At 65.6% G+C, this 114,307-nt stretch carries 104 protein-coding genes, 1 pseudogene and 1 riboswitch; of the genes and pseudogenes, 60 read left to right on the forward strand and 45 right to left on the reverse strand.

All coding sequences use genetic code 11. The features are described from left to right. Nucleotides 1-139: 139 nt before the first annotated feature. The 5 genes from ribH to E3O32_RS13440 form a co-directional block, all read right to left on the reverse strand. A complete protein-coding gene (gene ribH, locus E3O32_RS13420) occupies nucleotides 140-622 on the reverse strand; it encodes a 6,7-dimethyl-8-ribityllumazine synthase (protein WP_134510328.1) in 483 nt (160 codons plus the stop codon). Beyond that, nucleotides 619-1,881, reverse strand: coding sequence for a GTP cyclohydrolase II (gene ribA / locus E3O32_RS13425; RefSeq protein ID WP_134510329.1), 1,263 nt, complete (start codon nucleotides 1,879-1,881; stop codon nucleotides 619-621). The genes ribH and ribA overlap by 4 nt, the downstream gene beginning before the upstream one ends. Next, the gene (locus tag E3O32_RS13430; RefSeq protein ID WP_134510330.1) at nucleotides 1,878-2,510 is read right to left on the reverse strand and encodes a riboflavin synthase; all 633 of its coding nucleotides are present in this window, start codon (nucleotides 2,508-2,510) and stop codon (nucleotides 1,878-1,880) included. Before E3O32_RS13430 ends, ribA begins: the two co-directional genes overlap by 4 nt. A gap of 7 nt (nucleotides 2,511-2,517) precedes the next feature. Continuing rightward, on the reverse strand, nucleotides 2,518-3,534 hold the full coding sequence (ribD, locus tag E3O32_RS13435) for a bifunctional diaminohydroxyphosphoribosylaminopyrimidine deaminase/5-amino-6-(5-phosphoribosylamino)uracil reductase RibD (protein WP_241974951.1): 1,017 nt from the start codon (nucleotides 3,532-3,534) through the stop codon (nucleotides 2,518-2,520). Nucleotides 3,535-3,644: 110 nt separating this feature from the next. Next, nucleotides 3,645-3,775: riboswitch (FMN riboswitch) on the reverse strand. Nucleotides 3,776-3,866: 91 nt separating this feature from the next. Next, nucleotides 3,867-4,640 (reverse strand): IclR family transcriptional regulator, encoded by a 774-nt coding sequence (locus E3O32_RS13440; protein ID WP_134510331.1) that lies wholly within the window; start codon nucleotides 4,638-4,640, stop codon nucleotides 3,867-3,869. Nucleotides 4,641-4,855: 215 nt separating this feature from the next. Between E3O32_RS13440 and dhaK the strand changes: the two genes are divergently transcribed. The 4 genes from dhaK (at nucleotide 4,856) to E3O32_RS13460 (ending at nucleotide 10,550) form a co-directional block, all read left to right on the forward strand. Then, on the forward strand, nucleotides 4,856-5,854 hold the full coding sequence (gene dhaK / locus E3O32_RS13445; RefSeq protein WP_134510445.1) for a dihydroxyacetone kinase subunit DhaK: 999 nt from the start codon (nucleotides 4,856-4,858) through the stop codon (nucleotides 5,852-5,854). Between the two features lie 4 nt (nucleotides 5,855-5,858). Further along, on the forward strand, nucleotides 5,859-6,503 hold the full coding sequence (dhaL, locus tag E3O32_RS13450) for a dihydroxyacetone kinase subunit DhaL (RefSeq protein WP_134510332.1): 645 nt from the start codon (nucleotides 5,859-5,861) through the stop codon (nucleotides 6,501-6,503). Between the two features lie 3 nt (nucleotides 6,504-6,506). Then, on the forward strand, nucleotides 6,507-8,948 hold the full coding sequence (ptsP, locus tag E3O32_RS13455) for a phosphoenolpyruvate--protein phosphotransferase (protein WP_134510333.1): 2,442 nt from the start codon (nucleotides 6,507-6,509) through the stop codon (nucleotides 8,946-8,948). 456 nt (nucleotides 8,949-9,404) lie between these two features. Continuing rightward, complete coding sequence (locus tag E3O32_RS13460; protein ID WP_241974952.1) at nucleotides 9,405-10,550, forward strand: glycerol dehydrogenase; 1,146 nt, start codon at nucleotides 9,405-9,407, stop codon at nucleotides 10,548-10,550. A 150-nt stretch (nucleotides 10,551-10,700) separates the two neighbouring features. Here E3O32_RS13460 and E3O32_RS13465 read toward each other — a convergent pair whose 3' ends face one another. Beyond that, entirely contained in the window at nucleotides 10,701-11,672 is a 972-nt protein-coding gene (locus E3O32_RS13465; protein ID WP_134510335.1) for a sugar-binding transcriptional regulator, read from the reverse strand. 153 nt (nucleotides 11,673-11,825) lie between these two features. On the opposite strand from E3O32_RS13465, the gene E3O32_RS13470 reads away from it, so the two are divergent. The 4 genes from E3O32_RS13470 (at nucleotide 11,826) to E3O32_RS13485 (ending at nucleotide 17,412) form a co-directional block, all read left to right on the forward strand. Next, the gene (locus tag E3O32_RS13470; RefSeq protein WP_134510336.1) at nucleotides 11,826-13,547 is read left to right on the forward strand and encodes a glycerol-3-phosphate dehydrogenase/oxidase; all 1,722 of its coding nucleotides are present in this window, start codon (nucleotides 11,826-11,828) and stop codon (nucleotides 13,545-13,547) included. Between the two features lie 258 nt (nucleotides 13,548-13,805). Beyond that, nucleotides 13,806-14,570, forward strand: coding sequence for an MIP/aquaporin family protein (locus E3O32_RS13475; RefSeq protein WP_134510337.1), 765 nt, complete (start codon nucleotides 13,806-13,808; stop codon nucleotides 14,568-14,570). 100 nt (nucleotides 14,571-14,670) lie between these two features. Then, complete coding sequence (glpK, locus tag E3O32_RS13480) at nucleotides 14,671-16,185, forward strand: glycerol kinase GlpK (protein ID WP_134510338.1); 1,515 nt, start codon at nucleotides 14,671-14,673, stop codon at nucleotides 16,183-16,185. Between the two features lie 336 nt (nucleotides 16,186-16,521). Beyond that, nucleotides 16,522-17,412, forward strand: coding sequence for an endonuclease domain-containing protein (locus E3O32_RS13485; protein ID WP_134510339.1), 891 nt, complete (start codon nucleotides 16,522-16,524; stop codon nucleotides 17,410-17,412). Nucleotides 17,413-17,667: 255 nt separating this feature from the next. Here E3O32_RS13485 and E3O32_RS13490 read toward each other — a convergent pair whose 3' ends face one another. The 10 genes from E3O32_RS13490 to E3O32_RS13535 all read right to left on the reverse strand — a co-directional run bounded on the left by E3O32_RS13490 (nucleotide 17,668) and on the right by E3O32_RS13535 (nucleotide 27,071). Further along, nucleotides 17,668-18,417 carry an HAD family hydrolase gene (locus E3O32_RS13490; RefSeq protein WP_134510340.1) on the reverse strand — a complete coding sequence of 250 codons (750 nt, stop codon included), beginning with the start codon at nucleotides 18,415-18,417 and terminating at the stop codon, nucleotides 17,668-17,670. 3 nt (nucleotides 18,418-18,420) lie between these two features. Next, a complete protein-coding gene (locus tag E3O32_RS13495; RefSeq protein WP_134510341.1) occupies nucleotides 18,421-18,999 on the reverse strand; it encodes a GNAT family N-acetyltransferase in 579 nt (192 codons plus the stop codon). 2 nt (nucleotides 19,000-19,001) lie between these two features. Next, entirely contained in the window at nucleotides 19,002-20,006 is a 1,005-nt protein-coding gene (trpS, locus tag E3O32_RS13500) for a tryptophan--tRNA ligase (RefSeq protein WP_134510342.1), read from the reverse strand. Nucleotides 20,007-20,059: 53 nt separating this feature from the next. Then, on the reverse strand, nucleotides 20,060-20,920 hold the full coding sequence (locus tag E3O32_RS13505) for an exodeoxyribonuclease III (RefSeq protein ID WP_134510343.1): 861 nt from the start codon (nucleotides 20,918-20,920) through the stop codon (nucleotides 20,060-20,062). 9 nt (nucleotides 20,921-20,929) lie between these two features. Then, a complete protein-coding gene (locus tag E3O32_RS13510; protein ID WP_134510344.1) occupies nucleotides 20,930-22,039 on the reverse strand; it encodes a YihY/virulence factor BrkB family protein in 1,110 nt (369 codons plus the stop codon). 291 nt (nucleotides 22,040-22,330) lie between these two features. Further along, nucleotides 22,331-23,089, reverse strand: coding sequence for a succinate dehydrogenase iron-sulfur subunit (locus tag E3O32_RS13515; protein ID WP_134510345.1), 759 nt, complete (start codon nucleotides 23,087-23,089; stop codon nucleotides 22,331-22,333). Continuing rightward, nucleotides 23,090-24,904 (reverse strand): succinate dehydrogenase flavoprotein subunit, encoded by a 1,815-nt coding sequence (gene sdhA, locus E3O32_RS13520; protein WP_134510346.1) that lies wholly within the window; start codon nucleotides 24,902-24,904, stop codon nucleotides 23,090-23,092. A gap of 18 nt (nucleotides 24,905-24,922) precedes the next feature. Then, nucleotides 24,923-25,375 carry a succinate dehydrogenase hydrophobic membrane anchor subunit gene (locus E3O32_RS13525; RefSeq protein ID WP_134510347.1) on the reverse strand — a complete coding sequence of 151 codons (453 nt, stop codon included), beginning with the start codon at nucleotides 25,373-25,375 and terminating at the stop codon, nucleotides 24,923-24,925. A gap of 11 nt (nucleotides 25,376-25,386) precedes the next feature. Further along, nucleotides 25,387-25,803, reverse strand: coding sequence for a succinate dehydrogenase, cytochrome b556 subunit (gene sdhC, locus E3O32_RS13530; RefSeq protein ID WP_134510348.1), 417 nt, complete (start codon nucleotides 25,801-25,803; stop codon nucleotides 25,387-25,389). 113 nt (nucleotides 25,804-25,916) lie between these two features. Further along, the gene (locus E3O32_RS13535; protein WP_134510349.1) at nucleotides 25,917-27,071 is read right to left on the reverse strand and encodes a glycosyltransferase family 4 protein; all 1,155 of its coding nucleotides are present in this window, start codon (nucleotides 27,069-27,071) and stop codon (nucleotides 25,917-25,919) included. A gap of 78 nt (nucleotides 27,072-27,149) precedes the next feature. Between E3O32_RS13535 and E3O32_RS13540 the strand changes: the two genes are divergently transcribed. The 10 genes from E3O32_RS13540 (at nucleotide 27,150) to E3O32_RS13585 (ending at nucleotide 37,727) form a co-directional block, all read left to right on the forward strand. Next, the gene (locus E3O32_RS13540; RefSeq protein ID WP_134510350.1) at nucleotides 27,150-28,271 is read left to right on the forward strand and encodes a mannose-1-phosphate guanylyltransferase; all 1,122 of its coding nucleotides are present in this window, start codon (nucleotides 27,150-27,152) and stop codon (nucleotides 28,269-28,271) included. Between the two features lie 222 nt (nucleotides 28,272-28,493). Continuing rightward, nucleotides 28,494-29,597 carry a BMP family lipoprotein gene (locus E3O32_RS13545; protein ID WP_134510351.1) on the forward strand — a complete coding sequence of 368 codons (1,104 nt, stop codon included), beginning with the start codon at nucleotides 28,494-28,496 and terminating at the stop codon, nucleotides 29,595-29,597. A gap of 192 nt (nucleotides 29,598-29,789) precedes the next feature. Continuing rightward, a complete protein-coding gene (locus tag E3O32_RS13550) occupies nucleotides 29,790-31,310 on the forward strand; it encodes an ABC transporter ATP-binding protein (protein ID WP_134510352.1) in 1,521 nt (506 codons plus the stop codon). Continuing rightward, nucleotides 31,307-32,572, forward strand: a complete 1,266-nt coding sequence (locus E3O32_RS13555) for an ABC transporter permease (protein WP_370250315.1) — start codon at nucleotides 31,307-31,309, stop codon at nucleotides 32,570-32,572. The genes E3O32_RS13550 and E3O32_RS13555 overlap by 4 nt, the downstream gene beginning before the upstream one ends. Beyond that, a complete protein-coding gene (locus E3O32_RS13560; RefSeq protein ID WP_134510353.1) occupies nucleotides 32,569-33,864 on the forward strand; it encodes an ABC transporter permease in 1,296 nt (431 codons plus the stop codon). The genes E3O32_RS13555 and E3O32_RS13560 overlap by 4 nt, the downstream gene beginning before the upstream one ends. After that, nucleotides 33,861-34,298 carry a cytidine deaminase gene (locus E3O32_RS13565; RefSeq protein ID WP_255455525.1) on the forward strand — a complete coding sequence of 146 codons (438 nt, stop codon included), beginning with the start codon at nucleotides 33,861-33,863 and terminating at the stop codon, nucleotides 34,296-34,298. Before E3O32_RS13560 ends, E3O32_RS13565 begins: the two co-directional genes overlap by 4 nt. A 2-nt stretch (nucleotides 34,299-34,300) precedes the next feature. Continuing rightward, the gene (locus E3O32_RS13570) at nucleotides 34,301-35,614 is read left to right on the forward strand and encodes a thymidine phosphorylase (RefSeq protein WP_134510354.1); all 1,314 of its coding nucleotides are present in this window, start codon (nucleotides 34,301-34,303) and stop codon (nucleotides 35,612-35,614) included. A 218-nt stretch (nucleotides 35,615-35,832) separates the two neighbouring features. After that, entirely contained in the window at nucleotides 35,833-36,954 is a 1,122-nt protein-coding gene (locus E3O32_RS13575; RefSeq protein ID WP_134510355.1) for an adenosine deaminase, read from the forward strand. Between the two features lie 39 nt (nucleotides 36,955-36,993). Continuing rightward, nucleotides 36,994-37,455: a PTS sugar transporter subunit IIA gene (locus E3O32_RS13580; RefSeq protein ID WP_134510356.1), complete on the forward strand. Its 462-nt coding sequence runs from the start codon at nucleotides 36,994-36,996 to the stop codon at nucleotides 37,453-37,455. Continuing rightward, entirely contained in the window at nucleotides 37,455-37,727 is a 273-nt protein-coding gene (locus tag E3O32_RS13585; protein WP_134510357.1) for a PTS sugar transporter subunit IIB, read from the forward strand. The genes E3O32_RS13580 and E3O32_RS13585 overlap by 1 nt, the downstream gene beginning before the upstream one ends. 31 nt (nucleotides 37,728-37,758) lie before the next feature. Here E3O32_RS13585 and E3O32_RS13590 read toward each other — a convergent pair whose 3' ends face one another. Together E3O32_RS13590 and E3O32_RS13595 are read right to left on the reverse strand one after the other, a co-directional pair. Next, nucleotides 37,759-39,489: a phospho-sugar mutase gene (locus E3O32_RS13590; RefSeq protein WP_134510448.1), complete on the reverse strand. Its 1,731-nt coding sequence runs from the start codon at nucleotides 39,487-39,489 to the stop codon at nucleotides 37,759-37,761. 83 nt (nucleotides 39,490-39,572) lie between these two features. After that, on the reverse strand, nucleotides 39,573-40,406 hold the full coding sequence (locus E3O32_RS13595) for a purine-nucleoside phosphorylase (RefSeq protein WP_134510358.1): 834 nt from the start codon (nucleotides 40,404-40,406) through the stop codon (nucleotides 39,573-39,575). A 295-nt stretch (nucleotides 40,407-40,701) separates the two neighbouring features. Here E3O32_RS13595 and E3O32_RS13600 point away from each other — a divergent pair, with 295 nt between their 5' ends. Beyond that, nucleotides 40,702-42,138, forward strand: a complete 1,437-nt coding sequence (locus E3O32_RS13600; RefSeq protein WP_134510359.1) for an NAD(P)H-quinone dehydrogenase — start codon at nucleotides 40,702-40,704, stop codon at nucleotides 42,136-42,138. A 96-nt stretch (nucleotides 42,139-42,234) separates the two neighbouring features. Here the strand turns inward: E3O32_RS13600 and E3O32_RS13605 are convergent, their stop codons facing one another. Both E3O32_RS13605 and E3O32_RS13610 read right to left on the reverse strand, forming a co-directional pair. Continuing rightward, complete coding sequence (locus E3O32_RS13605) at nucleotides 42,235-44,007, reverse strand: acetyl/propionyl/methylcrotonyl-CoA carboxylase subunit alpha (RefSeq protein ID WP_134510360.1); 1,773 nt, start codon at nucleotides 44,005-44,007, stop codon at nucleotides 42,235-42,237. Nucleotides 44,008-44,117: 110 nt separating this feature from the next. Next, complete coding sequence (locus tag E3O32_RS13610; RefSeq protein WP_134510361.1) at nucleotides 44,118-44,774, reverse strand: Maf family protein; 657 nt, start codon at nucleotides 44,772-44,774, stop codon at nucleotides 44,118-44,120. A gap of 44 nt (nucleotides 44,775-44,818) precedes the next feature. Between E3O32_RS13610 and E3O32_RS13615 the strand changes: the two genes are divergently transcribed. The 4 genes from E3O32_RS13615 (at nucleotide 44,819) to E3O32_RS13630 (ending at nucleotide 49,269) form a co-directional block, all read left to right on the forward strand. Continuing rightward, nucleotides 44,819-46,132: a class I SAM-dependent RNA methyltransferase gene (locus tag E3O32_RS13615; protein ID WP_134510362.1), complete on the forward strand. Its 1,314-nt coding sequence runs from the start codon at nucleotides 44,819-44,821 to the stop codon at nucleotides 46,130-46,132. A 116-nt stretch (nucleotides 46,133-46,248) separates the two neighbouring features. Continuing rightward, nucleotides 46,249-46,905: a response regulator transcription factor gene (locus E3O32_RS13620; protein ID WP_370250355.1), complete on the forward strand. Its 657-nt coding sequence runs from the start codon at nucleotides 46,249-46,251 to the stop codon at nucleotides 46,903-46,905. Continuing rightward, on the forward strand, nucleotides 46,892-48,229 hold the full coding sequence (locus tag E3O32_RS13625) for a sensor histidine kinase (protein ID WP_134510363.1): 1,338 nt from the start codon (nucleotides 46,892-46,894) through the stop codon (nucleotides 48,227-48,229). The genes E3O32_RS13620 and E3O32_RS13625 overlap by 14 nt, the downstream gene beginning before the upstream one ends. Continuing rightward, a complete protein-coding gene (locus E3O32_RS13630; protein ID WP_134510364.1) occupies nucleotides 48,226-49,269 on the forward strand; it encodes a hypothetical protein in 1,044 nt (347 codons plus the stop codon). The genes E3O32_RS13625 and E3O32_RS13630 overlap by 4 nt, the downstream gene beginning before the upstream one ends. A 292-nt stretch (nucleotides 49,270-49,561) precedes the next feature. Here E3O32_RS13630 and E3O32_RS13635 read toward each other — a convergent pair whose 3' ends face one another. After that, complete coding sequence (locus tag E3O32_RS13635) at nucleotides 49,562-49,801, reverse strand: hypothetical protein (RefSeq protein ID WP_134510365.1); 240 nt, start codon at nucleotides 49,799-49,801, stop codon at nucleotides 49,562-49,564. Nucleotides 49,802-49,810: 9 nt separating this feature from the next. After that, the gene (locus E3O32_RS13640) at nucleotides 49,811-51,415 is read right to left on the reverse strand and encodes an acyl-CoA carboxylase subunit beta (RefSeq protein ID WP_134510366.1); all 1,605 of its coding nucleotides are present in this window, start codon (nucleotides 51,413-51,415) and stop codon (nucleotides 49,811-49,813) included. A 189-nt stretch (nucleotides 51,416-51,604) separates the two neighbouring features. Between E3O32_RS13640 and E3O32_RS13645 the strand changes: the two genes are divergently transcribed. Together E3O32_RS13645 and E3O32_RS13650 are read left to right on the forward strand one after the other, a co-directional pair. After that, nucleotides 51,605-52,447, forward strand: coding sequence for a biotin--[acetyl-CoA-carboxylase] ligase (locus E3O32_RS13645; protein ID WP_134510367.1), 843 nt, complete (start codon nucleotides 51,605-51,607; stop codon nucleotides 52,445-52,447). Nucleotides 52,448-52,454: 7 nt separating this feature from the next. Beyond that, nucleotides 52,455-53,030, forward strand: a complete 576-nt coding sequence (locus tag E3O32_RS13650; protein ID WP_134510368.1) for a PH domain-containing protein — start codon at nucleotides 52,455-52,457, stop codon at nucleotides 53,028-53,030. Here the strand turns inward: E3O32_RS13650 and E3O32_RS13655 are convergent. Then, the gene (locus tag E3O32_RS13655) at nucleotides 52,989-53,483 is read right to left on the reverse strand and encodes a GtrA family protein (protein ID WP_241974954.1); all 495 of its coding nucleotides are present in this window, start codon (nucleotides 53,481-53,483) and stop codon (nucleotides 52,989-52,991) included. The two genes, E3O32_RS13650 and E3O32_RS13655, sit on opposite strands and share 42 nt — an antisense overlap. 126 nt (nucleotides 53,484-53,609) lie before the next feature. On the opposite strand from E3O32_RS13655, the gene E3O32_RS13660 reads away from it, so the two are divergent. The 7 genes from E3O32_RS13660 (at nucleotide 53,610) to E3O32_RS13690 (ending at nucleotide 60,981) form a co-directional block, all read left to right on the forward strand. After that, complete coding sequence (locus E3O32_RS13660) at nucleotides 53,610-54,776, forward strand: 5-(carboxyamino)imidazole ribonucleotide synthase (protein ID WP_338145203.1); 1,167 nt, start codon at nucleotides 53,610-53,612, stop codon at nucleotides 54,774-54,776. 86 nt (nucleotides 54,777-54,862) lie between these two features. Then, on the forward strand, nucleotides 54,863-55,330 hold the full coding sequence (gene purE, locus E3O32_RS13665) for a 5-(carboxyamino)imidazole ribonucleotide mutase (RefSeq protein WP_134510450.1): 468 nt from the start codon (nucleotides 54,863-54,865) through the stop codon (nucleotides 55,328-55,330). 50 nt (nucleotides 55,331-55,380) lie between these two features. Beyond that, on the forward strand, nucleotides 55,381-56,688 hold the full coding sequence (locus E3O32_RS13670) for an LCP family glycopolymer transferase (protein ID WP_241974956.1): 1,308 nt from the start codon (nucleotides 55,381-55,383) through the stop codon (nucleotides 56,686-56,688). Nucleotides 56,689-56,925: 237 nt separating this feature from the next. Then, on the forward strand, nucleotides 56,926-57,201 hold the full coding sequence (locus E3O32_RS13675; protein WP_241974958.1) for a GIY-YIG nuclease family protein: 276 nt from the start codon (nucleotides 56,926-56,928) through the stop codon (nucleotides 57,199-57,201). A 241-nt stretch (nucleotides 57,202-57,442) separates the two neighbouring features. Continuing rightward, entirely contained in the window at nucleotides 57,443-58,639 is a 1,197-nt protein-coding gene (rffA, locus tag E3O32_RS13680; protein ID WP_206750997.1) for a dTDP-4-amino-4,6-dideoxygalactose transaminase, read from the forward strand. Continuing rightward, entirely contained in the window at nucleotides 58,605-59,936 is a 1,332-nt protein-coding gene (locus tag E3O32_RS13685; RefSeq protein WP_134510373.1) for a rhamnosyltransferase WsaF family glycosyltransferase, read from the forward strand. The genes rffA and E3O32_RS13685 overlap by 35 nt, the downstream gene beginning before the upstream one ends. Then, entirely contained in the window at nucleotides 59,926-60,981 is a 1,056-nt protein-coding gene (locus tag E3O32_RS13690) for a glycosyltransferase family 2 protein (RefSeq protein ID WP_166790856.1), read from the forward strand. Before E3O32_RS13685 ends, E3O32_RS13690 begins: the two co-directional genes overlap by 11 nt. On the opposite strand, the gene E3O32_RS13695 is transcribed toward E3O32_RS13690, so the two are convergent. Further along, nucleotides 60,917-61,858, reverse strand: a complete 942-nt coding sequence (locus E3O32_RS13695) for a glycosyltransferase family 2 protein (protein WP_166790857.1) — start codon at nucleotides 61,856-61,858, stop codon at nucleotides 60,917-60,919. The genes E3O32_RS13690 and E3O32_RS13695 overlap by 65 nt on opposite strands. 159 nt (nucleotides 61,859-62,017) lie before the next feature. On the opposite strand from E3O32_RS13695, the gene E3O32_RS13700 reads away from it, so the two are divergent. Both E3O32_RS13700 and E3O32_RS13705 read left to right on the forward strand, forming a co-directional pair. Continuing rightward, nucleotides 62,018-62,305, forward strand: a complete 288-nt coding sequence (locus E3O32_RS13700) for a hypothetical protein (protein ID WP_134510375.1) — start codon at nucleotides 62,018-62,020, stop codon at nucleotides 62,303-62,305. Nucleotides 62,306-62,358: 53 nt separating this feature from the next. Then, the gene (locus tag E3O32_RS13705) at nucleotides 62,359-63,861 is read left to right on the forward strand and encodes a glycosyltransferase family 2 protein (RefSeq protein WP_134510376.1); all 1,503 of its coding nucleotides are present in this window, start codon (nucleotides 62,359-62,361) and stop codon (nucleotides 63,859-63,861) included. Between the two features lie 6 nt (nucleotides 63,862-63,867). On the opposite strand, the gene E3O32_RS13710 is transcribed toward E3O32_RS13705, so the two are convergent. From E3O32_RS13710 to rfbB, 5 genes are read right to left on the reverse strand one after another with little or no spacing between them, the layout of a single operon-like run. Beyond that, nucleotides 63,868-65,013: a glycosyltransferase family 4 protein gene (locus E3O32_RS13710; protein WP_134510377.1), complete on the reverse strand. Its 1,146-nt coding sequence runs from the start codon at nucleotides 65,011-65,013 to the stop codon at nucleotides 63,868-63,870. Beyond that, entirely contained in the window at nucleotides 65,010-65,861 is an 852-nt protein-coding gene (gene rfbD, locus E3O32_RS13715) for a dTDP-4-dehydrorhamnose reductase (RefSeq protein WP_134510378.1), read from the reverse strand. Before rfbD ends, E3O32_RS13710 begins: the two co-directional genes overlap by 4 nt. 22 nt (nucleotides 65,862-65,883) lie before the next feature. Next, on the reverse strand, nucleotides 65,884-66,285 hold the full coding sequence (locus E3O32_RS13720) for a type II toxin-antitoxin system VapC family toxin (RefSeq protein WP_134510379.1): 402 nt from the start codon (nucleotides 66,283-66,285) through the stop codon (nucleotides 65,884-65,886). Beyond that, nucleotides 66,282-66,533: a type II toxin-antitoxin system Phd/YefM family antitoxin gene (locus tag E3O32_RS13725; RefSeq protein ID WP_134510380.1), complete on the reverse strand. Its 252-nt coding sequence runs from the start codon at nucleotides 66,531-66,533 to the stop codon at nucleotides 66,282-66,284. The genes E3O32_RS13720 and E3O32_RS13725 overlap by 4 nt, the downstream gene beginning before the upstream one ends. Nucleotides 66,534-66,576: 43 nt before the next feature. Further along, nucleotides 66,577-67,563: a dTDP-glucose 4,6-dehydratase gene (rfbB, locus tag E3O32_RS13730; RefSeq protein WP_134510381.1), complete on the reverse strand. Its 987-nt coding sequence runs from the start codon at nucleotides 67,561-67,563 to the stop codon at nucleotides 66,577-66,579. A gap of 183 nt (nucleotides 67,564-67,746) precedes the next feature. On the opposite strand from rfbB, the gene E3O32_RS13735 reads away from it, so the two are divergent. The 3 genes from E3O32_RS13735 to E3O32_RS13745 all read left to right on the forward strand — a co-directional run bounded on the left by E3O32_RS13735 (nucleotide 67,747) and on the right by E3O32_RS13745 (nucleotide 71,144). Further along, nucleotides 67,747-68,727, forward strand: coding sequence for a class I SAM-dependent methyltransferase (locus E3O32_RS13735; protein ID WP_166790858.1), 981 nt, complete (start codon nucleotides 67,747-67,749; stop codon nucleotides 68,725-68,727). A gap of 313 nt (nucleotides 68,728-69,040) precedes the next feature. Beyond that, on the forward strand, nucleotides 69,041-70,135 hold the full coding sequence (locus E3O32_RS13740; RefSeq protein ID WP_174776520.1) for a glycosyltransferase: 1,095 nt from the start codon (nucleotides 69,041-69,043) through the stop codon (nucleotides 70,133-70,135). Nucleotides 70,136-70,187: 52 nt separating this feature from the next. Then, entirely contained in the window at nucleotides 70,188-71,144 is a 957-nt protein-coding gene (locus E3O32_RS13745) for an NAD-dependent epimerase/dehydratase family protein (protein WP_134510383.1), read from the forward strand. Nucleotides 71,145-71,172: 28 nt separating this feature from the next. Here the strand turns inward: E3O32_RS13745 and E3O32_RS13750 are convergent, their stop codons facing one another. Further along, a complete protein-coding gene (locus E3O32_RS13750; protein WP_134510384.1) occupies nucleotides 71,173-71,610 on the reverse strand; it encodes a GtrA family protein in 438 nt (145 codons plus the stop codon). A 350-nt stretch (nucleotides 71,611-71,960) separates the two neighbouring features. Between E3O32_RS13750 and E3O32_RS13755 the strand changes: the two genes are divergently transcribed. The 3 genes from E3O32_RS13755 to rfbA all read left to right on the forward strand — a co-directional run bounded on the left by E3O32_RS13755 (nucleotide 71,961) and on the right by rfbA (nucleotide 74,689). Beyond that, nucleotides 71,961-73,073 (forward strand): hypothetical protein, encoded by a 1,113-nt coding sequence (locus E3O32_RS13755; RefSeq protein WP_134510385.1) that lies wholly within the window; start codon nucleotides 71,961-71,963, stop codon nucleotides 73,071-73,073. Between the two features lie 144 nt (nucleotides 73,074-73,217). After that, complete coding sequence (locus tag E3O32_RS13760; RefSeq protein ID WP_134510386.1) at nucleotides 73,218-73,826, forward strand: dTDP-4-dehydrorhamnose 3,5-epimerase family protein; 609 nt, start codon at nucleotides 73,218-73,220, stop codon at nucleotides 73,824-73,826. Nucleotides 73,827-73,831: 5 nt separating this feature from the next. Beyond that, nucleotides 73,832-74,689 (forward strand): glucose-1-phosphate thymidylyltransferase RfbA, encoded by an 858-nt coding sequence (gene rfbA / locus E3O32_RS13765; protein WP_134510387.1) that lies wholly within the window; start codon nucleotides 73,832-73,834, stop codon nucleotides 74,687-74,689. 219 nt (nucleotides 74,690-74,908) lie between these two features. Here the strand turns inward: rfbA and E3O32_RS13770 are convergent, their stop codons facing one another. From E3O32_RS13770 to E3O32_RS13790, 5 genes are all read right to left on the reverse strand, one after another. Beyond that, nucleotides 74,909-76,456, reverse strand: a complete 1,548-nt coding sequence (locus tag E3O32_RS13770) for a hypothetical protein (RefSeq protein WP_134510388.1) — start codon at nucleotides 76,454-76,456, stop codon at nucleotides 74,909-74,911. Between the two features lie 93 nt (nucleotides 76,457-76,549). Then, nucleotides 76,550-78,481 (reverse strand): glycosyltransferase family 61 protein, encoded by a 1,932-nt coding sequence (locus E3O32_RS13775; protein ID WP_134510389.1) that lies wholly within the window; start codon nucleotides 78,479-78,481, stop codon nucleotides 76,550-76,552. After that, the gene (locus E3O32_RS13780; RefSeq protein ID WP_134510390.1) at nucleotides 78,478-79,074 is read right to left on the reverse strand and encodes an N-acetyltransferase; all 597 of its coding nucleotides are present in this window, start codon (nucleotides 79,072-79,074) and stop codon (nucleotides 78,478-78,480) included. Before E3O32_RS13780 ends, E3O32_RS13775 begins: the two co-directional genes overlap by 4 nt. Before the next feature lie 19 nt (nucleotides 79,075-79,093). Continuing rightward, nucleotides 79,094-80,125: a glycosyltransferase gene (locus E3O32_RS13785; RefSeq protein ID WP_166790859.1), complete on the reverse strand. Its 1,032-nt coding sequence runs from the start codon at nucleotides 80,123-80,125 to the stop codon at nucleotides 79,094-79,096. A gap of 5 nt (nucleotides 80,126-80,130) precedes the next feature. Next, nucleotides 80,131-81,570, reverse strand: a complete 1,440-nt coding sequence (locus E3O32_RS13790) for a hypothetical protein (protein WP_134510392.1) — start codon at nucleotides 81,568-81,570, stop codon at nucleotides 80,131-80,133. Nucleotides 81,571-81,677: 107 nt separating this feature from the next. On the opposite strand from E3O32_RS13790, the gene E3O32_RS13795 reads away from it, so the two are divergent. The 4 genes from E3O32_RS13795 to E3O32_RS13810 all read left to right on the forward strand — a co-directional run bounded on the left by E3O32_RS13795 (nucleotide 81,678) and on the right by E3O32_RS13810 (nucleotide 84,849). Next, nucleotides 81,678-82,127: a sugar 3,4-ketoisomerase gene (locus E3O32_RS13795; protein ID WP_134510393.1), complete on the forward strand. Its 450-nt coding sequence runs from the start codon at nucleotides 81,678-81,680 to the stop codon at nucleotides 82,125-82,127. Then, nucleotides 82,124-83,254: a DegT/DnrJ/EryC1/StrS family aminotransferase gene (locus E3O32_RS13800; RefSeq protein WP_134510394.1), complete on the forward strand. Its 1,131-nt coding sequence runs from the start codon at nucleotides 82,124-82,126 to the stop codon at nucleotides 83,252-83,254. Before E3O32_RS13795 ends, E3O32_RS13800 begins: the two co-directional genes overlap by 4 nt. 96 nt (nucleotides 83,255-83,350) lie before the next feature. After that, nucleotides 83,351-84,523, forward strand: a complete 1,173-nt coding sequence (locus E3O32_RS13805) for a polysaccharide pyruvyl transferase family protein (protein WP_166790860.1) — start codon at nucleotides 83,351-83,353, stop codon at nucleotides 84,521-84,523. Further along, a complete protein-coding gene (locus tag E3O32_RS13810) occupies nucleotides 84,520-84,849 on the forward strand; it encodes a hypothetical protein (RefSeq protein WP_134510396.1) in 330 nt (109 codons plus the stop codon). Before E3O32_RS13805 ends, E3O32_RS13810 begins: the two co-directional genes overlap by 4 nt. Here E3O32_RS13810 and E3O32_RS13815 read toward each other — a convergent pair. Beyond that, on the reverse strand, nucleotides 84,846-85,748 hold the full coding sequence (locus E3O32_RS13815; protein WP_134510397.1) for a glycosyltransferase: 903 nt from the start codon (nucleotides 85,746-85,748) through the stop codon (nucleotides 84,846-84,848). The genes E3O32_RS13810 and E3O32_RS13815 overlap by 4 nt on opposite strands. 54 nt (nucleotides 85,749-85,802) lie before the next feature. On the opposite strand from E3O32_RS13815, the gene E3O32_RS13820 reads away from it, so the two are divergent. From E3O32_RS13820 to E3O32_RS13850, 8 genes and pseudogenes are all read left to right on the forward strand, one after another. Beyond that, on the forward strand, nucleotides 85,803-86,639 hold the full coding sequence (locus E3O32_RS13820; RefSeq protein ID WP_134510398.1) for an ABC transporter permease: 837 nt from the start codon (nucleotides 85,803-85,805) through the stop codon (nucleotides 86,637-86,639). Next, nucleotides 86,636-87,382 carry an ABC transporter ATP-binding protein gene (locus E3O32_RS13825; protein WP_134510399.1) on the forward strand — a complete coding sequence of 249 codons (747 nt, stop codon included), beginning with the start codon at nucleotides 86,636-86,638 and terminating at the stop codon, nucleotides 87,380-87,382. The genes E3O32_RS13820 and E3O32_RS13825 overlap by 4 nt, the downstream gene beginning before the upstream one ends. A gap of 69 nt (nucleotides 87,383-87,451) precedes the next feature. After that, a complete protein-coding gene (locus tag E3O32_RS13830; protein ID WP_134510400.1) occupies nucleotides 87,452-89,962 on the forward strand; it encodes a glycosyltransferase in 2,511 nt (836 codons plus the stop codon). 136 nt (nucleotides 89,963-90,098) lie between these two features. Then, nucleotides 90,099-92,192 carry a hypothetical protein gene (locus E3O32_RS13835; protein ID WP_134510401.1) on the forward strand — a complete coding sequence of 698 codons (2,094 nt, stop codon included), beginning with the start codon at nucleotides 90,099-90,101 and terminating at the stop codon, nucleotides 92,190-92,192. Between the two features lie 133 nt (nucleotides 92,193-92,325). Next, the gene (locus tag E3O32_RS13840) at nucleotides 92,326-93,852 is read left to right on the forward strand and encodes a DUF2142 domain-containing protein (protein ID WP_166790861.1); all 1,527 of its coding nucleotides are present in this window, start codon (nucleotides 92,326-92,328) and stop codon (nucleotides 93,850-93,852) included. Between the two features lie 160 nt (nucleotides 93,853-94,012). Next, nucleotides 94,013-94,300 (forward strand): annotated as a pseudogene (locus E3O32_RS17910) (putative Ig domain-containing protein); the annotation flags it as partial. Nucleotides 94,301-94,477: 177 nt separating this feature from the next. Beyond that, nucleotides 94,478-95,152, forward strand: a complete 675-nt coding sequence (locus E3O32_RS17320; protein WP_166790863.1) for an FG-GAP repeat domain-containing protein — start codon at nucleotides 94,478-94,480, stop codon at nucleotides 95,150-95,152. Nucleotides 95,153-95,457: 305 nt separating this feature from the next. After that, a complete protein-coding gene (locus tag E3O32_RS13850) occupies nucleotides 95,458-96,609 on the forward strand; it encodes a hypothetical protein (RefSeq protein ID WP_134510404.1) in 1,152 nt (383 codons plus the stop codon). Between the two features lie 36 nt (nucleotides 96,610-96,645). Here the strand turns inward: E3O32_RS13850 and E3O32_RS13855 are convergent, their stop codons facing one another. From E3O32_RS13855 to E3O32_RS13870, 4 genes are read right to left on the reverse strand one after another with little or no spacing between them, the layout of a single operon-like run. Next, nucleotides 96,646-97,605, reverse strand: a complete 960-nt coding sequence (locus E3O32_RS13855) for a glycosyltransferase family 2 protein (RefSeq protein ID WP_166790864.1) — start codon at nucleotides 97,603-97,605, stop codon at nucleotides 96,646-96,648. A 2-nt stretch (nucleotides 97,606-97,607) separates the two neighbouring features. Beyond that, on the reverse strand, nucleotides 97,608-98,039 hold the full coding sequence (locus E3O32_RS13860) for a GtrA family protein (RefSeq protein WP_166790865.1): 432 nt from the start codon (nucleotides 98,037-98,039) through the stop codon (nucleotides 97,608-97,610). A 22-nt stretch (nucleotides 98,040-98,061) separates the two neighbouring features. Next, nucleotides 98,062-99,024, reverse strand: a complete 963-nt coding sequence (locus E3O32_RS13865; RefSeq protein ID WP_134510407.1) for a Gfo/Idh/MocA family protein — start codon at nucleotides 99,022-99,024, stop codon at nucleotides 98,062-98,064. 3 nt (nucleotides 99,025-99,027) lie between these two features. After that, a complete protein-coding gene (locus E3O32_RS13870; protein ID WP_134510408.1) occupies nucleotides 99,028-100,128 on the reverse strand; it encodes a DegT/DnrJ/EryC1/StrS family aminotransferase in 1,101 nt (366 codons plus the stop codon). A gap of 112 nt (nucleotides 100,129-100,240) precedes the next feature. On the opposite strand from E3O32_RS13870, the gene E3O32_RS13875 reads away from it, so the two are divergent. The 3 genes from E3O32_RS13875 (at nucleotide 100,241) to E3O32_RS13885 (ending at nucleotide 103,809) form a co-directional block, all read left to right on the forward strand. Continuing rightward, complete coding sequence (locus tag E3O32_RS13875; protein ID WP_134510409.1) at nucleotides 100,241-100,945, forward strand: LbetaH domain-containing protein; 705 nt, start codon at nucleotides 100,241-100,243, stop codon at nucleotides 100,943-100,945. A gap of 160 nt (nucleotides 100,946-101,105) precedes the next feature. Then, nucleotides 101,106-102,638, forward strand: a complete 1,533-nt coding sequence (locus tag E3O32_RS13880) for a DUF2142 domain-containing protein (RefSeq protein ID WP_166790866.1) — start codon at nucleotides 101,106-101,108, stop codon at nucleotides 102,636-102,638. Beyond that, nucleotides 102,631-103,809, forward strand: a complete 1,179-nt coding sequence (locus E3O32_RS13885) for a glycosyltransferase family 4 protein (protein WP_134510411.1) — start codon at nucleotides 102,631-102,633, stop codon at nucleotides 103,807-103,809. Before E3O32_RS13880 ends, E3O32_RS13885 begins: the two co-directional genes overlap by 8 nt. Here the strand turns inward: E3O32_RS13885 and E3O32_RS13890 are convergent. The 3 genes from E3O32_RS13890 to E3O32_RS13900 are packed head-to-tail and all read right to left on the reverse strand — an operon-like array spanning nucleotide 103,785 to nucleotide 106,926. After that, a complete protein-coding gene (locus tag E3O32_RS13890; protein ID WP_134510412.1) occupies nucleotides 103,785-104,900 on the reverse strand; it encodes a glycosyltransferase family 4 protein in 1,116 nt (371 codons plus the stop codon). The genes E3O32_RS13885 and E3O32_RS13890 overlap by 25 nt on opposite strands. After that, nucleotides 104,897-106,054: a hypothetical protein gene (locus E3O32_RS13895; RefSeq protein WP_134510413.1), complete on the reverse strand. Its 1,158-nt coding sequence runs from the start codon at nucleotides 106,052-106,054 to the stop codon at nucleotides 104,897-104,899. The genes E3O32_RS13890 and E3O32_RS13895 overlap by 4 nt, the downstream gene beginning before the upstream one ends. Then, on the reverse strand, nucleotides 106,051-106,926 hold the full coding sequence (locus E3O32_RS13900; protein ID WP_134510414.1) for a glycosyltransferase family 2 protein: 876 nt from the start codon (nucleotides 106,924-106,926) through the stop codon (nucleotides 106,051-106,053). The genes E3O32_RS13895 and E3O32_RS13900 overlap by 4 nt, the downstream gene beginning before the upstream one ends. 58 nt (nucleotides 106,927-106,984) lie before the next feature. On the opposite strand from E3O32_RS13900, the gene E3O32_RS13905 reads away from it, so the two are divergent. Both E3O32_RS13905 and E3O32_RS13910 read left to right on the forward strand, forming a co-directional pair. Beyond that, the gene (locus E3O32_RS13905; protein WP_241974964.1) at nucleotides 106,985-108,154 is read left to right on the forward strand and encodes a glycosyltransferase family 2 protein; all 1,170 of its coding nucleotides are present in this window, start codon (nucleotides 106,985-106,987) and stop codon (nucleotides 108,152-108,154) included. Nucleotides 108,155-108,156: 2 nt separating this feature from the next. Continuing rightward, nucleotides 108,157-109,149, forward strand: a complete 993-nt coding sequence (locus E3O32_RS13910) for a glycosyltransferase family 2 protein (protein ID WP_134510416.1) — start codon at nucleotides 108,157-108,159, stop codon at nucleotides 109,147-109,149. 15 nt (nucleotides 109,150-109,164) lie between these two features. Here the strand turns inward: E3O32_RS13910 and E3O32_RS13915 are convergent, their stop codons facing one another. Together E3O32_RS13915 and E3O32_RS13920 are read right to left on the reverse strand one after the other, a co-directional pair. After that, the gene (locus E3O32_RS13915; protein ID WP_134510417.1) at nucleotides 109,165-110,466 is read right to left on the reverse strand and encodes an O-antigen ligase family protein; all 1,302 of its coding nucleotides are present in this window, start codon (nucleotides 110,464-110,466) and stop codon (nucleotides 109,165-109,167) included. A 19-nt stretch (nucleotides 110,467-110,485) separates the two neighbouring features. After that, nucleotides 110,486-111,790, reverse strand: coding sequence for an O-antigen ligase family protein (locus E3O32_RS13920; RefSeq protein ID WP_134510418.1), 1,305 nt, complete (start codon nucleotides 111,788-111,790; stop codon nucleotides 110,486-110,488). Between the two features lie 256 nt (nucleotides 111,791-112,046). On the opposite strand from E3O32_RS13920, the gene E3O32_RS13925 reads away from it, so the two are divergent. From E3O32_RS13925 to E3O32_RS13935, 3 genes are read left to right on the forward strand one after another with little or no spacing between them, the layout of a single operon-like run. Then, complete coding sequence (locus E3O32_RS13925; protein ID WP_134510419.1) at nucleotides 112,047-113,717, forward strand: FAD-dependent oxidoreductase; 1,671 nt, start codon at nucleotides 112,047-112,049, stop codon at nucleotides 113,715-113,717. Continuing rightward, complete coding sequence (locus E3O32_RS13930) at nucleotides 113,714-114,016, forward strand: rhodanese-like domain-containing protein (RefSeq protein ID WP_134510420.1); 303 nt, start codon at nucleotides 113,714-113,716, stop codon at nucleotides 114,014-114,016. The genes E3O32_RS13925 and E3O32_RS13930 overlap by 4 nt, the downstream gene beginning before the upstream one ends. Nucleotides 114,017-114,018: 2 nt before the next feature. Further along, nucleotides 114,019-114,285 carry a metal-sensitive transcriptional regulator gene (locus E3O32_RS13935; RefSeq protein WP_134510421.1) on the forward strand — a complete coding sequence of 89 codons (267 nt, stop codon included), beginning with the start codon at nucleotides 114,019-114,021 and terminating at the stop codon, nucleotides 114,283-114,285. Nucleotides 114,286-114,307: the final 22 nt, after the last annotated feature.

A 114,307-nucleotide genomic window follows, 5' to 3' on the forward strand; every position in this document is an offset into this window, starting at 1 on the left:
ACAGCGCCCGATCGCCCGCGCCGACACCAGCCCATCGACATCCGACATGGGACTGAGCGCTGGCCTCGATCGCCAGCCTCCAATAATCAACACGCTCTGCACGGTGCGCCGGACTCCCAAAAGTGTGCCGCGAGGGCTCCTAGCCGGCGGAGCCGGACCGCAGCGCGCGGAGCACCTGCGCGGTCGCGATCGCGGCCGACGCGGCTTCTTCGCCCTTGTCCTCCTTCGACCCGGGCAGGCCGGCCCGGTCGAGGCCCTGCTGCTCGTCGTCGAGGGTGAGCACGCCGAAGCCGACCGGCTTGCCGGCGTCCAAGGCGACCCGGGTGAGGCCGTCCGTGGCCGCCGCCGAGACGTATTCGAAATGGGGCGTGCCGCCACGGATGATGACGCCGAGGGCGACGACGGCATCCGCCCCGTTCTCGAGCGCCACCTTGCAGGCGACGGGCAGTTCGAAGCTGCCGGGCACCCGCACCAGGCTGAAGCTCGCGCCGGAGGCCTCGAGCACGCGCGTGGCACCCGCGATCAGCCCGTCCGTGATCACGTCGTGCCACCGCCCGGCGACGATCACGATTCTCAGCCCGGTGCCGTCGACGGCGATCGAGGGTGATCCTGCTCCGCTCATAGTGCGATTCCCTTCAGGAGGTCGGTGTCTGCGATGTGGTGGCCCATCCGGTCGCGTTTCACGGCCAGGTAGTCCTGGTTGTGGCTGCCGACGCCCACGATCAGGGGCACCCGCTCGGTCACGGTGATGCCGTGCGCCTCGAGCTGGCGCAGCTTCTCGGGGTTGTTGGTCAGCAGCCGCACCGAGGAGATGCCTATCTGGTGCAGGATGGCGGTGGCCGCGCCGTAGTCGCGGGCGTCGGCGGGCAGGCCGAGGGCGAGGTTCGCGTCGAAGGTGTCCAGCCCGTCCTCCTGCAGCTTGTACGCGCGCAGCTTGTTGATCAGGCCGATGCCGCGCCCCTCCTGGCCGCGCAGGTAGACGACGATGCCGCCCTCCTCCTGGATCGTCTCGAGCGCGGCGTCGAGCTGGGGGCCGCACTCGCACTTGAGAGAGCCGAATGCCTCCCCGGTCAGGCATTCGGAGTGCACCCGCACGAGGGTGCCGTCGCCCGGGGTGCCCGAGACGATGGCGACATGGTCGGCGCCGGTCATCCGGTCCCGGTAGGCGCGGATCTGGAACGAACCGTGGCGGGTGGGCACGGTGGTCTCCACCTCGAAGTCGACCCGCGGGGATTCGAGGATCGGGCTGACAGTGGGCAGGTCGGTGTCGCAGTGGAATTCCTGCAGGTAGGCGATCAGGTCCTTGATCGTGATCACGAGCACGCCCTCGCGCTCGCCGAGTTCGAGCAGCCCGGGCAGGCGCATCATCTCGCCGTCCTCGGCGACGATCTCGCTGATCCCGGCGACGGGTACGAGGCCGGCGAGCTTCATCAGGTCCACGGCCGCCTCGGTGTGGCCGTCGCGTTCGCGCACGCCGCCGTCCACCGCGCGCAGCGGCATGATGTGGCCGGGCCGGTGCAGGCTCGCCGGGGTGGACGCCGGGTCGGCGAGCACGCGCAGGGTGTGGGCGCGGTCGGCGGCGCTGATCCCCGTGCTGAGACGGTCGGCCGCGTCGACGGACACGGTGTAGTTCGTGCCGCGCGGGTCCTCGTTGTTCAGCACCATCACCGGCAGGTCGAGCTTGTCGGCGAGGTCGTTGGTCATCGGGGCGCAGATGAACCCGGAGGAGTAGCGCACGGTCCAGGCGAGCCACTCCTGGGTGGCCATCTGGGCGGAGATGATCACGTCGCCCTCGTTCTCCCGGCCCTCGTCGTCGGCGACGATGACCGGTTTGCCCAGTCGCAGGGCGTCCAGGGCGGTGGGAATGTCGGCGAGACTCATGACAGGCTCCTTTTCGATCCTGCGGCCGCCAGGTCGAGCATGCGCTCCACGTGGCGGGCCAGGATATCGGTTTCGATGTTGACGTGATCGCCGACCATGCGCTCTCCGAGCGTCGTGGCGGTGAGGGTTTCGGGGATGAGCGAGACGTCGAACCACTGCTCGGCGGCGTCCGCGGGGCTGATGTCGCTCACGGTCAGCGACACGCCGTCGACGGCGATGGACCCCTTGCTCGTGACGAGCGGGGCGAGTTCGGGGGAGAGACTGAACCGGAGCACCCGCCAGGCGTCGCCGGGGGTGATCGTGAGCAGTTCGCTGGTGCCGTCGATGTGGCCCTGCACGATGTGCCCGCCCAGGCGGCCGCCGACCAGCGCGGCCCGTTCCAGGTTCACGGAGGTGCCGGCGGTGGCGCCGGAGAGGGTCGACATCCTCAGGGTCTGGGCCATCACATCCGCCGTGAAGGTCTCCTCGGTGCGGTCCACGACTGTGAGGCAGACCCCGCTGACCGAGATCGAGTCGCCGTGCCCGGCGTCGGACACGACAAGCGGGCCGCGCACGGTGAGGCGCACGGCATCCGCCGACGGGTCGACCCTCTCGATCCGGCCGAGTTCCTCGATGATTCCGGTGAACATGCTTCCCCTATCTCGGCCGGGCCACGATGAGGAGGTCCTCGCCGAGCCGGTCGCAGTGTTCGATGGTCAGGCGGCATTGTCCGTCGATTCCGGTCACGCCGATGTCGCCGAGGGCCAGCCGCCCGCCGCCGAGCAGCGCGGGCGCCAGGTAGACGAGGTACTCGTCCACGAGCCCGGCCGCGACGAACGCGCTGGCGAGCGTGGGTCCGCCCTCGATGAAGGCGTGACGGATGCCGCGGCCGTGCAGGTCGGCGAGCACGGCCGTGAGGTCGTGGGTGGCGAAGAACAACGGCGCGCGGGGGTGGGAGCGGAGCAGGGCATCCGCCGGGATGCCGCGGCCGCCGATCACGACGGGCAGCGGCTGGCCGGGCAGCAGCGCCCCGGCGGCGTCGCGGGCGGTGAGCGCCGGGTCGTCGGCGAGGGCGGTGCCGGTGCCGACGACGATCGCGTCGGCCGCAGCCCGGCGCCGGTGCACGTCCTGGCGGGCCTCCGGGCCGGTGATCCACCGGCTGGTGCCGTCGTCGGCCGCGGCGCGGCCGTCGAGGCTGGAGGCCCACTTCAGCGTGACGAACGGCCGGCCGAGCCGGGCCGCACGGAGCCAGTCGGCGAGGAAGCCGGAGACCTCGGCCTCGAGGATTCCGCCGAGCACGTCGATCCCGTGCGCGCGCAGCCGGTCGGCGCCGCCGGAGGACTCGTGGCCGGGGTCGGTCACGGCGTAGACCACCCGGGCGATGCCGGCTTCGATCAGGGCGAGCGCGCAGGGCCCGGTGCGGCCGGTGTGGTTGCAGGGTTCGAGGGTGACCACCGCGGTCGCCCCGCGGGCGCCGCCGCGGGGCAGCCGGCTGAGCGCGTCGACCTCGGCATGGGCCGTTCCGGCGCCGCGGTGCCAGCCCTCGGCGAGCACCTCGCCGTCGGCCGCGAGGATGACACAGCCGACGCGGGGATTCGGCCCGGTGGCCGGCCCGTTGGCGGCCAGTTCGAGGGCGCGCCGCATCAAGCGTTCCAGTGCCACGTCCTGGTCCATGCCCGTCCTCGTCCGTTTCTGCAACGAACTCCGGGGGAATGGTGCGCGAACACCGTGTGGGTCGCGCGCAGGGCGAAACCCGCCGATCGATCCCTGGCGGGATTTCTCGACTCGTGCGCCTCTCATCCGGACTTTAACCGTCGGTGCTGGAATTTCACCAGCTCAACCGTTTCGCCCGAGGGCGGAACGGGTCGCGGACTTTCACCGCCGGTTCGGACTTACACCGACCCCGGAGCACGTTTCTTACTACTAGTTATAGCTCAACGCCCCGGCCGCCGGATAATTCCCGCCCGACGCTCCGGCGCCGTGCAGGCGAACGAGTGCGGTGATCGTCAAGCCTCGGCGGTGGGGGCGGGGGCCCGCGGCGGCCAGGTGGCCGCCCCGAGTTCGCGAGAGATGTTGCGAGCGGTTTCTCGTAGCCCGTTGAGAATGCTGGAGTCAGGAGGCCACTCGCTCGAGGGAATAACGACGGCCACCGCCGCAATGACGTTTCCGCGAGAGTCGACGACAGGTGCCGCAACCGAAGATTCGCCCAGTACGGCTTCGTCCTCCTCGGTGGCAATGCCGTAGCTCGCGATCTCCGCGAGTTGGACGGCCAGAACCTCCGGATCGATAACGGTGGACCCGGTCAGGCTTCGAAGCGGTCGCCCCAGCAGTTCGCGCTCGTGTTCGGGGGTGTAGGCGAGGAGCACCTTTCCCATGGCCGAGGCGTGAGCCGGGATGGACAGGCCCGTTTCCGGCATCTGCTGACTGCCGTCCGGGCGCTGGTTGTGGTGGATGATGATGACCTCGTCGAAAAGCGCTACACCCAGGCGCGTGGACAGGCCGGTTCTGCGGGCGAGTTCGAGCGTCCACCGCATTGAACGCGCGCGCACGTCGAGGGTGTCGAGATAGACATTCGAGAGTTTGAGCAGCGCGGGCCCGAGCATGTACCGATTTCCGCCGGGCTCCTTGGCGACGAGACCGTGGCCCTGCAGCGACTTCACAATGCCGTGCACGGTCGAGGCGGGGAGTCCCAAATCGGCGGAAAGCGCCGTGATGCCGAGGTGGCGTGCGCCCTGGAGCGCCGCCAGCACCTTGGCTGCTCGATCGATTGCCTGAATCACGCGTGCACCTCCTCCAAGTGGTTTTCTCCAGTATGCCGCGTAATCGACGCACGTTCGTGCACCGCCTTGACATCGTGCACCCATTCGAGGGATATTCGACATTATCGAATTGCATTCTGTGGATTCACGTGAGTTGCAGGCGAAGACGACCTGCTGAGTACACCTCGAAAGTTCAACGGAGAGCAACCATGAAGGTCAATCAGGAGGTCCCAGACATGAAAAAACTGATCAATTCCCCGGAGACGGTTCTCGCAGATTCCCTCGCCGGTGTGGCGGCGGCACACCCCGGACTTCGGGTCGATCACGCGAATCGGATTATCTACCGGGCCACCCCGAAGGCTGCCGGCAAGGTCGCCCTGCTCTCGGGCGGCGGCACGGGCCATGAGCCCCTGCACGGCGGCTTCGTTGGTGAGGGAATGCTCGATGCCGCCTGCGCCGGGGCGATCTTCACTTCGCCGACCCCCGACCAGATGCTGGAGGCAACGAAGGTCGTTGATCGCGGAGCGGGCGTGCTCCACATTGTCAAGAACTACACGGGCGATGTGATGAACTTCGAGATCGGCGCGGAACTCGCGGCGGCAGAAACCGGAATCACGGTGGCCGTCGTCGTCGTCAACGACGACGTCGCTGTCGAGGACTCGAGTTTCACCGCGGGTCGCCGGGGCGTCGGCACCACGGTGCTGCTCGAAAAGATCGTGGGGGCTGCTGCTGAGGAAGGCCGCGACCTGGAGGCCGTTGCGGCGGTGGCTCGCCAGGTCAATGAGTCGGGCCGCTCCATGGGAGTCGCCCTCACCAGCTGCACCGTGCCTTCGGCCGGAAAACCGACCTTCGAATTACCCGAAGACGAAATGGAAATCGGCGTGGGCATTCACGGCGAGCCCGGCCGCCGTCGCGTGCCGCTGGCCGGCGCCGCCGAGGTGGCCCGTCAGCTCGTCGAGCCGATCCTCGCCGATCTGGACTTCACCGGCGCCCCGACAATTGTGATGTTGAACGGGCTGGGCGGCACCCCGCTGATCGAGCTCTACGTCATGTATGCCGAAGTTGCGAAGCTCCTCGACGCCGCCGGCATTACTGTCGCTCGCTCGCTCGTGGGCAACTACATCACGGCACTGGACATGGCCGGCTGCTCCGTCACCGTCCTGCGCGCCGACGAGGACCTGATCCGGCTGTGGGATGCGCCCGTCAGTACCACCGGAATGCGCTGGGGGATCTAGGGTCATGTCGAATGACACGATCACCGTTGATCAACTCACCGACTGGCTCACCCGGTTTCGCGATCTGGTGACGGAGCAGGTTTCCTATCTCACCGAGCTGGATTCGGCCATCGGCGACGCGGATCACGGCTCCAACATGACCCGCGGCATGGGCGCGGTCGTCGAGAAGATCCACGCCTCACCCGCCGGTACCGTCGACGAACTCTTCAAGGGCGCGGGCATGACCCTGGTGACCTCGGTAGGCGGTGCCAGCGGTCCGCTGTACGGCACCTTCTTCCTACGGATCGGCACCACGGCCGGCCCCCGCACGTCCCTGGACGCGCCGGGCCTGGCGGCAGCGCTCCGAGCCGGGCTGGGTGGAGTCGTCGCCCGCGGCAAGGCCGAGGCAGGGGACAAGACCATGTTCGATGTCCTCTCTCCCGCGCTCGCCGCGTTCGATGCCGCCGTGGATGTCTCCTCCGATCTCTCCACGGCTGCCCACGCCGCCTATTTCGCTGCGCAGACTGGTCGCGACGCGACCCGGGCCCTCCTCGCCCGCAAGGGCAGGGCGAGCTACCTGGGGGAACGCAGCATCGGCCACATCGATCCCGGCGCGGCGTCGACGGCGCTGCTCTTCCAGGCCCTGGTCGAGACTCTCGGCGAGGAGTAGCCCGTGATCGGCATAGCAGTGGTGTCCCACAGTCCGCGGCTCGCGCAGTCGGCCGTGGATCTCGCGCTCGAGATGGTCGGCGCCGAGGGGCCTGCGATCGCGATCGCGGCCGGCGCCGGCGACGGCGTGACGGGAACGGATGCGATCAAGGTCGCCGAGGCCATCACGGAGGTTTCCTCGCCCGACGGCGTGCTCGTGATGATGGATCTGGGCTCGGCCGTGATGAGCGCGGAAATGGCGTTGGAATTCTTGTCGGATGCCGACGGGCCCGTCAAGCTGACGAGCGCTCCGTTCGTGGAGGGCCTGATGGCGGCAGTGGTGCGCGCCGCCGGTGGCGCCAGCCTTGATGATGTGGAGAGGGAGGCGCGGGGTGCCCTCCAGGCGAAGCAGACTCATCTCGGCGACGACGACGACGAGCTGCCCGGCCCGCAGGCCGGCCCGGCGGCGGAGCACTCGATCGAAGTGGCGCTCCGTAACCCGCACGGCCTGCACGCGAGGCCCGTGGCGATGCTGGTCACGGCGGTCAGCGCCTTCGAGGCCACGGTGACGGTCGCTAACGTCCGGTCCGGCGGTCTTCCGGTGCCGGCGAACAGTCCGACCGCGCTACTCGGTGTTGGCGCTCGGCAGGGCGACACGATCTCGGTAGCTGCAGCGGGGAGGCAGGCCCGGGAGGCGCTCGACGCCGTGAACGCACTGGTGCAGCGGGGATTCGGGGAGTTGGAGACACCAGGGGCTGTGGCGGTACCCGAGGATTGCGCAGCGCGCCCGGACCGCGAGCGGTCGAGCGAGGCGTCGTCCGGCGGTCCGATCGGGGTCAGCCCCGGCCTGGCGGTCGGTCCGATCGTCCGGATGCCGGAACCCCTGGCCGAGCCGGCACCGGCACCCGAGCTGACCCTGAACGAGCGGGCCGAAGCTGTGGACCGGATCGAGGCGGCCGCGGCATCCGTTGCCCGGGCGCTGATTGACAAGGCGAATCGCGTCTCGGGAGCGGCGCGGGAGATCCTGGAAGTGACGTCGATGATGGCGACCGATCCGGGGTTGATCGGCGACGCCAGGGCGCGGGTGACCGACGACGGCCACACTCCGGAACGGGCCGTGTGGGCGGCGGTCAGCGACATCACGTCGATCTTCAGGGAGCAGGGAGGGCTCCTGGCGGAGCGCATCCCCGACCTGCACGATGTGCGCAACCGCATAGTGGCCGAGCTGCTCGGTCGCCCGGCGCCCGGCCTGCCCGACCGGGCGGAGCCATACGTGCTCGTGGCCCGCGACCTGGCACCCGCCGACACCGCGCTGATCGACCCCGCGCTGTGCCGGGCCATCGTGACCGTTGAGGGTGGCCCGACCTCCCACACGGCCATCCTGGCGCGTGCCCTCGGGGTGCCGGCCGTGGTGGCCGCACGCCACGCGCTGGAGATCCGCGAGGGCAGCGTAGTGATCGTTGACGGCACGACGGGGATGATCGTCGTCGACCCCACCGATGAACAAGTCGCTACCGCCGAGCAGGAGAGCGGCCGCGTGGTCGCCTTCGACGGCACAGGACGAACGCTGGACGGACACCGGGTGCAACTCCTCGCGAACGTCGCATCGCCCGACAGTGTGGCCGCGGCACTCGAGGCGAACGCCGAGGGAGTCGGACTCTTTCGCACCGAGTTCTGCTTCCTCGACCATGAGGAGGCCCCCGATGTCGAGGAGCAGGTGGCGGCGTATCGCCGGGTGTTTGCCGCCTTTCCGGGTCAGAAGGTCATCATTCGCACCCTGGACGCCGGGGCAGACAAGCCCCTGGCCTTCGTGACGGCGGAAGACGAAGCGAACCCTGCCCTCGGCATCCGGGGCTACCGCACCGCGTGGCGGAGTCCGAAGCTGCTTGACAGCCAACTGCAGGCCATCGCGATCGCTGCGGCGGCCGAGGCCGCAGACGTCGGCGTCATGGCACCGATGATCGCGACCGTCGACGAATCGATCGAGTTCGCCTCCCGGTGCGCCGACCACGGCCTGCGCACGGTTGGGGTGATGATCGAGACTCCGGCCGCGGCCATCACCGCGCTGGACATTCTCCAGGTTGTGGACTTTGCGAGTCTCGGGACGAACGACCTGGCCCAGTACACGATGGCGGCCGATCGACTGGCGGGAGAACTCGCGCTACTCAACGACCCGTGGCAGCCTGCCGTGCTCCGGATGATCCGGGAGGCGTGTCGGGCAGGGGTCGCGACGGGCAAACCGGTCGGAGTCTGTGGTGAGGCCGCGGCTGATCCCCTTCTCGCCGCGATTCTGGTCGGACTCGGGGTGACCAGTCTGTCGATGTCGCCGCGTGCCCTGGGCGGCGTGGCGGAGCTGCTGAGGAGCGTCACCGTCGAGCAGTGTCGGGATGCCGCGGCCACGGTGGTTGCCGCTTCGAGTGCGACCATGGCTCGGACCACCGCTGCCGCACTCCTCGTCCGGGCGTAGCTCCCCGCGAGAGCCCCCGGTGGCTGTACCGCAATGCCCGCCGAATCGCCGGACGGACGCTCGACAGGAGCGTCCTCCGGGCGGATCGGCGGGCATTTCCCTGTCCCGCGGCACGCCACGGGCCGCAATGTGCACAAACGTGCATCGGTCCCTTGCGGACTGGTTTCGGACCGCCTTCGATTCCTGAATGCCATTCATAAAAAATGTCCACTGCCGCGGGACTACGCCGTGAACGAGGCGGAGAGCGTCTGGCCCCCGTAGTGGGCATACGTGCCGGACCGGGACCGGGACCTCCCGCCCGCTGCCCTTCCGACCGGGCCCCCGGAATTCCGCCGCGACGGCGGGCATAGTGTGAAATCTGTGAGCCAGGCAGGTTCGCCGTTACCGTCCCACGAAGATGTAGACGCAGTTCGACTAGGAAGAAGGTCTACGATGACCACTCCAATCCGCACAGTAATGAGTCCCGGACGTTACGTCCAAGGCAAGGGAGCGATTGAGCGCCTCGGCGAGTTCGTTGCCCAGATCGGCACCTCGCCCCTGATCGTCGCTGACGACGTCGTCTGGGGTTTCGCAGGCGCACAGGTGGCCGCGAGTTTCGCTGCCGCCGATCTCCGCGTAGAGCGGGCCGCATTCGGCAAGTTCGCCACGGCGGCCGTTGTCGATGCGCTGGTCGAGAAGATCCGTGAAACCAACGCCGATGTGATTGTCGGCGTCGGTGGCGGAAGCACCGTCGACGCGGCCAAGGCCGCCGGGTACCTCGCCGGCATCCGTTGGGCCAGCGTGCCCACGGTGGCGTCGACCGATGCGCCCACCTCCGCTCTCGCGGTGATCTACAACGACGAGGGTGAGTTCGTCGAATACCGGTTCTTCCCCCGCAACCCCGACCTCGTGCTCATCGACACCCAGATCGTCGCCAATGCACCGGTCGAATTCCTGATCGCGGGAGTCGGCGACGCCCTCGCAACGTGGCTTGAGGCGCGAGCCACGGCGACGGCCAACGCGACCACAATGGCCGGCGGCCTGCCGACTCAGACGGGCACGGCACTCGCCAAGCTCTCGTGGGATGTCATCTGGGAGAACGCGCTGCCGGCTCTCGACGCCGTTCGGGACAACCTGGTCACCCCGGCGCTTGAGAAGCTGGTCGAAGCGAACACGCTCTTGTCAGGGCTCGGCTTCGAATCGGGCGGTCTTGCGGCGGCTCACGCCATTCACAACGGGCTGACCGCCGCCCCGCAGACCCACGGTCTCACCCACGGCCAGAAGGTGAACATCGGTTCGATGGCTCAGCTTGTGCTCGAGGGTGCGCCCCGGGCCGAGGTGGAGGACTTCATCGAGTTCACCACGCTGGTCGGCTTGCCGACGACGCTCACGGAGATCGGCCTCTCGATCGACGACGAGAAGGAGTTGCAGGCCATCGGCAAGGCTGCCACTCTGCCCGGTGAGACGATCCACAACATGCCGTTCGTGGTCACCGCCAACGACGTCGTGGACGCTCTCAAGTCGATCGAGCGGCTCTCCCGGTCCGTTCGCAAGGCGCGCGGTTTGCCGGCCCCCGTGAAGTACGTGCAGAAGCACGCACCAGACCTGGTCGGAGCGCACTGACACTCGCTCCCGCCGCCGAGTCCGTGGCGGCCGGTGGGAGACGGTGGTGAGGTCACGTTGAGTGGCTGATAGAGGCGGCGCCAGGATGGTGAATTCCGGGCGCCGCTTCACCCTGTCAGCGCTCGCGGGCAGCCGCCCCGACCGACTCGCTCAGGAATCGGCCAGGGCCCGCGCCGTTCCCTCGTCGATGTACAGGTCGGTGATCACCCGGGCGGCCAGGGCCCCGCGCAGACTGGCCAGCTTCGAGCTGCCGGACACGACGCAGATTCGGCGCGGCGTGCGGCGCAGCACGGCGAAGTCGGGGCCGGTGCTGCGCTGGTTCAGCGGGATGCCGTCGGTGGAGCCGTCGGCGCGGAAGAAGATCGTCGCCACGTCGCCCACGACACCGCTCTGGCCGAGAGCGTCAAAGTCTGCGTCTTCGAGGTAACCGCCGGCGTAGACGTGGCTGGGGACATCCGAGAACGGGGAGCCCAGACCGAAGAGGGCCACGTCCATCCGACCCTGGAGCTCGAGGAGCCGAATGACGCCGCGTTCCCGCCAGAGCGCCTGCCGGGTTGCGGGGTCGTCGAAGAAGGTGGGCACCGGGAACTGCTCGACGTGGGCGCCGAACGCGTCGCCGAACCGGCGCAGGATCTCACTGGCGTAGTCGAGGCCGGTCGTGCGCATGTTGCCGGCGCCGTTGAGCTGCACGATTTGAGAGTTGTGGGTGCGTTTCGGGGTCACGTGGCGGCTGATCGCGTTCATGGTCGAACCCCAGGCGATGCCCATGGTCATGTTCGAATCGAAGAACTGACCGAGAATCCGTGCAACCGAGAGGGCCACCCGTTCCAGCCGGTCGACGTCGCTGGCGTGATCGGGAACGGGGACGACGTGCGCGGCGACATGGTATCGGTCGAGGATGACCTTCTCCAGGCTGCTCGTCGCGTCGAGGGGGGAGCGGATCTGAATGTCGACGAGACCGCTGGCCCTGGCCTGGCTGAGCAGGCGGGAAATCGAGGATCGCGAGGTGTGGAGCTCATGGGCGATGGCATCCATCGTCAGGTCCTGCATGTAATAGAGGTGCGCTGCGGTCAGCGCGTCGCTGGTCCGGTTCGAAAGCGTCAGTTCGTTCGGCAGAGTCATTCCCGCTCCTTGCACATATGTTCAGTCAGCTTGACCGTTTGTGTGGACGTAGTCAAGCTGTATTGACCCACGAGGTTTGCCCGGAGTGCAAATCGACGTTGAGCCGGCTGTGAGTGCTTCACGGCTGCGAACCCACACAGAAGTGAGCGAACAGTGCAGAATACAGCGATCCAGGCCCAGGCGGCCGTCCAGGCCGATCCCCGCGCGCAGGTCCTCATCATCGGGGCCGGCATCAACGGCATCGCCACCTTCCGCGACCTGGCCCTGCAGGGCGTCGACGTGGTCATCATCGACAAGGGCGACTACGTCTCCGGGGCGTCGGCCGCCTCCTCGCACATGATCCACGGCGGGGTGCGCTACCTCGAGAACGGGGAGTTCCGCCTGGTCAAGGAATCGGTCGAGGAGCGCAACGCGCTGCTGAAGACGGCCCCGCACTACGTGAAGCCGCTGAAGACCACCGTGCCGATCTTCTCCACCTTTTCCGGGGTGCTGAGCGCGCCGCTGCGTTTCCTTACCCATCGGCAGGGAGCGGCGCAGGAGCGCGGCGCGCTGCTGATCAAGGTCGGGCTCACCCTGTACGACTCGTTCTCGCGTGACGGCGGCAGCGTGCCCCGGCACGAGTTCCGCGGGGCGAAGGAGTCGCTGCGCCAGCTTCCCCGGCTGAACCCGTCGCTCAAGTACACGGCGACCTACTACGACGCCTCGATGCACGACCCGGAGCGGCTCGCCCTCGACGTGCTCGGTGACGGCCTCGCGGCCGGCCCGCACGCCCGCAGCGCCAACTACCTCGAGGCGGTGGCGATGGATGCCGACGGCGTGCTCCTGCGCAACACGGTCACCGGGGAGGAGTTCAGCTTCCAGGCCGACGTCGTCGTGAACACCTCCGGACCGTGGACGGACCTCACCAACGTGGCGCTCGGCCAGGCCAGCGCCTACATGGGCGGCACCAAGGGCTCGCACATCGTGCTCGACAACCCCGAACTGCTGGCGGCGACCGGCGGGCGTGAGATCTTCTTCGAGCACAAGGACGGCCGGATCGTGCTGATCTACCCGCTCGCCGGCCGGGTGCTGGTCGGCACGACCGACCTCGAGCACGACATGACCCAGCCGGCCCGCTGCACCGAAGACGAGGTCGACTACTTCTTCGAGCTGGTCACGCACGTATTCCCAGATGTCGCCGTCGACCGTTCGCAGATCGTCTTCCGGTTCGCCGGGGTGCGCCCGCTGCCCCGGCACGACGACGAACAGCCCGGCTTCGTCTCCCGCGATTACCGGATCGAATCCCGGCCGCTCGGCGCCCGCCCCGGCACGCTGCTCAGTCTGGTCGGCGGCAAATGGACCACGTTCCGTGCCCTCGCCGAGCACCTCAGCGGCGACATCCTCGCCCTGCTCGGCCTGCCCCGGGTGGTGTCGACGGCCGGGCTCTGTATTGGTGGCGGGCGCGACTTCCCGGTGACGGATGCCGCGCACCAGGTCTGGGTCGCGGCGCACGGCGACGAGGTGGGCGCCTCGCGCGCCGCGGCCCTGCTCACCCGGTACGGCACCCGCGCCGCCGACGTGATCGACTGGCTCACCGAGGAAGCGGACGCCCCGCTGGACAACCATGCCGGTTACACCCGGCGGGAGATCGAGTACCTGGCCGCCACGGAATCCGTCATGCACCTGCTCGACCTGGTACTGCGCCGCACCAGCCTGGCCTTCCGCGGCGAACTCAGCCTGCCGCTGCTCGACGAGTTGGCGGGCGTGGTCGCACCGGTGCTCGGCTGGGATGCCGCGACCCGCGAGAACGAGGTGGCGCTCGCCGTGGACATGCTCCGCGAGACGCACGGGGTGCGGCTGGCGGCCGCGCCGGAGCCGGCCGGCCAGGTCGCCTGAGCCGCCCGGCCCGGCGCGCACCGCTGATCGGCCTGCGCACCGCTGGTCGGCGTGCGCACCGCCGCCCGGCGTGCGCACCGCTGATCGGCCTGCGCACGGCCGCCCGGCGTGCCTGCGCCCGGCAGCCGGCGCCTGCTGCGCGCCGGGATCTGCACGGACGTGCAGCCGAAGGCGCACCTTCGGCCGGGCCGACTCGATAGGTTTTGCAGGATCCGTTTTCTTCCGGATCCTCCAGTTCCATCTAACAAGGGTGTCAATGTGGACAATCTCGGTATCGTTTTTCTTTCGGAACTGGTGGGCACAGCCCTGCTCGTTCTCCTCGGCTGCGGAGTGGTCGCCAACGTGGCCCTCGCCAAGAACAAGGGTGTCGGTGGCGGATTCCTGATGGTCACCATCGGTTGGGGCCTCGCGGTCTTCTCCGGCGTCATCGTCGCCTACAACTCCGGCGCCCACCTCAACCCCGCCGTCACGCTCGGCCTGGTGGCCTCCGGGGCGACCGAGTTCGGCTCGGGTGTCCCGGTGAACGCCGTCTCGGTCCTGGCCTACATCGGGGCGCAAATGCTCGGCGCCCTGCTCGGGGCCGTGTTCGTCTGGCTGGCCTACAAGCAGCACTTCGACCAGGAGCCGAACGCGGCGAACAAGCTGGGCGTGTTCTCGACCGGCCCGGCCATCCGTTCCTACGGCTGGAACCTCGTCACCGAGATCATCGGCACCTTCGTGCTGGTGTTCGTGGTGATCGCGTTCGGCGGCGGACGCCAGGGTGAGAGCGGCGGCCTCGCCGCTCTCGGCGCCCTGCCGGTGGCGCTGCTGGTCATCGTCATCGGCACCTCGCTCGGTGGTCCGACGGGGTACGCGATCAACCCGGCCCGTGACCTCGGCCCGCGGATCGCGCATTTTCTGCTGCCGATCAAGGGCAAGGGCTCGTCCGACTGGGCCTACTCCTGGGTGCCCGTCGCGGGCCCGATCATCGGCGGCCTGCTCGCCGGTTGGGCCTCCGCGGTCCTCCTGCCGATCCTGACGTAGCCGGGACCGGCACCGCGGCATCCGTCGACGGATGCCGCGCACACTCGACACTCATCTCGCACGCCTAACCTGAACCGCACGATCAACAAAGGAGTTATCAATGGCCCAGTACATCATTGCCATCGACCAGGGAACGACGAGTTCCCGCGCGATCATCTTCGACAAGGCGGGGTCGATCGTCTCGACCGGCCAGCTCGAGCACGCCCAGATCTTCCCGCGCGCCGGCTGGGTCGAGCACGACCCGATGGAGATCTGGAACAACACCCGTGAGGTCATCGGCCAGGCCCTGTCCAAGGCCAACCTGACCCGCCACGACATCGACGCCGTCGGCATCACCAACCAGCGCGAGACCGCCGTTGTCTGGGACCGCACCACCGGCCTGCCCGTCTACAACGCCATCGTCTGGCAGGACACCCGCACCCAGCCCATCGTCGACCGGCTCGCCGCCGACGGCGGCGTCGAACGGTTCAAGCAGAAGGTGGGCCTGCCGCTGGCGACCTACTTCTCCGGCACCAAGATCGTCTGGATCCTCGAGAACGTCGAGGGTGCCCGGGCCAAGGCCGACGCCGGCCAGCTGATGTTCGGAACGACCGACTCGTGGGTGCTCTGGAACCTGACCGGCGGGCTCGAGGGCGGCGTGCACGCCACCGACGTCACCAACGCCAGCCGCACCATGTTCATGGACCTGGAGACCCTGCAGTGGGACGACGACATCCTCGCCGCGTTCGACGTGCCCAAGTCGATGCTGCCCGAGATCCGCTCCTCCAGCGAGGTCTACGGCATCGCCAGCGGCCACAGCCTGCTCCGCGAGACGCCGATCGCGGGCATCCTCGGCGACCAGCAGGCCGCGACCTTCGGCCAGGCCGCGTTCGACCAGGGCGAGGCGAAGAACACCTACGGCACCGGTAACTTCCTCATCTTCAACACCGGCACCGAGATCGTCCACTCCAAGAACGGGCTGCTCACCACGGTCGGCTACAAGCTCGGCGACGCGGAAACCCACTATGCGCTCGAAGGATCGATCGCGGTCACCGGGGCGCTCGTGCAGTGGCTGCGCGACAACCTCGGCATCGTCGGCTCGGCCGCCGAGGTCGAGGCTCTCGCCCTCTCGGTCGAGGACAACGGCGGCGCCTACTTCGTGCCGGCGTTCTCCGGCCTGTTCGCCCCGTACTGGCGCTCGGATGCCCGCGGGGCCCTGGTCGGCCTGACCCGGTTCGTGAACAAGGGCCACATCGCCCGTGCCGCGCTCGAGGCGATCGCCTACCAGTCCCGCGAGGTGCTGGACGCGGTCAACGCGGACTCCGGAGTGCCGCTGACCGAGCTCAAGGTCGACGGCGGTGCCTCGGCCAACGATCTGCTGATGCAGTTCCAGGCCGACATCCTCGGCGTCTCCGTCGTTCGCCCGGTCGTCGCGGAGACCACCGCGCTCGGCGCCGCCTACGCGGCCGGCCTCGCGGTCGGCTTCTGGGGCAGCCTCGACGAACTCCGCGCGAACTGGCAGGAAGATGCCCGCTGGGAGCCGCAGATGGACGTCGCCGAGCGCGACCGCCTGCTGCGCAACTGGAAGAAGGCCGTCACAAAGTCCCTCGACTGGGTAGACGAGGACGTCGTCTAGCCTCACCCGCCTCACCCGCCTCACCCGGCTCACCCGTTCCCCGGAAACCCGGCGTCCACCCCAGGCCGCCGGGTTTCCGTCGTCTCACCCCCGCCGTCCCCACCTCCCCGCCGCATGACAGGCGGCATCTCGGTGGCTAACTCAGGAGATTCCCGCAGGCCAGACAGAAGGGCCTCGGAACAGTCCGGCAGAGTCGGGCGGGCACAGAGAATCTCCTGAGTTAGCCACGACGAGGGCTGGCCGGTCGGAGTCCTCCACATCCCGCGCGTATTTGATCTGTCCTCAGATCGGTTCAAGGCGGGCTTGTGGGAAGCCAGGATCACGACACTTCCATCCATGACCTGGACTGACTACTTCCACGAGAATGATGTGCGCATTGCCGAGACCAGTGCACTGGTGGCAGCCGGGGCAAGTTGGCGTTCGCTGCGTGCGGCTACGGAGAGCGGATCGCTGATTCGCGCGAGGCGCGGTCAGTATGCTTTGCCCGGCATTGACCCGCACGTCCTCGCTGCCGTTAGGCTCGGCGGAAGGCTCGCGTGTATCTCCGCGGCGGCGCACGCCGGCGTCTTCGTGCTCGATTCTACGTTCACCCACATCGACTTGGCACCGAATGCGTCGAGGCTGCGGGCGCCGCACAACCGGTTTCAGTCGCTCGCCCCCGCGAACCGTGATGGGGTGGAGCTGCATTGGGGGCGGTTGATCGATCCGAGTGCCTGCACGGAGTACAGCGTCGGTCTGGTTGATGCGCTGGTGCAGATTGTGCGGTGTCAGGAACCGCGATTCGCACTTGCCTCCCTGGACAACGCCCTGCACCAGCGGCTGATTCGGCCGAAGGCCATTGCAGGGATCTTCGCGGTGCTGCCCGGCGATATCCAGTACCTTTGTCCGCTCATCGACTCGCGCAGTGAGTCAGGACAGGAATCCGTGCTCCGGTTCGTCGTGCAGCAGGCAGGATTCGAGTTCGCGATCCAGGTAGCGATTGACGGTGTCGGCCGCGTCGACATGGTCGTCGAGGGATGCATCGTCGTTGAGGCGGACAGCCGGAGATTCCACGAGGGCTGGGAGGCGCAAGCCCGCGACCGCACACGAGACTGCGAGCTGGCCATGCTGGGCTACTTCAGCCTGCGCGTGCTGTACCGCGACATCATGTACCACCCGGAACGAGTCGTGGCAGCCATCAAGGGTTTGCTCGCCGCCAGCCGCCGGTACCGCACGGTAATCCTCTGATCGTTCGTACTCAGCGCGGGCGACATCGAGGCTGGAAGAGGCGAAGGCCGCATCCGGTTGGGGGCTAACTCAGGAGATCCAGACCCAGGCCTGCTTCGGCGTCTGGCGTTTCCGGGTTTCTTGGCGCCTCGTCGGCCCGGATCTCCTGAGTTAGCCACCTCGGCGATGGGCGGGAAGGGACAGCGCCGAGACCGGCCGAGACGTGCCGAGACCGGCCGAGACTGGACGGGACCGGCCGAGGCCGGCCGGGGGCGGTCAGGGGGCGGTCAGGAGGGCCGGGAGTTCGGCCAGGCCGGTGATTCGGAGCACCCCGAGACGGGCGGCGTCGGCGGCGTCCGCGGGGTCCACCGCGGCTTCGCGCCGGTCGAGCCAAACCGCGGTGAGGCCGGCGGCCGCCGCCCCGATGGCGTCGGTGCGGATGCGGTCGCCCACGTACACCGCGTCGGCCGCGGCGACCCCGAACACGGCGCAGGCGTGCTCGAAGATGCGCCGGTCGGGTTTGGCGACGCCGAACGCGGCCGAGGTGATCACCCGTTCGACCCGGTCGCCCAGGCCCGTGCGGTCCAGCTTCGGCTGCTGGTGCGACCGCTCCCCGTTGGTGATCAGTCCGAAGCGGATGCCCGGAAACTCACCCTCGAGGGCCGCCAGGCAGGGCAGCGCGTCGTCGTGCAACCGCCAACTCGCCCGGTAGTGCTCGAAGTAGGCGCCGAACCAGTCGGCCGCTTCCTGGTCCGTCAGGGGGACCCCGTGCGCGGCGGCGAAGTCACGGGCGCGCTCCCGCCGCTGGCCGGGGAAGTCCAGCCGCCCGGCAAGGTAGGAGTGGTAGTGCCGCTCTTCCAGCTCCTGCCAGAGCGCGACCGCCCCGCCCAGGTCGACGCCGTCGAACGGGCCGCCCAGGGCGGCGAGATACCGCAGGATGCCGTCGGCGACAGCGCCGCGATGGGCGAACAGCGTGTCGTCCAGGTCGAAGAGCACGACCGACGGGATGCGGGCGGGTGCGGCCATGGCTCAGCCGGCCACCACGCCGGCGACCACGGCGGGCCAGCCGGCCTTCGGCCGGCGGTCGTCGCCGGCACGGAGCCGCCCGGTCCAGGCCAGCGGGAAGGACCCGTCGCGGTGCGGGTGGTCCGCGGGCGACTCGCCGAGGAAGCTGAAGCCCGTCTTCCGGGCGGTGCGCGCCGACGCGATATTCCCCGGCAGGCATTGCCAGTTGATGGCGTCGACGATCCCGGCGGAGAACGCCCAGTCGGCGACGAGCCGCTGGGCCTCCGGGATGTAGCCGTGGCCGCGGTGCGGCGCCCCGAGCCAGTAGCCGATCGAAGCCGTGGGAACGCGCAGCCCGATCACGCCGACCAGGGCGGGGGAGCCCGGTGCGCGAACCGCCCAGGTGTATTCCTGATCAGATGCCCATGCCGCCGGCACATACTCCGAAATGAATGAGTCCGCATCGGAGCGACGATACGGCCACGGCACGGTGAGGTACCTCTCGAACAGAGGGTCCTGGCAGTACTCGAACACCGCGACGGCATCGTCGGCGGCGGGCTGGTCCAACCGCACCAGCGGCGACGACAATTCGACGGGCTTCATGGTCAGGCGCGGGGGAGGAGTCCGACACGCTCGAACGCGCGCGCCAGGGTGGCGTCGGCGACGCCCGCCGCGCGGTCGGCGTTGTGGGCGAGCAGGCGGTCGAGTTCGGCCGGGTCGCCGAGCAGCTCGAGCACGCGCGCGCGGATCGGGCCGAAGGTGCCGGTGACGACCTCGGCGAGTCCCTTCTTGAGATCCCCGTAGCCGCGGCCGGCATACTCGTCCTCGAGGGACTGGATCGAGCGCTCGGCCATGGTGGAGTAGATCGTGAGCAGGTTGGCCACCCCCGGCTTGTTCTCCCGGTCGAAGACGACTCCGCCATCGGCATCCGTCACCGCGCGCATGATCTTCTTCGCGGTGACCGACGGCTCGTCGAGCAACCAGATCACCCCGGCGTGCGATTCGGCCGACTTCGACATCTTCGAGGTGGGGTTCTGCAGGTCGAAGATCTTCGCGGTGTCCTTCACGATGTCCGCCTCCGGAATCACGAAGGTGTCCCCGAACCGCGAGTTGAACCGCGCCGCGATGTCGCGGGTCAGCTCGACGTGCTGGCGCTGGTCTTCGCCGACCGGCACGACGACGGTGTCGTAGAGCAGGATGTCCGCGGCCATCAGGATCGGGTAGGCGAACAGCCCGACCGTGGTGCCGTCTGAACCCTGCTTGGCCGACTTGTCCTTGAACTGGGTCATCCGGCTGGCCTCGCCGAACCCGGTGATGGTGTTGAGCACCCAGGCCAGCTGGGCGTGGGCGGCGACGTGCGACTGCACGTAGAGCGTCGACGCCGACGGGTCGATCCCGCTCGCGATGTACTGAGCCGCGGTGCGCCGGGTGTTCTCGCGCAGCTTCACCGGGTCCTGCGCCACGGTGAGCGCGTGCAGGTCGACGATCGAGAAGAATGCGTCGTGGGTCTGCTGCAGCGCCTTCCAGTTCAGCAGGGCGCCGATGTAGTTGCCGATCTGCAGGGAATCCGCGGAGGGCTGCATGCCGGAGTAGAGACGGGGCTTGGTCATGGGGTCTTTCGTGTCGTGGAGCCGCCGCAGGCGGAACCGGGGAAAACGGTGGGTTAGACGAGGTAGTCGACGACGACGGGTGTGTGGTCCGACCAGCGCTGGTCATAGGCGGCGGCCCGGTCGACCGCGTAGTTGGTGACGGATGCCGCCAGCGCCGGCGTCGCCAGCTGGTAGTCGATTCGCCAGCCGGTGTCGTTGTCGAAGGCCTGCCCGCGCCAGGACCACCAGGTGAACGGCCCGTCGACCTCTCCGGCCCACTTGCGACCCACGTCGACCCAGCCGAGGCCGGCCCCGGCGTTGTACCCGGGCTCGTCTTCCGCGCCGAGGATCCGGTCGAAATAGGCGCGCTCGTCGGGGAGGAACCCGGCCCGCTTCACGTTGCCGCGCCAGTTCTTGATGTCGAGCTTGCGGTGGCCCACATTCAGGTCGCCGAGCACGACGGCCCGCTCGCTGTGGGCGGCCAGCTCGGGCAACCGGGCGAGCATCGCGTCGAGGAAACGGTACTTCTCGACCTGCTTGGGGGTGTCCGCCTCGCCGGAGTGCACGTAGGTGCTCACGACCGTGACGATCTTGCCGTTGACCTCGTAGTCGGCTTCCAGCCAGCGGCCGGCGCTGTCGAAATCGGTCGCGCCGAGCTCGACCCGGTGGATCGACGCCGAGGACCGGCTGGCCAGCGCGACGCCGGCCCGGCCCTTCGCCGTTGCGGGGTCATGCAGGATGCTCCACTCCGGGCCGAGCAGGTTCTCGAGGTCCTCGGTCGACGCGCGCACCTCCTGGATGGCCAGGATGTCGACGTCCCGGCCGGCGAGCCACTCGCCCATTCCCTTGCGGTAGGCGGCGCGCACCCCGTTCGTGTTGATGCTGGCGATCCGGAGCGGCTGGGCAGGCGAGGGGGACTCAGGCGTGGACGGCATGGTCCAAGTCTAGGTTGGGCGAGCGACTTCTCCCGCTGGCACGGTGGTTTCGTACCCTGACGCCGCCCGCTCCGCGGCGCGCAGCCGGCGGGCGGTCGCCCACCGCTGCCGCCAGCCGGCGTGGGCGTGGGCGTTCCGGGCGTCCCGCAGTTCGGCCAGGGCGGCAATCCGGCGGGCCTCGTTCTCCCGCTCGGCCTGTTCGATCGCCGCGCGTTTCGCGTCGACCGGTACGGGCGCGATGCCGGCGTCCTCCATCCCGACCGAGATCCAGGAGGCGGTGAGCAGGATCACGGTGTTCATCAGGTTGAACCAGATCAGGAGCCCGATGATCACGGCGAAGGTGGCCAGCAGGGGGTTGGATCCCGTGCGCCCGAGCAGCGTTCCGCCGAGCACCTTGAGGGCGCCCAGGGCGACCCCGCCGAGGGCGGACCCGAGGATCAGCTGCCGGTGCGGGATGTACACCCGCGAGAGCACCCGGAACAGGGTCGCGAGGGTGGCCGTGTCGATCATCAGCACGACGAGCAGCCCGATCGTGCGCGCCCCGGCGTTGAACCAGAAGGAATCCCGGGCGATGCCCAGCAGACCCAGGATGGCGCCGAGCGCCTCCGTGCTGGCCAGGGAGATCAGCGCCGACACGATCAGGGCGACGCCGAAGAGGATGCCGAGACCGAGTTCCCGCAGCTTCACCAGCACGAAGAGGGTGCCGTCCCTGGGCATCCGGAAGATGGTGCGCACGGCCTGGGTGGTGGTTGACAGCCAGCCGAGGGTGGTCCAGAGCAAGCCGACCAGGGCCACGGCGCCGGTCCAGGTCAGTACCCCGGCGTTGGCGAGCTGTTTCGGGTCGATCACGCCCTGCCTGCCGATCAGACCGGGGATGGACTGGTTGATGAGAGCGATCAGTGCGCTCATCAGCCGCTCGTTCGAGCCCAGCACGAGCCCGGCGATCGAGAACCCCACCCAGATCGCCGCGAAGATCGCGAAGACCGCCTGGTAGGTCATCCCGCCGGCGAGGATGGCGCCGCCGGTCTGGGCGAAGTGGGTGAGGGCGCGCACCGGCCGCCAGGCCATGGTGCGCCTGTACAGGAGGGTGGCCCGTTTCACGGGGGCGGGGCTCGTCACGGCTCCAGCCTAGCCAGCGGTCGGAGGCCGCCTGCGCACCCCCAGTTCGGGGTTCAAATACAAGCTGAGGGTGTCTCACCTCTTGCGGTGTGACGGGCAGGTCTGCCACTATCCCAGTGCTGACCCAACCGAGTCGGCCATCCACCACCCGAGGCTGGATGGCGGGCTGCCCGGCCACGAGCATGTGGGCTGCCGGGCAACCGGTCGGGCGGCGTGCGACGGTCGGGCCGTTCCTCGACCAGCCGGTGGCGGCGAAACCCGAGTCGACGCCACCGGCTACCTCGTTGCGTGCTACTTCAGGCCGCGCACCATGGCTTGTTTGACCTCGGAGATGGCCTGGGTGACCTGGATTCCACGCGGGCAGGCCTCGGTGCAGTTGAAGGTGGTGCGGCAGCGCCACACCCCCTCCTTGTCGTTGAGGATGTCGAGGCGGACCGCCGCGTTGTCGTCGCGCGAGTCAAAGATGAAACGGTGCGCGTTGACGATCGCGGCCGGCCCGAAGTACTGCCCGTCGGTCCAGAAGACGGGGCAGCTCGACGTGCACGCGGCGCAGAGGATGCACTTGGTGGTGTCGTCGAAGCGTTCACGCTGCGCGACGGTCTGGATGCGCTCCTTGCCGTCCTTCGGTGCCTGCTGGGAGACCAGGAACGGCTGCACGGCCTTGAAGGACTCGAAGAACGGCTCCATGTCGACGATCAGGTCCTTCTCGAGCGGCAGACCCTTGATCGCCTCCACGTAGACCGGCTTGGTGATGTCGAGGTCCTTGATCAGGGTCTTGCAGGCGAGGCGGTTGCGGCCGTTGATGCGCATGGCATCCGAGCCGCAGATGCCGTGCGCGCAGGAGCGGCGGAAGCTCAGGCTGCCGTCCTGCTCCCACTTGATCTTGTGCAGCGCGTCGAGCACCCGGTCGGTCGGGTACATCTGCACGTCGAAGTCTTCCCAGTGCGGCTCAGCGTCGACCTCCGGGTTGAACCGGCGGATGATCAGCGTGACGGTGAAGGACTGGATTTCTTCGGGCACAGCGGGAGGGGTTGCCGTTGCGGTACTCACTCAGTACTTCCTTTCCATCGGCTGGTAGCGCGTGATGGTGACGGGCTTCCAGTCGAGCGCGATGTGGTCGGCCGCGTCGGCCGACAGAGGGTCACCGGTCAGATACGCCATGGTGTGCACGAGGTAGTTCTCGTCGTCGCGCAGCGGGAAGTCGTCGCGCATGTGGCCGCCGCGGCTCTCCTTGCGGTTGCGGGCCGAGTACACGACCACCTCGGCCAGGTCGAGCAGGAAGCCGAGTTCGACGGCCTCGAGCAGGTCGGTGTTGAACCGGCGGCCCTTGTCCTGCACGCCGATGTTCTTGTACCGCTCGCGCAGGCCGTGGATGACGTTGGTGACGTCGGAGAGCGACTCGTCGGTGCGGAAGACCTGCGCCTTCGCGTCCATGGTCTCCTGCAGTTCCTTGCGGAGCACCGCGATGCGTTCGGTTCCGGTCGACGAACGGATGCCCTCGAGCAGTCCGCGCACGGCCTTCGCCGGGTCGGCGGGCAGCGGCACGAACTCGGCCGTCTTGACGTACTCGACGGCGTTGTTCCCGGCGCGTTTTCCGAACACGTTGATGTCCAGCAGCGAGTTGGTGCCGAGCCGGTTCGAGCCGTGCACCGACACGCAGGCGCATTCGCCGGCCGCGTAGAGGCCGGGCACGACGGTGGTGTTGTTCCGCAGCACCTCGGCGTTGACGTTGGTCGGGATGCCGCCCATCGCGTAGTGCGCGGTCGGCATCACCGGAACCGGCTCGGTGACCGGGTCGACGCCGAGGTAGGTGCGGGCGAACTCGGTGATGTCGGGCAGCTTGGTCTCCAGCACCTCGGCGCCCAGGTGGGTGCAGTCCAGGTACAGGTAGTCCTTGTTCGGTCCGGCGCCGCGGCCCTCCGCGACCTCCTTGACCATGCAGCGGGCGATGATGTCGCGCGGGGCGAGGTCCTTGATCGTGGGGGCGTAGCGTTCCATGAACCGTTCGCCGGCGGCGTTGCGGAGGATGGCTCCCTCGCCGCGGGCGCCCTCGGTCAGCAGGATGCCGAGCCCGGCGAGGCCGGTCGGGTGGAACTGGAAGAACTCCATGTCCTCGAGCGGCAGGCCCTTGCGCCAGATGATGCCGACGCCGTCGCCGGTGAGGGTGTGCGCGTTCGAGGTGGTCTTGTAGATCTTGCCGAACCCGCCGGTGGCGAAGATGAACGCCTTGCCCTGGAAGACGTGCAGTTCACCGGTCGACAGGTCGAGGGCGACGACGGCGGACGGCTGGTCGACGCCGTCGACCGGTGTCATGACCAGGTCGAGCACGTAGTACTCGTTGAAGAAGTTGATGCCCCGCTTGACGCAGTTCTGGTACAGGGTCTGCAGGATCATGTGGCCGGTGCGGTCGGCGGCGTAGCAGGCCCGGCGAACGGGCGCCTTGCCGTGGTCGCTGGTGTGGCCGCCGAACCGGCGCTGGTCGATCTTTCCCTCCGGCGTGCGGTTGAACGGCAGGCCCATGTTCTCGAGGTCGATGACCGCGTCGATGGCCTCCTTGGCGAGGATCTCGGCCGCGTCCTGGTCGACGAGGTAGTCGCCGCCCTTGACGGTGTCGAAGGTGTGCCATTCCCAGTTGTCTTCTTCGACGTTGGCGAGGGCCGCGGCCATCCCGCCCTGCGCCGCGCCCGTGTGCGAGCGGGTCGGGTAGAGCTTGGAGATCACGGCGGTGCTGGCGCCGGGGCCGGCCTCGATGGCGGCACGCATGCCGGCCCCACCTGCCCCCACGATCACGATGTCGAACTGGTGGTAGTGAACGCCATCGACGATGGTGGACTCCGTGGGTGCTGTTGTGGGTGCATCCGTCATGGTGTGTGTGTGCAGCTCCTAGTTGGCCGAGCAGAACGAGGGAAGAAGGTCGGCAGGGGATCCGGCCGGGCAGGCGTCGAAGGTGTAGATGACGAGCGTGCCGAGCACGATCAGGATGACGACGGCGGCGAGGATCGACGACTTGAGGATGCCGCGGGTCAGGCGCGTCGTCGCATAGTCGTTGACCAGGGTGCGCATGCCGTTGCCGCCGTGGATCAGGGCGAGCCAGAGCATCAGCACGTCCCAGGTCTGCCAGAACGGATTGGTGAGCTTGCCGGCGACGAAGGCGAAGTTGAGGGCGCTGACGCCCTCGCCGATCATCAGGTTGACGAAGAGGTGGCCGAAGATGAGCACGACCAGCACGACGCCGGAGGCGCGCATGTAGATCCAGCCCCACTTCTCCCAGTTGATGCCGCGTTTCTTCGGCGAACGGGAGTAGGGGCTGCGGGGAGCTTCGAGTGTGGTTGACATGTCTGCGCCTCCTAGTCGCTGAAGACGTTCATCAGGTGGCGAGGAACGAAGGCCAGCATCGTGACGACCCAGAGGCCGATCACGACGTAGAACATGACCTTCTGGTACTTCGCGTTCCAGAAGTCGATCAGGATGATCCGCAGCCCGTTGAACGCGTGGAACACGATCGCCGCGACGAGCGCGGTCTCACCGAGTCCCATGATCGGCGTCTGGTAGCTGGAGATGACCCCGTTGTACGCCTCCGGGCTGACGCGCACGAGCGCGGTGTCCAGAATGTGGACCAGCAGAAAGAAGAAGATCGCCACACCGGTGATGCGGTGCAGGACCCATGACCACATGCCCTCGCGGCCCCGGTACAGGGTGCCGGCGGGGCGACGTGATGTCGTCTTCTGCTGGGATGCAAGTGTCTCTGCCGATTGCTGTGGCATGACCAACCCTCCCTGGCTGATAACGGCCCCGACGATGTCAGGACGACGGTGCGCAGAACGCACGTAAGACCATCCTAAGTGTCTCTGCGCCGAGATATTATCCCCGGGCCCGGCTAGCGCTGCATTGACAGCGGAACCGACACCGTGGCCCGCACGGCGGCGCGTTCGTCGACGACCTGTTCGTAGTAGCCGAGCAGGGTGCCGCACACGTTTTCCCAGGACCGGCCGAGCACGCCGCGGCGTCCGGCCTCGCCCATCCGGTGCCGGAGCGGGGCGTCTGCGGCCAGCAGGGAGACGCACCGGCGCAGGTCCCGCTCGTCGTCGGGGGTGAACAGGAGGCCGTTCTCGCCGTGAGCCACCAGGTCGATCGGGCCGCCGGCGTGCGGGGCCACCACGGGCAGGCCGGCGGCGTGCGCCTCCTGGATGGTCTGGCCGAAGGTCTCCTCGGTGCCGGCGTGCAGGAAGATGTCGAAACTCGCATACGCCGCGGCCAGCTCCGGCCCGGAAAGGCGGCCCAGCCAGGTCACCGGCATCCCGGTGAGCTCCCGTCGGATCTGCGGCACGGACGGCCCGTCGCCGACGAGGGCGAGACGGATGCCGGGCACGCCGCGCAGCGCCCGGAACCGCTCGACCTGCTTCTCCGGCGCCATCCGGCCGACGTAGCCCACGACCACCTCGCCGTTCGGGGCCAGCCGGCGGCGCAGGGCGGCCACCGCGGGGTCGCCGCGGTGGTTCGGGTGGTAGCCGACGAGGTCGACCCCGCGGGTCCAGCGGGCCAGCCGTCGCACCCCGACCCGGCGGAGGTCCAGCATCGACGCCGTCGACGGCACCAGGGTCAGGTCGGCGCCCTCATGAACCCACTTCACGAAGCGCCAGGCCGCGTTGGCGGCCTGGCCGAGCTTGTTCCGGCGGGCGTAGCCGGCCACATCCGTCTGGAACACGGCGACACTGGGGATGCCCTGCCGGTTCGCCGCGGCGATCCCCTGGGCGCCGAGCAGGAACGGTGAGGCCGCGTGCAGAACGTCAGGGCCGAAGTCCGCGAGAAGCCGGTGCACCTGCGGACTGGGCATCCCCACCGGGAACTGGCGGTAGGACAGCGCCGGCACGCTGTGCACGGGAAAACCCGCGTACTCGGCCGGAGCGCCGGACGGGGCGATCAGCATGGCCTCGTGGCCGGTACGCGCCAGATGCTCGAGCACCTTGCAGACGCTGGTGGTGACGCCGCTGACGGTGGGCAGGAAACTTTCGGTGATGAGCGCAACCCTCATGCTGCGAGGCTAGGCAGCCGCCGCGTCCGGCCGGTGAATGCACGGTGAACGGCTGCGTTCGAGCGGTAGTCTGGCCGGGTGCCAGCTACCTCAGACGCCCTCGCTCGGTTCTACAGCGTGATCCCGGCGGGTGGGATCGGCTCACGCTTGTGGCCGCTCTCGCGCGCCGACGCTCCCAAGTTCCTGCACGACCTGACCGGGTCAGGGCAGACCCTGCTGCGCGACACCTGGGACCGGCTCGCGCCGCTCTCCGGCGACCAGCGGATCATGGTCGTGACCGGCCGCGCGCACCGCGCGGCCGTCGAGGCCCAGCTCCCCGAACTGGCCGACCACAACGTCGTGCTGGAAAGCGAGCCGCGGGAGTCCACCGCGGCGATCGGCCTGGCCGCTGCGATCCTCGAGAAGCGCGAGCCCGGCGTGATCATCGGCTCCTTCGCCGCCGACCACGTGATCAAGGGACCGATCCTGTTCCGCCAGGCAGTGGCCGAGGCCGTCGCCGCCGCCGATGCCGGCTACATCGTCACCATCGGCATCCGCCCCACCGAACCGGCCATCGGCTTCGGGTACATCAAGACCTCCGGTGCGCTCGACATCATCGGCGCCGACAGCGCCCTCTCGGTCGACTCCTTCGTGGAGAAGCCCGACCTGGCCACTGCCCGCGGATACCTGAAGAACGGCCACTACCTGTGGAACGCCGGAATGTTCATCGCGCGGGCCGATCGCCTGCTCGAGGAGATCGGCGCCGCCGAGCCCGAGCTGCTAGCCGGCCTGCTCGAACTCGCCGAGGTCTGGGACACCCCGCGCCGCGGCGCGGTCGTCGACCGGGTCTGGCCGCGGCTGAAGAAGATCGCGATCGACTACTCGGTCGCCGAGCCCGTCGCGGCCAAAGGCAAACTCGCCGTGATCCCCGGCCAGTTCGACTGGGACGACGTGGGTGACTTCGCCTCGATCGCGAAGATCCACGCGAACGGCCGCAAGCGGGACCTGGCCATCCTCGGCGAGGGAGCCCGGGTGCTCGCCGATTCGTCCAGCGGAATCGTGGTCAGCCACACCGGGCGCATGATCGCCCTGATCGGCGTCGAGGACATCGTCGTGGTCGACACGCCGGACGCGCTGCTCGTCACCACCAGCGCGAACGCGCAGAAAGTCAAGGCCGTCGTCGACGCGTTGAAGCTCTCCGGAAGCACCGACGTCCTCTGACCCGTCCGGCCGGTGAGGCCGGTGCCGCCGGCCGGCCAGCGGACGCCGGACAATTCTCCCGATGCGAGACGCATTCGCGCCGCCGCGGCGGCGCCTATGTCGCGGCTTGGTAACCATTCGGTTGCAGCCCGAGTTTGCTCATCTGAGCAGTGAAACATTCGGTAACGTGTAGTCCAACACAGCCCCCGCGGACCCACGCCGGGCGACCATAGGAGGTCAATCTTGACAATCACGAAACGCAAGGCCGTTTTCAGCGGTCTTGCCACGCTCGGCGTTGTGGCCCTGCTCGCCGCTTGCGCGCCGGCACCGACCGACGGCGGATCCTCGGGAGACGCCGCGGCATCCGACTACCTGCCCTGCATCGTCTCCGACTTCGGCGGCTTCGACGACAAGTCGTTCAACCAGTCCAGCTTCGACGGCATCACCCAGGCCGCCGATGAGCTCGGCATCGAGTTCAAGCAGGCCGAGTCCAAGTCGGAAGACCAGTACGCCAGCAACACCAGCAGCATGGTCGACCAGGGCTGCAACTTCGTGCTGACCGTCGGCTTCGCCCTCGCTAACGCCACCCGCGACGCGGCCAAGGCAAGCCCCGACACGCACTTCGCCCTGATCGACTCCGCCATCTCCAACGACGACTTCAGCCCGCTGACGCTCGACAACGTCAAGCCGGTGCTCTACGACACCGCGCAGGCCGCGTTCCTCGCCGGCTACCTCGCCGCCGGAACCAGCAAGACCGGAGTCGTCGGCACCTACGGCGGACTGCAGTTCCCGTCCGTCACCATCTTCATGGACGGTTTCGCCGACGGAGTGAAGTACTTCAACGACCAGAAGGGCAAGGACGTCAAGGTCCTCGGCTGGGACAAGGCCGCGCAGACCGGCCTGTTCGCCGGCAGCTTCGACGACATTAACCAGGGCAAGGCGCTCAGCACCGGTCTGATCGACCAGGGCGCCGACATCATCCTCCCGGTCGCCGGACCGCTCTTCCAGGGCACCGCGCAGGCCATCCAGGACTCCGGCAAGGACGTCGCCATCATCGGCGTGGACAGCGACCTGTTCGAGACCACGCCCGAGTTCAAAGCCCTGTACCTCACGTCGGTGCTCAAGCAGATGGCCGCGGCCACCAAGCAGATCATCGTCGATGACTCGAAGGGTGACTTCACCTCCGACCCGTACGTGGGCACGCTCGAGAACAAGGGCGTCGACATCGCCCCGCTGCACGAGTGGGAGTCCAAGGTCGACCCCGCGCTCGTGAAGGAGGTCGACGCCATCAAGGCCGACATCATCAGCGGCAAGCTCAAGGTCGAGTCTCCCTCCACCCCGAAGTAACGAACCACCTGCACCACCAGCAGCACAATGCGGGGAGGCCAGCGACACGCTGGCCTCCCCGCATCGGTTAACAGCGCCGATCAGTCACTCAGAAGAGCAGATCGGACCAACATATGAGCAAATCGGTTTGCACACGCCATCATTCGCGCAGGTAGCACCTCATCTGTTCGCCCACTCAATAGAATCGGGACTATGAAGCTCGAACTTCGCGGCATTACGAAGAAATTCGGTGCCCTGGTCGCGAACGACCACATCAACCTCACCGTCGAGGCTGGCGAAATCCATGCGCTGTTGGGCGAGAACGGCGCTGGAAAGTCAACCCTCATGAACGTGCTCTACGGCCTGTACCGGGCCGAAGAGGGCGAGATCCTGCTTGACGACGTCGTTCAGCACTTTGCTGGGCCAGGCGACGCGATGGCCGCGGGGATCGGCATGGTGCACCAGCACTTCATGCTCATCCCGGTCTTCACGGTCGCCGAGAACGTCATGCTCGGTCACGAAGACACCAAGACCGGCGGTCGCCTCGACCTGGCGGCGGCCCGCAAGCACGTGCGGGAGATTTCCGACCGGTTCGGCTTCGACGTCGACCCCGACGCCCTCGTCGAAGACCTCCCCGTCGGGGTGCAACAGCGGGTGGAGATCATCAAGGCCGTCTCCCGCGACGCGAAGGTGCTGGTCTTCGACGAGCCGACCGCGGTGCTCACCCCGCAGGAGACCGACGAGCTCATGGTCATCATGCGCCAGCTCAAGGAGGCCGGCACCTCCATCGTCTTCATCACCCACAAACTGCGGGAGGTGCGGGCCGTCGCCGACCGGATCACCGTCATCCGTCTCGGCGCCGTCGTCGGCGAAGCCTCCCCGACCGCGACGAACGTGGAACTGGCCACCATGATGGTGGGCCGGGCGGTCGACCTCACGGTGGACAAGGCGCCCGCCGTTCCCGGGGACGCCGCCCTCGTCGTCAAGAACCTCAGCGTGCTCGACCCGCACGGCCAGGTCCTGGTCAACAACGTCAGCTTCGAGGTGCACAAGGGCGAGATCCTCGCAATAGCGGGGGTGCAGGGCAACGGCCAGACCGAACTCACCGAAGCCCTGATGGGCCTGCAGCCGCGCGTCTCCGGCGAGATCACCCTCGACGGCAAGTCCCTGCGCGGACACTCCGTGCGCCAGGTGCTCGAGGCCGGAGTCGGCTTCGTGCCGGAGGACCGCACCGAAGACGGGCTGGTCGGGGAGTTCACCATCGCCGAGAACCTCATGCTCGACCGCTCCAACGACGAACCGTTCGTGAAACGGTGGAACGTGCAGCGGGCGCTCCTGGCGAAGTTCGCGGGGGAGAAGGTCAAGGAATTCGACGTGCGCTCCCAGGGGATCGACACCCCGGTCGGGCGCCTCTCCGGAGGCAACCAGCAGAAGGTCGTCCTGGCCCGTGAGCTCAGCCGCGACCTGCGCCTCTTCGTTGCGGCGCAACCCACCCGCGGCCTCGACGTCGGCTCGATCGAGTTCGTGCACGAACGCATCGTGGCCACCCGGGACGCCGGCACCCCGGTGGTCGTGATCTCGACCGAACTCGACGAGGTCGCGGCCCTGGCCGACCGGATCATGGTCATGTACCGCGGGCGCATCGTCGGCATCGTGCCGGGCGACACCCCCCGCGCAGTCCTCGGATTGATGATGGCGGGCGAAGCCCCCGCCGGAGAAGGAGCCGCAGCGTGAGCACCACACAGGGTCCGGGGACCGTGACCGGACCGGCAACCTCGCCGACCGGAGCGCCCTCCCGCTGGGACCGGATGTTCCGGGAGATCACCACCGGCAGCGCCATCATCTCCGTGCTGGCCGTCGTGCTCGCGCTCGTCGTCGGCGCCGTCATGATCGCGTTCACCAACAAGGAGGTCCAGGCCAGCGCCGGTTACTTCTTCTCAAGGCCCGGCGACCTGCTCGCCGCCATCTGGAACGCGGTGTCCGGGGCATACTCGGCTCTCTTCCAGGGCTCGATCTACAACTTCCGCCGGCCGAGCTTCGCGGCGGGGATCAAGCCCCTCACCGAGACCCTCACCTTCGCGACCCCGCTGATCATGGCCGGCCTCGGAGTGGCGCTCGGTTTCCGGGTGGGCATGTTCAACATCGGCGGGCGCGGGCAGATGCTCATCGCGGCCGCCCTCGGCGGCTGGGTCGGCTTCGCGGTCGACCTGCCCTACGGGCTGCACATGATCGTCGCGCTCGTGGTCGGCATCCTCGGCGGCGCCCTCTGGGGCGGTATCGTCGGTCTGCTCAAAGCCCGAACGGGAGCCCACGAGGTGATCACCACGATCATGCTCAACTACGTGGCGTTCTACCTCGTCAGCTACCTGCTCCGCGAAGGCTTCCTGAAGACGCCCGGGTCGAACAACCCGAAGAGCCCCGCCACCAAGGTCACGGCGGTCTTCCCCGACCTGCTCGGCCCGAACTACATCCTGCACTTCGGCTTCATCCTGGCCATCCTCGCCACGATCTTCACCTGGTGGCTGCTCTCGCGCTCGAACCTCGGCTTCCAGTTCCGGGCCGTCGGGCTCAACCCGCATGCGGCCAAGGTCGCCGGCATCAGCGTCAAGCGCATGTACGTCTACGCGATGATGCTCTCGGGCGGGCTGGTCGGCCTCGCCGGCATCAACCAGGTGCTGGGCACGACCACCAGCGGCTTCGGCGCCGGACTCGACTCCGGCATCGGCTTCGACGCCATCACCGTGGCGCTGCTCGGCCGGTCGAAGCCTTGGGGGGTCTTCTGGGCCGGCATCCTGTTCGGCGCCTTCAAGGCCGGCGGGTTCTCGATGCAGGCCGCCGAGGGCGTGCCGATCGACATCGTGCTCGTCGTGCAGTCGCTCATCGTGCTCTTCATTGCCGCCCCGCCTCTCGTCCGGGCCATCTTCCGCCTGCCTGTGCCGGGAGCCATCCGTCGCAAGACCCAGGTCAACGTTTCCCAGGAGGTGGCAGCGAAATGAGCACCGTCGCTCCGGTCGTCCAGCCCGCACAGCCCACCACGCCGGAAGGCCCCGATTTCGAGTTCGTGAAGAGCTGGAAGGTGACGATCGCCCTGTCGATCTTCACCGTCCTCAGCTTCCTGCTCCTGGTGGTCTTCGGCCGGGACGGCACCAGCACCATGCGCCTCTCCACGTCCAGTGACCTGATCCAGCTGCCCGACGTGGAACTGCCGACCCGGGTCACCGGCATCGTGATCACCGTCCTGCTCCTCCTGATCACCGGCGTGAGCGTCTGGCTGGTGCGCGCCAAGGCCAAGGCCCCGATCTGGTTGATCGCCGTCTACGCCGTGCTCGTCCTGATCGGCTTCCTGGCCTGGGCCGCCGCCGACAAGTCCATCCCGGTTCCCGGCCTGCTGTTCGGGTCGCTCAGCCTGGCCGTGCCGCTCATCTTCGGTGCCCTCGGCGGCGTCATCTCCGAGCGGGTCGGCGTCGTCAACATCGCCATCGAGGGCCAGCTGCTCGCCGGCGCGTTCACCTCAGCGATGGTCGCATCGCTCACCCGCCAGCCGCTCCTCGGCCTCCTGGCCGCGATGCTGGCCGGGGTGCTCGTCTCGATGGTGCTGGCCGCCTTCGCGATCAAGTACTTCGTCGACCAGGTCATCGTCGGCGTCGTGCTCAACGTGCTCGTGATCGGCCTGACCGGCTTCCTCTACTCGCAGGTGATGGCACCGAACGCCGCGCTCCTGAACCAGCCGCCCCGGTTCGAACGGATCAACATCCCGCTGCTCAGCGAGATCCCGATCATCGGGCCGGTCTTCTTCCGGCAGACGCTGATCGTCTACATCATGTACGTCGCCGTCGCCGTGGTCTTCTACGGGATCTTCCACACGAAGTGGGGACTGCGCCTCCGCAGCGTGGGCGAGCATCCGCAGGCCGCCGACACGGTCGGCATCAACGTCGCGTCGACGAGGTTCTGGAACGTGTCCATCGCCGGCGCGATCGTCGGCCTCGGCGGAGCCTACTTCACCCTCGGCTCGGTCGGCGCGTTCGGCAAGGAGATGACCGCCGGGGCCGGGTTCATCGCGCTGGCCGCCGTGATCTTCGGCCGGTGGGACCCGATCCGGGCCACCCTCGCCGCGCTGCTGTTCGGTTTTGCCAGCAACCTGCAGAACGTTCTCAGCATCATCGGGTCCCCGGTGCCGAGCGAGTTCATGCTCATGCTGCCCTACCTCGTCACGATCTTCGCCGTCGCCGGCCTGGTCGGCCAGTCCAGGGGACCTGCCGCCAGCGGCAAGCCCTACATCAAATCGTGACCGGGTCTCCCCGGCCAGACGCTCCCTTCTCGGGCGACGTCGATTGGGGTGTCCTCCGCGAGGCAGCCGTGCAGGCGATGGGCAGCGCCTACGCGCCGTACTCGCACTTCCCGGTCGGCGCCGCGGCGCTCGTCAGCGACGGGCGGGTGATCACCGGCTGCAACGTCGAGAACGCGTCCTACGGCCTCACCCTCTGCGCGGAGTGCGCCCTCGTCTCCATGCTGCACCTCACCGGCGGCGGGCAGCTCGTGGCCTTCACCTGCGTCGACGGTGCCGGTGGCACCCTGATGCCCTGCGGACGCTGCCGCCAGCTTTTGTACGAACACTCGGCCCCCGGCATGCTGCTGGACACGGTGTCGGGTGTGCGAACCATTGATGAAATCCTGCCCGACGCCTTCGGGCCCAGGCAGCTCGCCGACTACCGGGAAGAGTGACCGTGAGCAACATCCAGACCAGCATCGAGGCCTTCGACGCTGTTGACCTGATCCACACCAAGCGTGACCTGGGCGAGCTCAGCACCGCCCAGATCGACTGGCTGGTCGACGCGTACACCCGCGGCTACGTCGGCGACGAGCAGATGGCCGCGATGACCATGGCGATCTTCCTCAACGGGATGAACCGCCGGGAGATCAAGGACCTCACCATGGCCATGATCAACAGCGGGGAGCGGATGAGCTTCACCGGCCTCGGCAAACCGACCACCGACAAGCACTCCACCGGCGGTGTCGGCGACAAGATCACCCTGCCGCTGATGCCGCTCGTCGCCGTCTTCGGCGCGGCCGTTCCCCAGCTCTCCGGCCGCGGTCTCGGCCACACCGGCGGCACCCTGGACAAGCTCGAGTCGATCCCGGGCTGGCGGGCCAGCCTCACCAACGAGGAGATGTTCGCGCAGCTGCGCGACCACGGCGGCGTCATCTGCGCCGCCGGACGAGGCCTGGCCCCGGCCGACGGCAAGCTCTACGCGCTGCGCGACATCACCGGCACGGTGGAGGCGATTCCCTTGATCGCATCCTCGATCATGTCGAAGAAGATCGCCGAGGGCACGAGTGCGCTGGTCCTCGACGTGAAGTTCGGCTCCGGCGCCTTCCTCAAGGACATCGACCGGTCCCGCGAACTCGCCCGCACCATGGTCGCGCTCGGGGAGGACGCCGGCGTGGCGATGTCCGCGCTGCTCACCAACATGAACGTGCCTCTCGGCCACGCGATCGGCAACGCCAACGAGGTCCGCGAATCGGTCGAGGTGCTCGCCGGCGGCGGGCCGGCGGATGTCGTCGAACTCACCGTCGCCCTCGCCACGGAGATGCTCGACCTGGTCGGCATCACCGGCGTCGACGTCGCCGTCGCGCTGAAGGACGGCCGCGCGATGGACAAGTGGCGTGAGGTCATCCGTGCCCAGGGCGGCGACCCGGATGCGGCCCTGCCGGTCGCGAAGGAAACCCACGTCGTCACCGCCCTGCGCGACGGGGTGCTCGTGGAGCAGCAGGCCCTTCCGTTCGGAATCGGCGCCTGGCGTCTCGGCGCCGGCCGCGCCCGAAAGCAGGACCCGGTGCAGCACGCCGCCGGGATCGACCTGCACGCCAAGCCGGGGGACACCGTGCGGGCCGGGCAGCCCCTGTTCACACTCAGCGCCGACGAGCCTGAGCGTTTCGCCCGCGCGCTCGAGGCCGTGGAAGGCGCCTACCGGATCGGCGACCCCGGCGAGCCCATCCAGGACGGCGGACCCCTGATCGCCGAGCGAATCGGCCGCTGACCCGCCCCCGACCCCGCCCCCGCCCCCGCCCGCCCCGAGCCCCGTCCACCCATACCGGGCAGGCTGGGGGCTAACTCAGGAGATTCCGGACGAGTCAGGTCGGCGGGTGCGGAATTCCAGGCCGCACCGGAACCGATGCCGGGAATCTCCTGAGTCAGCCACAGTCCGGGTTCAGCAAACAGGGAGACTCCCAGCGTCATGGCCGGTAGATTGGGAACGTGAACACGAGCCCAGAGGAATACCTGCTGCCCGGCGGCATCAGCATCAACGCGCTGCCGAAGATCTCCCTGCACGACCACCTCGACGGCGGGCTGCGTCCCGGCACCGTCATCGAGCTGGCCGCGAGTATCGGATTCGCCCTGCCGACAACGGATGAGTCCGACCTCGGCGCCTGGTTCGCCGACCAGGCCAACTCCGGCTCGCTGGTCGAATACCTCAAGACCTTCGACATCACCTGTGCCGTCATGCAGACCGAGGAGGGCCTGACCAGGGTCGCCCGGGAATTCGTCGAGGACCTCGTCGCCGACGGCGTCATCTACGGCGAGGTGCGCTGGGCCCCCGAGCAGCACCTCACCCGGGGCCTCACCCTCGACCAGACGGTGGAGGCCGTGCAGGCCGGCATCGAGGCCGGCATCGCCGCCGCCGCCGAGGCCGGCCACAGCATCAAGATCGGCCAGCTGATCACCGCCATGCGGCACGCCGACCGCAGCCTCGAAATCGCCGAACTGGCCGTGCGCCACCGCACCGCGGGCGTCGTCGGGTTCGACATCGCCGGCGCCGAACTCGGTTTCCCGGCCCACAACCACCGTGACGCGTTCGACTTCCTGGCCAAGGCATTCCTCCCGGTCACCGTGCACGCCGGCGAGGCCGACGGCCTGGAGAGCATCCGCGGGGCTCTGTTCGACGGTCGTGCGCTGCGGCTCGGCCATGGCGTGCGCATCGCCGAAGACATCGTCGTCGGCCGCCAGGACGCCGACGACAACACCTACGTGACCCTCGGCCCGGTGGCGCAGTGGGTGCGCGACCGCGAGATCGCCCTCGAGCTCAGCCCGTCGTCGAACCTGCAGACCGGGGCGATCGCGGCCTGGGGCGACGACCTGCTCGACCACCCCTTCGACCTGCTGTACCAGCTGGGCTTCCGGGTCACCGTCAACACCGACAACCGCCTGATGAGCGACACCAGCCTGAGCAAGGAGCTGGCCCTGCTCAGCGACGCGTTCGGCTACGACATCGACGACCTCGAGGTCTTCCAGCTCAACGCCGCGCAGGCCACGTTCCTCCCGCTCGAGGAGCGCGAGGAGCTGGCCGATGCCATCGTCGCCGGCTTCGAAGGCGCCTGAAGAACCAATGCCCGTCCGATCGACACCGTGAAAGCCCCCATGCCACTGCCGCCCCTCCCCACTGCCGCAATCACGATCGGCGTCCACGTCGAGGACTGGCGTGGTGCGGTGGCCGCTGCCGGTGACGCCCTCGAACGGTCAGGGTCGACCTCGCCCGAGTACACGAAGCGCATGATCGGCGTGATCGACGAGTTCGGCGCCTACGTCGTGATCGCGCCGGGCCTCGCGCTGGCGCACGCCCGGCCCGGACCCGACGTTCACACCGAGGGCCTGAGCGTTGTCACCCTCGCCGAGCCGGTCGCGTTCGGCCACCCGCACAACGACCCGGTCAGCGTCGTGCTGGGCCTGGCCGTCACCAGCGGTGACGAGCACGTGCTCCTCGTGGCCGAACTGGCCAATGTGTTCAACGACCCGCACGTCATTCCGGCGCTGGCGGCCGCGACGGATGTCGACAGCATCCGTTCGCTGCTCGGCGTCACCGCACCACCCGAGGAGCAGTAATGAAGATCGTCGCCCTGTGCGGAGTCGGAATCGGCACCTCCGCGATTCTCAAGGTCAACGCCGAGCGGGCCCTGGCCCGGCTGGACATCGAGGCGGAGGTCACCGCGACGGACGTCGCCGGAGTTGCGAGCATGGGCTTCGACGCCCAGGTGATCCTCACCTCGTCGGAGCTGGTCGACGCCATCGGCAAGACCAACGCCGACATCGTCGTGATCGACAACTACTTCGACGTGGACGAACTCACCGCGAAGCTGGAGACCGCGCTGGGCTGACCGCGCTGGGCTGAGTGCCGGCCCGACCGCGCTACTTGATCAGTTCGCGCATGCCCCGGTCGAGTTCGGCCAGGGTCGCCTCGGCGGCGGCCTTCCGCTCGGCGACCATGCCGGCGGTGCTGCTCGTGTCCAGGTACACCTTGAGCTTGGGTTCTGTGCCGCTCGGGCGCACCATGACGCGTGAACCGTCGACGAGCCTGATCCGCAGCACATCGCTCGGCGGCAGTCCGTTGAAGCCGGCCGACAGGTCGTCCACCTGGTCGACCCGGATGCTGCCCACCATCGACGGCGGACTCTGGCGCAGTCGGGCCATCACCCGGTCGATCTCGCTGAGGTCGGTCACCCGCACCGAGATCTGGCCGGACGCGAAGTGGCCGAACCGGGCGCTGAACCGGTCGAGGTGGTCGGCGAGGGTGAGCCCGTCGGCCTTGAGGTCGCTGACCAGGGAGAGAATGGCCACGGCGGCGGAGATGCCGTCCTTGTCGCGCACGGTGCCGGGGTTGACGAGGTAGCCGAGGGCCTCCTCGTAGCCGAAGATCAGGTCTGGCGCGCGGGACACCCACTTGAAGCCGGTGAGGGTGTCCGCGAACCGCATGCCGTAGGCCGCGGCGACCGCCTGCAGGGCCGGCGACGACACGATCGAGCAGGCGAGCGTGCCGTCGGCCGCGCCATCGCCTGCCGCGGTCGCGGCGAGCTCGGCGGCCCGCCAGCCGAGGACGGCCCCGACCTCGTTGCCGCTGAGCCGGCGGTAGCCGGTGCCGGACGACGGGTCGGGGATCGCGATCGCGAGCCGGTCCGCGTCGGGGTCGTTCGCGATGATCAGCTCGGCGCCGGCCTCCCTCGCGGTCTCATAGGACAGGTCGAGGGCGCCCGGCTCCTCCGGGTTGGGGAACGCGACGGTGGGGAAGTGGCCGTCCGGGGCGATCTGGGCGTCGACGAGGGTGGGCAGGTCGAAACCGGCGGCTTCGAGCACGCGCCTGGTCGTGTCCCAGCCGACGCCGTGCAAGGCGGTGTACACGGTGTTCACCTGCGCGCGCGGCGGGTGGGCGAGACCGGCGGTGGCGTCGATGTACGCCTGCACGACGGATTCGGGTGCCGTCTCGTAGGCGGCCCGAGGCAGGTCAGGTACCCGCTGCTCGGTCGCCACCCGGAGGATCTCCGCCGCGATGCGCGCGTCGTCGGGGGAGACGATCTGCGAGCCGTTGTTCGCGCCGCCCAGGTAGACCTTGTAGCCGTTGTCGTTCGGCGGGTTGTGCGACGCGGTGACCATCACGCCGGCACCCACGTCGAGGTGCCGCACCGCGAAGGCGAGCACGGGGGTGGGCAGCAGGCGGGGGAGCAGGATGGCGCGCACCCCGGCACCGGCCATGATCGCAGCCGTGTCGGTGGCGAAGACGTGGGAATTCTTGCGCCCGTCGTAGCCGATGACGACGGACGGGGTTTCGCCCGGAGACGCGGCGCCCCTGAGGTAGGCGGCGAGGCCGGCGGCGGCCTGGGAGACGAGCACGCGGTTCATCCGGTTCGAGCCGGCCGCGATCGCTCCGCGGAGGCCGGCCGTGCCGAAGGCGAGTCTCTCATCGAAGCGGGAGTGCAGCTCCAGTATCGCCGCCGCATCCCCATCGCCGGCGGAGCGCACCAGCAGGCGCAACTCGGCCTGGGTTTCGGGGTCGGGGTCCTGGCTGAGCCAGTCGTTCGCCGTGTTCAGCAGGGCCGTGGCGGCGTCCCCGGCGGGAGCGTCCGTCTCGATGGTGTCGAGCACCATCGTGTCGGGGAGCACCGTCTCCGGGGCGTCTTCCTCGCTGTGCCTGCCGCCGGATTCGGGGGGCACTGCGGTGCCGTCGAGGCTCACAGTGCGGCCACGATCCGGGCGAGCAGCGCGCCGATCACGGGTTCGGCCAGCTTGCCGGCCTCGAGCACCTCTTCGTGGCTGAGCGGCTCTTTCTGGATCCCCGCGGCGAGGTTCGTGATCAGGGACAGGCCGAGGATCTCCATCCCGGCCTCCCGGGCCGCGATCGCCTCGAGCGCGGTGGACATCCCGACGATGTGGCCGCCGATCACCTTCGCCATCTGCACCTCGGCGGGGGTCTCGTAGTGCGGGCCGCGGAACTGGCAGTACACGCCCTCGTCGAGGGTGGGGTCGATGCTGCGGGCCAGGGCGCGCAGCCGGGCGGAGTACAGGTCGGTGAGGTCGACGAAGGTCGCGCCCTCAAGGGGCGAGTCGGCAGTGAGGTTGATGTGATCGCTGATCAGCACGGGGCTGCCCGGCGTCCAGGTCTCGCGGATGCCGCCAGCACCGTTGGTGAGGATCATCGTCGACACGCCGGTAGCGGCCGCGGTGCGCACGCTATGCACGACCCGGCGCACGCCGTGGCCCTCGTAGTAGTGGGTGCGGGCGCCGATGATGAGGGCGCGCTTGCCGCCGGGCAGCAGCACCGAGCGGAGCATGCCGGCGTGGCCGGCCAGGGCGGGGGCGCTGAAGCCAGTGATCTCCTGTGCGGGGATCGTGTGCGTGGTCTCGCCGATCAGGTCGGCGGCCTTGCCCCAGCCGCTGCCCAGGGTCAGTGCGATGTCGTGCCGGGCGACACCGGTGCGGGCGGCGATCTCGCCGGCCGCGATGCGCGCGACCTCGAACGGATCCGTTTCTGGCGCGTCGAGCGGGTTGTTATCCATCTTCAGCATGCCCCCACTCTAATTGCCCGCCCATTTCACCGGCGCTCACCTGCCTGATTCGGCGGAGATTTCGCTCATTCGCGCACGGATGGCCGCAGCATTCGCGTCTCCAGTGACAGCGTCCGTCGAATTCGACCGGAGTGCAGGCCGGAGCCTCGACGGGGCCCCGGGCGGGCATAGTCGGGTTGAGCGCGCCACATGCGCCCGTGCGCGCCTGGCCTGCCTGGCGCGTAGCGGCGCAAGTGGGGCGCTGGGGCGGGGCGCGTGGTTTGGCAGGGGGGCGCTGGGGCGGGAGAATATGACAATGGCCTACGAGTTCGAACGCAAGCAGCGCATCGCTATCCTCGGCGGAGGGCCCGGCGGTTACGAAGCGGCGTTGGCCGGCGCCCAGCAGGGTGCCGAGGTCACCCTCGTCGAGCGGGTCGGGGTCGGCGGTTCCGCCGTGATCACGGATGTCGTCCCCTCCAAGTCGCTCATCGCCACGGCCGAGGCCACCAACTCGATCGGCGAGGCCACCGACCTGGGCGTTCAGCTGTTCGTGCGCGGCGACACGGGCAGGCCCGCCCGGCCCGAGGTCGCCATCAACCTGGCTGCCGTCAACAAGCGGCTCCTCGCCCTCGCCCGGCAGCAGTCCGAGGACATGAAGGCCACCCTGATGCGCGCCGGCGTGCACCTTGTCAGCGGCCACGGCCGCCTCGACGGCACCAGCGGGGTCATCGTCTCCACCGCCGAGGACGGCTCCGGCACCGACTTCGACCGCATCGACGCCGACACGATCGTCGTCTCGGTCGGCGCGACCCCGCGCATCCTGCCCACCGCCGTCCCCGACGGCGAGCGCATCCTCAGCTGGACCGAGCTCTACAACTTGAAAGCCGTCCCTGAGCACCTCATCGTGGTCGGCTCCGGCGTGACCGGTGCCGAGTTCGCCTCCGCCTACCGCGCCCTCGGCGCGAAGGTCACCCTGATCTCCAGCCGCGACCAGGTGCTCCCCGGCGAGGACGCCGACGCGGCGGCCGTGATCGAGAACGTGTTCAAGCGCAACGGAATGGTCGTGCTGAGCAAGTCACGCGCGTCCTCGGTCGTGCGCACCGACACCGGCGTGCTGGCGGCCCTGGCCGACGGCCGCACGGTCGAGGGCAGCCACTGCCTGATCGCGGTCGGCTCGGTGCCGAACACCGCCGGGATCGGCCTCGAGGAGGCCGGCGTGCAGCTCTCCGAATCCGGCCACATCCGGGTGAACCGGGTCGCGCGCACGTCCATCCCGAACATCTACGCGGCCGGCGACTGCACGACCGAGCTGCCGCTGGCATCCGTCGCCTCGATGATGGGCCGCACCGCGGTCTTCCACGCGATGGGCGACGCGGTCAACCCGATCGAAATTCGCAACGTCGCGGCGAACATCTTCACCCAGCCGGAGATCGCCACGGTCGGCTGGACCCAGAAGCAGATCGAGGACGGCCTCACCCGCGGCAGCATCTACAAGCTGCCGCTCTCGTCGAACCCGCGCGCGAAGATGATGGGCATCAAGGACGGTTTCGTCAAGCTGTTCGCGACCACCACCACCGGCACCGTCATCGGCGGAGTGATCGTCGCGCCCAAGGCCAGCGAGCTCATCTTCCCCCTCGCCCTGGCGGTCGAGCACCGGCTCACGGTCGACGAGGTGGCCCGGGCGTTCCCGGTCTACCCGTCGCTGACGGGTTCGATCACGGATGCCGCGCGCGCCATGCACATCGTCCAGTAGCCCGCCTCCGCGACCCCCGAGCCCCCCACCCGCGCTCCCACCGCCGTTCAGCCCTGCCAAGCCAGGGCAGGGCAGGGCAGGACAGGGAAGGCCGGGTCAGGGGTGGTCGGTGACGGCCATCAGCAGGGAGCCGGAGGCGACGGTGGTGCCGACGAGCGCCTCGATGCTGCCGATCACGCCGTCCTTGTGGGCGGTGAGTGGTTGCTCCATCTTCATGGCCTCGAGGACGAGCAGCAGGTCACCCTTGACGACGATGTCGCCCTCGGCGACGGCCAGCTTGACCACGGTTGCCTGCATCGGCGCGTGCACGGCGTCACCGGTCGCGGTGCTGACCGCGTGGCCTCCGCTGCGCCGGCGGGGGGCAGGCCCCGCCGTGCTCTCGGACGCCGACCCGGGGAGCAGTCGCACCGGCAGGCTGACCTCGATCCGGCGGCCCTCGACCTCGACGACGACGTTGTGCCGCTTCGCCGGGCCGGTGGGCTCCTCGAGCGAACCGTTCCACGGGTCGATGTCGTTGTCGAACTCGGTCTCGATCCAGCGGGTGTAGATGGAGAAGGGCTGGCCGTTCGCCGGGGCGAACGCGGGGTCGCGCACGATCCGGCGGTGGAAGGGCAGCACGGTGGGCAGCCCGGCAACCTCGAACTCGTCGAGGGCGCGGCGAGAGCGCTCGAGAGCCTCCTCGCGGGTGGCTCCGGTGACGATGAGCTTGGCGAGCAGGGAGTCGAACGAGCCGGAGATCACGTCGCCGGCCTGCACGCCGCTGTCGACGCGCACACCGGGACCGCCGGCGGGTTTGAACACGTGCACGGGGCCGGGCGCGGGCATGAAGCCGCGGCCGGCATCCTCGCCGTTGATCCGGAATTCGAAGGAGTGGCCGGTGGGAGCAGGGTCGGGGTAGTCCAGCGTGCCTCCCTCGGCGAGGCGGAACTGTTCGCGGACGAGGTCGATCCCGGTCACTTCCTCCGACACGGGGTGTTCGACCTGCAGCCGGGTGTTCACCTCGAGGAAGGAGACGGTGCCGTCCTGGCCGATCAGGAACTCACAGGTACCGGCGCCGACATAGCCGACCTCGGCCAGGATGGCCTTGGACGCGCGGTAAATCTCGGTCTGCTGGGCGTCGGTCAGGAACGGGGCCGGTGCTTCTTCGACGAGTTTCTGGTGCCGGCGCTGGAGCGAGCAGTCGCGGGTGGAGATGACGACGACGGTGCCGTGGGCATCGGCGAGGCACTGGGTTTCCACGTGGCGCGGTTTGTCCAGGTATTTCTCGACGAAGCACTCGCCGCGGCCGAACGCCGCGACGGCCTCGCGGGTGGCCGACTCGAAGAGCTCGGGCACCTCTTCGCGGGTGCGGGCGACCTTGAGGCCGCGCCCGCCGCCGCCGAAGGCGGCCTTGATCGCGACGGGCAGGCCGTGCAGGTCGACGAAGTCGAGCACCTCGGCGGCGTCGACCACCGGGTTGAGGGTGCCGGGCGCCATCGGGGCGTTGACCTTCTCCGCGACGTGCCGGGCGGAGACCTTGTCGCCGAGCTTTTCGATCGCCTCGGGTGACGGGCCGATCCAGATCAGCCCCGCGTCGATCACCGCCCGGGCGAAGTCGGCGTTCTCAGCGAGGAAGCCGTAGCCGGGGTGCACGGCGTCGGCGCCGGACCGCCTGGCCACCGAGAGGATCTTCTCGATCACGAGATACGTGTCGGCGCTGGTGGTTCCGTCGAGACCATAGGCCTCGTCGGCAAGGTGCGCGTGCACCGAATCACGATCCTGATCGGCGTAGACGGCAACCGAGAGAATGCCGCTGTCTTTCGCGGCTCGGATCACCCGGACGGCGATCTCGCCCCGGTTGGCGATGAGGACCTTCGTTATTCGCGACACAGTGCCCTAGCTTATGGTGCCTGAGCCGAGGTCTTTTGGTTCTGTTCCACAAAAAGAACAGCGAGAAAGGTGCGGATGCCTACAATCGGGCCCGGAATAAGGTCGCCGAGTCAGCTCGCCGGGCCACGATTCCACAGGCTCGGCCAGGAATGGCCCAGCCGGGTGACCAGCCGGCGCAGGGTCGGCAGGGAGAGCCCGACCACCGTGGACGGGTCACCGTCGATATGCGTGATGAACGGCGCGCCGAGGCTGTCGATGGTGAACGCACCGGCGACGAGCAGCGGTTCGCCGGTGGCGATGTAGGCGTCGAGCTCGTCGTCGCCGATGTCGTCGGCGAAGGTGACGTCCGCGACGGCGACGGCGCCGACCGCCCGACCGGCCTGCCCGTTCAAGTGCTCGATCAGCCAATGGCCCGAAAAGAGCTGCCCCGTGCGTCCGCGCTGCAACTGCCAGCGCTGCCGGGCCTTCTCCGCGGTGTGCGGCTTGCCGTAGATGACCTCGTCGATCACGAACACCGAATCGCCGCCGAGCACGAGCCCGTCGCCGTGCGTCCCGGTCTCCCGCAGCGCCACCGAGACCGCCTCCGCCTTGGCGCGGGCGAGCAGCTCGACCACCCGGTGCGGGGTGAGCGGCGCGCCGGACTGCCGGGCGGCCTCCGCGGCGACGGCATCCTCGTCCACGTCGGGGGCCATCGTGACCGGTTCGATCCCGGAGGAGCGCAGCAGCGCCAGGCGGGCGGGAGAAGTCGAGGCCAGGTAGAGGCGCATGGTTCCTTCGTGCGACGGTAGAAGCGATGTGGGATGCTCGTTCAATGGGCACCAGCAATGACAATCAGTCGATTCCGGGCGAGCAGTCCGTCGAAGTCGGCAGCGAACTCGAACTCGACGTCACCAACGTAGCCCACGGCGGCATCTTCGTCGCCCGGCACGAGGGCCGCGTGGTCTTCGTCAGCGACACCCTCCCGGGTGAGCGGGTGCGCGCCCGGCTGACCTCTGCCAGCCACAAGAGTTTCTGGCGTGCCGAGACCGTCGAGGTCCTGGACGCCGCCCCGGAGCGCCAGCCGCACATCTGGGCGTCCGCCGCCCTCGAGCGTGACCCCGACGACCGCGCCGGCGGCGCCGAGTTCGGTCACATCGAACTGGGTCACCAGCGCGAGTTGAAGCGCCAGGTCCTCGCCGATGCCCTCAAGCGAATGGCGGGGATCGAGACCGACGTCACGGTCGAGCCGGTCCCGGTCGGCCCCAACGCATCCCCCGGCGACGCCGCCGACGGAACCGGCTGGCGCACCCGGGTGCGGTTGCACGTCGCTGAGGACGGCTCGGTCGGACCATACGCGGCCAGGAGCCACCGCGTGATCCCCGTCGGGGACCTGCCTCTCGCCGACCGGTTGCTGGAGGCGGCGGCGCCGCTCGACCAGCTGTTCCGCGGGGCCGCATCCGTCGACGTGGTCGCGCCGAGCCTCGGCACCGTGCAGGTGCTCGTGGCCGAGCAGGACGCCCAGGGCCGCCGCAAACCCACGCCGCGCAACCTGATCCGTGAGGTCGTCGGCGACCGCGAATTCAGGCTGGATGCCGCCGGCTTCTGGCAGGTGCACGCGCGCGCCGCCGAGACCCTCTATCGCACGGTCCAGGACACCATCGACGCTGCGGCGTTCGACCCGAAGGCCGCGAACCTCGACCTCTACGGCGGCGTGGGACTGCTCGCCGCGGCCGTCGGCGACCGATTCGGCAGCTCGGTCCGGATCTCCTCGGTCGAAAGCGATGCCCAGGCCACCGATTTCGCCGCGGAGAACCTGGCGGACTGGGTCGGCGCGAGCGTGCAAACCGGCAGGGTGGACCGGTTCCTGGCCGGACTCGTGCGGGACTCCAGCGCCGCCGACCGAATGCGGCAGCAGGCGGCCACGGTGGTCCTCGACCCGCCGCGGGCCGGCGCGGGCAAGGAGGTCATCGACCAGCTCGGCGCCCTCGCCCCACGCCAGATCGTCTATGTGGCGTGCGACCCCGTGGCGCTCGCACGGGACATCGCCCTGCTCGCCGGGCACGGCTACGAACTCCGCGGGCTGCGGGCGTTCGACTTGTTCCCGAATACCCACCATGTCGAAGCCGTTGCGCTGCTCACCAAATAGCTATCGTTGACCTGTACGACAAAGTGAGGACGTGGACCCCCGTGACAGATTCGATTGCACCGTTGGAATCACCGGCCGGCCAGGACGCCGGGGGGCGCACGACGCTCGACCACCCGGTGCGGGTCGGCATCGCCGATGACCATGAGTCGGTCAGGCTCGGCATCAAGGCGGCCTGTGAGAACGCGGGCTACGACGTGATCTTCGCGGCGGCCACGGTGCGGGCGCTCGTGGACGGCATCGCCGGCCGCGCCGTCGACGTCATCGTGCTCGACCTGTCGCTCGGCGACGGTTCGCTCGTCACCGACAACGTGCACAACGCCCAGAGCACCGGTGCCTCGGTGCTCGTGCACAGTATCGCCGACCGGGTCGCCCTGGTCAGGGAGGCGCTCGCCGCCGGAGCCGCCGGAGTGATCCCCAAGTCCTCGCCGACGACGACGGTGATGGCGGCCGTCGCATCCGTCGCCCGCGGCGACGTGCTCAACAACCTCGAATGGGCGACCGCGATCGACGCCGACCGCGACTTCGCCAAGGCCCAGTTGGGCCGCCGCGAGCGGGACGTGCTGCACCTCTACGCGTCGGGGCTGCCGCTCAAGATGGTCGCGATGCAGCTCGGCATCGCCCATTCCACCGCGCGGGAGTACCTCGACCGGATCCGGGTGAAGTACGTCGAGGTGGGCCGGCCGGCGCCGACGAAGGTTGACCTGTTGCGTCGTGCGGTCGAAGACGGCATCCTTCCTGGGCTGGACCAGGACGGCGGGGATGGCCGCGGCTGAGTCCTCGGCCGCACTGCCGCTCCGGCTTCCCCGGGCGGAGCGCGGCACCCAGGACAGGAATGCGAGGAGCGCCGGCGACACTGCCACCCTGGGCATGGACTCCGACCTGATCGCCGGGCCCACCCAGCCCCGCAACCCGATCAGTCGCACCCGGATCGAAACGGTCGTTTCCCGTTCCGTCGCCGGGGTCGGCGTGATCTTCTCCCTCCAGGCGCTCCCGATCATGCTCGCGCAGGTTCCCCTGCGGCTGCCGGTCATGGCGGTCGCCATGCCCCTGGCCCTGGCCCTGGGCGTCGGGGCCGTGGTGATCGCCGCCGTCAGCAAGGTGGGCGTGCGGGTGACCACCGGCACGGTGGCCGTGGTCTACCTGGCCGCCCTCCTCGGCTGGCCCTTCCTGATGCTCGACCCCTCGGCCGTGCTCGACGGCAAACCGTGGCTCTGGTACCTGTGCACCGTGGCGACGGCCTGCGCCGCAGTGTCGTTCCCGCTGGTGTGGGCGGCGATCTACACCTTCCTCGCCCCGATCGTCTACGGCATCGTGCGCACCCAGCCGTCGGGCGGAGGCGCCGATGTGCTCCTCGCCTCCCTCGACGCCGCCTACGCCACAATCCTCGGCCAGGTCATCCTGATCATCATCTTCATGCTGCGCCAGACGGCCGCCGCGGTGGATGCCGCCCAGACCAATGCCCTGCACCAGTACGCGACGGCCGTGAGGCAGCACGCGACGGAGGTCGAGCGGGTCCAGGTCGATTCGATCGTGCACGACAGCGTGCTCGCCACCTTCCTCGCGGCTGCGGCTGCGGGCAGTCCCAAGGCGGCGCAGCTGGCCTCGGGAATGGCCTCCGACGCGCTCACCCGGCTGAACGACGCGGCCATGGTGCCGGCCGGGGAGGACAGCCTGGTGCCGTTCAACGCCCTGAGCGTGCGGATCCGCGAGGCCGCCGACAGGCTCGCCGCGCCATTCACCGTCCTCGAGTGTGAGATCGACACGCTCAGCCTCCCGGTGCACGCCAGCGACGCCCTGTTCGCGGCGAGCGTGCAGGCCATGGTCAACAGCGTCCAGCACGCGGGCGACGGCATCGTCGAACCAGGCCGCACCCTCACCATGCGGGCGAACGCCCAGGGCGGCTGCACCATCGAAATCGCCGACACCGGGGTCGGCTTCGACCCGGAGCAGGTGCCGAGCGAACGGCTGGGCCTTCGGCTCTCGATCCAGGAACGAGTCGCCAGCGTCGGCGGTTCGGTGCAGATCCGCTCCGAGATCGGCCGCGGGACCACCATCACCCTCGCCTGGCCAACCGAGGGCGAGGTGGCACCCGCATGATCACCGTGCCCCGCGGCCTTGTGTTGTCTCTGGCAGCATTGTTCTCGACCTACCACGTTGTGCTCGGCATCTACTCGCTCAACCAGCCGCGCACACCCGGCCCGGCCATCCTCGCGATCGCCGCCTACATCCTGGCGACGGCGCTGAGCCTGTGGCCCAGGAGCCCGATGCGGATGCCGCTCTGGCTCGCCTTCTTCAACGTGGCCGTCTGCGTGGCCATGCCCCTGCTCGTCGGCAGCCAGCTCGACGGCGCGGCCGTCAACGGCTACGCCACCTGGTACGTCGCTGCCGTCGGCACCCTGATGACGATCACGGCCACCCGTCGCCGCCCGGCGCTCGCCTGGATCGGCGCCGCGGCACTGATCGTGCACACCATCGTCTGGGCCGGCCCGGCCGCGCTCGCCGACATGGGGGTGATCGGCAGCGCCGTCTGGGTGGCCATCGCGGTCATCCTCGCCCGCGCCCTCGCCAAGGCCGGGCGGGACGCCAGACAGTACGCTCTGGCCGAACGCGAGGCCACGGACTGGCAGGCGGCCCAGGAGGCACACCTGTATGAGCGTCAGGTCCGGCTGGCGCAAACGATCCGCCTGGCGGCGCCGATGCTGCGCCGGATCATCGTCCGGGGCGGTGTGCTGAACGCCCTGGAGCGGCAGGAATGCCGGTACCTCGAGGCCGCAGTCCGGGACGAGATCCGCGGGCGCAAGCTGCTCAACGAGGCGGTCCGTGAGCAGGTCATGGCGGCCAGACGGCGTGGGGCGATCGTGACCCTGCTCGACGAAGGCGGCATCGACGACCTCCGCGGCCCGGAACTGGAAACCGTGCTCAACACGCTCGCGGCCGCGATCGGCGGCACCACCGCTGACTCGATCATCGCGCGGACGGCCGGGGACGGTTCGGCGACGGCGGTGACCGTGGTCGGCCTCAGCAGCGCCGACGCCCGGCTCAGCGCACTCGGCCAGGAATCACCGGAGCCCGAGGTCAACCTGTGGCTCGAGATCCCGCGCAGCCCGGTGCCGGCCGACGCCCCGGCGGCCCGCTGACGGGTTCGCCCCGGTGATTGAGCTTGTCGCGGTGATTGAGCGTGTCGAAATCAGGCCACCCGGACATGCGAAAGGGGACCAACCGTGAGGCTGGTCCCCTTTCGACTTTCGTGCCAGGGCGACAACCCGAATGTCACCCTGACTCGCCGCCAAAATTCGCCTGCTTACCCTAGTCGACGAATTTTGGTGGTGTAACTCTGTGAGCGACACCTAGCAATATCTATACTCATCGACCCGGTTCGATCAGAAAAGTCGGCATTTAGGGGGACCGGCCGTTCGGGGGGAGTGCGGGTCAGGCCGAGAAGCCCCGCCACTGGCCCTGTCCGGCGCGCACGGCCGGCCGGATGGCCCGCTGACTGACCTGCCAGGCGCTCTGGCTGCCCTCGGGATCCCGGCGCAGGTTGTCCGTCTCCTCGCGCAGCAGGCCGCGGAGCACGGCCGACACGGCGGCCGCCTCGGTGGGGGTGACGCCCCGGGTGAGGAACAGGAGTTCCTCGGCCGGGTCTGGGGTGGGTGTCGTGGTCGGGGTCATGGCGCCCGCCTACAGCGGGATGTTCCCGTGCTTCTTGGGCGGCAGGCTGGCGCGCTTGGTGCGCAGCGCGCGCAGGGCCTTCGTGATCGCGACCCGGGTCGCCGCCGGCTCGATGATGCCGTCCAGCTCGCCGCGCTCGGCCGCGAGGAACGGGCTGGCGACGTTGTAGGTGTATTCGTTGGCCAGCCGGGTGCGCACGGCCGCGACATCCTCATCGGCGGCCTCCGCCTTCTTGATCTCGGCCCGGTAGAGGATGTTCACGGCGCCCTGGCCGCCCATCACGGCGATCTCGGCAGTCGGCCAGGCGAGGTTGATGTCCGCGCCGAGCTGCTTGGAGCCCATCACGATGTAGGCGCCGCCGTAGGCCTTGCGCAGGATCACCGTGACCAGCGGGACGGTCGCCTCGGCGTAGGCGTAGAGCAGCTTGGCGCCGCGACGGATGATGCCGGTCCACTCCTGGTCGGTGCCCGGCAGGAAGCCGGGCACGTCGACCAGGGTGAGGATCGGGATCGAGAACGCGTCGCAGAAGCGCACGAAGCGGGCGGCCTTCTCGCCGGCCGGGATGTTGAGCGTGCCGGCCATGGCGCTGGGCTGGTTGGCGACGATGCCGATCGAACGCCCCTCGACCCGGGCGAAACCGACGACGATGTTCGGGGCGAACAGTGGCTGCGTCTCCAGGAAGTCGCCGTGGTCGACGATGTACTCGATCACTGTCTTGACGTCGTAGGGCTGGTTGGGGGAGTCGGGGATGATCGTGTTCAGCTTCATGTCGGCATCCGTCGTCTCCAGCTCGATATCGCTGTCGAAGACGGGCAGTTCGGCCAGGTTGTTGTCCGGCAGGAAGCTGAGCAGGGTGCGGGCGTAGTCGAGCGCGTCGGGTTCGTCGCTGGCCAGGTAGTGCGCCACCCCGGAGACCGTGTTGTGGGTGAGCGCGCCGCCGAGTTCCTCCATGCCGACGTCTTCGCCGGTGACGGTCTTGATCACGTCGGGGCCGGTGACGAACATCTGGCTGGTCTTGTCGACCATGATCACGAAGTCGGTCAGGGCGGGGGAGTAGACGGCGCCGCCGGCCGCCGGGCCGCAGATGATCGAGATCTGGGGGATGACGCCGGACGCGGCCGTGTTGCGGCGGAAGATCTCGCCGTACTTGCCGAGGGCCACGACGCCCTCCTGGATCCGGGCTCCGCCGGAGTCGAGGATGCCGATGATCGGCACGCCGGTCTTCAGGGCGAGGTCCATCACCTTGATGATCTTCTCGCCGGCAACCTCGCCGAGTGAACCGCCGAAGATGGTGAAGTCCTGGGAGTAGACGCAGACCTGGCGCCCGTGGATGGTGCCGGTGCCGGTGACGACGGCGTCGCCGTACGGCCGCTTCTTCTCCATGCCGAAGGCGTGCGTGCGGTGCCGCACGAATTCGTCGAGTTCGACGAACGAACCCTGGTCGAGCAGAAGGTCGATCCGTTCCCGGGCCGTCATCTTGCCCTTGGCGTGCTGTTTCTCGATCGCCGCCTCTCCGCTGGCGGTCACGGCTTCGTGATAGCGCACCTTGAGGTCGGCGAGCTTTCCAGCCGTCGTGTACAGGTCGGGGCCCGCGAGGGGCGAGTTCTCAGTCACCGGTTCACTCTACCGGCCAACGGTTGTCCCCGACCGTTGACGAAACTCTACAAAGATGGGCACGTTCGCTGGTCGGTTCCGCAGTCGTCGGTGGCTAACTCAGGTAATTTTGGAGTTAGAGCGCCGAAATCGGCCGATTCGGCATTGAATCTGGGCAAAGGCCTGAGTTAGCCACGGGAAGAGGTTCGCATGGAGTTTCCGCTCAGCCGGGAGGCCGGGGCACGGTTCGAGTACCTGGCCGAGGCCGGCTCGACCAACGACGTGCTGGTCGCCCACGCGACGGGGGCGGATGCCGCGGCCTGGCCCGACCTGTCGGTGGTCGTCACCGACAACCAGACCAGGGGACGCGGCCGGCTGGGGCGCACCTGGCTGGCCCCCACCGGCAAGTCCCTGGCCATCTCCGTGCTGCTCCGCCCGGTGCACGCCGGGGCGCCGCTCCCGGTCGACCACTTCGGCTGGTTCCCCCTCCTCGCGGGCACCGCGATGACCCGCGCCGTGCGCGAAGTGGTCGACGCGAGCCTGGCGGGCCCCGCCCCAGAGCCCGAGGAGGGGCATCCGGTGCACGAGGTGACCCTGAAGTGGCCGAACGACGTGCTGATCGACGGCTACAAGGTGTCCGGCATCCTCTCCGAACTGCTCCCCGACGCCCGGGGCCTCGTCATCGGCGCGGGCCTGAACGTGTCCCTCGACGAGCACGACCTGCCCACCCTCACCTCCACCTCCCTGATGCTGGTCACCGGGTCGGCTCCCGACCCCGACGCCGTGCTCGCCCGGTACCTGACCGAGCTGCGCGGCCTCACCGGGGCCTTCCTCGCCGCCGGGGGCGACCCGGTGCGGAGCGGGCTGCTCGCGGCCGTGCGGGAGGTCTGCGGCACGCTGGGGGCCCCGGTGCGCGTGCAGCTGCCCGGCGGCGACGACCTGGTCGGCATCGCCATCGACCTCGACCGGGACGGTCGCCTCATCGTCGAGGACCAGGCAAACGGGGAGCTGCAGGCTGTCGCCGCCGGCGATGTCACCCATCTGAGGTATTAATGAGGGTATGACGAACGCAGCGGTGAACAGCCAGGGCGAGGCGCCGACCTCGGTCGAGCGCGTCGTCGCCGGGCTCCGACCGCATGCCCGGGTGCTGTTCTGGCCGACCGTGCTGCTCGTCGCGGTCTTCGGCGCCACCGGCTACTTCTACGGGTCGATGCCGGAGCCGTGGCAGAACACCGCCCTGGCCGCCGGGGCCGTCGCCGTGGTCGTCCTGCTCTGGCTGTTGCCGCTGGCAACCTGGTTGAACCGGCGCTACACGATCACCACCCGGCGGATCATCTTCCGCCGGGGCTTCTTCGTGCGCACCCGCCAGGAACTGCTGCACAGCCGCGGCTACGACGTCACCGTGCGCAAGACCTGGTTGCAGTCGCTCTGCAGGTCAGGCGACGTGCTCATCAACGGGGGCGAGGAGCATCCGCTCCTGCTCAAGGACGTGCCGAACGCCGACCTGGTGCAGCAGGTGCTGCACGACCTGATGGAGCGGTCTCAGACCCTGATCGGGTCGAGGAGGGTCGGGGCAGGCTCGACCACCGCGACGTCAGCGCTCGCTGACCAGCCGCCCGTGTGGCACCGTCGCTAGGCTGCCGGTGACCGGCGCGGGCGCCGGGGTGCGGCGGTTCGGGGCGAAGACCCAGTACCGGTAGAGCACGAACCGGAAGATCGCGCCGAGCAGCAGGCCGATCACGTTCGAGGAGATGTTGTCGGCGACGACACTCGTGTGGCCGAGGACATAGTGGCTCAGCCACAGGCAGGCCAGGCCGATGCCCATGCCGACGAAGCTGACGGCGAAGAATTCGATTCCCTCGCGCAGGGTCTGCTCCTGCCGGTTCTTGCCGAAGGTCCAGTACCGGTTGCCGACCCAGTTGGCGAAGATCGCCAGGATGGTCGAGAAGACCTTGGCGTAGATCGGTCCGGCGTGCACCAGGTGCGGGTCGAACACGGTCGTGCGGAGCAGATTGAACACGGTCACGTCCACGGCGAAGCCGACGAGTCCGACCGCGCCGAACTTGCCGACCTGGACCAGGAAGGTCATCAGTCGTGCTGGATTCGTCGTTTTTGTCGGCATGCGTCCGTCCGCTCGATGGGTGAAGATAGGAGGGCAGGATTCGAAGTCTACGGCGCAGCCTCGCCTCCAGCCTGAGAGAAGCCGCACCGAAGAATGAACGCTCGCACAGGAATTGGTGAACAGATGAATACGACTGTCGGCGTTATCGGCGGCGGCCAGCTGGCCAGGATGATGATCCCGGCAGCGGTCAATCTCGGCATCGACATCCGGGTGCTGGCCGAGAACGAGGGGATGTCGGCCGCGCTGGCCGCGTTCGCCGTCGGCGACTACCGCGACCGGGAGGTCGTGCTCGCCTTCGCCGAGACCGTCGACGTGGTCACCTTCGACCACGAGCACGTTCCGCAGGAGATCCTCCGCTTACTCGTCGCGCGGGGCGTGGCGGTGCACCCAGGGCCCGACGCGTTGCTCTATGCCCAGGACAAGCTGCTGATGCGCGAACGCCTGACCGAGCTGGGACTGCCGGTGCCGGACTGGGCACGGGTGGAGAACTCCGCCGAACTGGGCGTCTTCCTTGCCGGGCACGGTGGCCGCGCGGTCGTCAAGACCGCCCGCGGCGGCTACGACGGCAAGGGCGTGCGGCTCGTCTCGCACGAGCACGACGCCGACGACTGGTTCACCGCCCTCGCCGAAGACGGCAATGACGGCGCGTTGCTGGTGGAGGAACTCGTCGAGTTCCGGCGCGAGCTGGCCCAGCAGGTGGCGAGGCGACCCTCCGGCGAGGTCGCGGTCTGGCCCGTCGTCGAGACCGTGCAGAAAGACGGGGTGTGCGCGGAGGTGATCGCGCCCGCGCCACTGTCCGAGGGCCGGCTCGCCGAGCTCGCCGCCGAGATCGCGGTCAGGGTCGCCGACGGCATCGGCGTGACCGGGATGCTCGCCGTCGAGCTGTTCGAGACGACGGACGGGCGCCTCCTGATCAACGAGCTGGCGATGCGCCCGCACAACAGCGGCCACTGGTCGATCGAAGGGTCGACGACGAGCCAGTTCGAGCAGCACCTCCGTGCGGTGCTCGACCTGCCGCTCGGCGCGACCACGAACCGGGACCCGTGGTCGGTGATGGTGAACATCATCGGGGGACCGATGGAGGGGAGCCTGGCCGATCGGTACCCCGTGGCCCTGGCGGAGCATCCGTCGGCGAAGGTGCACAACTACGGCAAGGCCCCGCGGCCCGGCCGGAAGGTCGGCCACGTGACCGTCGGAGGGTCCGATCTGGATGAAGTCGTGTACGAGGCGCGAGCCACTGCGGCGGTTTTTCAGGACTGACCCATAAGATCGACTCCGTGCCAGAGAACTCCGTGCCCCAGCCCGCCCAGTCGGAGATCGCCGTGACCCCGCTTGTCGGAGTGGTCATGGGATCGGATTCCGACTGGCCGGTGATGAGTGACGCCGCGCAGTTGCTGCGCGACTTCGGGGTGCCCTGCGAGGTGCAGGTGGTCTCCGCTCACCGCACGCCGGAGAAGATGATCGCCTACGGCAAGAGCGCGCACGAGCGGGGCCTCCGGGTGATCATCGCCGGAGCCGGCGGTGCCGCGCACCTGCCCGGCATGCTCGCCGCCGTGACCACCCTTCCCGTCGTCGGCGTGCCCGTTCCCCTCGGCCGGCTCGACGGACTGGACTCCCTCCTCTCCATCGTGCAGATGCCGGCCGGAGTCCCGGTCGCAACCGTGTCGATCGGCGGCGCGCGCAATGCGGGCCTGATCGCCGTGAAGATCCTGGCGACCGCCGACGACTCCCTGCGGGGGAAGCTCGAGGACTACGCCGAGATGCTCGCCGCGCAGGTCGAGAAGAAGAATTCGGACCTCCAAGCGAAACTATGACGAGTGCAAGCAGCCCGATCCGGCACCCGAATGTCGGCTCAGAACGGGTCATGACCAAGCGAGCCTGGTGGCTCGTCCTGCTCAATTTCCTGCTGCCCGGCTCCGTGCAGGTGCTGGCCGGCAGCCGACGCCTCGGCCGGTTCGGCCTCCGGGCCACGTTCACCCTGCTCTTCCTCGCCGTCGTGGCGGGTGTGGTCTACCTGCTCTGGCCCGAGGTGATCCTCACCGCGCTGACGAACACGATCGGGCTCTGGGTCGCCGCCGCTCTGCTCGTCTTCTACGCCGTGGTCTGGTTGATCCTGACCATGGACACGCTGCGCCTGGTGCGTCTGGTCAAGGCGGGCCCGAAGGCCCGGCCGCTGATCGCCGCGTTCGCGACCGTGCTCATGGTGGGCGTCGTCGGCACCGCCGGCTACGGCGCCTACGTCGCCACCACCGCCAGCGACTTCCTCTCCTCCGTCTTCGTCGCGGGGCCCACCGAGCCCCCGGTCGACGGCCGCTACAACATCATGCTGCTCGGCGGCGACGCCGGCCCCGACCGTGACGGCCTCCGCCCCGACAGCATCTCGGTGGTCAGCATCGACGCCGAGAGCGGCCAGGCCAGCATGATCGGGCTGCCCCGCAACCTCGAGGACGTGCCGTTCTCGCCCGGCCCGCTCGCCGACCTGTACCCGGAGGGGTACGGCGCCATCGACGGGTGCGAGGTCGACGCGTGCATGCTCAACTCGATCTACACCGAGGTCGAACTGAAAAGCCCTGAGATGTACCCGAAGGCGATCGCCGCGGGCAGCGAGCCGGGCATCGAGGGCATGAGGGATGCCGCGCAGGGCGTGACCGGGCTGACCATCCAGTACTACGTGCTCATCGACATGCAGGGCTTCGCCCAGCTGGTGGACGCCCTCGGCGGGGTCGACATCACCGTGGACCACCGGGTGCCCGTGCACACCGACGACACCTTCACCGAGGTGTTGTTCTGGTTCGAGCCCGGCCGGCAGCACATGGACGGCTACCACGCGCTCTGGTACGCCCGCTCCCGCCACGACACCAGCGACTACGACCGGATGGTGCGCCAACGGCAGATGCAGGAGGCCATCCTGGCCCAGGCGAGCCCGGCGAACGTGCTGACCAAGTTCCAGGCCGTGGCGAAGGCCGGGTCCCAGGTGGTCAAGACGGACATCCCCCAGGGCATGCTCGGCTACTTCGTGAACCTCGCCTCGAAGACGAAGACGCTGCCGATCAAGTCGGTCGAGCTGATCCCCGACAACAACGTCGACCCGGAGAACCCCGACTACGGCGTGATTCGCGACCTGATCGCGACCTCCCTGGCCCCGCCGCCCTCCGCGACTCCCGCCCCTTAACCCCCGCGGTGATCGAGCTTGTCGAGATCCCTGTCCCGGTCTCGACAAGCTCGACCACCGGCCCGGTGATCGAGCCCCGGTGATCGAGCCTGTCGAGATCCCGCCCCCGGTGATCGAGCTTGTCGAGATCCCGCCCCCCGGTGATCGAGCTTGTCGAGATCCCGCCGTCCCTCCAAGTCCCTGTGCACAACTCAGGCGCCGAAAACGGCCAGCAGGCAGCACGTCGCCATGCCGTACATGTACATTCTCGAGTGCTCCGACGGATCGTTCTATGTCGGCAGCACCCGGGACCTCGAGCGCCGCCTCACCGAACACGGCGAGGGCGTGGGCGCTGAATACACAAGACGGCGCCGCCCAGTGCGTCTGGTGCACGTCGAGGAGTACTCGAGAATCACGGATGCCTTCGCCCGCGAGAAACAAGTGCAGTGCTGGGGCCGACCGAAGCGGATCGCGCTGATCGAGGGCCGCCTCGGCGACCTCCCGTCGCTGAGCAAGCCCGCGGCAGATCTGTGATCGAGCGTCGACAGATGATCGAGCCCGCCGGTGATCGAGCTTGTCGAGATCCAGCCCCGGTGATCGATCGGGGGTCTCGACAAGCTCGACCACCGGGCAAGCTCGACCACCGGGTGGCTCGACCAGCACGCGGCCAGCGAATCGCCCGGTGAAACACCCTGTTACTCAACCTCGAACCCCTACACTGTGAGCACGCTCTACGACAGAGCTGGATGCTTACCGGGGGGCGAGGCGCATCATTGTGCAGCAGAAATCCGCGCACCTGACGACGGTGCAGCAGCGTCTCGGGCATCAAGCTGAGGTCATCCCCTTTTCGCGGCCGATGAAAACTGCCAGGGAACTGTCTAACCTGGAACGCGTCCTCAACTCGGATCATGCCCACGGCGACGGGGTGTTCACCCGATCGGCCACCCGGCGGCTGCGGTCGCTGACGGGTGTCGGCCATGCCCTCCTGACCACGTCGTGCACTCACGCGTTGGAGATGGCCAGCCAGTTGCTCGGAATCGGGCCGGGCGACGAGGTCATTCTGCCGAGTTTCACCTTTCCGTCTGCCGCCAATGCCATCGCGATGACTGGTGCTCGCATCGTGTTCGTCGACATCGACCCTGAAACCGGCAACGTCGACCCGCAGCAAGTCGCTGAGGCGGTCGGACCGAACACCAAGGCGCTGTCGGTGATGCACTACGGCGGTGTTCCCGTTGACCTCGACGCCATCAGCGCCATCGGCGCGTTTCACGGGATCCCAGTCATCGAAGACAATGCGCACGGACTGGCCGTGCGGGTCGGCGAGCGCATGCTCGGCGGGATCGGCTCGCTGTCCACTCAGAGTTTTCACGACACCAAGAACGTGCACTGTGGTGAGGGTGGCGCGCTGCTGATCAACGATGCGAGTCTGGTCGAGAAAGCCGAAATCATCCGCGAGAAGGGCACGAATCGCTCCCAGTTCCTCCGCGGCGAGGTCGACAAGTACAGCTGGGTGGCGCTGGGCTCGAGCTACCTGATGAGCGAATTCAATGCTGCCGTGCTCGATTCTCAGCTGGACGAGTTCGAGTCGATCCAGGCGCGCCGCCTAGCCGTCTGGACTCGGTACAGCGCAGAACTCCAGGAGTGGGCAGGTGAAAGCGGCGTTCGCGTGATGAACCCGGCCCAGGGCATCCATGCTGCGCACCTCTTTTTCCTGGTGATGCCGGACTGGGAATCGCAGGCTCTGCTGATCGCGCACCTCAGACGATTCGGCGTCATGGCAACATTTCACTACGTGCCCTTGGATTCCAGCCCGGCCGGGCGGCGGTTCGGCCGGGTTCTCAGGCCACTCACACAGAGCGAAGATTTTTCACGACGCCTGGTGCGACTGCCGCTGTGGCCCGGCATGACGGATGATGAGGTGTCACGCGTCATCGCCGGTGTCACGTCGTACGAACGCTCGACAGCGAGCTGAGCATGAACGTGGCTGTGGACAACAGGGGGAAACGATGAGCGGCGCACAACGGGTTCTGGAAGCGATCAAGGCGGAGGGGTTGAAATCGGCTGTCTGGAGGAGCGCCAAGGTGCTGTCCACCCGGTACAACCCGTTTTCGCGCAAACCACTCGCCACCGTGTACCCGGATGAGGTCAGCGCGGTCGACTGGACGACAGCACGCGATTTCAATAGCGGAGCCATCGAGGGTCGCGACAGCGGGTATCGGGTTGCCTGGATCATCACCCCACCCGGTCGCACCAGCGGCGGACACCAGAATGCGTTCCGATTCATGGATTTCCTGGAGAAGGCCGGGCATCAGCTCACTGTCTACCTCTATTCACCGAGCAGGTACCCGGTGGTCAGCATCGAGGCCATTCTGGAAATGATGCGCGAAACCAGCGCGTACCCTGACCTCAAGGCCACGTTCCGGCTCTACGACCCGGAGCGGGGCTTCGATGCGGGGTACGACGCGCTTTTCGCCTCCGATTGGGAGAACGCGTACTCCGTCTACCGATACGAGGGAAACGCCAAGCGGTTCTACTTCGTTCAGGACTTTGAGCCTGCCTTCTTCGCGGCCGGAAGCGACTATGTCGTTGCCGAGAACACCTACCGGCTCGGATTCCACGGTTTTTCCGCCGGTCGTTGGCTGGCCCGGAAACTGCGGAGCGACTATGGAATGTCGTGCGATTACTACGACTATGCGGTCGACACCACCCGCTACCGGCATCTGAATTCCCAGCCACGCAACGAGATCCTGTTCTACGTGAGGCCACCGACACCTCGCCGAGCCACCGAATTTGGACTTCTCGCCCTGCGCGAGTTCCACCTGCTCCGACCGGACGTGACGATCAACCTCGTCGGTTGGGACATGTCGGGATTCGATGTGCCCTTCCCCTACGTGAACCACTCCGCCGTCGACATCTCGGCACTGAACGACATCTACAACCGCTGCGCCGCCGGGCTGGCGCTGTCGCTGACGAACATGTCCCTCGTCCCCATGGAGATCATGTCGAGCGGCGTCGTCCCGGTCGTCAACGATGCGCCGAACACGCACGGCTTCTTCGACAGCCCGCACATCGAGTATGTGCCCATGTCGCCGCGGGCCATTGCCGAACGGATCGTGCAGATTCTTGATCGACCGGATGCGTCCGCACACGCCGCGGTCATCGCACGCTCCGTAGAAGAGACGAAGTGGTCTGACCCCGGTTCGACATTCACCGAGGATTTCGCCACCGTCATGCGCACGTCGACGCACCAGGTCGCTGATGCCTCCTGACGCAACCGGCGACCCGACCGGCGACCCGACCGGCGAACCGACCAGTGTTCCAACCATTGACGCGACGATCGTCATCCCGACCCTGAACGGCGAAACCTACCTCGAAACCATTCTGAACGCCCTCGACAGGCAGGAGTTCGACGGAGAGTTCGAGGTGCTCGTCATCGACTCCGGGTCGAGTGACCGCACTCTCGACATCGTGCGCGCCCACGGCGGTGTTCGCCTGCACGAGATCCCCAACTCAGAATTCGGCCACGGCACCACGCGGAACCTTGGCGCGCGACTCGCGCGCGGTCGCAGCATCGCCTTTCTGACCCAGGATGCCGTTCCGTCGAGCACACACTGGCTCCGGGAGATCACCGCGCCGCTTGACCCTCAGGGACTCGACGCCGTCGCTGTCATGGGCAAGCAGGTTCCCCGGTCACGCTGCTTCCCGCTGCAGAAGTATGAAATTCAGGGCGTCTTCGCCCGGTTCGGTCCAGACTTCGGCACTACCGTCTTCACCCGCGGTGACCGGCAGCGCACCCCGGCAGAGCTGGATGCGTTGTCGTTTTACTCGGACGTGAACTCGGCGACCAGACGGGATTTCCTGCTGAACGTCATCCCCTATCAGGACGTGCCCTATTCGGAGGACATGGCGTTCGGTCGCGATGTCATCGACGCCGGGTACCGAAAGGTCTATGCGCCGCAGGCCTGTGTTGAGCATTCGAATGACCTGAGCCTGCGCGAGTACGGAATGCGGATCTTCGACGAGACGATCGCGCGACGGCGAGTGGGTCAGGTCGTGCCCAGGATCGGCCGGGTGCGGCAAGTGCTCTACACCGGCTACGGCGCCCTGCGGGACTCGGGACGAATCCTCCGTGACGGCGACTACGGGATCGGCCGCAAACTGTACTGGCTGATCGTCAATCCCGCGTTCCACCTGGTCAAATGGCAGAGCTACTACCGATCAATTCGCACGGGTCTCGACGACAGTGCGGCTATTGAGGCGGGCTCGCTGGAGCGGGAGCGGCTGCGCGCGGTTCGGCGCGCCGACGGGGCGTAAGGAAAGCGCGCAGGGTGGGCGACAGCGGTCCGCGCCTCCGGATCAGGCCGTGAGCAACGCCGACGAGTGTTGCCACCAGCTGCCGCACGCCCTGCGGGCCTGACACCATGGTCGTAATCGCGGGCGAGAACTCGCGCTTGATGGCCGAGAGCACCCAGCGGGGCTTGGATTTCGCGAACCTCAGGTAAAGATCGACGTTGTTGCGAGCGATGAAGTATCGGCGAATCGGGCCGTGGTACTCGTAGCTGACAGGCTGCCCGTGGCGTGAGAGGGGAATACCGAACAGTCGAAGCGGCACCCGCTCGCCCAAGGAATGACGGATGTCAGTGCCTGGGCCGACCGCGATGCGGTAGCCGTGCGTGGAGATCCGAAGGCAGAATTCGGTGTCGACGCAGTCAATGAACAGCTCTTCATCGAACAAGCCGCATTCGCGCAGGCACTCGGCGCTGATCAGGAAACCGGACTGGATGGCTTCCCGAACCAGGCCGAGCCCCTCCGCGGTCCAGGCCTCTGGGATCGAGGGAATCCCGTTGATGCGATCGGCGCACACCACTCCCAGACGAGTTTCTGCGGACGCCAGCTCGAAGGCGCCGAGGCAGTCCGCGACGTAGCCATCGGGGAGGGTGGTGTCCTGGTCCAGCGTGAGCACAAACTGCGCCCCGCGGTGCAGGGCGACCTGGATGCCGCTGTTGAGGGCCGCCGCAATGCCGCGATTGGACGGACTGCGGATGACCTCGTACCCGTGGGCCTCGACCTCGTCCAGGATCGCGTTCGAGTCCGTGGGGCTGCCGTCGTCGACGACGATCACGGAACCGACCTGGGCGCTGAGCGAATCCAGCCGCCAGGTCAATGACCGATCGGGGCGGAAGGTGGGCACGACAACGATTGTGCTGCTCATTTCGGCGGATCCACTTTCCCTGTCCTGCGTTCAGCCGCACTGAACGGAAGCCTGGCACGTTCCGTGCGCGTCCCTCGGAGCCCCGGGCGACAGAGCTACAGTAGTGTACGTCCGATATCGAGGGGAAACGATCGCGCCGTGACCGAGCCAAACCAGCAGTCGTGGTCCGCCCCAGAGGCCGAGGTGTCCGGCCAGGAGCGACTCATTTCCCTCGAGCGCCAGCTCGCTTTGATCGATCGCGTCATCGGCCTTGAGGCGCAGGTGGCTGAACTCGCCATCGCGGATTCGCTGACGCCGTCGGCCGAGTTGGCCGCGCAGCGACAGCTGGCCTTGATGCGCCAATCATCGGCCTGGCGGATGGGCCGTCTGGTGACGGCACCCATACGGGTAGCTCAGCGGATCGTGCGGCGCGGGCGCAGCGCGTGAGCCCACCGCGACTGTCCGTCGCACCGGCCGGGTCCGCCGAGGCGACATTCTCGGTGTTCGTGGCCGGGCAGGGGCGCTCGGTCGCCTCGATCACGGAGGCGGTGCGTTCGGTCGCCCGGCAAACGTGTGAAGTCTGGGACATCGTCTGCGTGATCGATGACGACAACGCTGCAGCGGTGCGCGCTGCGGTGATGACCCCGCTGGACACCGCTCAAGTGAAGATTGTGTCGCCGAACGGGGACGAGGCGGCAATCCTGAATCAGGCACTCGCTGAGATTCGCGGTGACTACCTTGTCTGGCTCGACGCGGCCGCCGCACTGAAGTCTGACGCGCTGGGCACGGTTGCCCAGGTGCTGAACCGATTCCCTGGCACGGGTCTCGTCTATGCAGACGACGAGCGCACGGCGGCAGGCCACGGTCGGGTGCGCACATCTCGCCCGGAGTTCTCTCCCGTGCGGTTGCGCTCTCAGGACTACCTCGGTCCGGTGCGTATCTTTAGCGCGTCGACCGTGCGCGCGATTGGCGGCTTCCGCACCGGCGTGAGCGAGGTACGCGGGTGGGACCTTGCGCTCCGCGCGACCGCGCACAAGATCCGCGTCATCCACATCCCTGACGTTCTGTGCGTTGTCGACGGGTCCTTGGCGCACCGCAGCGCGGCGGTGGCCGCGAACAGCGTGCGGGCGGTCGAGGACCACTTGCACTCGATAGGAATCGACGCCGTGGTTTCGGCCCAGCCAAGTGGCGTGCTCAACATCCGCTATCCGCTCCAGACCAAGCCGTTGGTGTCGATCCTCATCCCTACCCGGGGGAGTAGCGGTCGTGCACGGGGCAGGGACCGCACGTTCGTCGTAGAAGCGGTGCGCGGAATCATCGAGCGTTCGAGCTATCCGAACGTCGAATTCGTCGTTGTGGCCGACGATGAGACCCCGCAAAGTGTGATCGACGAGTTGGTTGCGCTTGCCGGTGAACGGCTGCGCCTGGTTCGATGGTCGAAGGCCTTCAACTTTTCCGGGAAAATGAATCGCGGAGCCGTGCACGCCCGGGGCGAGTATCTGCTGCTGCTCAATGACGACATCGACCTGATCACACCCGATTGGATCGAGACCATGCTGGGGCTCGTGCAGCAGCCTGGCATCGGATGTGCGGGCACCCTTCTCTTCTTCGACGACGGCACTATCCAGCATGGTGGACACCTGTACCGCGACGGCCATGCTGGGCACATCGCGCTCGGCTGGTCTCCCGGCGAGGACGACGCCCTAGGATCCCTCGCGGTCGACCGCGAGGTGTCCGGAGTGACCGCAGCGTGTGCGATTGTCTCTGCTGAGCTGTTTTGGAAAGTCGGCGGGTTCTCCACGCTCCTTCCCGGGAACTACAACGACGTCGACTTCGCGATGAAGATTCGCGCTGCCGGCGACTCGATCGTCTGGACGCCGCACGCTCGCCTCTTTCATTTCGAGTCGAAGTCCCGGGTCGCCACGATCGCTCCGTCGGAGCTGCAGGCCTTGCAGAGGCGCTGGGGGAACAGGCTCCAATTCGACCCCTATTGGCCCGAGTAGCGGGGGCTACAGGTCGGCGTGCAACTGCCAGACCCGCTCCGCGGCGTCGCGCCAACTGAAGGCCCGGGCCCGGTCGCTGCCGACGATGCTCAGCCGGCTCGCGAGGGCCTGATCGCCCAGGATTCGGTTCAGTGCGGCGCCGAGGCGTTCAGGATAGCCGCGGGCATCCTCGCGCTCCACAACCAGACCGGCCTCTCCGCCGGCCTCGACCAGCGCGGGGGCGTCGGAGTGGATCACCGGGGTACCCAGGTGGAAGGCCTGGATGATCGGGAGGGCGAAGCCCTCCTCGAGGCTCGGGAAGACGAGCACTGACGCCCGGGCGATGACCACGGCGAGCTGCTCGTCGGTGAGGCCGATCATCGACCGCACCCGGCCGGGCGCGAGGCCGGCCTCGTCGGCGACCGACGACAGGTCCAGCTCGCCCCACGAATCGGGCCCGACGACGATGAGCGGCAGGTCGGGGGCGCCGGGCAGGCCCAGAGCCGTGATCAGGGCGGTGACGCCCTTGCGGGGCTCCAGGGTGCCCACGGTCACGATGTACTCCGACGGCAGCGCCAGCGCGGCGGCCAGCGCCTCGGTGGCGGACGAGTTCGACGGCAGGCGGAAACCGCTGCCGACGCCGCCGCCGATGACCCGGATGCGATCGCCGAGGTCGACGATCTCGCCGAGCTGGGTGGCGACCGCGTGGCTGGGCACCACGACCGCGTCGGCGTGCTTGCGGGCGCGTTTCACCATGGCCTTGGTCCAGGCGACGGTCGTGGGGGTCAGGGCGTCCGGATGCGTCCACGCCAGAACGTCGTGCACGGTCACCGCGATCTGGGTGCCGTCGTTGACAATGCTGTGCTTGCGCAACGGAGCGAGCAGCCCGGGCGCATGGATCATCCCGGTTCCCGATCCACCCGCGAGGCCCAGCTGCCAGGCCGCCGCGAGTTCGCGCCGGGGGAGCGTCGTCTTGTGCAGGCTCGCCAGTCCGGGCAGTGCAGCTTCGAGCTCGGCGTAGTGCTCGGCCGAGCTCGCCGAAACGATGCCCTCAACCTCGCAGTTCGCAGGCGCGGTGGCGATGAGTGCCCGGGTCAGTTCCTCGGTGTAACGCCCGACCCCTCCGGGGACTGGTGCGACCATCTGGTCGACGATTACCCGCAGTGTGGTCATTTCTCCTCGAAGATCCCCTGGGCCGTGGCGTCGGCGAGGGCCTCGCGCCAGTCCCGCATCGGCGCGAGCCCGGCGGCCTGCCAGGCATCGTGCCCGAGCACGGAATACGCCGGGCGCGGTGCCGGACGAACGAACTGCGAGCTGTCGGTGGGCGTGACTCGAGCCGGATCGAGGCCCGCGCCGGCGAATACCGCCTGGGCGAAACCGAACCAACTGGTCACGCCCGAGTTGGTGCCGTGGTAAATACCGGCGGGCGCCTTCGCGTCGAGCAGCGCCACGATCTGCTTGGCCAGGTCGGCGGTCCAGGTGGGCTGGCCCACCTGGTCGTCGACGACGCTGAGCGTGTCCCGCGCCGCGGCGAGCTTCAGCATCGTCTTCGGGAAGTTCGGTCCGTGCTCTCCGTAGAGCCACGCGGTGCGCACGATGTAGCTCCCGGTCGGGTGCGTGGAGAGCACGAACGCCTCCCCGGCCGCCTTGGTGCGACCGTAGGCCGAGATCGGGTCGATCGGGGTGTCCTCGCCATAGGGCGTGGTCGCATTCCCGTCGAACACATAGTCGGTGGAGATCTGCACCAGCCGGGCACCGGTTGCGACGGCAGCCAGCGCCAGGTTGTGCGGGCCGGTCGCGTTGATCGCGTAGGCGGCGTCCTCGTTGGTCTCGGCGTCGTCGACCTTCGTGTACGCGGCCGCGTTGATGATCGCGTCGTAGCCATCGACGGCTTCGAGCACGGCGCTCAGGTCGGTGATGTCCAGATCGGCACGACCGAGCGCGGTCACGTCGCGGCCGGCCAGGGCGACCTGCAGGTCGCGGCCGAGCATCCCGGCGGCGCCGGTGATCAGATACTTCATGTGCTCCCCTAAACGTTAACTGCTAGACGGTGATGATTTCCGGACCGCCCAAGTCTGCCAGAACAGCGAAGTCCGTGTCTTGGGTGACGACGGGCAGCGAGTGAGCGAGAGCAATGGCGGCGATCCAGAGGTCATTGACATTCACCTTGCGCCCGGACTCGCTCACTGCCTGACGCAGGCGGCCCCAGTGGGCAGCAGCGGCGGTGTCGGCGGGTAGTGTCACGAGGCCCGACAGGGACTCGATGGTGGCGAGACGAACGGCACGCGTGTGCAGCGATGTCGCGGCGTGCACGCCGGCATAGAGCTCACCGTGGGTGATCGCGGAGACGAACTGCTGGTCTGGGAGCGCTGAAACATCGAGTTGACGGCCCTGTTCCTGGGCAATGAACACGCTTGTGTCGAGGAGTCCGCGACTGGGGGTCACTGGATGGGGCCGAGATCGTCGGTCGTGTCGTCCCAGAGGTCATGCGGGTGTGCCTCAGTGACCGGTTTTCCGGGTCTCAGCGCCAGGAATTCCTGCTTCGTGAGGAACAGCCGTGTGGGTGGGCGCACCGGAACCAGAGTCGCCGCGGGCACGCCGTTCACCGTGATCGTCACCTCTTCACCGTTTCGGGCGCGTTCAATGATCTCCGCAGTGTGATTGCGAAGATCTCGAACCGGAACAAGACTCATGAAACCAGTGTAGCCGCTTGTAGCACGCCGTAGGCGTTGAGGCCTAGCCGAGCTCCGCACGGGCCTTGAGCGGCTCCCACCAGGCGCGGTTCTCGCGGTACCACTGCACGACATCCGCGAGGCCCTTTTCGAAGGGAACCAGTGGGGCATAGCCGAGTTCGGCCTGAATCTTGGAAATGTCGACCGAGTAGCGCAGGTCGTGGCCGAGCCGGTCGGCGACCCGGTCGACGTAAGACCAATCCTTGCCGGTCGAGTCGAGAAGCAGCTGGGTGAGCTCCTTGTTGGTCAGCTCGGTGCCGCCGCCGATGTTGTAGATCTCGCCGGCGCGGCCGCCGACCAGCACCATGGCGATGGCGCGGGTGTGGTCGTCCACGTGCAGCCAATCACGGATGTTGTTGCCCTCGCCGTAGAGGGGAACGTGCTTGTCGTCGATCAGGTTCGTGACGAACAGAGGGATGACCTTTTCGGGGAAGTGGTAGGGCCCGTAGTTGTTCGAGCAGCGGGTGATCGAGATGTTCAGGCCGTGGGTGCGGTGGTAGCTGCGGGCGAGCAGGTCGCTGCCGGCCTTCGACGCCGAGTAGGGCGAGTTGGGCTCGAGCGCGCGCTCCTCGTTCCAGGAGCCTTCGGCGATGGAACCGTAGACCTCGTCGGTCGAGACGTGCACGAAACGCTGCAGGTCATGGCGAAGGGCCGCGTCGAGCAGCTGCTGCGTGCCGAGCACGTTCGTCTCGACGAAAATCGAGGCGTCGCGCACCGAGCGGTCCACGTGGGACTCGGCGGCGAAGTGCACGACGGCGTCGAGCGACGGGAACAGCGTGTCGAGCAGGGCGGCGTCGCGGATGTCGCCGTGCACGAACGAGTAGCGGGGGCTCTGTGCAATGGGAGCGAGGTTCTCGAGGTTTCCCGAGTAGGTGAGCGCGTCGAGAACGACGACTTCGGCGCCCTCGAGCCCGGGGTAGGCGTCTTCTAGGGTGCGTCGAACGAAGTTCGAGCCGATGAAACCGGCTCCGCCGGTGACGAGGATCTTCATATGGGGGTAACCGTTCCGTTGGTGTGAGGGCCTCCGCGATTCTATCGGAACCCGGTTGGCAGGTGGCAGAACATGCCGGTTCCCTCGGCTCTCTACGTCTTCCCGAGATCAAAGAGGGGTGAAATGGTAGCCTGCCTCAGGGAAGTAGTGGCTTTCCGAGCAGCGGCGCAGGAGGCCTCACACGTGAACGAAGTCCCACCCGGTTCCGATTTCCTGGATGAAGGAACCGTCCGACCGTCGGATTCCTGGATCAGCGACACCTCGTATTGGGTTCCGCGGCACCTGGTTGAGTCAGCGTGGTTGGAGCATGCTCCCTTCGCATTCTGGTTGGTGGACGCGATTCGGCCGGCAGCCATCGCCGAGCTCGGCACGCACAACGGCTTCTCCTATTTTGTCTTCTGCGAAACGATCGTTCGACTCGGCTTGCCGACTCGCACGTTCGCGCTTGACAGCTGGCAGGGTGACGATCAGGCCGGATTCTACGGTGCTGATGTCTATGAGAACGTGAGCACGATCAATAAAACGGACTACTCCGCCTTCTCGACCCTGCTGCGCGGCTATTTCGACGACAGCCTGGACTCGATTCCGGACGGTTCAATTGACCTCCTTCACATCGACGGACGCCATGGCTACGACGACGTGCGCCACGATTTCGAGGCGTGGCGCCCGAAACTCTCTGATCGCGGGGTCGTGATCTTCCACGACATCGCGGAGCACCAGGAGGGTTTCGGGGTGTGGCAATTCTGGGAAGAACTCGCTGTGCAATTCCCGTCGTTCGCTTTCGACCACGGTCACGGTCTCGGTGTGCTGGCAGTCGGCAGCAGAGTTCCTCCGCGCCTGCGTGCATTCTTCGACGCTGGCGTCGAAAACGCCGATCAAATCAAAGAGTTCTATCTGGGTCGCGGCCGCGCTGTCGCCAAGGAGTATCGCGTGAGTGTACAAGCTGCGGAGGTACCCGCATTGCAGGCAGAAGTTTCAGCATTGCGGAGTGAACTGCAGAATGCCGGGCTGCGAGTCGAGGAAAAAGAGCGGGAAATCGCACTTCACGAGAGCGAACGGTTGGGCCTTGTGGACCAGGTCAACAGCCTTCACCACAGCACCAGTTGGAGGCTTACCCGTCCGCTTCGGCTCGCGAGTGATCTAGTTCACCGTCGCCGTGACTGATCAACTCTCGTTTGCGATTCGGCTGGAACCCGGTTGAGAGACTGCATAGTCGAATCTTTCGGAATGGTTGCCCCGGGCGTCGCGGACGCCAATCGGCTGTCAGCGACGAGAACCACCAAAGTCCGTGTAACCCGCCCCAGACGCTCAGTCCGTCGCGTCTAGTCCTGGGCATCCGCGGGAGTTCCATATAATCCGAATCCATCGCATGCGGCGGGGGCATTGATGAGTGTGCGGAGGGACTTCGCATAGGGAGTAGCCTTGGCAAGCCGGGCGCTTTCGAGTCGTTGTGCCCTTTGAGGTTTTTGGGGAGACAATGAATCAGCCAGGCAGCACGCCGATTCCAGCAAAGTTGGAACCCAACTCCGGTGAGTCGGCACCTCCTCTGGCACCTCAGACTATTTCGGTCGTTATACCGGTTTACAAGGGCGAGCATTCACTTCCGGGCCTGATGCAGGAGCTTGAACCTCTGACTAGGGTGACGACATCGGCGGAGGGCGCGACGTTTCAGGTGGTCGAAGCCATCCTGGTCTACGACAATGGTCCTGACGGGTCCGCAGCTGTGATTCGATCTCTCGAAGCTGAGTACCCGTTTGTTCGAGTTATCTGGCTGAGCCGCAATTTCGGCCAACACTCGGCTACTCTCGCCGGGATGGCGTCGAGTCGATCCGATTGGATCGTGACGATGGACGAGGATGGTCAACACAATCCGACCGACATTGAGAAGCTTATTGATACGGCGCTCGATAGGAACTCCCCGCTCGTCTATGGCAAACCCAGCAATCCAGCTCCACATAGTAACTTTCGTAACGCGGCCTCGAAGCTTTCGAAGATACTCGTGTCTCGCCTGTCCTCAAGCAGTTCGATCACTGAGTTTCAGAGTTTTCGCCTGATTCTGGGCGAAATTGGACGTTCCGTCGCCGCGTATGCCGGGGTGGGCGTTTATCTGGACGTTGCGCTCGGCTGGATCGCGTCCTCCGTGGCGGCGGCAGACATTGAGCTTCGTGGTGGGAGCGAGCGGGCTTCGGGCTACACTACTCGATCCCTCTTCAGTCACTTCTGGCGTCTCATCCTCACGAGTGGGACGCGGGTGCTTCGGCTGGTCAGCATGCTGGGTGTCGTCGTTGCATTGGCCGGATTCATCCTGGGCATTTACTTCATCATTGAGGCGTTGATTGGCGGCGACCTTCCGGTCGGATACACCTCGACCATCACCGTCCTACTCTTCTCAACCGGTGCCATCCTCATCGCGCTGGGGGTCGTCGCGGAGTACGTTGGCGTAGCAGTCAACCTCGCGATGGGTAAACCGCTGTACCTGATCGTGAATGACCCTATCGACGGACCACTGGGCCGCTCTACCAACAACCACAAGTCCCTGCCTGTTTCCAGAAATGGCGTCCCTGTTTCGTGACAGGGCTAGACCATCGAAGAGTGGTACCGTTCAGTAGACAAGTTGGGGAGCCATGGCAAAGTGCCTTGTGATCGGCGGAAACGGCTTTCTTGGTTCCCATCTCGTAGATGAACTAGCGAGTCTTGGGCACGAGGTAGTCGCCTTTGATCGGTTCAGCATGGGCGTCACAACCTTCCGGCCGACAAGCGCCACCACTTACAAGGGCGATTTCCTGAACTCGAGAGACCTTGAGGAGTCGCTAGCAGGTCAGGATTTTGTCTTCCACTTTCTTTCAACGACGACTCCGGCGAGCGTGGAGAACGAACCTCGTCTTGATATTCGCACAAACGTCACCCAAACACTTGATCTTCTAGACCTTGCCGTGGCCGCACGCATCAAACGCGTATATTTTGCGTCATCCGGGGGCGCGGTTTACGGAGATCAAGGCAAGGCCGAGTACTCAGAACTTGACGCGACCCTTCCCATCTCGCCGTACGGCATCGGAAAGCTGACAATTGAGAACTACCTGAGGTACTATCGCAGACGGCACGGCCTAGACTCACTTGTTTTGCGCATCTCCAATCCATATGGGATTCGGCAACACGCCAACCGCAGGCAGGGTCTGATTCCGATCGCGCTGTCTCGTATCCTGGCTCGTCAGCCGCTACAACTCTTTGGTGACGGGACGATGGTTCGTGACTACGCCTACGCCCCGGATGTTGTCCGCAAAATCGGTCGACTGGTCGGGACGCGGACAGCGCACGACACCTACAACATCGGGAGCGGATTCGGTCACAGCGTCAACGAAGTGTTCGCGAGCATGCGTAAAGTCACTGGAATTGATTGCGAGATCGAACATCTGAAGGCGCCGGCTACCTTCGTGAAGAGCGTCGTCCTGAACACTGATCGTTACGATGCGGAACACGAGTCTTTCCTCGCGACGTCATTGGAGGAGGGAATCAGGCAAACCTGGGATGCGCTGTCGTTGGGCTGGCGTGTGGATGAGTCCACCCGGGTCCTGCAAGCCTGAGTAGGTTGCTGCTTCGACTCCGCGCGTTTCATACTTCTGTGAGGGTGTCGGGGACGCGACGGCGAAATGAGAAATAGCGATGGCCGAAGTAGCTCACTAGCGTCGTTGCGATCAGGATGATCGCCTGTGCTAGCAGCGGATCCACGTGCAGGATTTCAACCAATCCTGGTAGCGCAAGCGCATTTATCCCGATCGAGACGGCATACACTCCCACGAAACGGACGAAGTCCTTCAGCAGATGGCCCGCGACGGGAAAAACGAACCGTCGGTAAAGAAAGAACGCAAGAACAATAGCTCCCGCGTAGGACATGGCCAAGCTCGCCAAGTAGCCAAATGGAATGTTTGCAAATAGTAGCCCGTAAAGCCCAACGAACAGCAAGTAGCCGACGACGGTGTTTATCGCTCCGACCGCCAAGAACTTGAATCGTTGGTTGTTGAGAACACACGAGAAGATACTCTGATCCATTGACTGGCGCTTTCTGGGGCTGTTTCGACGGGCAATCAATAACTCTATCTGGGCCCATAAGACCTGGCCCAGAGCGGCAATGGGTTTTCACGACAACTCTCGCGGCATCCGCGACCGTCGTGCTCGGTCGGAACCCTGCGTGTGTGTTCGTTGGGCGGGGGTGTGCGGGTCCAGCGTGGAGGAGATCTAAGCTCTACTTATCGCAAACAGCGAAAAAGACGAAAGCCAGATTCTCTTCGGTTTCGCCGCTGACAGTCTCAGACCAAGGCTTTTTCTGACGGAGAATTCGTGTGCTCAATGTCGATTGAGCGCCCGGAGCACTCCGAGGTCCGGATAGAAATGACGTAAACATGAGAATCGACGCACTACTGCGTGGTTCCGGCATCAGAAGAACGAGCATCGTCTTCATCGTCAATGATCTCTATGTCAACAACATCCTGAGTCTCTACGAGGAATTGACGAAAGACTGGAGGTTCACGGTCTCGGTGATTGCGTGTGATCGCATCGGATACGATTTTTCCCCGGCGGTATCCAGCCAGGAGATCTCGACGCTTCTGAGCCGGCACGGAATCCATCACGACGTCGATCTCCACGTCGACCGGATACGAGAGCTGAAGCCTGACTACCTGTTCCTGTCGAACCCATATGACATGTTTATCAAGGAGGAATTTCACTCGGGCGAACTCGCTCGGATCGGCAAAGTTTTGCATATGTCCTATGGCACAGTTCTGATCCGCTGGGAGGGCGACTATCAGTTCCTTGCCGACAATCAGTTCCTGCTCAATGCGTATCGATTCTTCACGGAGTCGGCGTACTTGTTCCCCGATGACCCTAAGTTTCGGACAATTGGGTACCTCAAACTTGACGCGTACCAGTACTATGGGAGACCGCATGGCGCATTCCCGGGATTCTCTATTGCGTGGAAGCCGCGATGGACTGGCTACGCTGATTCCAGCCTCGCTACGTATATCGATTCCTTCGTGCGCATAGCGCAAGACCCGGATGTCACACTTAATTTGGTACTGCACCCTAACGTGATGGTCGCTTTGTCGCGCAATCCGGATGCGGAGCGTATTTCGGCATTGCTCGATGTTCTTTTCTCGATGCCCAACGTCAACGCGGTTTCAGGTCCCGACTTTCTCGACGCCGTTTTGGGATCTGATATCTTCGTCGGCGATGTCTCATCGACCCTCGCCGAGTTCCTATCCACGGAGAAGCCAATCGTTTGGACAAATCTCGCGGGCCTGGCGCTCAATGACCTCGGTCGACGGCTCGCAACTGCCTGCTACGCTGTGGACGGTTCGGATGGTGCCAACAGCCTCGAAACTGTCATCGCCCGAGTGAGGGCAGGAATCGACCCTTTGCAGGCATCCCGCTCCGGCCTATTCGAGAGGCTATTCGAGGGGCATCCGACCCGGTCGGTGGCCCTTCGCCTGAAGTCCCTGCTGCTTCGGGGGGCCTGACGGTCGGACCATAGACTCCTAAGGGACATGCCACCAGACTCCCATAGTCCTCGAAAACCCTGAGTGCGGTCCGCAGCCGTCGAGTGCACCCATCGCGACGCGGTAGGGGACCTAGCCCTCCGCCCCGTTTGGTAGACTCCACTGGTGCAGATCCGCGAGCTTTCTATCCCCGATTCCTACGAGATCACTCCCAAGCAGTTCAGCGACGGCCGCGGGGAGTTTCTCGAGTGGTTTCGTTCTGACCGACTTGAAGAGACGCTCGGGCACCGCCTCGAGATCGCTCAGGCCAATACGAGCGTGTCACGTCGCGGTTCCGTGCGGGGAATCCATTTCGCGGACGTTCCTCCGAGCCAGGCTAAGTACGTCACCGCCGTGCGCGGCGCCGTCCTCGATTACATCATCGATATCCGGGTAGGTTCCCCAACCTTCGGTCTGTGGGACAGCGTGCTCCTTGATGACACCGATCGGCGTGCTGTCTACATTGCCGAGGGCCTCGGCCATTGCTTCGTTGCGCTGACCGATGACGCCACCGTGAGCTACCTCGTAACCGCCCCTTTCAACCCGAGCCGCGAGCACGGCCTAAATCCGTTTGACGCGGATATCGGATTGGTCTTTCCACCCGAAGCCGGTGAACTCCTTCTTTCACCGAAAGATTCCGATGCTCCCAGCCTGGCTGAGGCATCCGCGAGCGGCTTGCTGCCAACGTGGGCTGCTGCCCGCGCTCACTACGCTGAACTCAACGAACGGAAGTAGAACCCATGCGCGGAATCATTCTCGCCGGCGGGTCCGGTACGCGTCTGTGGCCGATCACGAAGGCCATCTCCAAGCAATTGATGCCGATCTATGACAAGCCGATGATTTACTACCCGTTGTCGACACTCATGATGGCCGACATCAAAGAGATTCTGATTATCACGACGCCTGAATACAATGATCAATTCAAGGCGCTGCTGGGCAACGGTTCTGATCTCGGCATTCGCATCGAGTACGCCATTCAGGAGTCCCCGGACGGTCTCGCGCAGGCATTCATAATCGGTGAGGAGTTTATCGGTGACGAATCCGTTGCGCTCGTGCTCGGCGACAATATCTTTCACGGCGCGGGTCTGGGCTCCGCACTCCGTGGAAACGCGAACCTTGAGGGCGCACGAATCTTCGCGTATCACGTGTCGAACCCGCACGCCTACGGGGTCGTGGAGTTCGACGAATCAATGACTGCGCTGTCGATTGAGGAGAAGCCAGCGACTCCCAAGAGCAATTATGCTGTGCCCGGCCTCTATTTCTATGACAACCGCGTTGTTGAAATTGCGAAGACTATCGAGCCCTCCGCGCGCGGAGAGCTCGAAATCTCCACGATCAATGAACGTTATCTGCAACAGGGCGACCTGCATGTGCAGGTCCTCGACCGCGGCACGGCGTGGCTGGACACCGGCACATTCGAATCTATGATGCAGGCGTCAGAGTACGTGCGCGTGATCGAAGATCGCCAGGGCTTCAAGGTCGGCTGCATCGAAGAAATCGCTTGGCGCGCCGGGTGGATTGACGATGCGCAGCTTGCGAAGCTAGCCGCGCCCTTGGTCAAGAGCGGTTACGGCTCCTATCTCGAAACGCTCGTCTGAGAGGGCTAGGACAGGCGGGTTCGAGCCGGAGGATCGCTAATTACCACTGCCCGCGACTTCGGAGCGCGCGCCGGGTTGAAATCTACCGCGCCGGTCGCGGGACTGCTCGCCAGCTCGGATACGCATTCAATGCTCGGTTAGATCCTCTGTGCCCGTTCACCACCGGTGTCAACAGTGTTGGCCCGACGTATTCGACTTGGGGCGGCTGCCGGAGGTCGCTCAGGGGCGCCTGTCGTGATCGAGATTTGGCGACGCTGTCCGAAGGATTGTCAGAGCCCCATCCGAAGTGGACGGTTTCTGATGATTGCCTATCGGTGCGGTTGTTCGACGGCCTCGGAGGATAAGCAACAACATCGGTGCCAGTAGACCAATTAGTTTGATTGGTATGAGATACCGGACTTCAATGTGTGCGATTGCGAATGGTGCAAGCAGCCCTACAGCGAGGACTGGAACAATGAGAAGTGCCCATTGTCCCCTGCGCGCCAAAACGATCGCCACACCTGCAGCAATGCCCAAAAGTATGAGGTAGAAAATACCCTGCGGTGGATTGAGGCCGTCAGATGCGGATTGGCTGACCGTGCCCTTTGAGTAGTCTGTGTCCACGTGGGCGTAGGACGCCATCTCGTCCCCGAACCATTGCTTAGGAAGGAAGTATGCGCGGTTGCCGACATATGAAGCAGGGTAGGTGAGGACCGAAACGACGAGAGCGTTTCGAAGTTCGTCTGCAGACGCCGGGTGGCCTGCGGCCTTGTCATCCCGGAAGCGGGCGCACGTGACGGGGTCGATTGAGCATCCAAGGGCTGATCCACTGCTGAGCAGCCATTCCGGGACGTCCTCAGTGGTCGGATCCTGCCATGCGTATTCGTAGAAGAGCGATTCGGTCGTGACTAACTGTGACCGACCCATCGTTTGCTGAACGAAAGTGAGGTATGGCTGCATGAGCAGGAGCATGCTGAGACTCGCGGCCACCAGCATTGCTGCTTGCGAACTGATATCGCCGCGCTGAGGCTGGTGTCGGCGTCGCGCTACTAGTGCGATGATCACGACAAGTACTGCTGTGGCACTGATCGCCCAAGGCGCCAGCAGATAGGACGAACGGAGAAAGATCGCACCAGCGAATGCGACGCCAGCGAGGATTCCATCTCGGATCCACACGCTCAGTAGTCCACCAACTCGAACCCTGTCTACGATTAACGCCAGGCCGAGGAGGAAGAACCCCGTGGCGAGCCCATCGGCGTACATGAGGCCCTCGTCGAACATCCACGATTGGAATGGAGAAGTACCCAAGATCAGGACTTCAATGGACAGAACAACGGCCAACAACTTCAGTCCTGTGATGAATGGTCGCGTCAGGACGGAGAGAACGGCGCTCCAGATCAGAGCCGTGATAAGCCCGATAGTAACTCCGAAGGAAATCGGCGACAGCCGCAAGACGAGCGCGTCCAGCCAGACCATTCCCGGCGGCCAAAGATTGTAGACCCACTGCCATTCAGGAAGGATCCGGCCGTTGGCTACAAGATTTTGGGCAGCCTGCAGATATGACCCCGCATCCGAGAAGCCGAAGATTTGGGCCATGCGAGCGGGAGCCAGCTGCATGGTGAAGTTGCCGTGAGCAGTGTTAACCCCTTGGAAAAAGCTGATGATCATCAGGAGCGTGAACTGCGCTATCCAGTTGACGACCGCGAGTCGCAGCGGGGTCGGTTGGAGTTGCCTCATCACAAAGCGACGCAAGCCTGTTCCGCCCAGTTCGGGGACAGTCGTGGTCATCGCAGCCATCCTGAAAGGAGGGAAATCGCGATATAGGCCAGCCCTAACAGTAAGAGTGCGGGAGCGAGTGTCTTTGCGGTTTTCACGAGGTGATCACCTGACTGCTTGACGTCTGGTCAAGGACGAGGGCGTAGAAGCCGATACCTCATGGTCTGGGACTTCAAGGAGGGACCGCAGCGTCCTCCGCAATGTTGATTCGAATTCTCCAGGAGAGATACTGAAGTCTGAATGAAGCCAATTGTTGCGATTGTCGCTCTTCGATAGCTTTGTGCTGCCCGGACCTGTCAGATACGTGAAGTCAACTCCCACGATGCTGGCGATCGCTGCCGGAAGCACGAAATCGCCAAGGCCGTCGGAGGTCAGGGCCAGAATGCGACTTCCGGGGGACATGAGTAGGTAGTTGGCCATGACTGCTCCGCTCGCGCCGACAAGCAGGGACGCGGACGAGAAGAGCGCGACCTGCTCCGACCAGGACATTGCGCCGGGATCTAGGACTTCAAGACCGTGTCGGGCGGCGATCTTGGCGAGAACGGCCTCATTCAGAAGGCCGCGATGGCTGGACTGGCGGCGCAGGAATACATGTCGCGAAGGAAGAGCAGCACCCGAGTTGAGCCCGAGTTTGTCGCGAATTGCCAGAAGTGGGGCAGGGTTCATGCAGAGGCCCTCGGACCAAGGGACGCGCGTCGTATCGAGAATCTGAACGGGCGGCGCGACAACGTGCAGGAGTTCAACGGGATAGGCCAGAGACGGATCCAGGACGACTATGGACCGATCCGTCAGGGACCTAAGCGCATCAAGCCCACTCGGTGGTGTTCGCGAACTGACGATGAATGGAACGTCAGGTCCGAGAGTGCCCTCGAGCTGCATCACTCGCGGCAGGTACTCGATCAGCCAGTGATACCAGTTTGAGTCGTTGCGTCCTGAAAGGAGAATCCCCTCCGGAACGAATTCGTCTGCCAGGGGCCGCCTGCGCAAGAGGGCGACGTCGGGGTGAGTCCGGCTGCCGAAGACCGTCTCCCATTGACCAGCGACGAAATCGAGACTCGGGTCCGCAGAGGTCTCGAAATTGATAAGGGAGTCGCCCACAGTGACCGTTCCCCCATCCTGGACCAGGGCGTCCTTGAGATGCAGCCAGTCTTCGCTTGGAGACGCCATAGTTCGAGCGCCGGGGACCGAGTGAAGGGTTTTGCTGCGACGCACGAACTCGGGCACGCGCGTTCCGGTTCCCGCGCTGGGTGCCGCCGTGCGATTTGGCCGCTCAACGGTGACCGGCACCAGGTCCGAGACGAATTCCCCTTGCCCTCCAAGCGCGACCAAGTTGAACCTATCCGCCCAAGACGCGTCTGATGGGTAGATCGACAGCACCTTGAGCGCGTCAGCCGCCAGGAATTGACCGTAGTCGGAATCAACCAACTCGAGCATCTCTTTCGGAGCATGATGGACGATGGCTGCCAACCATGTGCTTCTTTCTGAGGTCACTCCCCGCGGGGACTTCATCAGGTAGTCCACGTATCCGAACGGAGGCGTGGCTGTCTCGGTCGCATTGTGGACCGTGACGCGGAGCCCCGGGTAGCCGTTGCTCATCCGTTCCGCTACGTCCACGTTTGATGCCGGTAGCGAGAAGATGCGGGCGTCGGGTGCCACGACTCCCAGAACGAATGGGTTGAGAGCGTCCTCGGAGTGAGCTTCAATTCGGAATCCCAACGGCTGTCCCCCGGCGGAGTCACCAGTGACGACGTCCTTTCTGTCTTCGCGCTTGAGGACGATGTGGTAGCCGGGATTCATTCGCCGGAGCGTCCTAATGCTGAGCTTGTAGCCGGAATGACCGGACAGCCATCCGGCGATTATGACGTCGTGGATTGGCGAGGCCACATGAGTATCAACGCGGTGGTCAAGCGCGCGCAAGAACGAAGCGCTCTCACCGAGTAGCGCGTAGTTGTGGGTGCGCCAAAATTCGTGAATCGGCGCCAGCGCAGCTTTCTCCAGGGAGGTAAACCTACGGATCGCGCGCTTTACGCTCGTCATGATCCGATCAACTCGATGCCGTGGCCGTCTGCCCGCATGCGAAACTCGTCTCGTGTGTCGCGGCAGAGCCACCGTCCGTCGGAGACAAGCTCAAGCTTTTCACCCGTGCGCCCGACCCAGCCGATTTGTCGGGCGGGAACCCCCGCCACGATAGCGAAGGGCAGCACGTCGGCTACGACGACTGCACCCGCGGCCACTGTGGCCCACTCTGCGATCGTAACCGGGGCGACGCACACGGCACCGGCGCCGATGGCGGCCCCATACTCGATGGTCACCCCCACCGGCGTCCAGTCCGCCGCGGTCTTGACCTCTCCATTGGGCCGGATGGCCCGGGGGTGCCTGTCATTCGTCAAAACGACGCGCGGTCCGATGAAGACTCCGTTGCCGACGACTGCAGGCTCATAGATGAGTGCGCCATTCTGAATCTTGCAGTCTTCGCCGATTATGGCGCCCGGTCCGACGTAGACACCTTGACCGAGGCTCGTCCGTGCGCCGATGTGGGCAGAATCTCTGACATGAGTTCCCGCCCACGCCACGACCGACTCGTGGACGGTAGCGCCGGCGTCGATCAAGGCCTCGTGATGGATTGCCATTCTTATCTTTCTCTTGGGTTCACGGTTTTCGTTTGGCTGAAATGCGGTCTGCCGCCCGAAATCCTCCGATGGCGCGGCTGACATCCTCAAGATTGCCGTGGTCCGAAAGGATGGCAAGTCTGGACAGGTCGCTGAGTTCGAGGCCGAGTCGCTCGAAGCGCGCGATTGCGTCCCACTCTCCGGCGGCCTCGAACAGGAACGCCACCCCATGTCGCAATTGAAGTTTGTCGCCGTGTGCAAGCTGGATTATGGCGACCTTCTCCTGATTCGAAAGCGTATCGAATCTAACCAGATCGAGGGCGAGGTGCGCCGCCAGCCTTCGGATTGTTGCCTCATTCGCGTTGTTCAGGAAGCGATTCCGGATGAAGTCCATTTCGGCGGAAACTCTACGTTGCTTGGGCGAATCCAGATCAACATAGTCACGTGAGAGGTTGAAAGCGTGCTTTCTGTATTCCACGACGGGATGATCGATATAAGCGAATCGCCCCTCGGACGCGAGACGGAGCCACAAGTCGTAGTCCTGAAGCAGGTCCAAACCGCCCCTAAATCCGCCCACTCGCACATAGTCAGAGCGGCGCACCGCAACAGCCGGTGCGCAAATATAGTTCGTTACAAAGAACAGAAAATTTAGCGGATCGAAGCCTCCGCTTCCGACCGAGAACTCACTGCCCAGCGACGCCGGTAACCTGGCTCCACGCGCGTCGATCACTCTCGGCAGGCTGTAGGTCAGGGAAACGGAGGGATCTGACAGTGCCTGGACTTGACGGTCTGCGCGGCCCGCCAGGGAGCGGTCATCGCCACCCTGGATGAGAAGGATCTCGGCCGAGGATGCGGCCACGGCCCGGTTGTATGACCTGGAGACACCAAGCTGAACGTCGTTGTAGATCACAATCAAGTTGGGAACAGCGAGGGCAGCAAGAACGTCTTGCGTATTGTCCATTGACGCGTCGTCGACGACGATGACTTCGTCGACCTGTTCGGCCAGACTCAACACGGCCTCTGAAATGTACTTTTCCTGATTGAACGCAGCAATGACGCCAGCGGTAGTCACTCGACTCACCATGGGCCAATGCCCTCTCTGCCGGGTAGAAGCCTCAGCACGCCTGGATCGACAAAGCCCTCCACAAGCTCAACCAGGGTGGGTTCGACGACCACGAGCGTCCGACTCTGAATGACAGGTAACCACGCAGCCAGCCCCTGCGGTCCGAGAATGCACAACGCTGCTCCGGCTTCGAGTGCGCGCCTGAACCTGGCATCGTTCACCTGCCCGTGAGCCTGGGGAATCACGATTGCGACCTGCCACAAATCCGTGTCTGAGGACCAATCCCACTCGGCCACATGAATTTCCGGTCGAGATTCGCCCTCGAACGAGAGCTCCCCGCTGACCACCCGAGTTTGAACGCCGTACTCGAGGACTCTGACATTCGGCAGTTCGCTGACGATCGCTTTCAGCGCGATCGCCTGCTCTGCGCTGTGGGGCGCAAGGACGAGATGACCACAACGATTCATCGCGACCACACGAAGTTCTGCGTTTGACATCGGTCCCGTCAACCAGACCAGCGAGTCAGCGGTCGACCGTGACCCTGCCGCGATGCTGGCGAACTCCGATGGAAGTCGAATCACAGACGAATCGGGACTCATGGTCACAGAGGCCGTGGACCGGATTTCGTGGTCGTGTGCGCCGAGGAAGAAGCCAGGCACAACCGTGTACTCAGTTTGATCGCCGAAAGTTGGATCCTCGGCCTCCTTTGTCTTCCAGTAGCGGATGGAGGAAAGGCGCGAGCGAGGTTCATTCGTAGAAAGGAGAAGAGTACTTGCCAACATTCGCGACCTGGCTTCGGAATCCGAGGAGGCATCCACGATCATAAGCCTGCGGCTTACCCAGCGACTGGTCAGGTGGCTCTGCACGATCTGAAGCAGCGGATTCGACTGGCCGTCCCAATTTCCGTAGAGAACGAACTTCTGACAATCCACGTAGGGGCTTGTATCAAAGACCCAGAGTTTAGGCGACATCAGGTATTCGTCAATAACCTCTCCACGGCTGACTCCAGATATGGACATTGCGAGATAGCTGCTGTCGATCAGTGGGTGAGGCGAACGGCCCTCAGCACGGCCGTGCACATGATAGTGCAGCCACGGGGAAACGCCGGCGGAAGCCACATCCGGGTTGGCGCCGTCATAGTACTGCGAGGAAAAGAGCGGATGCCAATCAACCTGCCGCGCCAAAACCCCATCGGCAGCGTTGGAGAGCAATGATCGTGCACCCAACGGGCTGGTGTCGGCAGCAGGCGCATCGAGGAGAAAGCCCTCAGGGAACTCAGAAAGTCGAGACGCGTTCAGGATCCGGAAGAGAGCATCAACCCTAACCTCGGGATAACTGGTGGTCAGTTCACGGCGAAGACTCCGAAGGCAGTCCATCTCACGATCGTGCGAACGCTGCGCGGAGCGCGCAACCAAGTCGCCGACCAGGCGCACTGCGGCATTGCTGATTCTCACGAATTCCCCACGACAAGCAAAGTTCGGCTCTTGACAGAGTACATCGTTCGTGGAATAAACGAGCGAAGCCCCAATTGAGGCATCGAAGAGACTGTTACAGTTTCAAAATGACTGACTTGGAATCTCCAACGCTTGTTGACGTGACCGCAGCGGATTGGGCCACACCAACGCTCATCGATGTACCTGAGGTGCGCGATGAACTAGGGGCGCTAGGCGTTGTGGAAAAGGACTCTCCATTTCCTTTTCCAGTCAAGCGCGTCTACTTTCTCTACGATGTGCCATCGAACGCGGTTCGCGGATCGCACGCGCACAAGGATCTCTATCAGCTGATAGTGGCCGTGTCCGGGAGCTTCCAGGTGGACCTGGACGACGGATTCACAAAGAGCAGGTTCGTGCTCAACAGCCCCAACAAGGGGCTTACAATCCCTCCGGGATACTGGCGAACTCTGCGGGACTTCTCCGCCGGCTCTGCAGCGTTAGTCTTCGCATCAGAGGAATACAACCCCGGTGACTACATTCGGGACTACGACGAGTTCGTGAAGTGGACCACTGCATGATCAGTGTGCCTTTCTTCGATCTCGGAAAACTCACCCGTTCCCAGACCGTTGACCTTCATGCCTGCCTCGATGAGGTTCTCGACGGTGGGTACTTCGTGGGCGGGCCGCTGACGCAACGATTTGAGGCCGAGTTCGCAAACTTCGTGGGGGCAGAGCATTGTGTTGGCACGGGCAATGGACTCGATTCAATTCGTTTGATTCTAGAGGCGTACGGAGTGGGGCCAGGGGATGAAGTCATCGTTCCCGCGTTTACGTTCTACGCGACATGGCTAGGTGTCACTCAGACGGGTGCCATTCCTGTCCCTGTGGACGTCAGCCCGGCGACCGCAAACCTCGACCCGACTCGCATCGAGCAGGCGATAACCGGCCGGACCAAGGCAATCATTGCCGTTCACCTGTATGGGCAGGCAGCTGACCTCTCGTCGATCATGCGAGTTGCGAAGGAGCACGGCCTCATTGTCGTCGAGGATGCCGCGCAAAGCCACGGCGCAGTTTCCAATGCGGGCGTCACTGGGGCAGTCGGCGATGCCGCGGCATTTTCTTTCTACCCCACGAAGAATTTGGGTGCGCTCGGGGACGCCGGATGCGTGACTACTTCCGATGCCAACGTCGCGGCGCGCATCCGTAGTCGACGGTCGTACGGCCAGGGAATGGCGAAGTACGATCACATCGACACTGGATGGAACTCGAGGCTCGATCCGCTGCAAGCAGCGTTTCTCTCGTACCACCTTCGGAGTCTTGATCTATGGACCCAAACGCGACGAGAAATCGCCGGCGCCTATTACGAGGCCCTCGGAGGACGAACCGGGTCAGTGATTGGCCCGCTCAACCTCCTGGACAGTGTGTGGCATCATTTCGTCGTCAAGGCTAGCAACAGGGCCGCGCTGCAGGACTACCTGGCACTGAACGGTGTCGCGTCGGATGCCCACTATCCTTATGCGGTTCATGAACTTGCGCCGATGAGGGCACTGCTATCTGAGGAAGGCCTTGCCGGCGTCTTCCCGGCCGCCGTCGCGCTTTCTCAGCAGGTGACGAGTCTTCCGATGGGACCTTGGATGTCCTCCGAACAAATTGATCATGTCGCTGCGGTGCTCCGCGAAATTCCGGACCGGCTGCTCACGGTATAAGTGTGTCGCGGGCCTTGATTCGTCACCCACACGACGGTGCGACTATGGTTGAAGCACCATTCGGGGGGTGTGGAACCGGAAGGAACCCCCAGCTACTTGTCCCAATCCACTGCGAAGGCCAGCGTCCTTCTTGTTGGCGCTTATGAGCGCGATAATTTCGGGGACCTGCTGTTTTACCAACTTACGAAGGACTACTTAGAGGGCAGTTACCTAGCTGCCGGTTCCGTCATCGGCGCGGACATGAGACCTCTCCTGGGGACCAGGGTCTACCCTCACAGCGATTTACTGGCCGCTCGGGCGTGGGATCTGGTCTGGGTCGTCGGAGGGGAGATCGGTGGCGTCGACACTGAAGGGGCGCTCGCCATGTCCCTCACGGAAGCCGACGGCTCCATTTTCGATCAGTCTGGGAAACGGGGGAAGGGTGTCATCGCAGAATTCCTCTCTGGTGCTTCGGCTCAATCTCCGGCGTATTTTCCGCCTGTCGCGAATTTTCCTCTGAATACCCACACGCCTGTTGTCATGAATTCGATCGGCTTGAGCAACCTCTTCGAGACCGAACCTGGTTCTGAGCACGGGGATGCCGCACACGCAGCAATCCGTAACGCGGCCGCCGTGGTCGTGCGTGATACGGCGTCCCAGAGATTCGCGGCCAGCATCGGCAAGACAGCGACGCTCTCTCCCGACATGGTCCACGCGATCAGCCTGAGGCATCCGGAGATTGCGCAGAGAAGGCTCAATGCTGAGCCGTACTTCGTCTTCCAGGCCAATGCCCATTTGATCCAACTTCATGGCGCGGAGGCCATTGCACGATCTATTGCGCGCGTGGCCAGAGCGACCAACCTTCGTCCGGCGTTCTTCCTGGCCGGTACGGCGCGCCACCACGACCGGTCCGACCAATACGACGAGGTCAAGTCAGTGTTGGCGGTCATCGCTCCCGAGATCCCGACTGTGGGAATCACCACGCGGGATCCCATGCTTTTGGCCTCCTACATAGCCCGCTCCAGAATGTGGATCGGTTCATCTCTCCACGGGCGCATAATCGCCGGCTCATTCGGGCTACCACGTGTGAGTCTCGAAAACCGCAAGGTGTCGAAGTATGCGGCCACGTGGGACCCGGCGTTCCCCATGGATGTTTCCTTCGACGATTTGCCTGAAGCCGTAGTAGAGGCATTTACGTCCTCCCGACTGCCCCGGAACGCGCAAGACTCACGAGATTGCGCCAACGCCGCGGATCAGCAGACACAAGCGCTGGTAGAGACCTTCCGATGAACGATTTCGACAAGGATGTTGTTCTCTTGCATCAGCTTGATCGACAGCGTGCCTCGATGCTCGAGGCCGTCGAAACCTATGAGGGCCTCCTTGAACGTATGGGCGCTCGGGTACAGGGCCTGGTCGGCCAGGTTGAGGAGGAACGGGAGAACTGTCGCATGCTTGAGGCTGACCGCGATGATGCGTGCGCCCGGCTGGTGCAAGCGAGCACGGAGGTGGAGCGCTTGAAGGCGGTCGTTGCCGAGATGCGAACGAGCCGGTCCTGGCGCATTACAGCTCCGATTCGACGACTATCCGACGTCGCGTGGCGGTCAAAGACGCTCTAGCGAGTGGCCCGGCGTTCGGCGATTCGAGATCGAATCGCCAGGCCGGCGCTGAGCACCACTCGGACAGGCAACAAAAGCGGGCCCGCATACTTACGCGATAGGAACCGACGAGCGCTCACGTGATGTGCCCGCACCATTCGGGCGGAGTCGCCGTCGGTGGAATGGGCGCCAGTGTGCACAACGACGGCGGACGGTTCGTACACGCTCCGGAGGCCAAGTTTGCCGATTCTGTACCCTAGGTCGACGTCCTCGAAGTACATGAAGTACCCCTCGTCGAAACCGGCCAAATCATCAAGAACCCGGCGTCGGACAGCTAAAAAGGCACCGGACAGCCAACCGGCATCACGACGTGAGGTCGGAATATTGCTTTCTCTCCGATAGCGCCGAGACCAGGGATTAGTGGGCCAAACGTCCGCGAAGAGCGCATGGCCGACTCCCGTCGTGAGTGACGGAATTGTGCGCGCCGAGGGATACACCTCGCCATCAGCGGAGAGGATCCGCGGGCCAACGGCAGCAATGGTTTCGTCGTCGCACACGCTGTTCAGGAGCACATCGATTGCGCCGGGGTTGACGGTCACGTCGGGATTGCTGATGACGACCCACTCAATCTCTGCAGGGAGGGCTCTGACAGCTGCGTTGATCGCTCCGCCGTAGCCACGATTCGATGGCAACGCCAAATAAATGGCACCGGCCTTCTTGGCCATCGCGGCGATCACGCTCGATTTGCCGAGTGGTTTGTTATCTGCGACGACGATATGCAGTGGATTCACAGATGCCGTCATCAGGGACGACAGGAAGGGCCCGATCACATCGTCCGAGCCGTAACTCACGGTGACGACTGCCACGTGGGAGGCATCGAGAGCTGGGTTCAAGGGGGTGGCCACACGTTTCGCAAGCATAGTTCTAGGCTAGATTAGTCTGCGGCCATCCAATCGGCCGCTCAGTGAGGTTACATGCGATACCTGAATGAAGTTCTCGCTTCTCGAGAACTTCTGGCAAATCTCACCCTGCGTGAGATCCGAGGCCAGTACAAACGCACTATTTTTGGGCAGCTTTGGTCCTTGGCTAATCCGCTTGCGTCGATGCTGGTTTACACGATTGTGTTCGCGTTCATCCTTCGAGTTAAACCTGAAGCCGGTGACCCGAGCGGACTCGACGTCTTTGCCGTTTGGCTCCTCTGCGGGCTACTACCGTGGTCCTTCTTCTCAAACGTCGTGCAACAAGGCATGGGCTCGATCATCGGGAACGCCGGTCTCGTGCAGAAGGTCTACTTCACCCGGATTGTCCTCCCGCTGTCAAAAGTGGGCTCTGTCGGCTACAACTGGCTGTTCGAGATGGGCGTGCTCGTCGTGGTTCTGGCTCTGAGCGGTTCCTTTATCTGGCCCTGGATTCCGCTCACCCTCGTCATGATGGTGCTGCTGGCAATCTTCGCGGCCGGGCTCTCACTCATGCTCGCCGTGGCGAATGTGCACTTCAGGGACACTCAGTACTTCGTGTCAATTCTCATGCAGATCTGGATGTACCTGACCCCCATCATCTATCCGATCAGTCTCGTAGAAGTGCAATCGAAAGCTCATGGCGGCCTCTTTGGCACTCAAATTACCTTGCTCGACGTCTATCAGATCAACCCTCTTGAACGATTCGTCTCCGTGTTCAGACAGATAATGTACGACAATCGGTTGCCCGACCTGCAAGATGTGCTCCTGGCCGCCATTTGGGCATTTGGGGCATTCGTCGTTGGTGTCTGGGTGTTCCGACGGAGCGAGAAGGGTCTGGCTGAAGCGCTATGAATGAAATCGCAGTCAATGTTGAGCATGTCAGCAAGAAATTTCGGCTTTACCACGAGCGTAACCAGTCGATCAAGTCGGCGATCATGCGTGGCCGCCGTTCCGTGCATGAGGACTTCTGGGCGCTCAAAGATGTGACTTTTGACGTGCCCACAGGGTCCACTTTTGGACTCATCGGCAGCAATGGTTCTGGAAAGTCCACTCTGCTGAAGTGCTTGGCAAAGATCTACTATCCGGAAAAGGGGACGATCGGCTACCGGGGCCGGATTGCCGCACTGCTGGAGGTAGGTTCAGGGTTCCACCCGGAGTTGTCCGGTCGCGAGAATGTGTTCTTGAACGGTTCGATTCTTGGGATGTCAAAGAAGGAAATCACCCGCAAGTTCGACGAGATCGTGGACTTCTCCGGTGTTGAACAGTTCATCGACCAGCCTGTCAAAAACTACTCGTCTGGCATGTACGTGCGCCTTGGCTTCGCGATCGCCATCAATGTCGACCCGGACGTGCTCGTTGTCGACGAAGTGCTTTCCGTCGGTGACGCCGACTTCCAGGACAAGTGTCGTCAGAAATTTGTGGACTTCAAGAACGCTGGCAAGACTGTCGTGCTGGTCAGCCACTCCATGAGCCAGGTGCAGGACATGTGTGACCACGCGGCCTGGTTGCGCCATGGCGAGCTCGTCATGAGGGGCGACGCGAAACCGACGATCCAGGCATATCTGGATTCGCTTCAGAGCGGTGCGCGGGAATAGCGTGTGGCTTCCCTCTCAAACGTCAAGAATTTAGGGTCTGTGATGGGCCGGAAAATGCGAGGTATTTCTATGAAGAAGCGGCGTTCAGGTGTGGTGTCGGTCGTGCTGGTCAATTTCCGGGGAACGGAAGACACACTCGAGTGCATCGAGGGCCTATTCGGTCTCAACTGGTCAAACGATCTCCTCGAGATCGTTGTCGTTGAAAACGGCTCGGGTGACGACAGCCTCGAGAAGCTGCAGACCTTGGCCGACCGAGTGACGATTGTCGAGTCGAAGGAAAACCTTGGTTTCACCGGAGGCTGTAACCTAGGGGTTCAAAAGTCGACAGGCGAATACATCGCCTTCTTGAACAACGATGCCAAGCCGCATCCCGACTGGATCAAGGAGGCGGTTGCGACCTTCGCAACGGGCACTGACATCGGTGCGGTGGCGAGCAAGGTGCTCGACTGGGACGGCGTCAATGTCGATTTCGTCGATGCGTCGGTGACCTGGTACGGCATGGGTTACAAGCCGCACGCCGGTGAGAAGGACCGCGGCGCCTGGGACGAGGAGAAGGACGTTCTCTTCGGAACAGGCGCGGCGATGTTCATCAAGGCCACCGTCTTCGATGAGCTGGGCGGCTTCGACGACAACTTCTTCATGTTTTATGACGATGTCGATCTTGGCTGGCGCCTCAACCTACTCGGCTACCGGTTCCGGTTCCAGCCCAAGTCCCTTGCCTTCCACAAACACCACGCTTCGATGAACAAGTTCGGCAACTTCCGCGAGGAATACCTCCTCGAACGCAACGCGCTGTACTCGCTCTACAAGAATCTGGATGACGAATCCCTCGCCCGCGTATTCCCCGGAGCTCTTCTGCTCGCAACACGGCGTGCCATCGGGCGGGGCAAGCTTGACTCAACGTCGCTCGACCTGCGCGTTCCTGGTGATGACAGCGACCCCACCATGCCGGTGCCCAAATCGACGATGGCGGGCGTCTTCGCCATCGACCAACTCGTAGAACAGCTGCCGCAGATGGCGTCGGCCCGGGCCAAGGTCCAGGCGACCCGAGTGCGGAGCGATCGCGAAATGTCACTCTTGTTCGGCAACATCGATGAACCGGCCTACCCCATCGAGAGCTACCTACGCGGCTACGAGAAGATTGTCGAGAGCCTTGATGTTCTCGCTGCATCCGCTCGCCGGCGCATCCTGGTCATCACTGGTGACTCCGTCGGCAAGAAGATGGCGGGGCCGGCAATTAGGGCGTGGAATATCGCGAAATTGCTCTCTTCCGAGCACGATGTGCGGCTGCTGAGCATGACGCACGCCGAATCGCTGGATGACTCCTTTGAAGTCGGGGTAATCTCGCACCACCGGCCGAGTTCCGCGATCGCCCATGAACGCTGGGCGGACATCATCATCGTGCAGGGTCACGCGCTGGCACTGTTTCCCAGTCTTGAGAACTCGAAGAAAATCATCGTGGTCGACGTGTACGATCCCCTTCACCTTGAGCAGTTGGAACAAGGGCGAGGAAAGATCCTCGAACTCTGGAACAAGCAGGTCAACGACGCAACAGATGCCCTCAATCACCAGCTTCTCCTCGGAGACTTCTTCCTGTGTGCCAGCGAGCGCCAGCGTCACTTCTGGCTGGGCCAACTTGCAGGGTTGGGGCGAATCAACGCCTACACCTATTCCCGGGACAGTGAGCTTGATTCTTTGATCGCGATCGCTCCGTTCGGTATCTCTGGCACCGATCCGGTGAAGAGCCAACCGGCGATTCGCGGAGTGGTCCCAGGCATTGGGGCTGACGACAAGATCATCATCTGGGGCGGTGGCATCTACAACTGGTTCGACCCGGGTGTGCTCATCCGCGCCGTAGCCGAGGTCTCGGTGACACACCCAGACGTTCGTCTTTTCTTCATGGGCGTCAAGCATCCGAATCCTGATGTCCCCGAAATGGAAGTTGTCTCGGAAGCTCGCGTGCTTGCAGAGCAACTCGGAATGACCAACAAGCACGTGTTCTTCAACGAGTCATGGGTTCCCTTCGACGACCGTCAAAACTACCTGCTTGAGGCCGACCTCGGCGTCTCGACTCATTTCCAGCACGTTGAGACGACATTCTCTTTCCGCACGCGCATTCTTGACTACCTCTGGGCAGGTCTGCCGATTGTGACCACGGAGGGTGACTCCTTCGGCGACTTGGTAGAGAAGGAGAACCTCGGGGCGTCGATTCCCGAGCGAGATCAGGGAGCACTCGTTGCCGCGCTGGAGAAACTCCTGTACGACCCGATCGCACGTGATGCCGCTCGCGCGAATGTGCAAAGAGTTCGTGAGGAGTTCCTCTGGGAGCGGGTGCTCGCTCCTCTGGTCGAATTTTGCCGCAAGCCGCTCTTCGCAGCGGATAAGAAATTGGCGCGAGCAGGTGGTCACTCCGGTGTCGTCGGGCGAGGGAAGTCAACCGAAACTGTGCGTCGAAGCTCGCATACCGGCATCCGTCGGGACATGGATCGGGCTGCGTACTACTTTCGACAGGGCGGCGCGGGGGCTGTGGTCGAGCGGTTCCAAGCCCGTCAGGAGCGCAAGCGCGACGCAAAATTGTAAGAACCCGCGTGGGAGTCGGCCTGAGAAGAATCGTTCAGTCCTGAACAACTCGCGGAGCGCGAATGGGCGTACGTAACGTGAAACAGCATAGTCTTCATAGTGTTGCGCCGATCGGGGCAAAAGTGGGGATCACGTAATGCAGAGAAGTGCTGTCCGATTCTGGGCAATTTTGGCTATTGGGACGATGCTGGCAACGGCATCGACCGTGTCGGCGCCGCAGGCGTCCCAGGCGCTGTCCGGGTCCGGGTTCGACCCCGGTTACATCATCTCTGACCAGCGATTCTTCGACAAAGGGTCAATGACGGAGAACCAGATCCAGGACTTCTTGACCAGCAAGGTCACGAACTGTGCCGGCGGGTATACCTGTCTGAAGGACTATCGGGTGTCGACCTACACGCGAGCGGCCGTAGAGCCCGGCCACTGCTCCGAATATACCGGTGGGGCAAATGAGCTGGCGAGCCGAATCCTCTACAAGGCTGCTCAAGCATGTGGGATTAACCCCCAGACCCTGCTGGTGCTGCTGCAAAAGGAAACTGGCCTAATCACGGACACAAGCCCGACCGACGGAACCTACAGGAAAGCGATGGGTTACGGATGCCCAGACACGAGCGACTGCGATTCGGCGTTCTATGGTCTGTACAACCAGATTTATCGGGCAGCATGGCAGTTCCGGCAGTACACCAATCATCCTGCACGGCAATATCGGATCGGCAATGTCGCAGTCGGGTACCATCCGAACGCTGCGTGTGGGGCCACGACTGTCAACATTCAAAATCAAGCAACCGCGAACCTATACAACTACACGCCATACCAGCCAAACGCCGCGGCGCTGGGCAATCTGAACGGCACCGGCGATTCCTGCTCGTCATACGGGAACCGAAACTTTTGGGTCTATTTCACCAATTGGTTCGGTTCGACCACGGGGCCCGTCAATCCGATAGGGAACGTTGAATTCGTTTCGGCTTCTCCCGGGAAGTTCCGCATAACTGGTTGGGCGCTGGATCCAGACTCCTCGGCATCACTCGACGTCCATGTCTATGTGGGCGCGGCAGGACAGGCATTCACCGCGAATCTGGAGCGCAGCGATGTTGGCGCCACCTACCCGGCGCTGGGATCCAAGCACGGCTTTGACGTGACAGTCCCCGCCAACGCCGTTGGCGCCAACAACGTCTGTGTTTACGCTCTGAACAAGGGCCCAGGTGTTAACGTCCTCCTCGGTTGCTACTCAGTCGCATCCATGAGCGGCCCACCAATAGGGGCTCTGGACAACGCGTCAGTCGTGACCGGCGGGATCCGTGTCTCCGGCTGGGCGATTGATCCGGATTCAGCTGATCCGGCAACCGTGCACCTCTACGTCGACAACATCGGTAAGGCGGTCGTCGCAAGTACTGCGCGATCCGATATTGCCGGCGTATTCCCCCAATACGGCGCCGCACACGGTTTCGATGAAACGCTCGCGGCGGCTCCCGGGTCGCACTCAGTGTGCGCATACGGGATTAATGTGGGAATTGGCACGACAACAGTTCTCGGCTGCAAGACCGTCGTTGTGCCGGGAGCTCAACCGGTTATGACGGAGCAGGGCAGGGCGCCAATCGGAAATCTAGAGTCAACTTCGCCCTCTGCGGACGGGATTTCGGTGTCCGGTTGGGCACTTGATCCGGACACAGCATCCTCGACTTCAGTTCACGTCTACGTCGACTCCGTCGGGGTTGCATTTGCCGCGAACAAAGAGAGGGCTGACATTGCTGCGGCATTCCCGGGTTATGGCTCCGCCCACGGATACACAGAAAAAGTGTCCGCCACTCCTGGTTCCCATCGCGTTTGCGTGTACGGAATAAACACGGGCCCAGGTGGACATACCGTGCTGGGCTGCAATGACGTAGTTGTCCCGGGGGGTTCCCCCACTGTGACAGAGCAGGGGCGAGTGCCGATTGGGAACCTGGAGTCAGTTTCTGCCGGGCCTGGCGGAATCGTTGTGTCGGGATGGGCCTTGGATCCCGACACGACGTCTTCGGTCTCAGTTCATGTCTATGTTGACTCTTCAGGTGTCGCACTGAACGCCGATCGCCCTCGGGCCGATGTTGCGGCCGCCTATTCCGCGTACGGTGAGGCCCACGGATTCACATCGCCAATTGCGGCAGCTCCTGGGACCCACCAAGTGTGCGCGTACGGAATCAACACGGGGCCGGGCGGTCCGAGCCTACTCGGGTGTAAGAGTATTACGATCTAGAGCGTCATACATCCCATAGCCAAATCGCGGATACGCAATCGTGCGACCGAATGGTCGACCAATGGTAGTTCGAGAAGAAACGAAACGGGATTCAGTGCATCGAGTTGTCTCTTCCTTGTCATCCGGTAAAGGCTTGACATTGCTCGTCAGCTGGGGTGCGATCTTCCTACTTTCGGCGGCATGGGCGATAACCTCCCCGCTCGGAGCGAGCCCAGACGAGCCGGCACACATAATCAAGGCAGCCGCAGTGGCGCGCGGCCAGCTCATTGGTGAACTGACAGACGCGCCCGCCGTGACCCAGGTCATGATCCCCAAGGGCCTTTCTCAGGCAGGCTCCTGGCCCTGCTATGCGTTCGACAATTCGGTGGAAGCGAATTGCACCCCTGCCATCTCAAATGTTCCTCGTCTCGCGGCGGCCAATACCTCGGCCGGGTTGTATAACCCGACCTATTACGCCCTCGTTGGACTCCCATCCGTGCTGACCAACGACACCTCTCTCGCCGTGATGACCATGCGCTTGACGAGCGCGTTGATTGCCTCGCTGTTCCTCGCAACCTCGTTTTGCGCTCTCTTGCGGCTTGGGAATCCCTTCATCACCGGGCTGGGCTTCCTATCAGCGCTCACTCCCATGGTGTTCTTTCTCAATGGTGCTGTCAATCCAAATTCACTTGAGATCGCAACCGGCGCCGCATTGCTCACCTCCTTGCTCGTGCTTGTTCGAGGCTCGACACAGCATGAGAGGCTCTGGCTCGTGGTGGTGGCAACGAGTGGAATCCTGATGGCGCAAGCCAGGGGTCTCTCTCCGCTATGGATGGCTGTGATCGCTGCTTCTGTTCTGGTTTTCGCCAGCACGGCACGGCTGAAGGCGCTATTAACGCGTTGGGATGTGTGGGTAACTCTCGTACTTCTTGGCGCGGGCGTCGCCGCCGCTGGAGCGTGGATTCTGCGCACGGGCACACTTCAGAGCATGGGTGTGTTTCCCGGCGCGGGAAGCGTTGGGCCGGTCGAAGCCTTTGTCGAGATGCTTGTTGCACGATCGTTCGATCAAGGCACGGTTGGCGTTTTCGGCTGGCTTGATACGCCCGCACCGTCCTTCGCCTTTGCGCTTTGGTCTGCCCTGGGAATTGGTTCCGTTGTGCTGGCGCTGGCAGTGGCTCGCGGGCGCCGATTGGGCAGCATTACGGTAGCTCTGGCCGGGTTCATGCTTATTCCTCCCATCGTCCAGGCAGCCTCTGTCAAAGCATCGGGATACATCTGGCAGGGGCGATACGCCCTTGTCGGCTACGTGGTGTTGGTGCTCATAGCGAGCATCGCCGTTGCATCGGACGGAGAAACGCCTCGGCAACAGGGATTGGCCGTCCGCGGGAGGATTGTAATCATTATCGGGGGATTGGTTTCAATCGGGCAAGTGTTCGCTCTTGCCACAGCGCTCAAGCGATATGGAGTCGGCGCGGACAGCAGCTGGCTCGACGCCCTCCGACAGACACCATTGTGGTCTCCTCCTGGGGGAGGGCTTGTCTGGCTTACCGTATCGTTATGCGCGATGGTGGTCATTGTGGTGCTATGGGGGATTTCGTCCCGTGGGGCGGCTGCGAGCCGACCGCCATCTGCGCCGGTGAGTGTGACAAGTTCGAACCCAAAAAGTGAATCATTGACTTAGCGTTGTTTCACCGGAATTTTTCTGTCCTCCTGATTGATTTGAGGTACTAGTGCGAAACCGCGACTCTTTCGTATTGAAGATTTTCAAGGGACATAGCGGGCCGACACCGCTGACGGAACATTTCATTTCACGTTCCCTGGCTTTCGCCATAGCTGTGTGCATGGGGATCGGCATTTCGGCCGTGGCCGCCCTTGACGATCAGTCTCGGGCCTCAGCGTCAGCCTCAGCTTTAGGCCGGGCAACCGCTATTTCTGAGGCCGCACCCATCATCACTTCGGAGTCACCCCCAGGTGCAACTATCGGTGAGCCGTACTCATTCACAATCACCGCCACCGGGTCTCCAATGCCTTCGTTTGCTCTCAGTGGTTCGAGCTGGCTCAGCATCGATGCCGCAACCGGTGTCGTTTCCGGCACAGCCTCGGACAGAGTAGATAAGTTTGTCTCGTTTACGATAGTGGTGAGCAACGGTGTGGCTCCCGCGTCGAGTATCACGTACTCCATCGTTGTCCTCCCCGCCACACACAACGTATTCGCGAGAGACCTCGACGGAATTCTGTGGTCCTACCCAGCCGATGGTTCCGGTGGCTGGGCGGATTGGAGCCCTGTTGGCAGCGGCTGGAACAGCATGACGGCAGTCCTCAATCCCGGAAATTTCGATGAAGACGGTCACTTCGACGTCGGGCATTCCGATGTGCTGGCCAGAGACGTTACTGGACTCCTTTGGATGTATCCGGGTGATGGGCTGGGTGGCTGGCTACCTCGCATCTCAGTGGGGTCAGGTTGGAACGTGATGACAGAAATCCTGAGCCCGGGTGATTTCGACGGCGACGGGCATTCCGATGTTCTTGCCAGAGATGGGACCGGACTGTTCTGGTTGTATCCCGGGGACGGCTCTGGTGGTTGGCTGGCAACTGAACTGGTAGGTTCCGGCTGGAACTCAATGACCGCGATCCTGAGCCCCGGTGATTTCACTGGAGACGGCCGACCAGACGTTCTTGCGCGGGACGCCATCGGTCTGATGTGGCTATACCCGGGAAGTGGCTTCGGTGGATGGGGAAAGCGAATTGAGGTGGGTTCGGGCTGGAACTCGATGACCGCGATTTTGAGTTCCGGCGACTTCGATGGCGACGGCAATTCAGACGTCTTGGCCCGGGATGGCGAAGGGGCGCTCTGGATGTACTCAGGCTCTCCCAATATCGGCTTCTCCGGCGACCGGGTCGAAGTGGGTTCAGGTTGGAACGGAATGACGGCCATCTTCGCAGATGGTGCCTCTGGGTATCACAATCGCAAGTGGTTCTAAGTAGAGGGAATCCTGATCGGAGTCGTCGAAGGCGGCTGGGTGCTTCGCTATATTCCACTACTGCTGTGTGAGCCCAAGTACTATGATCGTGGCCACCGAGCGCTATGCTCCCCTGCTGCCGAGAGGCCACTGTGATGTTTGCCGTTTCCACTGCCAAGCTGAATATCACACCGTCTGTTGACGGAATTGTCTTGGGTGGGTACTCTACTGCAGCGGCTGGTAGTCCCCGGCGCGGTGCTGCTGTCGAGAGTCATCTGTACATACGGGCTATTGCGATCTGGGATAACGGAACGCCGAAAGTTATCGTGTCCGTCGACACGCTGGCGATCACCCACTACGCGAATCAAGAAGTCCGGCGGAAGTTGGCTTCGACGGTGCTACTGCCTTCCGACCTTATTATTGCCTGCTCCCACACCCACAACGCTCCGGCGTTGGACGACCGACTTGATCCGGTAGTATCTTATTGCGCGTCCCAAGAGGACCTTGAGAGCGTGCGCAGCCAGTCCGCCATTCTGATCGAGAATCTCGTCGCCGTCATCCGTGCGGCATTAGCCGCGCCACAAACGACGTGCACCCTCGACTTCGTCGAGACGGAAGCCCACTTCTCAGCCAACCGCGAAGCACTGCCATATATAGAAACGGTTGTACCCGTGCTCACGGCTCGTGCCGTAGTTGGCTCGACAGTGTTGGCGGTTGTCTTCGGCTACGGGTGCCATCCGGTGGCCAACGGGAGTCTTGCAGCGTTCGACGCCGACTATCCCGGGGTGGCGGCGCTCCAAGTCGAGGCCGCCTATTCTCAGTCGGTAGCGTGTTTCATTCTCGGCACGGCAGGTGACCAAAACCCGATCGGGCCGGCCGGCCCACACCCTGCGACTGAATTCGGGACAGAACTTGCTGATGCCGTCGCAGCCGCGGTCGACGACGGGCCAGGCGATGTCTTGTTGAGCCCAATTGCGACGCGCATCGAACCGAGCGCTAAATTGCCCCTTGAGGTGACTCCGACGCCAGCGAATATCGCCGCCGTTCGTTCCTTGTACATAGAGAGATTGGAATCAATCGACCGTGCCACACGGCTGCATGCGGCGGCGTCCATCCAGCGCTTGGAGGCCAACACCATGCCGTTGTTCGTGTCCTTGCCCGTCCAGAGTTGGATATTCGGGGGAGCGGGCCTGACGCTGATCACCCTTGGTGGTGAGGTTGTTTCCGGTTTCGATTTTCACCTACGAGCCGTGCTTCCTGGCAATGTGTGGGTCGCCGCATATTGCAATGAAGTACCCGCTTACATTCCCTCCGACGAGCTCCTTAGCAGTGCCGGCTACGCGGCTGGATGGGATGCCGATGTGCCGGGAATCGCCGGCGGTTCAATGATCTTTTACGACTGGCCCGCCCACTTCAGACGGGGTGCGGCCGATGGCGTGGAGGCGACAGTCATAGCCACTGTCTTGGGTCTTACGTGAGTGGCGTTTTTTCGCTCTCGGGACCCTGCAATCAGGTCATTCCTTGAATGGGGCAAGCGTGGGCTGAGATGGGCTGGCTTGGATATCGAGTTGCAGGGCACTCACCAGGAGTTGCGTCCCAATCATGAGTGGGAGCGCGGCCAACATGACCGTGGCTGCCGTTGCCACGACGGAGCCCGCGACCTGAAATGCAATCCAGATGGAAACGAGAATTCCAACACCGAACAGAACCATTCCGAGCACCAATAGCAGGGCAATGGGCGAAAAGGACCAGAGCACGTATCGGTACCAGATCCGTCGCCAGAATCCTCGTCCCAAGAGGTTGAGAAGTTCCGGCACGACCTTGCTGAGGCGAATGCTCGAGACCTCATCCGCATAGACCGCGGGGATGGGAACATCGACCGCACCGACCTGGAGAATGTTGAGGTGGATGAGGAGATCGTTCTCGAAGCTGTAACGACGCGAAATCCGCTCGAGGGGGAGTCGTCTCAGCACTTCTGTGCGAATCGCTGTATAGCCGTTCTGCGGGTCAAAGAGGTTCCAGTAGCCAGAGGCGAGTTTCGTCATGAACGAGAGCACGATATTCCCGAAGACTCGGTAATTCGGCATTCCCTCGAATGACTCCGGTGCGAAGAAGCGGTTTGCTTTGGCAAAGCCATAGCCGTCCCGGGTTACCCGGTCGAGAAGAGCCGGGAGGTGATCGGGGCTCATCTGAGCGTCACCCGCCATGATCACGTTCACGTCCGAGCCGAGTTCCATCGCGGCTTTGTGACCGGTGATGATGGCACCGCCGACGCCTTGGTTTATCTCATGGCGGATGAGCGTCACCCGGTCATTGTGCAATCGCTCCACCACACCACTAGTGTCATCGGGGCTGCAATCGTCGACGATCACGATGTGATCAACGAAGTCCGGCATTGTGTCGATGACCAACGCGATCATCTTTTCTTCTTTGTACGCGGGCACTACGGCCGCGATACACGCTCCCTGATACACGTTTAGTCCTTTGTGGTGGAGTGGCTGTCGGCAAACACCCAATAACGATAGGCGAAGTAGTTCCACACGGTTGACATGACGGTGGCAATGACCTTGCCGCCGAGCCATCCGATTGGTGTGGGATTGATCGCCGTGACGATGATTACGACCGCGACGGTGTTGAAGCCTACGAGCACTGCATACCTGAAGAGCGCCCCGCCGTGCGCCGCAGTCGACTCAAAGGAGAAGAGCCGCTGAATCGTGTAGGTGAAGAAGAAGCTGACGACAAAGGCCACACCAGTCGCGAGCCAAAGCGGCCACTCAAGGATATTCCTCAGGAGCGCGAGGATGCCGACATCGACGAGGAATGCCAAACCTCCGGCAAAAAGATAGCGCGATGCAGAGTGGCGGATCAATCGGCCGAAGGGGGATCGCTCCGTCGCGCCATCGTCCAAAGTGTTACCGGAGGCGTGCACGTCAGAGGGAGAGTTTCTTCGAGATGACCTTGTCGATGACCTCGTGCGAGGGAAGGATCGTATCGCGCTCGGCAGCGGCATCCACGGTGCCATCGATGACATCAAGGAAGCGAGTGAACTGGGTCGTGAGTGGTTCCTGGGAGGTAACCAATTCCGGGATTTCGATGACTGTCTGCTGACGGTAACCGCGGCCATCGTCGACGGAGTTCTCGGAGACGTGCCGGTAGATGGTCACGTCGCGGCGGAGGAGATCGATCTCGATAAGCCGGTCGAGCTCGTACACCGACAGGTGTCGGACCTTGCGCTGGCCCACCCGGCTGGCCGAAATGCGGGCGATTGCACCGTTCGGAAATCCCAACACAGTCTCTGCGACGTCCTCAGCGAGGGGTACGGAGTCGGGGTGAAAGAACCCAAGCGTCGCATCGACAGTGGTTGGTACTTTCCCGATCACATTGATGGCCAGGTCGACATCATGCACGAGCAGGTCCCAGGCCACGCCGGTGCGAATTCGTGGCGCATACGGTGAGTGCCGGGTGGCGATGACGTGCAATGGGTTTTCCAGAAGGGACCGCGCCGTTAGGACGGCCGGGTTGTATCGCTCAAGCAGCCCGCACATCAACGGAAGGTCTCGTTCCCCCGCCCTGTCGAGAATCTCCTTGGTTCGCAAAAGGTTGTCGGCTACGGGCTTCTCGATGAGGAGCGGCCGGTCTTGTGACAACACCTGCATCGCAAGATCATAGTGGGCCTCGGTCGCGGCGGCCACGACTACTGCATCCAAATCTGTCAGGGCTGGGAGTTCGGGCACCCACTGTGCGCCGTACCGTTCGGCGACCTTCCGCCCGATGGTCTCCCGAGGGTCGACAAGAATGGCGAGTTCGGCTCGGTCCGACTGCGAGATAACTCGGGCATGGTGGCTGCCCATATTGCCGGCTCCGACGAGAGCGATCCTTTTGCGAGGCACCATGTCCTATGCACCCGCAATGGTGCGAACGGCTGCGATGATCTCGCTGAGGTCTGCATCGCTCAACGTTGTGTTGACAGGCAGCGAGACGACTTCGGTGACGATTTGCTGGGCCACGGGCACGTCTGAAATGACCACACGAGGATGTCTGCGATACGCGTCGTAGTCGAAGACAAGTTTCGGATAGTAGATGCCGCTTCCAATGCCGAGTTCGGCCAGCTTCTCGACGAACACGTCACGACTCACTCGGGCTTCCGGTGTCACCCGGATCGTGAATTGGTGCCAGACATGACCCCGGCCCTCCAGCTGGCGTGGGACAACAACTCCAGGCACGTCGGCAAGGCCTTCGATCAGTCTGTCCGCATTGTGCCGGCGAGCACTGACCGTTTTTTCGTAACGCTCGAGCTGGGGAATCCCTAGTGCGGCCTGAAGATCCGTGAGGCGGTAATTGTGGCCGGCCATTTCGTAGACGTAACGCGACCGCATGCCTTGGTTTCGAAGCACTCGCAGCTTGTCGGCGAGAACATCGTCGTCGGTCGTGATGAGGCCGCCCTCGCCCGTGGTGATGTTCTTGGTCGCGTAGAGGGAGAACGTGCCGAGGCCGTAGCTTCCTGCATGCCGACCTTTATAGCTGGCTCCGTGCGACTGCGCCGCGTCCTCAAGGATGCGCAGTCCACGTGCTTCGGCGAGCTCCTGGATCGGGTCCATGTCGGCCATTTGGCCGTAGAGATGCACGGGGAGGAGCACCTTGGTCCTGTCGGTGATGCGTTCGGCAAGCGACGCCGGGTCAATGTTGAAATCATCAGCTCGAATATCGGCGAAGGTGGCGGTCGCCCCTGCCTCAAGGATTGCGTTAAGGGTAGCGACGAACGTAAAAGGTGTTGTAATGACTTCGTCGCCGGGTTTCAGGTCGAGTACCTGCAAAGCGGCTACCAGGGCAGTGGTGCCATTGTTAACAGCGACGGCGTGAGGAATCCCGAACAGTTTGGCAAACCGGCTCTCGAGTTGCGCAACCTTCGGGCCCTGAGCAACGGCACCGGAGCGCAGAACTTCAAGAACGAGTTGTTCTTCTTCTGGGCCGAACTGGACAGTGGTAATCGGAATCATGATGCCTCGTAAGTTAGATTTTGTGAATCGACCTTGACGTCGCGTTCTTTCCACATTACCGGACCGTCGAACTACGCCTTCGAACCGCACGGTCCGCGAGAAGATTGGCACCATGAATTCAATACATTCAACCGCGCAGTTGATTGGCGAGGTTGCGCTTGGTTCGGGCAACATGATCGGGCCGCTCGTCGTGATTATCGGGCCCGTGACAATTGGTGACGGCAACTGGATCGGAACTGGAGCCGTCATCGGGGCTCCGCCTGAGGTCAGGAGTTGGCAGCATCCGATGGACTCGGCCTCACTGGACACCGGCAAAGGCATAGTGATCGGCGACAGAAACGTCATTCGTGAGTACGTTCAGATTCACCAGGGATGGCATGAAAAGACAAGCCTTGGAAACGACGTCTTTCTGATGAATCAGAGCTATGTCGCCCATGACTGCACGATTGAGGACCGCGCAACGCTGGCATCGAGTGTGCTTCTCGCTGGTCACGTGCGCATCGGCGAAGGCGCGAATCTCGGATTGGGATCGAGTGTTCACCAGCGTTGCTATGTCGCGGACGGGGCGATGATTGGGATGGGCTCTGTCGTGACTCGAAACATTCCACCCTTCGCGAAGGCCTACGGGAATCCGGCCCGCGTAGTCGGGGCGAACACGATTGGCATGCAGCGGGCGCACTTTCCGGAGGAGACGATCGCCGCCACCGCTGCAGAATACGGAAGTGCCTTCGATACGGACTTGAAGACTCTCTCTGGGTTGCCCGGAATCGCCGGAGCGATCGGCTCGTGGCGTAGCCACCACGCAACGACTGAATAACGGTCCGAGAACTGAGGTCCCGGCTGGACCGCTAGTCTGGCGAAGTGAAACCGCAGAAGACGCTGTGAATATCGGGAGTGAGACATACGTGTCGAATTCGAATGGTCTCCACATGGTGGAGGTCGTACGATTTCAAAGGAGGCGTTCCCGAGTAGTCTTCTTGAGCGCTTTCGCGTTGTTGGCAATGCTCTCGACCCTGTGGGCGCTTGCCAGCCCCGTATTCTCCGTCCCGGACGAGAACGCGCATGCCACGAAGGCCATTGCGCAGGTGCGCGGACAAGTCATCGGATACCACGTCCCAGGGGTGAAGCACACGGTTGTGGATCTTCCCGCGGGATACTCCTACAGCCCCCAGGTGCTTTGCTTCGCGTTCCATCCTGATAAGCCCGCCAACTGTGGGGTAGAACTAGGTGACGCAACCGGCACGCCCTGGTTCAACACCTGGGTGGGTGCGTACAACCCGCTCTACTACTACGCGGTTGGCTGGCCCAGCCTGATCTTCGAGGGCTCGGCCGGAATCTACGCGATGCGTATCGTCAGCGGCATCCTATGTTCATGGTTCGTGGCCTGGGCGTTCCAGGCGGCGATGTCGGTGCGTCGCACGCGGTGGCTGCCGCTGGGGTTGGCTTTCGCCGCGGCACCCATGGGGGTCTACCTTTTTGGGGCGGTCAATCCCAACGGCATGGAGATTGCGGCGTCACTCACACTTTGGGTGGCCTTGCTCCGCCTGTTGCAACAGTTTGACGGGCGGGATCCAGGAACGGTGTCCACCCTGCCCCGTCGATATCTCTGGTTCCTCGTGACCGTTTCCGCCATCGCGTTGGCCACGGCCAGGGCTCTGGGGCCTCTGTGGTTGGTCATCGTTGTCGGGATCTGCTTCGTCGCTTGCGGTTGGCTCCCCGTCAAGCGGCTCTTCACGACGGCATCCAGCTATCTCTGGCTCGCCGTGGTCGCGGCCGGATCCCTATTCTCAATTTTCTGGACCTTGGGCGGCGGAAGCCTCTCCAGCCAGGCCGAGAAATCCGATGCACCCCTCGTGGGCGCGTCGTTTTTACAGGGCTTCGCCTACGTGCTTCGAAACACCCCGGATTTCGTTCAGCAGGCCATCGGCTACTTCGGCTGGTTCGACGCGCCGTTACCCGCCTACGTCTACTGGCTCCTCATCGCCGCGATAAGTCTTGTCGTCGTCCTGGCCTTCGCGGTGGCAGGTAAGAGAAACCTGATGACGCTGCTCACAGTCACCTCGGCCGCGATCCTCGTGCCTGCGTTCTTGCAGGGATACAGCGTCGCTCAGACCGGCATTATCTGGCAGGGGCGTTACGGTCTGTTCCTCTACCTCGGCGTGCTCGTGATCGCTGTCATGATTCTCTCCAGCGCTGAAGGCGAACGTCTGTCGTTCATCTCGACCCGGGTGACCTGGATCGCTGCAGGTCTCATAGTGTTGTACGGCATTGCTGCATTCTTTTTGGTCTTGTTGCGCTATGTCGTGGGTACCGATGTGCCCGTGAGTACGATGTGGAAGAATCCGACGTGGGAGCCTCCGCTGGGCTGGATGACCCTCGTCGCGCTCTACGCGCTGACGTCTGTTGCGCTGGCCGTGTGGGTGGGATTGCTCGCCACCCGGGCGGCACGGTCGGAAGACGACGGGGCGGTTGTGGCATCCGCTCCCGCAGTCGTGCGGGAACATGCCTGAACCTCGGGTCGCGATCGCGTACGACTGCCTGTTTCCCCTGAACGCCGGCGGCGGAGAGCGGGTCTACCGCCGCCTCGCGGAGCTCTTCGTGCAGCGGGGCAGCACCGTCGACTATGTGACCCGCCGGCAGTGGGCGACGGATGCCCCTCCCGCGTCGTTCGGGATCGTGCCGGTCTGGCAGGGCGAGATCTACGATGCCGACGGCACCCGCACCCCCCGAAGCGCGGTCGCCTTCGCCTGGGCGCTGTTTCGCCATTTTCTCCGCCGGCGCGGCCGCTACGACCTCGTGGTGGTGAGCACCCTGCCGGTGCTCAACCTGTTCGCGGTGCGGCTCGCCCTGCTCGGCAGCGGTGCCTTCGTGGTGGCCGACTGGCTCGAGGTCTGGCCGTGGCAGAAGTGGCGGGAGTACGCCGGCGCGCTGCCCGGGGCGATCGCGTTTCTGCTGCAGTGGCTGGGCATCCGTCTCGCCCACCTGCACACCGTCAACAGCGACTTCACCGGTGCGCGGCTGCGGCGGTATCGACGGGGCGCGAAACCGGTGACGCTCGGGCTCGTCGATCTCGTCGATCTCGTCGATCTCAGCGGTGACGAACCCGGCGCCGGCACGGACCGCCCGGGCGACCCCTACCTGGTCTTCATCGGCCGTCACATCGCCGACAAGCGACTGATCGACCTGATCCCGGCCCTGGGCGAAGCCCATAAGGCCCTTCCCGACCTGTGCGCCGTCATCGTGGGCGACGGTCCCGAAACCAGCCGGGTGGCCGCGCGGGTGAGCGAACTCGGCCTGGATTCCGCGGTCGAGCTGCGCGGCCGGGTCAGCGACGACGACCTCCGGGGCCTCGTGCAGGGCGCACGGGTGCTGGTCAACCCGTCGGCCCGGGAGGGCTTCGGCCTGGTCGTCGTGGAGGCTGCCGCGTTCGCCACGCCGAGCGTGGTGGTGGCCGGCCCCGACAACGCCGCCGCGGAACTGGTCGTCGACGGCGTCAACGGCTACGTCGCCGCCACGGTCGGGCCCGCCGACCTCGGTGCGGCGATCGTGCGGGCCGTGCAGGCCGGCGAGCCCCTGCGCGCGAGCACGAGGGCGTGGTTCGAGAAGGAGCGGGTCAGCCGCGGGCTCAGCGCCTCGGTCGACCAGATCCTCAAGCGCTACCGCTCGGCCAGGGCCCGCTGAAGCGATGCCACGGTGCCCTGGGCGGTCGTTGCCCAGGAGAACGTGGAGGCCCGGTCGCGGCCCAGGCCCGACCTGCGGGCCAGCTCGGCCGGATCGTCGAGCAGCTCGCTGATCGTTGCAGCCAGGGCTGCGGCGTCGTGCGGCGACACGTAGACGGCCGCGTCCCCGGCGACCTCGTGCAGCACGGGAAGGTCGGCGCAGACGACGGGGCAGCCGCGGGACATCGCCTCCAGCACCGGCAGTCCGAAGCCTTCGAACAGGGTCGGGAACACGATCAGGCTCGATTCGGCGTAGAGCCGGTCGAGCTCGTCGGGGTGCAGCCAGCCGCGCAGGGACACCCACGGTTCCAGGCCGAGCCTGGCCACGACCGGGGTTAGCGGGTCGTCGCCGTGGCTTCCGGTGACGACGAGGTGCGGCCGGGCGCCCTCGGGGATCAGGGAGAGGGCCTCCAGCAGCAGCGGGAAGTTCTTGTGCGGCATCCGGTTGCCCACGGCCAGCAGCTGGCGGGGCAGCCGGGGGAGCTGTGTCGGGTTCGCTTCCTGGTCCTGGCCGGCCAGGGGCACCACGTCGACGCGTGACGCCGGAATGCGCAGGTAACGCACGATGTCGCTCCGCGACGCGGCACTGACGGTGAGGATGCGCCGGGCGCCGCGGGCGGCGAGCCGGATCATCGTGCGCAGCACCCGGGAGTACGCGCCGGGCACATACTCCGGATGCCGGAACGGCAGCAGGTCGTGCACGGTGAGCACGACTGGAACCGGCGACCAGGCCGGACCGAGGTTCGCCGGGCAGTGGACGAGATCGGCGCCCAGCCGGCGGGCGAACCGGGCGACGCCGAACAACTCGCCGCGGGCCCACGCGATGCGGTTCTCCCCGCTGATGCCCGAGTCGACGATTTCGCCGGGGAACCAGCCGGTGTCGCCGGGGGCCAGCTCGGTTGCCAGTTCGGCGGCCAGCTCACGCGACGCGAGGCCGATGAACTCGAGGCCGTCGGCGCCCGGTTCGATCCGGCTGTAGACCTCGCGCACGTAGGACTCCATGCCACCTTTGCGGCCGGTGAAGAACAGCAGGTCGACCAGAACCCGACTCATCGACCGGCCACGGCGAGCTGCTCGGCGGCCCGCACGCGCCGGCGCCGGGCGAGTTCGTAGACCACGGCCGAGGCCAGCTCGGCGAGGAGCAGGCCGAGGAACACGGCCGGCAGGCTGTGCAGCCAGAGGCCGACCGCGGCGAGGGCGAACGCCATCGCCGACACGACCGCGCGCAACCCGGTGAGCAGGCGCACCTCGCCCATCCGGCGCAGCGCGGCGAATGGTATCGTCGTCGGGAGCGACGCGGCCCTCCAGCAGCAGGCGAGCACGAGCGGCAGGATGGCCGCCGAACTCGTCCAGACGCCACCGAAGATGAAGCCGAGCACTCCAGTGCGTTCGAGCACCACGAGCACGACGACGGCGGCGAGCACGGCGCCGGCCGAGACGACGATGTCCAATTGGGAATGCGCCTTCAACAGGCGCAGGCGCATGAAGTTCAGGGGGATCGCGAGCAGCCCGGAGACCGTGGCGATCGCGGTGAACAGCACCGCGTCTCCCGGGCCGAGCAGGGCCAGGATCATGGTGTTCAGGAGCGGGTAGATCACTCCGGTGATCGCGGTGTCGGCGACCACCCAGCCCATCACGGCCGGCTCCGGCCGACTCGCCTTGTGCGCCACCGGCAGGCAGCGGAGGAGCGTCGCCGCGGCGATGCCCGCGACGAGCGGGACGAGCGCCCAGTTCTGGCCGGTGAACGCGGCCACGACGCCGCCGAGCGCGCCGAGACCGACCATGACGGATGCCCAGATCTCCCGAACGTCGAGACGTTCGGCCACCGACACGCCCCGCCCCACCTCGAGGGCGGCGATCAACAGCGGAAGTCCCACGCACAGCACGACGGGGTTGGTCGGGTTGAGGGCGATGACCAGGGCGGCGACGATGGCGAGCCCCGCCAGCCAGAGCGGGAAGACCACCCGGCGTTCCGTGGCGGCCGAACTCAACCGCGACTCGAGCACGACCGCGAAGGTGAGTTGGCCGGCGAAGGTGGCGACCATCACGGCCACGGCGATGACGCCCTGCTCCGGGCGGCTGAACAGCCGGGACGAGATGGCGACCGTGGCCGCGGGGATGACGGCCAGGGAGACCCCGCCGAGCAGGGTGATCAGGCTCAGCGTCGCCCGGCGGAGCCGCAGCGGGGAGGGCAGGTCGGCGGTCACCGGGTCACCGCGGTGAACGACAGCTGGTCGTTCAGGGTGCGCCCGAGCATCCCCTCGAGCCGACCGAGAAAAACCCACCAGCCGTCGGCCAGGGCGTTCGTGCCGCGGTGGCGCAGCCCGAAGAACAGGCCGCCGCCGAGGAACGCGAACCGCCACCAGAGCGGATAGCGCCACCGGGTCACCAGTCGGCCGAGCCCGCGGCCATAACTGCGCAGCTTGCGGCGACGCTCGGCGACGGTGAGGCCGCTCGGATCGGCGATGCCCCACACGAAGACGGACTCCGGCTGCCAGGCGAATGGCGAGTGCGGCTCGGCCCGCAGGAGTTTGAGCAGCAGGTCGGTGGCCTCGCCGGCCTGCCACGGCGTGGGGGCGCCGGTGCCGATCTCCGGGTCGAAGCCGCCGAGCTCGTCGAACAGGCTGCGCCGGATGAGGAGGCCCATTTCGATGACGGTCCACGCGGTGTGCCGGTCCAGGGCGGTGCCGGGCGCGGGCAGCACGAACTTCGGGCCGTTCTCGTCGACGACGGTGAGCGCTCCCGCCCGGAAGCCGTCGGGGAGGCTGCGGAGCCGGTCCAGGGTATGAGGGGGAAACCAGGTCGTGTCGTTCGGGAAATTGAGCAGCAGGTCCGGGCCGACGGGCAGGGCCGCGACGCCGGCGTTGCGGCCGCGGGAGGCCCCGGGCGGGGACGTGACGACCGTGATGGGCAGGCCGGCCGACCGGTGGGAGGCGGCCAGGGCCTCGACCTCGGCAAGGTTTCGCTGGGCGACGATGACGAGGTGATCATCCGCGCTCAGCTGGTCTGAAAGTGACTCGAGGAGACGCCGCAGGCTCTCGACACGGCCGAGAGTTGACACCACGAGTCCAAGGTTCACAAATCACATTCTGTACGATGAGGGGGCCGCACCAACAATGACGGGACTCGCTGCACGCATGTCACTCACCGAAACACTCGAACTTTCGATCCTGATGCCCTGTCTGAACGAGGCCGAAACACTGGCCGTCTGCATCGACAAGGCGCAGGACTACCTGCGGCGAAGCGGCATCGCCGGCGAGGTGCTGATCGCCGACAACGGCAGCACCGACGGGTCGCAGGAGATCGCCGAGGCGCACGGCGCGCGCGTCGTCGCCGTGGCGGAGAAGGGCTACGGCAGCGCGCTGATCGGCGGCATCGAAGCGGCCAAGGGCACCTACGTCATCATGGGCGACGCCGACGACAGCTACGACTTCAGCGCCCTCGACGGATTCGTCGAACGCCTCCGCGCCGGCGACGAACTCGTGATGGGCAACCGGTTCCGCGGCGGCATCGAGCCCGGCGCCATGCCGCCGCTGCACAAATACCTCGGCAACCCCGTGCTGTCCTGGATCGGCCGCACGCTGTTCCGCTCGCCGATCAAGGACTTCCACTGCGGCCTGCGCGGATTCAACCGGCAGTCGATGCTCGCCCTGCACCTGCAGACCACCGGGATGGAGTTCGCCAGCGAGATGGTCGTGAAGTCCACCCTCGGCGGATCCCGGGTCAGCGAAGTGCCGACGACCTTGAAGAAAGACGGCCGCAGCCGACCGCCACACCTCCGCAGCTGGCGTGACGGATGGCGGCACCTCCGTTTTCTGCTCATCTTCAGCCCGCGCTGGCTCTTCCTGATCCCCGGCAGCCTCGCCTTCCTGATCGGCTTCCTCGGCACCGTGCTGCTCGCCTTCGGGCCCGTCGTCGTCGGCGAGGTGGGGTTCACCTACTCCAGCCAGATCTACCTGGCCGCGCTCGCCGTGGTCGGCTACCAGGCCTTCTTGTTCGCGCTGCTCACCAAGATCTACGCCCAGCACGAGGGCTTCCGGATTCCACGCAGCCGCAACTTCGAACGGCTCGAGCGGCGGATCAGCCTCGAGAGCGGGGCCGTCTTCGGCCTGATCCTCTTCCTGGTCGGACTGGGGATCGCGCTTTCCCAGCTGATCGGGTGGGCGGCCGGCGGCTACGGCGCCCTGGAGGCGGGTGCGACCATCCGGGTCGCGATCCCGTCGGCGCTGCTGATGATGCTGGGGTCCCAGACCGTGATGGGCGGGATGTTCCTCGGGGTGCTGTCGGTCGGTCTGAAACGGCGCTAATCATGGGCCCGAGCGTCTCCGTCGCCCTGTGCACCTACAACGGGGCGGCCTTCCTCGAGGAGCAGCTCCGCAGCATCCTCGACCAATCCCTGCCGCCGACCGAGATCGTGGTCTCCGACGACGGCTCGAGCGACGGTTCCGCTGAGCTCGTGCTCAGCGTCTTCGGCGCGTGGCAGGCTCTGCACCCGGGGTTGGTGGTGGCGTTGCGAGTTCTCCGCAACGACGCGCCGCTGGGGGTCACCGCCAACTTCGAGCAGGCGCTGTCGGCGTGCACGGGCGACCTCATCGCGCTCAGCGACCAGGACGACGTCTGGCACCCCGATCGGCTGGGCCGGGTCGTTGCGGCATTCCAGGGCCGGCCGAGCCTGCAACTGCTGCACACGGATGCCCGACTCGTCGACGCCGACGGCCTCCCGCTCGGAGCCACCCTCCTGGACACGCTGGGAGTGTCGGCGGCAGATCGCGATGCGGTGCGCAGCGGCCGGGGGATCGACGCGCTGCTGCGTCGCAACGTCGTCACGGGCGCGACCATGGTCGTGCGCCGCGAGCTCGTCGGGCGAGCCCGCCCGTTCCCGGCATCGTGGGTGCACGACGAATGGCTGGCCATGGTCGCCGCCGCCAGCGGGGAGATGGACCTGCTCGACGAGGCGCTCGTGGATTACCGCCAGCACGCGGGCAACCAGATCGGCGCGTCGAGTCTGGACGCTTCCGGCCGGCTGGGCCGGCTCACGGCATCCCGCCGCGCACGGAATGCGCGGCTGCTCGCGCGGGCCGTTGACCTGCGGGAACGCGCCGGAGGCTTCGTGCCGGCGCCGACGGCGGAGACCCTGCAGAGGATCGACGCCAAGCTGGCCCATGAGCGGATGCGCAGCGGGTTGCCGGCGGCGCGAGCCCGGCGGGTGCGGCCGGTGCTGCGGGCGCTGCGCGCCGGGGACTACACCCGGTTTGGGCTGGGCCTGCAGGACGTGCTCCGGGACCTGGTCCAGCCCGTCTGAGCGTGTCGGCGCCGGTCAACCGATGAGGTTGCGCGGGCTGGGCCGGAGCAGGCTGCGCCAGCTCTTGCCCTGGGCCGCCTTGAGGGCGCAAATCAGCAGCAGCAGCCAGCCGAACTCGATCAGCGCCGTGCTCTCCGCGGCCGACGTGACGATGAGGATCACCAGCACCAGCGGTGACCAGACGTAGACGAGCGTTCGCTTGTTCGACGCGAGCAACCAGGAGCGCCAGAACGCCAGCCCGACCAGGGCCAGGAACGACAGGAAGCCGACCAGGCCGACCTGGAAGTACACGTCGAGGAACGCGTTGAGCCCGGAGGTCTGGTCGCGCCTGGTGACGAAGTCGAGCCAGCCGTAGGGCGTCACGCCGGTCGGCCAGAGTCCGGCCCAGCCCCAGCCCTCGAGCGGGTGCAGGCCGACCAGGCGCCACATCTCGCTCCAGAGCGAGTACCGGACCCCGAACTCGCTGCCGGCGTTGAGCCCGTCGATGAGCCGGGCTCTGGCGACGAACGCGACGATTCCGACAACCGCGGTGGTGCCGAGCAGACCGATCTGCAGCATCCAACGGTTCTCCACCGGCGTGCGGCGCAGCCAATAGAGCGCCAGCGCCGCCAGCCCGACGAAGAGGGCGACGACGAGGATGACGGGGGAGCGGGTGAGCAGCAGGCCGAAGCCGGCGAGCGCGATCGACCCGATCCCGACGCCGCGGCGCACCGACCGGGCGCGCACCTCGACGATGAAGGTGACCCCGGCGATGAGGGAGACCAGGCCGAAGACGTTGCGGGAGCCGAAGACGCCCTGCACCGGCCCGAGCTGGGCGATGTTGCCCTGGATGCCGAGGAACACGATCGGCAGGTCGAGCAGCAGCCCGGACAGCACCTCGAGGGCGAGGGAGAGCCCGAGCAGCACCCGCAGCACGTCGCCCGTCGCCCGCACGATCTGGATCGTGTCGCGGGCCAGGGCCACATAGATGGCCAGGAAGGTGAAGACGAGCTGGTAGAGCACCCCGCGCACGGTGTCGGGCGCATAGCCCGACCAGAGCACCGAGACGGCGCACCAGCCGACGAAGACCATGATCGAGATCGGAAGGAGCCCGTGCCAGTCGGTGCGCTCCCGGCGGGCGACCAGGGACGCCACGGCGAGAGCGACGAGGGTGACCAGCGCTCCGACCAGTCCGGGCCAGCCCATCACGCCCCGGATGAGGTGGGTGGAGAAGGCAACCCCGATGATCAGCAGGGTCAGCGAGGCGGCGAACCGCGGCGCCCCGAGGAAACGCACGAGCCGGGGCGAGACCTGGCGGCCGGGGATGTTCGGGATCATGGGCTTCCCACGCTACCGTCTACGGCATCGGCAGGGCTGAGGCCTGCTGGCGCTTCGTGACGATCGCGAGCACCACCAGGAGCACCCAACCCGACTCGATCAGCATCCGGCTCTCCGCCACGCTCTGGGCGAGGAGGGCGGCCAGCAGCAGCAGCGGCAGCAGGGCGGACGCCGCATACGGTTCGGTGTCGGCGATCCCACGGCGGGGCCGGTCGACCGCGAGGAACCAGGACCGCCACAGCGTCGACAGCACGAGCGCCGCGAACACGACCAGGCCGACGATGCCGAGCTGCAGCCACACGTCGAGCCAGGCGTCGTGCGCCTGCAGATAGACGACGCCCTTGCGCTCGGCCAGGCCCTTGAACGGCTCGGCCCAGGGGGCCCAGTAGCTGACCCAGCCCCAGCCGAAGACGGGGCGTTCGCTTGCGGCCTCGATCACGCCGCGCCAGATGTCGATCCGGCCGGTGACGTCGGGACTCTTGCCGAATACCGCGAGCAGCTGCGGGGTGAAGGCGGCCACGGCAGCGCCGGCGGCGACGACGGATGCCGCAGCCGCCAGATAGACCGGACGACGCCGGTGCGGTCCGCGATGTCTCGTCCACAGCGCGAAGACGAGCACGACCGTGACGGCCCCGGCCGCCAGCGACACGGTCGCCGACCGGGTGAGCGCGAGCATGAGCACGGCGAGGGCCAGCCAGGCAATGCCCCAGCCCCGGCGCACGGTGCCCGCCGCGAGTTGCACGGCGAAGACGATCACGGCGAGCAGGGCGACGAAGCCGAGCAGGTTGCGGTTGGCGAGGATTCCCTCGATCGGGCCGCCGTGCAGGAGCAGGGCGCGGGACCAGTAGAACGCCTGCGGCACCTTCTCGGTGCCGTAGTCGACCCAGAACGGGAGCACCGGGTGCCGGATGAACACGGCGACGACAGCCTCGAAGACGAGGGACAGGGCGAGCACCCAGCGCAGGGCGCCGCCGAGGGCGCGGAGCAGTTCGACCCAGCTCAGGCAGAGCGCGAGGAAGACCGCGGCGACCGTGGTGGCCCACTGCAGGGTCACCCCGATCAGGGAGGCACCCAGGTAATTCGACCAGGCCAGTGACAGGGTCGCCAGCAGGAGGAAGGCTCCGACGGATTTCGGGAACCGGGTCCAGTTCCAGTCGGGCTTCAGGCGCACCAGCCCGACGATGCTGCCGGCGAGCATGACGAGGGCGATCGCGCCGAAGCCCCACCAGCCGAACAGGCTGCGCCAGAACTGCCCGGCGAAGAGCGTGAAGAAGACCAGGGTCGCGAAGGTGCGAACGACGAATCGGCTCTGGACGGCGGGCATGTGTCTAAGGCTAGTGGGGCATCCGTTGAGAACCGCTCAGGGCGGCGCGCTCTCATCCGCGCTGGTGGCCGAGCGGGTCGCCCAGACCGCCATTGCCCGCGGCTTGCTGTCAAATTCGACGGAGATTTTGGCGTTTTGGCGCCTCTCGGGCCGGTTTTGAGCCGATTCGGGCAGAATTACCGTCGAATTCGACCGGCTCGACCGGCGGACGGGAACCGACCACGGATTTTGATACCCCATGGGGTATAGTGAGGCTATGAAAACAGTAATCGTGGGCGGAGTCGCGGGTGGAATGTCGGCGGCGACGCGGTTGCGCCGGCTGGACGAGGCGGCCGAGATCATCGTATTCGAGCGGGGACGCTACGTCTCGTTCGCGAACTGTGGGTTGCCCTATTACGTGGGCGGCGTCATCCGTGACCGGGGCGACCTGCTGCTGCAGACGCCGGAGTCCCTCGCCAGCCGGTTCCGCCTGGACGTGCGGATCGACCACGAGGTGACCCGGATCGATCGCGAGTCGAAGACGGTCTTCGTGCGCGACACGCTCACCGGGGAGGAAGCCTCCGAGAGCTATGACCGGCTGATCCTCGCCGCCGGGGCAACCACGCGCAGCGTGCTGGCCCACTCCGACATTCCCGTGCACACCCTGCGCACGGTCGATGACGTCGACCGGATCACCGCGATCCTCGACGCCGCTGCCAGCCCGGTCTCCGCCGTCGTCATCGGCGCCGGTTTCATCGGCCTCGAGGCCGTCGAGAACCTCGTGCTGCGCGGCGTCGCCGTGACCGCGGTCGAGTTCGGCCCCCAGATCCTCGGCCCGCTCGACGCCGAAATGGCGGCCCCCGTGCTCGACGCGCTGCGGGCGAAGGGCGTGGACGTGCGCCTCGGCACCGCGGTGAAGGGCACCTTCGGCGGCCGGGTGCAGCTCAGCGACGACACCGACGTCGCGGCCGACTTCCTGATCGAGGCCACCGGCGTGCGACCGGACACCTCCCTGGCCGAGCAGGCCGGGCTCCGGATCGGCGAGAGCGGCGGGATCTGGGTGGACGACACCCAGCGGACCAGCGACCCCTCGATCTACGCGGTCGGCGACGGGGTGGAGAAGGTCGACGCGATCAACGCCCAGCCCACCCGGATCGCGATGGCCGGGCTGGCCAACCGCCACGGGCGCGCATCCGCCGACAGCATCGCCGGCACTCCCGCCTCGGCCGCCCCCGCGTTCGGCGCCGCCATCGTCGGCGTGTTCGGCATCACCGTGGCCATGGTCGGCTGGAGCGAGCGGCGCCTCGTCGCCGAGGCGAGACCGCACCGGATCGCGCACACCCACCCGGCCAGCCACGCCACCTATTACCCGGGGGCCGAGACCATGTCGATCAAGCTGCTCATCGACTCCGAGACGGACGCCATCCTCGGCGCCCAGATCGTCGGCGGCAGCGGGGTGGACAAGCGGATCGACATCCTGGCCACCGCGATGGCCGGCGGGATCACGGCATCCGCCCTGACCCGGCTCGAGCTGGCCTACGCGCCGCAGTACGCATCGGCCAAGGACCCGATCAACCAGCTCGGCTACGTCGCCGACAACCTCGCGACCGGCTCGACCCGGAACCTGCAGTGGCACGAACTGGAATCGGCGCTGGAGGACGGTGCCGTGCTGATCGACGTGCGCACCAGCGGCGAATTCGCCGCGGGCAGCATCCCGGGCGCCGTGAACGTGCCGCTGGACGACCTCAGGGAGCGCCTGGCCGAATTGCCGGATGCCCCGCTCGTCGTGCACTGCCAGGTCGGGCAGCGCGGGCACACCGCCGCCCGTATCCTGAGCCAGAACGGTTTCGACGTTCGGAACCTCGACGGCGGCTACCGCACCTGGACCGCCGGCGTCTCCACCCTCACCCCCGCTCCCGCCCCCGTTCCCGAAAGGATCCCGGCATGAACGAGATCACCGTCGCCGACCTGTCCGCGCTTCCCGCTCCCGTCGTGATCGACGTGCGCGAGCCGTTCGAATACGCCGACGGCCACATCGCCGGCGTCACCCACATCCCGCTCGGCGAACTGGTGCAGCGCGTCGACGAGGTTCCCCGCCAGGGGCCGGTCTACCTGGTCTGCGCGGTCGGCGGGCGCAGCGCCCAGGCGACGGCGTTCCTGGCCGACCAGGGCGTCGACGCCGTCAACGTCTCCGGCGGCATGACCTCCTGGCGGCAGGCCGGGCTTCCCATCGAACGAAAGGCGTGACCATGACGACCGACGACACGGCCCAGCAGAAGAAGATCATCAACCGCCTCCGCCGGGCCCAGGGCCAGCTCGCGGCGGTCATCACAGCCGTCGAGGCCGGCGGCAGCTGCAAGGATGTCGTCACCCAGCTCGCCGCGGTGTCGAGCGCCCTCGACCGCGCGGGCTTCGTGATCGTGTCCACGGCCATGCGCGAGTGCCTCGACAACCCGGGCGCGGAGAACACCCTCACCGTGGACGAGCTCGAGAAGCTGTTCCTCACCCTCGCCTGACCGCCCAGCCCGACCACCGGGC

It is taken from the genome of Cryobacterium mannosilyticum (assembly GCF_004402705.1).
In the GTDB taxonomy this organism is placed as follows: domain Bacteria; phylum Actinomycetota; class Actinomycetes; order Actinomycetales; family Microbacteriaceae; genus Cryobacterium; species Cryobacterium mannosilyticum.

Coding starts and splice junctions, on each gene's coding strand:
- ribH (WP_134510328.1), bottom strand. CDS start 622: ATGAGCGGAGCAGGATCACCCTCGATCGCCGTCGACGGCACCGGGCTG.
- ribA (WP_134510329.1), bottom strand. CDS start 1,881: ATGAGTCTCGCCGACATTCCCACCGCCCTGGACGCCCTGCGACTGGGC.
- E3O32_RS13430 (WP_134510330.1), bottom strand. CDS start 2,510: ATGTTCACCGGAATCATCGAGGAACTCGGCCGGATCGAGAGGGTCGAC.
- ribD (WP_241974951.1), bottom strand. CDS start 3,534: ATGGACCAGGACGTGGCACTGGAACGCTTGATGCGGCGCGCCCTCGAA.
- dhaK (WP_134510445.1), top strand. CDS start 4,856: ATGAAAAAACTGATCAATTCCCCGGAGACGGTTCTCGCAGATTCCCTC.
- dhaL (WP_134510332.1), top strand. CDS start 5,859: ATGTCGAATGACACGATCACCGTTGATCAACTCACCGACTGGCTCACC.
- E3O32_RS13460 (WP_241974952.1), top strand. CDS start 9,405: ATGAGTCCCGGACGTTACGTCCAAGGCAAGGGAGCGATTGAGCGCCTC.
- E3O32_RS13465 (WP_134510335.1), bottom strand. CDS start 11,672: ATGACTCTGCCGAACGAACTGACGCTTTCGAACCGGACCAGCGACGCG.
- glpK (WP_134510338.1), top strand. CDS start 14,671: ATGGCCCAGTACATCATTGCCATCGACCAGGGAACGACGAGTTCCCGC.
- E3O32_RS13485 (WP_134510339.1), top strand. CDS start 16,522: ATGACCTGGACTGACTACTTCCACGAGAATGATGTGCGCATTGCCGAG.
- E3O32_RS13490 (WP_134510340.1), bottom strand. CDS start 18,417: ATGGCCGCACCCGCCCGCATCCCGTCGGTCGTGCTCTTCGACCTGGAC.
- E3O32_RS13495 (WP_134510341.1), bottom strand. CDS start 18,999: ATGAAGCCCGTCGAATTGTCGTCGCCGCTGGTGCGGTTGGACCAGCCC.
- trpS (WP_134510342.1), bottom strand. CDS start 20,006: ATGACCAAGCCCCGTCTCTACTCCGGCATGCAGCCCTCCGCGGATTCC.
- E3O32_RS13505 (WP_134510343.1), bottom strand. CDS start 20,920: ATGCCGTCCACGCCTGAGTCCCCCTCGCCTGCCCAGCCGCTCCGGATC.
- sdhA (WP_134510346.1), bottom strand. CDS start 24,904: ATGACGGATGCACCCACAACAGCACCCACGGAGTCCACCATCGTCGAT.
- E3O32_RS13525 (WP_134510347.1), bottom strand. CDS start 25,375: ATGTCAACCACACTCGAAGCTCCCCGCAGCCCCTACTCCCGTTCGCCG.
- sdhC (WP_134510348.1), bottom strand. CDS start 25,803: ATGCCACAGCAATCGGCAGAGACACTTGCATCCCAGCAGAAGACGACA.
- E3O32_RS13535 (WP_134510349.1), bottom strand. CDS start 27,071: ATGAGGGTTGCGCTCATCACCGAAAGTTTCCTGCCCACCGTCAGCGGC.
- E3O32_RS13550 (WP_134510352.1), top strand. CDS start 29,790: ATGAAGCTCGAACTTCGCGGCATTACGAAGAAATTCGGTGCCCTGGTC.
- E3O32_RS13560 (WP_134510353.1), top strand. CDS start 32,569: ATGAGCACCGTCGCTCCGGTCGTCCAGCCCGCACAGCCCACCACGCCG.
- E3O32_RS13580 (WP_134510356.1), top strand. CDS start 36,994: ATGCCACTGCCGCCCCTCCCCACTGCCGCAATCACGATCGGCGTCCAC.
- E3O32_RS13585 (WP_134510357.1), top strand. CDS start 37,455: ATGAAGATCGTCGCCCTGTGCGGAGTCGGAATCGGCACCTCCGCGATT.
- E3O32_RS13590 (WP_134510448.1), bottom strand. CDS start 39,489: ATGGTGCTCGACACCATCGAGACGGACGCTCCCGCCGGGGACGCCGCC.
- E3O32_RS13595 (WP_134510358.1), bottom strand. CDS start 40,406: ATGCTGAAGATGGATAACAACCCGCTCGACGCGCCAGAAACGGATCCG.
- E3O32_RS13600 (WP_134510359.1), top strand. CDS start 40,702: ATGGCCTACGAGTTCGAACGCAAGCAGCGCATCGCTATCCTCGGCGGA.
- E3O32_RS13610 (WP_134510361.1), bottom strand. CDS start 44,774: ATGCGCCTCTACCTGGCCTCGACTTCTCCCGCCCGCCTGGCGCTGCTG.
- E3O32_RS13615 (WP_134510362.1), top strand. CDS start 44,819: ATGGGCACCAGCAATGACAATCAGTCGATTCCGGGCGAGCAGTCCGTC.
- E3O32_RS13625 (WP_134510363.1), top strand. CDS start 46,892: ATGGCCGCGGCTGAGTCCTCGGCCGCACTGCCGCTCCGGCTTCCCCGG.
- E3O32_RS13630 (WP_134510364.1), top strand. CDS start 48,226: ATGATCACCGTGCCCCGCGGCCTTGTGTTGTCTCTGGCAGCATTGTTC.
- E3O32_RS13635 (WP_134510365.1), bottom strand. CDS start 49,801: ATGACCCCGACCACGACACCCACCCCAGACCCGGCCGAGGAACTCCTG.
- E3O32_RS13645 (WP_134510367.1), top strand. CDS start 51,605: ATGGAGTTTCCGCTCAGCCGGGAGGCCGGGGCACGGTTCGAGTACCTG.
- E3O32_RS13650 (WP_134510368.1), top strand. CDS start 52,455: ATGACGAACGCAGCGGTGAACAGCCAGGGCGAGGCGCCGACCTCGGTC.
- E3O32_RS13655 (WP_241974954.1), bottom strand. CDS start 53,483: ATGACCTTCCTGGTCCAGGTCGGCAAGTTCGGCGCGGTCGGACTCGTC.
- E3O32_RS13660 (WP_338145203.1), top strand. CDS start 53,610: ATGAACGCTCGCACAGGAATTGGTGAACAGATGAATACGACTGTCGGC.
- purE (WP_134510450.1), top strand. CDS start 54,863: ATGGGATCGGATTCCGACTGGCCGGTGATGAGTGACGCCGCGCAGTTG.
- E3O32_RS13670 (WP_241974956.1), top strand. CDS start 55,381: ATGACCAAGCGAGCCTGGTGGCTCGTCCTGCTCAATTTCCTGCTGCCC.
- E3O32_RS13675 (WP_241974958.1), top strand. CDS start 56,926: ATGTACATTCTCGAGTGCTCCGACGGATCGTTCTATGTCGGCAGCACC.
- E3O32_RS13690 (WP_166790856.1), top strand. CDS start 59,926: ATGCCTCCTGACGCAACCGGCGACCCGACCGGCGACCCGACCGGCGAA.
- E3O32_RS13710 (WP_134510377.1), bottom strand. CDS start 65,013: ATGACCACACTGCGGGTAATCGTCGACCAGATGGTCGCACCAGTCCCC.
- rfbD (WP_134510378.1), bottom strand. CDS start 65,861: ATGAAGTATCTGATCACCGGCGCCGCCGGGATGCTCGGCCGCGACCTG.
- E3O32_RS13725 (WP_134510380.1), bottom strand. CDS start 66,533: ATGAGTCTTGTTCCGGTTCGAGATCTTCGCAATCACACTGCGGAGATC.
- rfbB (WP_134510381.1), bottom strand. CDS start 67,563: ATGAAGATCCTCGTCACCGGCGGAGCCGGTTTCATCGGCTCGAACTTC.
- E3O32_RS13740 (WP_174776520.1), top strand. CDS start 69,041: ATGAATCAGCCAGGCAGCACGCCGATTCCAGCAAAGTTGGAACCCAAC.
- E3O32_RS13745 (WP_134510383.1), top strand. CDS start 70,188: ATGGCAAAGTGCCTTGTGATCGGCGGAAACGGCTTTCTTGGTTCCCAT.
- E3O32_RS13750 (WP_134510384.1), bottom strand. CDS start 71,610: ATGGATCAGAGTATCTTCTCGTGTGTTCTCAACAACCAACGATTCAAG.
- E3O32_RS13755 (WP_134510385.1), top strand. CDS start 71,961: ATGAGAATCGACGCACTACTGCGTGGTTCCGGCATCAGAAGAACGAGC.
- rfbA (WP_134510387.1), top strand. CDS start 73,832: ATGCGCGGAATCATTCTCGCCGGCGGGTCCGGTACGCGTCTGTGGCCG.
- E3O32_RS13770 (WP_134510388.1), bottom strand. CDS start 76,456: ATGACCACGACTGTCCCCGAACTGGGCGGAACAGGCTTGCGTCGCTTT.
- E3O32_RS13775 (WP_134510389.1), bottom strand. CDS start 78,481: ATGACGAGCGTAAAGCGCGCGATCCGTAGGTTTACCTCCCTGGAGAAA.
- E3O32_RS13780 (WP_134510390.1), bottom strand. CDS start 79,074: ATGGCAATCCATCACGAGGCCTTGATCGACGCCGGCGCTACCGTCCAC.
- E3O32_RS13795 (WP_134510393.1), top strand. CDS start 81,678: ATGACTGACTTGGAATCTCCAACGCTTGTTGACGTGACCGCAGCGGAT.
- E3O32_RS13800 (WP_134510394.1), top strand. CDS start 82,124: ATGATCAGTGTGCCTTTCTTCGATCTCGGAAAACTCACCCGTTCCCAG.
- E3O32_RS13810 (WP_134510396.1), top strand. CDS start 84,520: ATGAACGATTTCGACAAGGATGTTGTTCTCTTGCATCAGCTTGATCGA.
- E3O32_RS13815 (WP_134510397.1), bottom strand. CDS start 85,748: ATGCTTGCGAAACGTGTGGCCACCCCCTTGAACCCAGCTCTCGATGCC.
- E3O32_RS13820 (WP_134510398.1), top strand. CDS start 85,803: ATGCGATACCTGAATGAAGTTCTCGCTTCTCGAGAACTTCTGGCAAAT.
- E3O32_RS13825 (WP_134510399.1), top strand. CDS start 86,636: ATGAATGAAATCGCAGTCAATGTTGAGCATGTCAGCAAGAAATTTCGG.
- E3O32_RS13830 (WP_134510400.1), top strand. CDS start 87,452: ATGAAGAAGCGGCGTTCAGGTGTGGTGTCGGTCGTGCTGGTCAATTTC.
- E3O32_RS13835 (WP_134510401.1), top strand. CDS start 90,099: ATGCAGAGAAGTGCTGTCCGATTCTGGGCAATTTTGGCTATTGGGACG.
- E3O32_RS17320 (WP_166790863.1), top strand. CDS start 94,478: ATGACGGCAGTCCTCAATCCCGGAAATTTCGATGAAGACGGTCACTTC.
- E3O32_RS13865 (WP_134510407.1), bottom strand. CDS start 99,024: ATGGTGCCTCGCAAAAGGATCGCTCTCGTCGGAGCCGGCAATATGGGC.
- E3O32_RS13870 (WP_134510408.1), bottom strand. CDS start 100,128: ATGATTCCGATTACCACTGTCCAGTTCGGCCCAGAAGAAGAACAACTC.
- E3O32_RS13875 (WP_134510409.1), top strand. CDS start 100,241: ATGAATTCAATACATTCAACCGCGCAGTTGATTGGCGAGGTTGCGCTT.
- E3O32_RS13885 (WP_134510411.1), top strand. CDS start 102,631: ATGCCTGAACCTCGGGTCGCGATCGCGTACGACTGCCTGTTTCCCCTG.
- E3O32_RS13890 (WP_134510412.1), bottom strand. CDS start 104,900: ATGAGTCGGGTTCTGGTCGACCTGCTGTTCTTCACCGGCCGCAAAGGT.
- E3O32_RS13905 (WP_241974964.1), top strand. CDS start 106,985: ATGTCACTCACCGAAACACTCGAACTTTCGATCCTGATGCCCTGTCTG.
- E3O32_RS13910 (WP_134510416.1), top strand. CDS start 108,157: ATGGGCCCGAGCGTCTCCGTCGCCCTGTGCACCTACAACGGGGCGGCC.
- E3O32_RS13915 (WP_134510417.1), bottom strand. CDS start 110,466: ATGATCCCGAACATCCCCGGCCGCCAGGTCTCGCCCCGGCTCGTGCGT.
- E3O32_RS13920 (WP_134510418.1), bottom strand. CDS start 111,790: ATGCCCGCCGTCCAGAGCCGATTCGTCGTTCGCACCTTCGCGACCCTG.
- E3O32_RS13925 (WP_134510419.1), top strand. CDS start 112,047: ATGAAAACAGTAATCGTGGGCGGAGTCGCGGGTGGAATGTCGGCGGCG.
- E3O32_RS13930 (WP_134510420.1), top strand. CDS start 113,714: ATGAACGAGATCACCGTCGCCGACCTGTCCGCGCTTCCCGCTCCCGTC.
- E3O32_RS13935 (WP_134510421.1), top strand. CDS start 114,019: ATGACGACCGACGACACGGCCCAGCAGAAGAAGATCATCAACCGCCTC.